Here is a 114,025-nt window from a genome sequence, read left to right as displayed (position 1 = left end):
CGGCACCGCCTACGGCACCGTGGTCCTGCACACCTCACCCGAAGCCGCCGCCGGCGGCCCGCTTGCCGTCGTGCAGAACGGCGACATGATCGAGTTGGACGTTCCCAATCGCCGCCTGCATCTCGATATCAGCGACGAGGAACTCGCCCGCCGCCTTGCCGCCTGGACGCCCCGCGTGACGCCGCCCGACTCAGGCTATGCCATGCTCCACCACAAGCATGTGATGGGGGCCGACAAGGGCGCCGATCTCGATTTCCTGCGCGGCTGCCGCGGCGCGCCGGTGGGCAAGGATTCGCACTGATGGCGAAGATGAAACTGGCGCTCGTGGGCATCGGCAAGATCGCCGTCGATCAGCATGTCCCGGCGCTTGCCGCCTCGCCCGATTGGGAATTGTCGGCCACGGTCAGCCGGTCGGGCAGCGTGGACGGCATCCCCGCCTATACCGATTTCGCCACGATGCTGGCCGAACGGCCCGACATCGGCACTATCTCTCTCTGCCTGCCGCCCCAGCCCCGCTACCCCTATGCGGAACTGGCGCTGAAGGCTGGCCGCCATGTCATGCTGGAAAAACCCCCGGGGCAAACGCTGGCCGAGGTGCACGCCCTCGAACGCCTGGCCGCCGAACAGGGCGTCAGCCTTTATGCCACATGGCATTCCCGCATGGCCGAGGCTGTCGCCCCCGCGAAAGACTGGCTCAAGGGCAAGACCGTCACCCGCGCCCGTATCACCTGGCGCGAGGATGTGCGCAAATGGCATCCCGGTCAGGATTGGGTGTTCGAACCGGGCGGGATGGGCGTCTTCGACCCCGGCATCAACGCCCTGTCGATCCTGACGGAAATCCTGCCCGCGCCCGTCCATGTCACGGCGGCAGACCTCGAATTCCCCGCCAACCGCGACACGCCGATCGCCGCCCGCCTGCACTTCAGCGGCAACATCACCGCCGATTTCGACTGGCGGCAGGAAGGCCCCCAGACCTGGGATATCGAGATCGACACCGATCACGGCCCCTGCGCCCTGCGCTTCGGCGGCAACCGCTTTGAGGTGGCCAGTCGCGAAGTCGCAGGCGAACAGACGATCATGGGCGAATACCCCAAACTCTACGCCCGCATGGCCGACCTCGTCCGCGCCGGGCAATCCGAGGTGGACCTCGCCCCCATGGTCCACGTGGCCGACGCCCTGACGCTAGGCAAGCGCCATGTGACCGACGCCTTCCACTTCTAGGCAGGCGGGGGGAGGGCACCGCCCTCCCCCCGCACCCCCCTCCATCCCCGGCCAGACCGGGCGCCCGCACGCGCGATCCGGCCTTTCGGGCGCGGCTGAAACTTTTCTGAACGCGCCGCGTTCCTTCGGTCACAGGCGGAACGGTTCCGCCCTGACACGGAGGATACGATGCTCAAGACAACCCTGCGCACCCTTGCCCTGACCACCCTTCTCGCCCTGCCCGCCATGGCACAGGACAACCCGATGGTGGGCGGCGCACCCATGTTCGCCGACAAGAACATCGTCGAAAACGCCGTGAACTCCAAGGATCACACCACCCTCGTCGCCGCCGTGCAGGCCGCCGGTCTGGTGGAAACCCTGCAATCCCCCGGCCCCTTCACCGTCTTTGCCCCCGTGAACGATGCCTTCGCCGCCCTGCCCGCTGGCACGGTCGACACGCTGCTGATGCCGGAAAACAAGGCGATGCTGACCAAGGTGCTGACCGCCCATGTCGTCGCCGGCAAACTGTCGGGCGAGGAAATCATGCGCCGCGCCCGCAACTCGGCCGATGGCTTCTACCACATGCAGACGGTGTCGGGCGACGCGCTGTCGGCGCAGGTCAAGGGCCGCAACCTCTATCTGATCGACGAAAGCGGCAACGCCTCGCAGGTCACCATCGCCGATGTGAACCAGTCGAACGGCGTGATCCATGTCGTCAACGCGGTCCTCGTGCCGAAGTAATCGGCCGAAGCTCACCGCCCCTCACGACAACGGCCCGCCATTGGCGGGCCGTTTGCCTTGTTAAGGCGGGGTTCACCCCGCCGCATCCTGTCAGGCCCGCTTCAGCCGGATCACCACATCCACCCGCGCCACCTGCATCCCCTCGGGCGCCTCGGGCAGACCCTCGATCCGCAGCGTCTCGGCGGGCGCATCGCTCAGCATGGCGGTGTCTTCCCAGTAGAAATGCGGGTGGTCATCCATGCGGGTGTCGAAATAGCTCTTCGAGCCATCGACCACGACCTCGTTCATCAGCCCCGCTTCGCAGAAGGCGCGCAAGGTATTGTAGACGGTGGCCAGCGACACCTTCTCGCCCGCCTGATCGGCCAGCGCGAACAGGCTTTCCGCCGTCACATGCCGATCCTCGCCATCGCCCACCAGAAGCGCGGCCAAGGCCAGCCGCTGCCGCGTCGGGCGCAATCCGCCCCGCGCCAGCCACTCCGTCCCCCGCTCCTGTGCCGTCCGCACCATGCGCGATCCCTGCAAATCCCATGCTTTCGATCAGGTATATAAGGCCTGCCACGGGGGAATTACAAACGAAAACGCCCATCGCCCCCCCGGCGCGACCCTTGCCACCGCTTCCACGGCGGTGCTACACGGAACCCCGCAACCGAAAAAGAACACGGGGAACCCTGCGCATGGCCGCCTATCCGACCCGCTTCGACCGCGACGCCCTTCTGAAATGCGCGCGGGGAGAGTTGTTTGGCCCCGGCAATGCCCAGCTTCCCGAACCGCCCATGCTGATGATGGACCGCATCACCGACATCTCGGAAGATGGCGGCCTGCATGGCAAGGGGCATGTGGTGGCCGAATTCGACATCACGCCCGACCTGTGGTTCTTCTCCTGCCACTTCCCCGGCAACCCGATCATGCCCGGCTGCCTCGGCCTCGATGGCCTGTGGCAACTCACCGGCTTCAACCTGGGCTGGCGTGGCTGGCAGGGGCGCGGCTATGCGCTGGGGGTGGGCGAGGTGAAACTCACAGGCATGGTCCGCCCCGACCGCAAGATGCTGACCTACAAGGTCGATTTCACCAAGGCCATCCAGACCCGCCGCCTGACCATGGGCGTGGCCGACGGCATCGTCGAGGCGGATGGCGAGGTGATCTATGTCGTCAAGGACATGAAGGTCGCCCTTTCCGAGGCCTGAGCGCAAGACCGCCCCCCGCCCGCGTCAGAAACACCCCAGCCCCGACAACGCGCCGCACCCCAGCCCAGATCTGCGCGCGCCAAAAACACCGCTTTCGGTTTTTCCTCGCAACCCCGGCCCAAGGGGCGATCTCTCTGTAAACTTAAGACTTTCCCAACCGTTCACTTCCAACATGCGCCCTGTCGGCAGCCCCTGCCGGGCCCGTGGCGTTCGCAGGAAACGGAATGGAGAAAGCATGGACGGCGCAATCTTTGATGGACGCGCGGTGATCGGCAGCATCGTGCATCGCACGAACGGCTTCGTCTATCGCTGCCGCAATGACCGCGACTATTCCATGCTGCTGATGGAAGGCGCGGTTCTCGAACTGACCGGCTACCCGACCGATGATTTCCTCACACAACCCCAACGCTCCTATTCCGGCCTCTGCCACCCCGACGATTCCGATGCCGTCTTCGCCGCTGTGGATGGCGCCCTTGAACGGCGCGAGAACTGGACCGTGGATTACCGCCTCGTCCGGCCCGACGGTTCCACCCGCTGGGTGCATGAGGTGGGCGGCGGCGTCTTTGACAGTCTCGGCAATCTGGAATTCCTCGAAGGCATCGTGCTGGACAACGAAGCCCGCAAGCAGGACGAAGCCGCCCGTGGCACGCGCACCCAGCAGATCGCCAACCACTGCCGCACCCTGATGCAGGAAACCAAACCCGTCCTCAGCGTGCTGCGCGAGTTGCGCATCCTTGCGATCAATGCCCGGATCGAGGCGGCCCGCGCCGGTCAGGCCGGGGCCGGCTTCGCCGTCGTCGCGGGCGAGGTGGGCCGCATCGCCGATGAGACCACCACCCGCGCCGCCCGCGTGGCCGATCTGACGGAAGAGCTGCAAAAGCTCCTCCGTGACGCGAGCTGATCGCACGGCCAAAACGCCACAACGGAGATCACCCCCGTAGGATGGGCGCCAGCGCCCATCCTACCCCGCCCAATCCCCCGGACATCCCACCACACCTGAAAAACGGACAGCCACCGTCCCCGCCGCACCGTCCACAGCTCTTAGGTCGGCATGAAACGGGCCACCTCATCCAGCACACCCAGATCGACCCCCACCTCGGCCCTGCTGCGCGAGAGAACCGATAATCTGCAAACCAGGCCCCGCCAGATCACTTCCGTAGGATGGGCGCCTGCGCCCATCCTACCCGTCCCGATCCCCCGGATACCCCACCATCCCTGAAAAGCCGGGCAGCCATCCTTCCCGCCGCACCGTCCACAGCTCATAGGTCGGCGTGAAACGGCCCACCTCATCCAGCGCACCCAGATGGACCTCTACCTCGCCCGGGCTGCGCGAGAGAACGGATGATCCGCAAACCGGGCAGAAGAACCGTCCCCGCCACTCCCGCACCTCACCCGTCACCGTCACCCGCCCCTCGGGGAAGATCGCGCTGGCATGGAACAGCGCGCCATGGTGCTTGCGGCAATCCATGCAGTGGCACAGCCCCACCCGCAGCGGCGCCCCTTCCGCCACCACCCGCACCGCCCCGCACAGACAGCCGCCTGTCACCCGCTCCATCCCAAGCTCCACGTCCGAAACCCCAATCCCCTTGCCCCTTTCCCCCCCGTCCCTTAAGGACAATCCAAAGCTCTAAGGATACGGGAGGCCCCATGCGCCGCGTCGTCATCACCGGGATCGGCATCGTCTCGCCCATCGGCAATACCGCCGCCGAGGTGGAAGCCTCCCTCCGCGCCGGCAAGTCCGGCATCGTCTTCGCCCCCGAATATGCCGAACGCGGCTTCCGCTCCCAGGTCCACGGCCAGCCCAACATCGTGCTGGAAGACCATATCGACAAGCGCGATCTGCGCTTCATGGGCGATGGCGCCGCCTACAACTTCATCGCCATGGATCAGGCGATCAAGGATTCGGGCCTCGAGGCGCATGACATCTCCAACGAACGCACCGGCATCATCGTGGGCTCCGGCGGCCCCTCGACCAAAAGCTTCTTCAAGGCCCATAACATCGTCCGCGAAACCGGCAGCCCCAAACGGATCGGCCCCTTCGGCGTGACCAAGGGCATGTCATCGACCACTTCGGCCTGCCTTGCCACGCCCTTCAAGATCAAGGGCGTCAACTACTCCATCACCTCCGCCTGCTCCACCTCCGCCCATTGCATCGGCAATGGCGCGGAACTCATCCAATGGGGCAAGCAGGACATTGTCTTCGCCGGCGGGGGCGAGGAACTGGATTGGACGCTGTCCTGCCTCTTCGATGCCATGGGCGCCATGAGCAGCAAATACAACGACGCCCCCGAAACTGCCTCGCGCACCTACGACGCCACCCGCGACGGCTTCGTCATCGCCGGTGGCGGCGGGGTTGTCGTGCTGGAGGAACTCAACCACGCCCTCGCCCGCGGCGCCAAGATCTATGCCGAAGTCACCGGCTACGGCGCCACCTCCGACGGCCATGATATGGTCGCCCCCTCCGGCGAAGGCGGCGAACGCTCCATGCGGCTCGCGCTCTCCACCCTGCCGCAGGGCCGCCGCATCGACTACATCAACTCCCACGGCACCAGCACCCCCGTCGGTGACGTGACCGAGATGGAGGCGATCCGCCGCGTCTTCGGGCGTGGCTCCACGCCGCCCGTCGCCTCGACCAAATCGCTGACCGGCCACAGCCTCGGCGCAACCGGCGTGCATGAGGCGATCTATTCCCTCCTCATGATGAACGGCAATTTCATCGCGGCTTCGGCCAACGTCACCACCCTCGACCCCGCGCTCGATCCGTCTGAGATCGTCACCACGATGCGCGACGGCGTGACGATCGATTCCGTGCTCTCCAACAGCTTCGGCTTCGGCGGCACCAACGCCACCTTGGTGATGAGCAAGTATCTCGGCTGACCACGGGCGAACCGGGCAGCGTCGGAAAAGGGGACAGGGACATGGCAGAACTGATGAAGGGCAAGCGCGGCCTCGTCATGGGCGTTGCCAATGAACGCTCGATCGCCTGGGGCATCGCCCGCGCCATGGCCGCCGAAGGGGCAGAGCTTGCCTTCTCCTATCAGGGTGAGGCGTTCGGAAAACGGCTTCAGCCGCTCGCCGCATCGGTCGGATCGGATTTCATGGTCGATGTCGATGTGACCGATGACGCCTCGCTCGACACCTGCTTTGCCGCGCTGAAAGACCGTTGGGGGACGATGGATTTCCTCGTCCACGCCATCGCCTATTCCGACAAGAACGAACTCACAGGCCGCTTCATCAACACCACGCGCGGCAACTTCACCAACTCGCTTGCCATCTCCTGCTACAGCTTCATCGACGTCTCGCGCCGCGCGGCGGAACTGATGCCCGATGGCGGCACGCTGATCACCCTCACCTATGGCGGGTCGAACCGCGTCACCCCCAATTACAACGTGATGGGCGTGGCCAAGGCCGCGCTGGAAAGCTCTGTCCGCTATCTCGCCAATGACCTCGGCCCCCAGAAGATCCGCGTCAACGCCGTCTCGCCGGGCCCGATGAAAACGCTGGCCGGGGCCGCCATCGGCGGCGCCCGTGCGACCTATCGACATACCGAGGCGAACGCCCCCCTCCGCTCCAACGCCACGCTAGAGGCGGTGGGCGGCACCGCTGTCTGGCTCGCCTCCGAATACGGCGCCTTCACCACGGGCGAGGTCGTCCATGTCGATGGCGGCTATCATGTGCTGGGGATGCCGCAGCAGGACAATCTCGGCGGCTCCGCCGAGAAGGGGTAAGCAGGGCAGCGGGCTCAATTCCGCCCTACCGCGCGTCTCGCGTCCCCAGCACCTCGACGCAGCGCAACAGATAGCCGTCCGGGTCCTGCACCAGAAGCCGGCCCTGCCCATGCTCGACTTCGCCCTCGCGATACCATGCCTCCTGCAGCGCCCGGAACGGCACCACCGCCGCCACCTCGATCTGCACGTTGATCCCGCGTCCGAACGGGGCCGCCATCGACCCGGTCACCGCAGCCTCTTTCCCGATCTCCTCCGGCATCACCTGCGCCCCACTCAGTTCCAGGTAAACAAACCCATCCCTCCCGCCACGCGCAGCGGACGGCAAAGCCGCGATTGTCGCACCAGAAGGCCCGCACACGTGCCAGATCGATCACCAGCCGTTCCGGCACCAGCGCCGCCCAGTCCTCTTCCACACCTGCTATCGCCAACCCGCTCTTTCCCGTAGGGTGGGCGGTTCCGTGCCGCACCAAGCGGCGCGGGTTCGCCCCCCCCCCCGCAAGGATCAGACCACCAGCCCCACCTCGCCCGTGGCGACAAAGCCCGACGCATCCCCTGTGAGGCGCAGCATTTGCGCCGCCCGCTCCGCCGCCGTCCCGTTGCGAAAGATGCCGTCCCGGTCAAGCCGCACCCCATCCAGCGCCGCCCGGCTGGCCGCATAGGCCGGGTCTGCACGATAGGCCACGCGGCAGGCCTCTTCCGGCATCGCAAACTGCCCCGTCAACAGCGCCGCCGCCCCATCCACCGCCGCAGCGGCACTGGCAAAAACCTCGAAATGCAGATGCGGCCAGCGCCCCGGATAAGTGCCCGGCACCACGGTCAGCATCCGCACCCGCCCCCCGGAATCGCTGATGGCCACCCCGCGCAGATAGGTCCGGTCGGCCGCGCCATAGATCGAATAGACGCCCGCCGCATCACACTGCCACAGATAGACCGCATGCCCCTCCAGCGGCGCACAGCCCCGGCGCACATCCACCAGCCGCAGGTCCAGCCGCATCGGCACCCCCGCCGCAACCGGCCGCAATCCACCGATCGAGCTGCGGATATCCTCGCGGATCACCCCGCGCTCGGTCAGGATGTTCACCACCTGCCCCGCGCGTACATTCGTGCCATCGGCTGGAAACGGCCCCGCCATCTCGGCCGGTTGGGCCACGCAGACCGCGCCATCCGCAGCCGCGCCCGTCACCACCCCCTGCGCCAGCACGCGCGGCCCGATCAGCGCCAGCGCGGCCCCGCTCCCGACGACCCCCGCCAAGACGGCCCGCCGCCCCAGCAGCAATCGCGGCAGATCGGCACGCAACCCTTCGGGATGGGCGTGGTCATGGTCTTTGTCGTCATCAAGCAGGTTGCGCATCCGTCCCTCCATCGCCAGTCCGCAGTATACGCCGCTCGACCCCAAACCCGTCGCAGGGTCACAGGATCGTGTCCCGGCGGCACGGCCACCGGCGGAAAGTGCCTGTCGATGAAGAGAAACCTGGAGCGGGTAGCGGGAATCGAACCCGCCCCATCAGCTTGGAAGGCTGAGGCGCTACCACTACACCATACCCGCGTCGCGCCCCTGCCTTCTAACCGCCCACCGCACCCCATGCAACCATGTCCGTGCCGCCCCACGCGACCTTCCCGCCTGTCCGCATCCAGAATGCGTGGCAAAGACCATTTTCTTTGCTTGCGCGCCACATCCCCGCCATGAAACTGTGTGGTTAACCAATCCTACAGAAGGCCAGTTTTCCCGTACCCGTGAACGGAGTTTTCGCCCATGACACGCCGACGGTTCAACCTCACACCCCTGATCCAGGCCGTTCTCTCACTCGCTGGCCTTGACCAGACCCCAGCCGCCGCGGCTGCCGAGGCGGTGACGATCGCGCCCGGTGAAACCACGATCTTTCCCCCCGCCTATCACCTTGACGGCCAGCTTGACCGCGTCACCGGGGTGGCCGAACACAGCACCCGCGCCCTTGAACAGGTCCGCCTCGGTGGCGTTCCCGTCGCCAACAGCGCGACCATGGCCTATCGCATCCCAAACGCGGTCTTCGCAGTCGGGCGTCTGTACACCCCGCGGATGATCGACCGGCAAGGGGGCGATCAACCGCGTCGCCTGACCGTCCGGCTGACGCAGGACATCGACACCCTTGCCCTGCCTCTGAACGAATTCGCGACGGTTTTCTTCGGCCATACCGTGATCGACGGCGGCGCCAGCATGTTGCTTGCGCCCGGCTTCGGCGAAGCCGCCATCGACAGCAAGGTCTCCGCTGCCATGGCCGGACATGTCAGCCGCTACTTCGAACTCTTCGGCCTGTCCCATCGGCCAGTCCATGATGTGCGCATCCGCAACGCCTGGATCTTCGACGACATCGGCATGAACGCGCACAAATCCGCGCGCCTCAGATGGATGGGCGCGCAGGTGCGCCGCCTGCCCGCGCTGCGCAGCGGCCACGGCGTCTTCATCCGTCGGCGCGGCTGGGGCGTCCAGCGCGCCCCGGAAAACGAAGCGCAGCTCGAAGACTTCTTCGCCGCCCGGGGCTTCGACATCATCGACGCACGCGACCTGACCGTCGATCAGATCGCCGCCCGCTGCATCGGGGCCACGGTCATTGTCGGTGTCGAAGGCAGCGGCATGATCCACGGGATGCTGGCGCTTGAACCGGGCCGCACGGTGGTGATGCTGCTGCCGCCCTCGCGGCTCAACAACATGATGAAGGATTATGCCGATGGCCTCGGCCTGCACTACGCCTTCGTGGTGGGCCAGACGACGCCGAGCGGCTACACCATCGACGCCACAGAGATCCTGCGCACCATCGACCTCGTCCCCGGCTGACCGCCTCGGCCAAACGGCCCCAGCCAAACGGCTCCGGCCCTGCTGCCTCAGCCCTGCTGCCAGAAGGCCTGCACCCGGTCAATCACCCGCGCCTGCTGCCCCTCGGTCAGGCCAAAGAACAGCGGCAGACGCAGCAGACGCTCGCTCTCGGCCGTGGTGTGGCGGTCCTCGCCATGGAACCGCCCGAAGGCTTGCCCGGCTTGCGCCGAATGCAGCGGCACATAGTGGAACGGCGCGATGATCCCGTTCTGCCGCAGCCACGCCGCCATCGCATCACGCTCCACGATATCGCGCAGCTTGATATAGAACATATGGGCGTTGTGCGCCGTCCCCTCGGGATGCGCCTGCACCTCGATCCGGCCCTCGCGGATCAACCCGTCCAGACCGTCCCGATAGGCCGCATGGATGGCCAAGCGCTCGGCCTGAATCTGCCCGCGCGCCTCGATCTGCGCCCATAGATAGGCCGCGCTGATCTCGTTCATCACAAAGGAACTGCCTAGATCGACCCAGGAATACTTGTCCACCTGCCCGCGCAGAAACCGGCTGCGATCCGTGCCCTTCTCGCGGATGATCTCGGCCCGCTCGGCCAGGGCGGGGTCGTTGATGATGGTCAGCCCCCCCTCGCCGCCCGCACTGAAATTCTTCGTCTCATGGAACGAAAACGCCCCCACCGCGCCAAAGGTGCCCAGGGGCCGCGCCTTCCACGCCGCCAGCATCCCCTGCGCCGCATCCTCGACCACAGCCACGCCGCGCCGCGCCGCCAGCGCCATGATCGCATCCATGTCACAGGCGACCCCGGCATAATGCACCACGACGATCGCGCGCGTCCGCTCTGTCATGGCCGCTTCGATCAGCGTCTCGTCGATGTTCATGGTATCGGGCCGGATGTCCACGAACACGATCCGCGCGCCCCGCAACACAAAGGCATTGGCCGTGGAGACAAAGGTGAACGACGGCATGATCACCTCGTCCCCTTCGCGGATGTCCAGAAGGATCGCCGCCATCTCCAGAGATGCCGTTCCCGACGGCGTCAGCAGCGCGCAGGGACAGCCCAGATCAGCCTCGAAATACTGCCGACAGCGGCGCAGATACAGGCCCCCGGCAAACCGGTCGGGGGCATCCAGTACTTCGGACAAAAGGGCGATCTCGCGCCCGGTCACCGCGATCCGGTTGAACGGCACCACCGCCGCCATCTGATCGGGTCTCTGCGCCTGACTCATGGGCATTACATCCACCTCCCGGTCGACAGCCGGTCCTCGATCAGATCCACCGTCGCGCTCAATTCCCCGATATCCTGATGGAACCCATCCACCGTGCCTTCGGCGACAACGAACCCCCAATTCAGATCCATCGCGCCGCACAGGTGGCGGAAGATGACGTTGTACCTGTCTGCCGGCTGGATGCAGAGGATCGCCCCCCCCCGCGCCATGCTGAACAGCGCATGCACCAAATGGCTGCCCTCGACCCCGATCACCAGCGGCACATCCTTCAGCGCGGCACAGATCTCGGCCGCCGATTGCCGCTCGGGATCCACGATGGCAAAGCCCTGCGCGGCGCACCACGCCTCCACCTCCGCCTCGTTTTCCAGCCGCCGCACCTGCCCGCTTGTCCCTCTGCGGATAAACGCCCCCATCGTGGGCGCGGTTGTCGTGACAGCCGAACGCACCCGTTCGGTCATCTGACGCAGGCGGTCGCGCTTGTCCGGCCCAAAGGCGAAATCGCGAAACATCCACAACTGCCCGACCCGCAGATTTTCACGCTCGGCATGATCGGCGCCAAACATCGCCAGATAGTCCCGGCAATGCGGCGTGCGCGGCGCGCGCGCTCCGGAAAAGAACGGCTGGGCAAAGCGCGAGGCGAGGGGATAGATCGCCGCATCATCGAACAGGAAATGGGCGAAAAAGTCGTTCCCCTGCCAGGTGGAGCACAGCGCCGCCTCCTCCATACTGTCTTCCACCCGCAACGGACCCCGCCCGGAACCGTGATGCGACAGATCACGATATCCCGTCCATGTGCTGACGCGCCCGCGCCCCACCACGGCATGGCGCACCCGAAAGGCGAAACTCTCGACGTTTGACAGGAACCGCGCCAGCGTCGCCTGCACCTCCTCCGCCACACTGCCATCGCCCGAATGGGTGCCCCTCACGCGCTCCAACTGACCGGCAAGGAAGATCGCCTCTGGAAGGGCAAGGGTTTCTGCTCCGCTCACCCGAACGATCCGGTCGGCGATCTGTTCCATCTCGCAATAACCGACAACCCGTCGGAAGACGCGGCTCGCAATCGGGGCAAAGGATATCGTCATGAGCGCCTACTCCGCCACGCGCCGCGCACCTGTGCCGACCAAGACACCGGCCCGCCGAAATCACGAAACCTGATCGGCCTTTGCGGGCGTGCCGATCCTGCCGCGCGCCGATTCCGACCCTCACGCTCATCTTAACTTAGTTTAACTTCGGGATCGAAACCAAATGCGGCCCGGGCCGGGCCAATCGCGGCCCGCCCGGCCCTTTCCTGCGCTTTTGCCCATGTCTTGATCACCGCCCCCGCGCACCCGGCCCGGCCGGCTCTGCCGCATGGGATAGGCCACAACCGGCAGCGCATCGGCGTTCAACCGCAGGCCAAAATCCAGCACGCCGCGCTCAGCCCGGGACGCGCTCGATCAGCTCTGGCCCCTCGGCCCGATTCGAGTTCACCCGCGGGTCCACCCGGTGGCATTGCAGCACACCCGCCTCCGACGCGCGCATCAAGACCGCCGCCCCATGCCCCGCCTCGCCCAGCCACAGGGGCCAGTCCGCCCGCTCCAGCACCACGGCCTCGCGGTGGTGCAATCCGTGCATCCCCGGCCCCGCCTCGGTTGACACGATGGCCACCGTGTCGATCTCCTGCCAGCGCTGCCAGATCCCGGCAAAGGCCATGGGCGCGCCGTCTGTCCGGGTAAAATACCACGGCAATTTGCGCCCCTCGACCGCCTGCCATTCATAGAAACCGCTCGCCGGAACGATACAGCGCCGGGTCCGCACCGCCTCGCGGAAGGCGGGCTTCGTGGCCACCGTATCCGACCGGGCATTGATGATCAGCGGCCCGTCATTGGGCGCCTTGTACCATGCCGGGATGAACCCCCACCGCATCGCCCGCAGCCGGCGCAGGCCCCCATCGGATGTCACCACCGCCACCTGCGTCGTGGGGCAGACATTGAACCGCGGCACCTGCGGCAGATCATTGCCGATCACGGCATCAAACAGCCGGGCAATCGCCTCGTCCGGGTGGGTGATGGTGAAACGTCCACACATGCCAGCAGTGTCACCCCTTAGCCGCCAGAAGAAAAGGCCGCCCCTGAAAAAGGGCGGCCAAGGCAGGGCGGCCGCACCAGGGCCGCCCCGGAACCAAACCCTTACTTCCGCGTGATGCGCCCATCCGTGAACGGCTGATAGGGCTGGTTCCGCGCCAGATACTCTGCCGTCACATCCGCAAGATCCGGGCCGAAGTCATAGGCATTCGCGGCATCCACGAACATCGCATACCCATCCCCGCCCCGGCGGACATAGTTGTTCGACACCACCTTGTAGACCGTGGCAGGGTCAATCGGCGCCCAGGCATCGCCACCCACCAGCACCTCCACATCCGACACCCGCGCCCCTGCCGGGGCCGCCGGATCAAAGGCATAGCGCATCCCCGCCACCTGCGGGAAACGGCCCGCCGCCTCTTCATACTGGCTCACCCCGTTCTCCAGCGCGGCCACCAGCGCCGCGCCCGTCACCTCGAAGGTGGACAGCGTGTTCTGGAACGGCAGCACCGTCAGCACCTCGCCCATCGTCACCGGCCCCGCGTCGATGCTGGCCCGCAACCCGCCCCCATTGGTGATGGCGATGGTCACCCCCTGATCCGCCACCCGCTCCAGCATCGCCTCGGCCACCAGATTTCCCATCGCACATTCCCCGGCGCGGCAGGTCTCGCGGCTGCCGTCGATGGCCTCTGCCGTCTCGGCCACGACGCGCGTCTTCAATTCCTCGATCGGTCCGGCCAGTTCCGCCACCCGCGCCGTGATGGCCGCATCCGGCGTCACCGATCCATCCAGCAGGATCGTGTTCCCGCCCGCGTATATCAGCCGCCCCGCATCATCGAAGGTCAGTTCCAGATGCCCAAGGTACTTGCCATAGGCATAGGCCTGCACCACCGGCACAAGGTCCCCCTCGCCCCGCGTCACCCATGTCGGATAGGGCCCCTGCCGCGCTGGATCATTGGCCGACAGGTAGCTGTGCGAATGTCCCCCCACCACGGCATCCAGCCCCGGCACCGCCGCCGCAATCTCCAGATCGCGCGGCAGGCCCACATGCGTCAGCGCGATGATCTTGGTCACCCCTTCCGCCTCCAGCGCGGCCACATCGGCGCGCAGGCTGTCGATGTCATCCTGAAAGATCACGCTGGCGCCGGGGCTCGATGTCTCGGGCGTGTCCATGGCAAGGGCCGACACGATGCCGATCCTCTCGCCCCCCACCTCCAGCACCACATGGTTGCCGACGCGGCCTGACAGCACATTCGACTGGCTCACATCAAGGTTGCCGGAAATCACCGGGAACGTCACCTTGTCCAGAAACCCGCCCAACCCCTCGGGGCCATCATCGAACTCGTGGTTCCCCAGCGCCATCGCATCAAAGCCGATCCCTTCCATGAACTCGGCCTCCACCTCGCCCTTATAGGTGGTGTACATCAGGCTTCCCTGAAACTGGTCCCCCGCATCCAGAACAATCACATTCTCTCCCGCCGCGGTCAGGCTGTCGCGCATCTCCTTGATCTTGGTGGCCAGCCGCGCCACGCCGCCGAAACATTCATCCGCTGCCGCCTGCTCGGCCGAACAGGTCGAATCCGATCCGTTGATCGGCTCGATCCGGCTGTGGAAATCATTGATGTGCAACACATGCAGCGTGTAATCCGCCGCCGCCTGCCCGGCAGACAGGCCAAGCACAGCCGCCGTCGAAAGGAAAATCCCCTTCATGCCAAAATACTCCTCTGCTGGTTGAATGGGTGCAGCCTGCCGCGCCGCGCGGCCCGCTGTCAAACCTGCCGTTGCGCAAACCGCTCACGCCTGCGCGACCACCCGCCGAAGGCATCGGGCGCTCATCGCCGAAGGCGCCGGGCCCCCACCGCCGTAGGCGCCAGGCATTGACCGCGCGCCGCCCCCGGTGCATGAACCGCCCATGCTGATCTACAAGATCTTCCGTCGCCCCGAATGGGATGCCTTCCGCGCCGCCGGCGAAACCGCCGGCGCCCCCGTCGATCTGGCCGACGGCTTCATCCATTTCTCCACCGCCGCGCAGGTGGCCGAAACCGCCGCCCGACATTTCGCCACCGAAAGCGATCTCGTCCTCGTGGCCTTCAACGCCGATACCCTCGGCCCCGCGCTGAAATGGGAAGCCTCGCGCGGCGGCGCGCTGTTTCCCCACCTCTACCGCAAACTCGCCCTGTCCGAGGTGGTCTGGGACAAATCCCTCCCCCTCGGCGCCACGGGCCACATCTTCCCCGAAGGCCTGTGGTGAGCTTGCTCGAACGCGCCGCCCTCGCGCTCCTGCACCGCCTCGACCCCGAGGTGGCGCATGGCCTGTCGCTCCGCGCGCTGCAAACGGGCCTCGCCCCCCTGCCCGGCCCGGTCACCTCGCCCCGCCTCGCCACCCGGCTGGCCGGTCTCGATCTGCCCAATCCCGTGGGCCTCGCTGCGGGCTATGACAAGAACGCCACCGCCATGGCTCCCCTCTCCCGCGCAGGCTTCGGCTTTCTCGAGGTTGGCGCCGCCACCCCCCGCCCACAGCCCGGCAACCCCAAACCGCGCCTCTTCCGCCTGACCGAAGACCGCGCCGCCATCAACCGCTTCGGCTTCAACAATGACGGGATGGAGGCGATCGCCACCCGCCTCGCCGCCCGCAAGGCGACCACCGTTCCCGCAGGCCTCAATCTCGGCGCCAACAAGGACAGCGCCGATCGCGCCGCAGATTTCGCCACCGTCCTGCGCCACTGCGGCCCGCATGTGGATTTCGCCACCGTCAACGTCTCCTCGCCCAACACCGAAAAACTCCGCGATCTGCAAGGCCGCGCCGCCCTGACGGCCCTCCTGCACGGCGTGATGGAAACCCGCGCCACCCTCGCCCGCCCGATCCCCGTCTTCCTCAAGATCGCCCCCGACCTCACCGAAACCGACCTCGCGGAAATCGCCGAGGTTGCCCTCGCCACAGGCATCGCCGGCATCATCGCCACCAACACCACCCTGTCGCGCGATGGCCTGCACAGCCCGCACCGCACCGAAACCGGCGGCCTCTCCGGCGCCCCGCTGTTTGAGAAATCGACCCGCACCCTCGCCCGCCTGTCGCACCTCACCCAAGGCAGGCTCCCCCTCATCGGCGTGGGCGGCATCAGCACCCCCGAACAGGCCTGGGAAAAGATCCGCGCCGGGGCGACCGCCGTGCAGATCTACACCGCCATGGTCTATGAAGGCCTCTCCCTCATCCCCCGCATCGCCCATGGCCTCGATGCGCTGGCCGCCCGGAACGGCTTTGCCCACGTCTGCGATGCCACCGGCACCGGCCGCGACCGCTGGCTCTGACCGGCCCCTTCATCTTGGCCCAAATACCCCGCGGGGGGCACGCAGCGCAGCGATAGGGGCGGCGCGCAACCCCCCTGATTTTTCGCAAGAAAATCGCCCTTCGCCCCGGTCAGAACGCCCCGGTCAGAACGCCCCGGTCAGAACGCCTTGAACGTCATCGTCGTCAGCGTCCGCACGATCCCGGGAATGTCGAACAGCCGCTGCGAAAGGAAATGCCCCACATCCGCGTCCTCCGGGATATAGACCTTGGCGATCAGGTCATATTCCCCGCTGGTGGAGTAAAGCTCGCTCACCACCTCGCGGTCATAGATGGCATCGGCCACCTCATAGGTCTTGCCGGGGGTGCAACGAAACTGGACGAAAACGCAGCGCATCTTGGGCCTCCTGATCTTGGGCGCAGCCTATCCAGCCCGCCCGCCGGAAACAATTTTCTTCGAAGAAAATTGCAAATTCCTTCGAAGGAATTTGGTCACTCCCCACCGCTCAGCGCCAGCGCCGCAGGCCCCTTGCGCAGATCGGCCACCGACAGCGCCCCCTGCGGCCGCGCCAGCCGGTAGCGCGTCACCCAGAACAGCCGGTGCGACGCCCGCGTGATCGCCACATAGGCCAGCCGCTTCCACAAGGGCACCCCCGCCTCTGACCGCCCCGCCTGCGCGGCGGCCCAGATGTCGGGGGCAAAGACCTGCACATCCTCCCATTGCGACCCTTGCGCCTTGTGGATCGTCACCGCCGCCCCATGCAGAAAGGCCGCGCCCATCGTGGCGGCCGACGGGATGAAGGGCTCCTCCTCCGGCTTCTCGATCTTGATGATGGACGCGGCCGAAACCTGCGGCTCCTCTGCCCCCACCACATGCAGCTTGGCAAAGCCCGGCTTCGATCCGGGGCCGAGATAGATCACCTGCGCCCCCTTGATCAGCCCCCGCGCCTCCAGATCAATCCGCTTCTTGCGATGCTTCAGCGGCAATTCGATCCCATCGCAGATCAGGGGCTCTCCGGGCAAAAGCGCATCCTCCGGCGCGCCGAACGCCCCCCGGAAGGCATGGATCAGCCGGATCCGCGTCGCATTGCGCCACACCAGCACGGGCGAGCGCGCCATCAGATCGGCATCCACCCGCTCGGCCAGCACCACCCGGTCATCGGCCCGCGCCGCATCCTCCACCATCCGCTCGAACTGCTCGAACCGCAGCCCCTCATCCCCCAGCGCATGCGCCAGATCGAGGATCGGGTTATCCGCCGTCTGCCGGTGGATGCGGTTCAAGACCAGCCGCCGCGACGCAGGCAACCGGTCAAACACCATCTCGCCCGACAGGCCCACCGGCGCCAATTGCGCCGGATCGCCGAACAGCACCAGCGTGGGAAAGATCTCGCGCAGATCATCCAGCTGGCGTTCGTCCAGCATCGAGGATTCGTCGATGAACCCCACATCCAGGGGCTCCTCCCGCCGCTTCCATCCCTTGATGAAGTCCGAACCCTTCAACCCGGCCGCCGCCAGCGCGCCCGGAACCGACGCCACCTGTTGATAAAAGGCAAAGGCCCGGTCCAGCGCCACATCCGTCAACCCCTCGACCGCGGGCCGCTCACCCTGCCCGGTCAGCCATTCGGCGATGCGCTCATATTCCGGGTCATAGACGGGGGTGTAGAGGATGCGATGGATCGTCGTCGCAGGCACCCCGCGCAGGCGCAGCACGCTTGCCGCCTTGTTGGTGGGGGCCAGAATGGCCAGCGTGCGCCGATCCTTGCGCCGCCGCCCCTCATAATCGCCCGAGATGACCTCCACCCCCGCCGCCACCAGCGCCCGGGTCAGGCTGGCCAGCAGCATCGTCTTGCCCGATCCGGCCTTCCCCACCACCGCCAGCACCGAAGCCGCCCCTTCCGCGCGGGGCGTCAGCGTGCCATCGGTCAGGTCGATCCCCTGCCCGAAAAGCTCCGCCGCCACGCGGTCATAAGCCTCCGCCTGATCGTCGGAAAAGGTCAGCGCGCCGCCCGCATCCGGGGTGGCATTGGTCAAAGGGGCAAGGTCCATGTCCCTGACCATAATCCGCCCCTCGCGGGGATGCGAGGGGCCATCGTCGCCCGTTGCGCGCTAATGCACCTGCGGGCTGTCATCGGGGCCGGGATCATCTCCCCCGCCGCTGCCCGACCGGATTTCGTCCCGCGCCACCTGCAGGGCTTCTTCGGCGATCTGCGCCAGCCGCGGCAACCCGTTCCTGTCCGCGTATTCCGCAAGGTCCGCTAGCACTTCAAACACCCAGTCATGCCGCATTCGGCCGCACTCCGCACCACAGACGCACCCCTCTCGCAGCGTATCACCCGTCACGATTGCAACCTACCTTCCGCCCGGCAACAGACCGTCCCCAAACGGGCAACAATCCCCGGGCCGCTAAAGGAAAACACCCCGGCCATGGGGCCGGGGTGTGGGTCATGTCGTCCGCTGCCGGGCCGGCAGGGGCAGCCTCGGCGCGCTCACGCGCCCCGGCTGGCCTCCAGCGTATCCTCAAAGGTCCGCAGCCCCGTGCGCGGCGCCTGCACCAGCACCGCCATGTTGCCCGGCTTGTGCTGGTTGCGCAGCATCTTCATATGCGCCGCCGGGATCTCGGCCCAAGGAAAGACCTCCGACATGCAGGGATCCAGCCGCCGCTCGATCATCAGCTTGTTCGCCGCACTCGCCTGCTTGAGATGCGCGAAATGCGACCCCTGCAAACGCTTCTGGTGCATCCACATGTAGCGCACATCAAAGGTGCAGTTGAACCCGGTGGTGCCCGCGCAGATCACCACCATCCCGCCCTTCTTGCAGACCAGCGATGACACCGGGAAGGTCGCCTCGCCCGGATGTTCGAACACCATATCCACGTTCACGCCCTTGCCCGTGATGTCCCAGATCGCCTTGCCGAAGCGCCGCGCCTCCTTCAACCAATCGGCATATTCAGGGCTGTTCACCTTGGGCAATTGCCCCCAGCATTTGAACTCGTTGCGGTTGATCACGCCCTTCGCGCCCAACCCCATCACAAAGTCGCGCTTGCTCTCGTCCGAGATCACCCCGATCGCATTCGCTCCCGCCGTGTTGATCAGCTGGATCGCATATACACCAAGGCCCCCCGACGCCCCCCAGACCAGCACGTTCTGCCCGGGTTTCAGGTCATGCGGCTCATGCCCGAACAGCATCCGATAGGCGGTGGCCAGCGTCAGCGTATAGCAGGCGCTCTCCTCCCATGTCAGATGCTTGGGCCGCGGCATCAACTGCTGCGCCTGCACCCGCGTGAACTGGCAGAAAGACCCGTCATGGGTCTCATATCCCCAGATGCGTTGGCTGGGCGAAAACATCGGATCGCCGCCGTTGCATTCCTCATCATCGCCGTCATCCTGATTGCAGTGGATCACGACCTCGTCGCCCACCTTCCAGCGCGTGACCTTGTCGCCCACCGCCCAGACGATGCCCGCCGCATCCGATCCCAGCACCGCATAGGGCTGCTTGTGGCCGTCGAACACGCTGACCGGCTCGCCCAGACAGGCCCAGACGCCGTTGTAATTCACCCCCGCCGCCATCACGAGGACAAGCACCTCATGGCTGTCGATCTTCCATGTATCGACCACCTCAAGCTGCATCGCTGTATCGGGCTGGCCATGGCGTTCGCGCCGGATCGTCCAGGCGTACATCTGCTTGGGCACATGGCCGAGCGGGGGCATCTCGCCCACCTCATACAGGTCCTTCTTCGGCGCATCATAGGCAACCACATGCTGCTGCGTATCCAAAGCCATCCTCCGGCCTCCCTGACCCGATGCCGCGCCGCAGAATCGGCGCCCTTGCGTCACAGATAGAGGATGCACGCGCAACATTGCAATAGTGATGCGCCTGTTTTTGAAATTTTATGTCTGCCGCGTCGCAGCGATCCACAAAACACCCGGCACAACGCCCCCGCTTTATCCGGGGCCGCCACCACCACCGCCGCCACCGCCACCTTGAACCTCAGGTCCCCAGCCGCGCCCGGGGCAGGGCATCACTGCCCCAGCCGCTGCCGCACGGACGCGGCATAAAAAGCCACCAAGTCGCGCTTCTCTTCCCGCACCGCCAGATTTGCATCCACCAGCCCGCGCCGCTGCATGTGCAGCAGCGCCTCCTCCATCGTCGCCTCCAGCCCCTTCGGATGCAGCCGCAACACCGCATCCGCCGCCGACAGCGCATCCGCCAGCCGCCGCACCTCCGACGCCAACGCAGCGCGGTCCACCGCCCCCGCCTCTAGCGCCGCCGCAACCAGCGGCACCGGCAGGATCGGCACCGCCCGCGCCACCCGCGCCATCAGTTCCGCCCCCAGCGCCTCGGCCGCGCCTTGCCCATGCTCGGCCACAAAGGCCCTGAGCGATACCGGCGCGCCAAAACCCGCCGCCGTCGCGCCAAAACCGGGGAAATGCCCCCGCAGCGCCCGCCAACCCATGCGCAACGAAAAGCCCACCACCCCGAACAGCGAAGGCCGGAACCGCCGCACCCCCGTGCGCGCGGCCCCGGTCAGCAGCCGGTCCTCCAGCACGCGGTCATAGGCAAGGCCCACCGGCACGAACAGGATATCCCGGCCCTCAGGATCGAAGCCTGCCATGAAATAGGACAAAAGCCCCAGCCGCGCCGCGCCCACGCGCCCATCCAGCGACAGCCCGCCCTCGGGAAAGATCGCCTGCGCCACGCCTTCCGCCGCCGCCATCTGCACATAACGCGCCAACACCCGGCGATAGAGCGCGTTGCGCGACCCGCGCCTGATGAAATAGGCCCCCATCCCCCGGATCAGCCGCGACAACGGCCAGACCCGCGCCCATTCCCCCACCGCATAGGAAATCGCCGACCGATCCGCGATCAGCCACGTCACCAGCACGTAATCCATGTTGCTGCGGTGGTTCATCACGAAAACCACCGTCGCCCGGTCATCCACCCGCTCCAGCGCCGGATCAATCCGCCCGATCCGCACGCGATAGAACTTGCGCGTCAACCAGCGCGCCGCCTGCACCGCGAACCCGAAATACATCGTCGCGGAAAAGCCCGGCACGATCTCGGCCGCGTAGGACCGCGCCTCCTGCATGGCCACGGTGGGCGGCACGCCCGTCTCGGCCGCGTGCTCGGCCACCGCCTGCAACACCTGCGGATCATAGACCAGCCGCAGGATCATGTCATGCCGCTGCGCCAGCTTGAACGGCGCGATGGGCCGCTCCAGCCGCTCGTTCAGCCGCGCCACCGCCCGCTCCATCCGGCGGCGAAAGAACCACCGCACCGAAGGCGCCAGCACACGGTCCAGTGCCGCGATGGCCGCAAGCACCAGCACCAGCACCACAAGCCAGAGGGGAAGTTCGACGGTCCCTGTCATGACCGCAGGTTAACGGGCCGAACCGCCACCTGCAAAGCGATCAGTTATAGGTGACGGATGTGACAGAACACACGTCGATGTCCTGAATGGCCTCATCGCCATCGTCAAACACCGCGCGGAAACTGTAGGCGCATTCGCCGCTATCGGCGAAATTCACCACCGCGCTCTGCCCCGATGCCACCGCCTGCCCGCCCAGCACATCCTCTTGCCAATCCGCCGCACCCAGCGTCGAGGCATAGAAGTTCGTGATGGTAAAGCCCGACTGGTTCACGATCTCGACCGACCGTTCCTGTGCCAGCGCCGGACCGGCCAGCGTGAGAGAGACAGCAGCAAGCGCAAGAAGGTTGCGCATATCCGTATGGTCCTTCGACCCTCGGCCCCCCTTGTTGACGCCGGATCCCCGGCAGGGGCCTTCCCGCACAATATAGGGATCTCCGGGATCGTTGTTAAGGGCTGGGTCAAAGGGCGAAGTCTGACGCAGACTTCGCAACGATTTCTGACACAGAAATCGCCTTCCCCCACAGCGCCACGCCTCCATCCGGAATCTGCGCCAAATTCCGGCGCGGATTTTGCGTCAAAATCCGCCTCCCACCCCCGCCGCGCCGCGGCATGCCGCAATGCGGCGAATTGACATTGAATGATTCTGTCCTCTATGTGGGTCATCGCGTAATAATATTGCCGAACCCCTGCAGGAGGCCCCCATGTCCGCACAGAAGAAAGAGTCCCCCTGGCTCTTCCGCACCTATGCCGGGCATTCCACCGCCCGCGCCTCCAACGCGCTTTACCGCACCAACCTGTCCAAGGGGCAGACGGGTCTCTCCGTCGCCTTCGACCTTCCCACCCAGACGGGCTATGACAGCGACCACGAACTCTCGCGCGGCGAGGTGGGCAAGGTCGGCGTCCCGGTCGCGCACTTGGGCGACATGCGCACCCTGTTCGACCAGATCCCGCTCGAACAGATGAACACCTCGATGACGATCAACGCCACTGCGCCCTGGCTCCTCGCCCTCTACATCGCCGTGGCCGAAGAACAGGGCGCCGACATCGCCGCTCTGCAAGGCACAGTCCAGAACGACATCATCAAAGAATACCTCTCGCGCGGCACCTATATCTGTCCGCCGAAACCCTCGCTCCGCATGATCACCGACGTCGCGGCCTACACGCAGAAACATCTGCCGAAATGGAACCCGATGAACGTCTGCTCCTACCACCTGCAAGAGGCGGGCGCGACGCCGGAACAGGAACTGGCCTTCGCGCTGGCCACCGCCTGCGCCGTGCTGGACGACCTGAAAGGCAAGGTCGCGCCCGAAGACTTCCCCAACATGGTGGGCCGCATCTCCTTCTTCGTGAATGCAGGCATCCGCTTCGTCACCGAAATGTGCAAGATGCGCGCCTTCGTCGATCTCTGGGATGAGATCTGCGAGTCCCGCTACGGCGTCACCGATCCGAAGTACCGCCGCTTCCGCTATGGCGTGCAGGTCAATTCCTTGGGCCTGACGGAACAGCAGCCCGAAAACAACGTCTACCGCATCCTGATCGAGATGCTGGCCGTGACCCTGTCGAAAAAGGCCCGCGCCCGCGCCGTCCAGCTTCCCGCCTGGAACGAGGCGCTGGGTCTGCCCCGCCCCTGGGATCAGCAATGGTCCCTCCGGATGCAGCAGATCCTCGCCTATGAAACCGATCTTCTGGAATATGACGATCTCTTCGACGGCAACCCCGCCGTCGATCGCAAGGTGGCCGAGTTGAAGGACGGCGCCCGCGCCGAGCTTGCCACCATCGACGCGATGGGCGGCGCGGTTGCCGCCATCGAATACATGAAGGGCCGTCTGGTCGAGGCAAATTCCGAACGCCTCGCCCGGATCGAAACCAAGGAAACCACCGTCGTCGGCGTCAACCGCTGGACCGAGGCCGCGCCCTCGCCCCTCACCGCGGGCGACGGCGCCATCATGGTGGCCGACCCGCAGGCCGAGGCCGACCAGATCGACCGCCTCAACCAGTGGCGCGCCACCCGCGACGAGGCGCGTGTCAAGGCCGCGCTCGACGCGCTGCGTCAGGCCTGCGCCACCGGGGCGAATGTCATGCCCGCCTCCATCGCCGCCGCCAAGGCCGGGGCCACCACCGGCGAATGGGGCGCCGTCGTCCGCGCGGCCTTTGGCGAATACCGCGCCCCCACCGGCGTCTCGCGCAGCCCCTCGAACCGTACCGAAGGGCTGGAGCCCATCCGCGACGCGGTGGCCCAGGTCAGCACCAAGCTCGGCCGTCCGCTCAAGTTCCTCGTCGGCAAGCCCGGCCTCGATGGCCATTCCAACGGCGCCGAACAGATCGCCGCCCGCGCCCGCGATTGCGGCATGGATATCCATTACGAAGGCATCCGCCTGACGCCTGCCGAAATCGTCGCTGCCGCGGCGGATCAACAGGCCCATGTCGTGGGTCTCTCGATCCTGTCGGGCAGCCATATCCCCCTCATCTCCGAAACGATGGAACGGATGCGCGCCGCAGGCCTTGGCGACATCCCCGTGGTCGTCGGTGGCATCATCCCCGAAGAAGACGCCACCCGCCTGCGCGCCATGGGCGTGGCCGCCGTCTACACGCCCAAGGATTTCGAACTGAACCGCATCATGATGGATATCGTGGGCCTCGTGGACCGTCAGGCCTTCGCCGCCGAATAAGTGATCCGCCAGACCCCCGCCAGGACCGCAGCCGCCGCAGCGGATCATCAGGCGCATGTCGTGCGCCTCCCAATCCTGTCGGGCAGTCGCATCCCCCTCATCTCCGAAACCATGGAAGGGATACGCACCGCAGGCCCGGGCGCAATCCCCGTCCTCAAGGGCGGCGTCATCGCCAAAGAAGACACCACCCGCCTGAGCGCCATGGGCGTGCCGCCGTCTAAAGGCCCAAGGATTTCGAACTGAACTGCATCATGATGGATATCGTTGGCCTCGTGGACCGTCAGGCCGTCGCCGCCCAATAAGGCAGCCGCCTGCCCCCCCGAAATCGCTGCCGCCGCAGCGGATCACCAGGCGCAGGTCGTGCGCCTTCCAATCCTGCAGGGCAGCCACATCCCCCGCATCTCCGAAACGATGGAAGGGATGCGCACCACAGGCCCGGACGAAATCCCCGTCCTCACGGGCGGCATCATCGCCGAAGAAGACACCACCCGCCTGCGCGCCATGGGCGTGCCGTCGTCTGAACGCCCAAGGATTTCGAACTGAACCGCACCCTGCCGGATATCGTAGGTCTGGTGGACCGTCAGGCCGTCGCCGCCGAATGACGTCGGCATGACCGATGCCATGGACCGACCTCCCGCCATCGACCCATTCGCGCCAGATCCGGCGCCTATGGCCTGGCATCACACCGCTTGTCCCGAACACCGAACCGCCGACCCTTACGCCCCCCGCCGATCCGCTCCCGCGCCCTCCCCCCGTAGCCTCGCCCCCTCTCCCAGAACGCGAACCGCACCCCACCCCCTCCTCCTCCCCCACACCCCCACCTTCCCCGTTGCACAAGTATCCTCTGGGGGTCCGGGGGGCGAAGCGCCCCCGGGGCATCCCACCCCCCCGGGGCAAGGGGGCTTTCCCCCGCCCACCCCATCGCATAGCTTCGCGCCATCCACAGACAGGGGCCCCCATGACCGTCCATATCGGCGCGAAACCCGGCGACATCGCCGAAACCGTCCTTCTTCCCGGCGATCCCTACCGCGCCCGCTGGGCGGCCCAAACCTTCCTCGAAAACCCCGTCCTGGTGAACGAGGTGCGCGGGATGCTGGGCTATACCGGCACGTGGAAGGGCCAGCGCGTCACCATCCACGGCACCGGCATGGGGATGCCCTCCATGTCCATCTACGCCAATGAACTGATCCGCGACTTCGGCGCGAAAACCCTCATCCGCATCGGCTCGGCCGGGGCCTTGCAGCATCGCGTCAAGGTCCGCGACATCGTGCTGGCACAGGCCACCACCACCCTCGGCTCCCCTTCCCGCTCGATCTTCAAGGAACTGAACTTCGCCCCAGTCGCCGATTTCGGCCTCCTCGCCGCCGCCCATGCCGCCGCCACGGCACGAGCCATCCCCACCCATGTGGGTGGCATCTATTCCTCAGATACCTTCTACGACGAACGGCAGGACCTCTCGGATCAGCTTCAACGCCACAACTGCCTCTGCGTAGAGATGGAGGCGGCCGAGCTTTACACCCTCGCCGCCCGCCATGGCGCCCGCGCGCTGGCCATCCTCACCATCTCCGACCACATCCTCACGCAAGAGGCCCTCCCCGCCGCGGATCGCGAACGCAGCTTCGGCGACATGGTCCAGATCGCGCTCGAGGCGGCCTTCACCACTGCGTGAGCGGCCTTTCATCGGGCGCGCGCAGACCGTAGCTCTGGCGCCCCAAGGCCACAGAAAGGACGCCCCCGATGAAAGCCGCCCGCATCCACGCCTATGGCGATGCCGACCAGATCCGTATCGAGGACGCAGCGCTTCCCGCCATCGGCCCCGATGACGTGCTGATCCGCACCGTTGCGGCCTCGGTCAACCCGGTGGACTGGAAGATCCGCCGCGGCTACCTCGCCAAGATGCTGCCCTACGACCTTCCGCTCACCCTCGGCTGGGATGTCTCGGGCATCGTCGAACAGGTGGGCGCCGATGTCACCGGCTTCCAACCCGGCGATGCGGTCTATTCCCGCCCGGACATCCGCCGCAACGGCACCTACGCCGAATTCGTCGCCGTCCGCGCCCGCGAGGTGGCCCTGAAACCCGCCACCATCAGCCATGTGGAAGCGGCCTCCCTCCCCCTCGTCTCCATCACCGCATGGGAGGCGCTGATCACCGCCGCCGGGATGCAGCCCGGCCAGCGCGTCCTGATCCATGCCGGCGCGGGCGGAGTCGGCTCCATCGCCATCCAGCTTGCCAAGGCGCGTGGCGCCCATGTCACCGCCACCGCGTCTGCGGCCAAGGCCGCGCTCGTGCGCGCCTTGGGCGCGGATGAGGTGATCGATTACCGCGATCCAGCAGCCTTCGCCGCGGCCCGCGACCTCGACATCGTGTTCGACACGATCGGCGGCGACACGCAGGATGCGTCCTGGGCCATGCTCAAACCCGGCGGCTTCCTCGTGTCGATCACCACGCCGCCCAGCCCCGAACGCGCCGAAGCCGAAGGCAAACGCGCAGGCTTCGTCTTCATCGACCCCAACGCCGCCATCCTGCGCGACCTTGCCGCCCTCGTCGATGCAGGCCAGATCCGCCCCCTCATCGGCGGTGAATATCGCCTCGATGACGCGGCAAAGGCGCATGAGGCCAGCGAAACCGGCCGCACCACCGGCAAGATCGTGCTCTATACCGGGCAGCCGTGACGCGCTGAAATCTCCTCCGCGACCAGCCTCTGCAAGGCCCAGAGGTATCGGTCGCGGATGCCCAACTCCTCCAGATGCTGCACGGTGTTGCGCAAGTAGGCTGCGCAGCTTCCCACATGCCCCGCCGCCCGCGCGATGCGCCGCGCCTGTTCGGCCAAGGGCAGATCCACATGGATCGCCCCGTCCAGCGGTGCCGCGTAAAAGACCAGCGCCCGGAACGGACCCGTCTTTCCGCGCTCCGTCTCCCCCCGCACCGTCAACCAGCGCACCGACGCCAGATCGACCTCATACCCGATCTCGCGCCGCAGCAGCGCCTCCATCGCTGCCGCGCGCGCCCCGTCGGGCAGGCGATAGGCCATCCCCCGGCAACTCCCGCCCCGCGCCAAGGCCAGCATCAACCCCGGCTCCTGCGGCGTCCCGCGCCAGCTTTCCAGATGGATGCAGAAGGACCGCCGCCAGCCATGCAGCGTGCAAGGCACCGCCTCCGCCGCCTCGAAGGCCGGTTTCCAGATCAGCGACCCATAGGCAAAGGTCCAGACCGGCCCCTCCCCCGCCTCTGCCAGCAGGCGCTGCGCATGGCGGCCAAAGGCCTCTTCCTCGATGTAAGGCAGCCCCCGCGCGCCGGGATGTTCCGCCTCCTGACGCTCCACCCGCGCGACCAGTTCCTCGGTCAGATGCAAGGCCCGCCCCCGTGTCATGGGCGCCCATGGCTCCGGTCATATCCGTTCCCCGCAGGCGGCACCCATCCCACAGGCGGGGCCACAGGCCGGAACACCTCCACCAGCAGCGGAAAGCACCGCGCCACGTCCGAGGAATGCTCAGCCGAACAATCCCCGCCCGGACAGGCCGACAGGCCCCCGATCAAATCAATCTCCGCAAAGAACTCCAGATAATCCCCCGGCCTGACGGGCGAGGCCTTCATGAAATACTGCCCCGTATCCCGGGTGAAGCCTGTGCACATGAAGACATTCAGAACGTCATGCACATGCCCCTCCGCCTCGCGCAGCGGCAGCCCCGTCCAGTCGGCCAAGGCGCGCGTCAGGTTGGAATGGCAGCAATGGTGATACTGCCCGCCCCCGCTCAGCAGATGATGGGTATAGGGATCGCAGCGCGTGCCGATCACGTCATGCACCGCGCCGCCGTATGCGTCGAACCCGTACCAGTCCAGCGTATCATCGGTGATCGTCGCCATCGGCCGCAGAAAGGGGAAGGACGACCACAGCCTGTCCCCCGTCGAAAGATGCGTGCCATGCAGCGCGCGGGTCTTGCCGGAATAGAACCGCTCGCGCAGATCGGCCTGCGCCCACAGGTTCAGGTCCCCCACCTGCGGCCCCTCCACGCTGGTGATGCGGAAGAAATGCCCCGCCGGCACCGCCCAAACCCGCGCCTCGCGCGGCGGGATCAGCACTTCGGCCACCCTCTGCCAGCCGACGCGCGCCGCATGAAACGGGGCCATGTCCGGGCGCGGCAGGCTGTCCACCGGATAGCAGATCACCGGGGGCACCGCCGCCCGCTCTGCCGCATCTGCGGGCGCGGCATGGGTCTGGACAAGCTTCATCGCATCACCTCCGCCCGCCAGCCTATCAACCCTGCCCGCGCAGGCAATGGCGCGGCGCCCCCCGCGCCTGCGTCACCGCCCCGCAGACGGCACAGCGCCAAAGATCCACCCCCGCCGCCCGATCCTCGCGCCAGCGGCAAACCCGCGTCAACGTCGCCCCGCGCCGCATGACCCAAAGCGCCACAAAGACCGCGACGAGAAGGAGGGGAACCAGAATCACCATACCCCTGTTTCGCAGCAATCCCCCGACAGCGCGAGAGCGCAGGCAAAGCCGTCTGGCCCCAACTGGCCCCGTTTGAGCGCCGCCAGTCCCCGCCAAAGGCAGCGGCACCCCAGCCCACCCACTCCCACCCCAAAGCCCCCCCGCTGTGCCCAAAGCCCTGCGAGAGACGGGACAGCCCCACCACACCCTCTCCCTCTCCACACGGCCAAGGCTCACAACAAACCCCAAACGCCCCTAACCCATCCCATCACGGAATACCCCCCCCCCCGATACCGCACCCACCCCGCCGAACGAGCCTCTCCCACCAAACCACCCGCGCAACCCACCCGCCCCGCACGACCGGGCCAATGACCAGCCACACCCGCAACACCACACCCTCCCCCCAAAAGCCTCCCCCTGCCGCAGCCCAGGGCAACTCAGCCCCACCACAGCCCACCAAGGCACACCCCGCGCGCGCGCCTCAGCCAAAGACAAAGTCACCCGCCCCCAGATCCGCCACCACCACATCCGCCAGCCGGATCACCTGCCCCTGCAGCACCACCTCGGCCATCCACGCGCCGTCAACCTCGACATCCCGCAGCACCAGATCCCCCAGGCCGCCCGCCCCCCGCAACTCCAGCCGGTCCTGCCCCGGCAGGAAATCGGTGATCACGTCGATCTCTCCCCCCGCCGTGGCACCACCCGCGGTCACATCAAAGACGAACACATCAAGCCCCTCGCCGCCCGTCAGCCAGTCGGCCCCCGCGCCCCCCTCCAACCGATCAGCCCCGTCACCACCGAACAGCCAGTCCCCCCCGCCATCCCCGGTCAGCCAATCCGCCTCGCTGCCGCCCTCCAGCCAATCCTCCCCCTGCCCCCCCGACAGGCGATCCGCGCCACCCTGCCCCGACAGGCGATCCGCATCCGCGCCGCCCGACAGGCTGTCATCCCCCTCACCCCCGATCAGGCTGTCCGCCCCCACACCACCCAGCAGCCGGTCCGCCCCGCCCCCCCCATCCGCGCGATCCGCCCCGCCACCGCCATTCAACCGATCATCGCCCTCTCCGCCCACAAGACGGTCCGCCCCGGCCCCCCCGATCAGGCGGTCATTCCCCGCCCCATCCGACAGCGCATCACGCCCCGCCTCGCCCTCCAGCAGGTCATCGCCATCCCCACCGATCAGCCGGTCCTTCCCGCCGCCCCCGAAAAGCGTGTCATTGCCCGCTTCCCCGTCCATCCGGTCCATGCCACTGCCGCCAAACAGGCGGTCCGCCCCGGCGCCGCCCTCCATGCGGTCCTGCCCCGCCCCGCCCCACAGCGTGTCATCCCCGAGACCGGCCAGCAGGGTATCCCGCCCGGCCCCGCCATACAGCCAATCCGCGCCCGCGATGTCAGACATCACATCATCCCCGGCGCCCCCGTCCAGGCGGTCATCATCCTCTCCCCCGGCCAGCTGGTCCTGCCCCGCCCCCCCATAGAGACTGTCGGCCCCGGCCCCACCCTCCAGCAGATCATCCCCCACCTGCCCCAGCAGGCGGTCGCGCCCCTCTGCTGCCTGCAGACCATCATTTCCCGCGCCGCCGAACAGCCGATCCCGCCCCGCGCCCCCGAACAGCCGGTCATTCCCGGCCTCTCCCGCCAGCAGATCATCCCCCTCATCCCCGGCCAGCAGGTCGTCATCCAGCCCGCCGATCAGGCGATCCGCCCCGTCGCCCCCCTCCAGCGTGTCATTGCCCGCCTCACCCGACAGCCAGTCACGACCCAGCGTCGCCTCGATCCTGTCATTCCCGGCGCCGCCCAAGAACGTGTCATCCCCCGCGCCATCCAGAAACCGGTCATCCCCGTCGCCGCCCTCCAGCCGGTCGTTCCCCTCCCCGCCGATCAGCCGGTCATTGCCCGCGCCCCCTGACAGGACGTCATCACCCACGCCGCCATCCAGCGTATCGGCCCCCTCACCGCCCTCCAGCGCATCCGCCCCGCCCCCGCCCGCCAGCACGTCATCCCCGCCCGCGCCCGACAGCGTGTCATTCCCCGCCCCGCCCGACATCCGATCCGGCCCCGCCGATCCCCCGCCCGGTCCCCCGAAATCCGGCGCACCCGCCACCGGCAGCCGCCCGTTCGCCGCAAGATCCATCGCCAGCACCTCGGCCAGCGTCAGGGGGCGCCCCGTCGCGGTGCGGATCTCCAGCACCTCCGCGCCAAAGCGCAGCACCGCCCCCTGCGCGGTCAGCGTCACCGCAAGCTGGGCCGGATCCCGCAGCATCGGCCAAAAGCTCAGGTCGATCCGGTCCAGCCCCGGCTCGAAATCGGCGATCACATCGCCTTGCCCGTCGCCCCGCAGAACGAACAGATCCGCACCCACCCCGCCGGTCAGCACCTCGCTGCCCGCACCGTCCACAAGAATGTCCCGCCCCGCCGTGCCTGTCAGGTCCCCCGGTCCGGCCAGCACGGCCCCCAGCCCCGCCAGCGGCAGCGAAAGCTGCGTCACCCCCGCCTCCGTCCCCGACAGGATCATCACCGCCAGCGTCTCGCCCTGCACGGCCGCCGCCACGGCGCGGATGCCCTCCAGCCCCAGATCGGCGCGATCCGCCAGACTTGTCAGATGCACCAGCCGCCCCCCCGGCAGCATCGCAAACAGCGACAGCCCCGCATCCGCCCCGGCCGCCAGCACAAAGACCCATTCGCCATGCTGCACCACATCCAGCGCGGTCACCCCGGCAAAGCGCGTCCCCAACTGGTCAAAGACATGATCGGCCTGCACCAGCGCGCCCCCCGCGCCGACCTGAAACACCGTCAGGCTCGACGATCCGGCCGCCGCCGCCACCAGCCATGTCGCGCCAAAGGCGTCCACCACCTCCAGCGCCGAAATCCCCTGCACCCAGACGCCCTGCTCACGCCCCGCCACCGGGCCGCGCGCCAGCGTGCCGCCCGGCCCCACCACCAGCGTGGTGATCCCATGCTCCAGCGCCGACCCGGCAAAGACATAGGTGCCATCGGCCATCTCGGCCCGCGCCAGCGCGGCCACGCGCGCCAGCGCAAAGCCCGCCGCATCCCGCGCCTCGGCCACGCGGACAAGCCCGCCATCCGCCTCGATGCGAAAACTCTCTACCCCGCTGCCGGCCTGCCGCGCCGCCAGAAGGTAGGCCTGCCCCCCCACCTCCACCGCGATCATCTCCACCGCCATGGCCTGCTGCGGCGCGCCGGGCTCCAGATAGGCCGTCATCCCGCCCACGCCCGCCAGCCGCGCGGCAGCGATCATGTCGGCGGGCAGACTGCCCGCCACGCCGCCCACGGTCACACCCACCCGCTCCGCCCCCTGCACGGCAAAGCCGTCTACAACCGGCCCCGCCACACCGGGCCGCAACAGAACCGTCTCGTTCAGCACGGGGTTGAACAGACGAAAGCCCGGCACCCCGCCCGGAACCGCGATCAATTCGCCATGCGGCATTGGGTGCGCGAAACGCGCACCAAGGGCCACCCCGACCCTCAGAAATTCAAACATGACACACCACCCCAGCCCGAAGACCCAAGGCCCGAAAGCCCAAGACCCGAAAGCACAGGGTCAGCCTGCCGCCGCCACAGTTAGGAATTGCTTAGGAAACTCCGGCGAATCCAAGGCCTTCCCCCCGGATTTTAGCCATCCCTCCGGCCACGCCTCAGCGCGTGGTTTCCGCGTCCGACGGGGTGACCGGGCGGCGCTTGATCATCGCCTCGCGCCAGGTGATGTAGCTGATCGCCCCGATGATCACCGCGCCCCCCAACAGCACAAAGGCATCGACGCCCTCGCCAAATACCAAGGCCCCCAGCGCGGTCGCCCAGATCAGCTGTAAAAACGTCACTGGTTGCGTCACCGCCAGCGGCGCCGCGCGGAAGGCGCGCGTCATCGCGTAATGCGCAGCCGTCGCAAAGGCCGCCACCAGCCCCAGCCAGAACAGCTGCGACAGGCTCATCGGCACCCAGACCCAGATCGCCAGCGGCAGCAGGCCAAGCGTCACCGTCACCGACAGAAACCCCACCACGGCCCCCGCAGGCACCTGCTGGCTCAACCGCTTGGCAAACAGGTAAGAGATGGCAAAGAAAAAGGCCGCACCCAGCTGCGCCAGATGCCCATCGCTCACCTCGCGCAGGCCGGGCCGGATCACGATCAGCGCCCCCACCAGCGCCACCCCCACCGCCACGATCCGCCGCATCGCCAGCACCTCGCCGAAGAACAGCGCCGCCCCCAGCGTCACCAGCACCGGGTTCAGATAGCCGATCGCCGTCACCTCGGCCACGGGGATGCGCGCCATCGCGTGAAACCACAGAACCACCGCCGCCGTATGCGCCACCCCCCGCCAGCCGAACAGCCGCAGCGCCCCGGGCGGAAAGCCCGCCCGCAGCAGCGGCCCCAGCGTCGGCAGCAGGAACACCACGCCCCAGGCAAAGCGGACAAAGGCCGATTGCGCCGCCGGCAGATCGGTGCCCAGATAGCGCACGATCCCCGTGACCGCGACAAAGCACAGCCCCGTCAGCAGCATCCACAGCGCCCCCTCGACCGGGCGGCCCAGATCGGGAAGCGGTAGTTCAGGCGGGGGCGCGCGGCGGTCGGTCTCGGCACTCATGCCCGGCACAAGACCCGATCCCCGCGCCGCCCGCAAGTCCACCCGAATGACCGGCCTGCCCGCCTCACGCCAGAAAGGCCAGCTTCGCCGCGATGGCCCACATCGTGCAGCCCACCACCACCTCCAGCACCACCCAGGCCCGGGGCCGCGCAAAGACCGGCGCCAGAAGCCGCGCCCCAAAGCCCAGCGCGCTGAAGAATACCAGCGACCCCGTCGCCGCCCCGACGCCAAACGCCACACCATGCGGCGCATATTGCGCGCTGATCGCGCCCAGCAGCACCACCGTATCCAGATAGACATGCGGATTGGCCCAGGTCAGCACCAGACAGGTCGCCAGAACCTTGCCCAGGGGCGCGCTCCCCCCGGGCGCGGGCATCAGCGCCTCTCCCCCGGCCCAGGCCGCACGAAAGCGCAACGCCCCATAGACCACCAGAAACGCCACGCCCCCCCACAGCATCACATCCCCAAGCCACGGTACCGCCGCCGACACAAGGCCAAAGCCCCCCACCCCGGCCGCGATCAGCACCGCATCCGACAGCGCGCAGGTCAGCACCACCGCCAGCACATGCTCGCGCCGGATGCCCTGCCGCAGCACAAAGGCATTCTGCGCCCCGATGGCCGCGATAAGACTGATCGCCATCAGGAACCCGCCCCAAGCCGCAAATCCCGCCGTCATGCCCCGCCTCCTGCCCCGCTTGCCAACCCGCGTCCTGCCGTGCGTCCTACCCTACGTCCTGCACGGCGCGGTTGACGTAACCGGGCGGATCAGCATCAATCCAGATAAACTTCCTGAACAGGATTAAGCGAAACTAATGCTAGACCCGGCGCAACTCATGGCCCTCGCCGCCGTCCACCGGCGCGGCTCCTTTGAACTCGCGGCGGCGGAACTGCATGTCACACCTTCTGCCATCTCCCAACGCCTCAAGGCGCTGGAAGAACGCATCGGCACCCTTCTCATTCGGCGCGGCACGCCCTGCACCGCCACGGCCGCAGGCCTGCGCCTGATCCGCCACCATGACGAGGTGGCGCTGCTCGAACAGGCGCTGGCCACCGAACTGCCCGGCATATCGCCCGGCCCCGCCACCCTGCGCATCGCGGTGAATGCCGACAGCCTCGCCACATGGGTCATCCCGGCCCTCGCCGCGACCGATGGCTTTCTCTACGACATCGTCATTGATGATCAAGACGTCTCGCAGGAATGGCTGCGCCGGGGCGAAGTGGCGGCCGCCGTCACCTCCCACCCGGGGCCGCTGCAAGGCTGCGACACAATCCCGCTGGGCGCGCTGCGCTACCGCGCCACCGCCTCGCTTGCCTATATCCAACGCTGGATGCCCGACGGCCCCACCCCGCAGGCCCTGTCACACGCCCCGGCCTTGACCTTCTCCGACAAGGACCGCCTTCAGCACATCTGGGTGGACCGCCTCACCGGCGGACAGGCCAGCCGCGCGGGCTTTCCCGGCCATCGCCTCACCTCGTCACAGGGCTTCGTCGATGCCTGCCTCGCGGGCTTGGGCTGGGGTCTGAACCCCGAACCGCTCGTCGCCGATCACCTCGCCACGGGCCGCCTGATCGACCTCGCCCCCGACCAGCCGCTCGACACCGCGCTTCATTGGCAATTCGCCCGCCTGACCGCGCCCGCGCTCGCCCCCCTGACCCGCGCCATAGGACAGGCCGCCCGCCGCACCCTGCGTCAGGCGTGACGCAACACCCGGAACAGCGCCATCGCGGCCAGAAGCACAAGGATCACCCCCGCCACATCCGCCGCCGTCACCGTGACAAAGGCGTTGATCCGCGCCTCGGGCGAAAACCCGGTGCAGCACGGCCCGGCCAGCACCCGCGGCACATTCCCGATCAGCGCCGCCACCAGCCCCACCCCCACCAGAACCCGCCAATTTGCCGCGCGCCCCTCGCCCCGCGCATCCATCCCCAGACGGCGCATCAGATCGAACCCCAAAGGCACCGCCACCACCTTCAGCACCGACACAAGGATCATGTTCCAGGTGATCGAATCGACCCCCACCAGAATCATCAGCCCGACCCCCGTGGAAGGCAGCATCAACGGCACCGCCAGCCAGCCATAGATCCACGTCAACAACACCATGGCACCAAAGGGCAGGAACACGGCATGCAGCCGCGTCGCGGCATCCGGCACGATCAGCGTCTGAAGGTCGCGCATCACATCGCACAGCACGAAGGCGCCGATCAGGACGACCGATACCGCCATGAAATGCCCCGCGGCAAAGCGCAGGCTACGTGTCATCTCCCCCCCCTTCGCCTGCAAACTGCCCCTTGGTCAGGGTGCGCGCTGGTCGGTCAGCACATACTGACCCGCCCGCGTCTCGGGCGCGTGCGCCACAAGGCCCCGCTGCACAAGGCTCTTCAAGGCCCGGTGGTAGGTGGCCTGCGGAATGCTCGCCGCAAGCGGATGATTCCGGATCGCTTCGGACCGCGCCGCCTTCGGATGGCCGCTGCTGACCTCGTTGATGGCGTAAAGGATGTCTCGCTCGTTCGGAGAAAGCTCGACCAGCCCAAGCGTGGTCTCCATCTCGAACAGCAGGGCTCTTAATTGCGCGACGCTCTTTATGTTCACAACCCGGCAACCCCCGAACCGGCAGGTACAGTTTACTGCCGATTTTTATCTGGGCGGCATCATCTGCCATTCCACGCATACCTGTCAACGCGCTTAACGGGCGTTAATGAATTTCAACAGGTTCTGACGGCTAGGTCTTGACTTCGTCGCGTCAAGTAACAACTTAGGGATGTATTCGAAAGTCTGGCACCCTTTTTGGGCGCCTCACCGATCCGTGTTGTTGTTGCCAGTGCCCGTCTCGTCAACAAACCGACCAAAGATCGCGCCCCATCAGATGACCGGTTTTTCGCAAAGTTACCGCATGGTTTCCTCGACCGATCAACCAAACGCGGGTCTGAAGTCCGACCCTGCCCACAGCAGACGCTCGGCGCAGATCGTGGTTTTCGGCGAACGTCCGGGCCCCCTCGATCCCCTGCTTGACTGGCTGGAAGAGAAAGGCGCCTGCATCACCCACACCCCGCTGCGCCGCCTGCCGCTGGACTGGTTCGACACACATGCCGACAGTCACGATGTGGCCCTTGTCGATGCCGATTACCTTGGCGACGAAGGCGCGATGATTGATTTCGGGATGCGCCTGCGCCGCTTCTGCCCCGGGATGCCCATCATCATGGCCTCGCGCCGCGTCACCGCCTCGGATTACTCGACCGAACGCATGGCGATCTGCGACGTGACCCTGCGCATGCCCGTCTCGCGCGGCGACCTGCTCGAGGCGCTTTCCGCCGCGCTGGAAAACCACAATCTCTGGATCGAACGGCGGGATCGGAACCACCCCGCCATCGCCGACGCCCCGCCCGCCGCCTGATCCCCTGAGGGCTGGCCCATCCCGCGGGCGCTGGCCGATCAGGCCAGCTGCGCCGCCACGTCTTCGGGGATGTCGAAATTGTGCGTCACGGTCTGCACATCGTCATCCTCTTCCAGCATGTCGATCAGCCGCATCAGCTTTTGCGCGGTGTCCAGATCAACCTCGGTCCGCGACTGCGGCCGCCAGACCAGCTTCGATTCCAGCGATTCCCCCAGCGCCTTTTCCAGCGCGTCCGACACGTCGGACAGGTTCTCGACGCTGCAATAGATCCAGTGACCCTCCTCGTCGGATTCCACGTCATCCGCCCCGGCCTCTAGCGCGGCCATCATCACGTCATCGGCCGAACCCGCGCTGACGGGATAGGAAATCTCGCCCACCCGGTCAAAGGAATGGCTCACCGATCCGGTCTGCCCCAGGTTCCCGCCGCATTTGGTGAAATAGGACCGCACGTTGGATGCGGTGCGGTTCAGGTTGTCGGTCATCGCCTCGACGATGATCGCGATGCCGTTCACCCCATAGCCTTCATAGCGGATCTCGGTGTAATCCTCCGCATCCCCGCCCTGGCTCTTCTTGATCGCCCGCTCGATCACGTCCTTGGGCATCGAAACAGCCTTCGCCGCCTTCACCGCCAGCCGCAGACGCGGGTTCTTGTCGGGATCAGGATCGCCCATCTTGGCGGCGACGGTGATCTCCTTCGCCAGCTTGGAAAACATCTTGGACCGCAGCTTGTCCTGCTTGCCCTTGCGATGCTGGATGTTCGCCCATTTCGAATGGCCTGCCATGACCCGTGCTCCGCTTGCCCCTTGGGGTGCCCTTAGGATTGATGGCGTCCTATACACAAGCCGCGCCGGGAACGGCAACCCCGTGCGACGCGACGCGTAGGATGGGCAGTCCTGCCCATCCTACCCTGCGTCACTCCTCCGCAGGCGAGGTGAAGGTCCACACCTCCCCGCCCGCCGAAATCTCCACCTGCGCCAGCGGCGGCACCAGACCCTCGGCCCCCAGCGCCTCCGTCAGCCCCGACCACAGCTGCCGCAGCAGGTTCGGCCGCTCCACGACCGTCACCCGATAGTCAAAGCCCGGCCCGCAGGGCTCCAGCCGCCCCGCCGCACCCGCAGCCGCCCAATCCGCCCGGCAGATCGTGCCGTCGCTCAGCGTCACCGTCAGCACCTCGCGCGACAGCCGCGCCGCCTGCGGCTCCACCGGCCCCGGCACCGCGCACCCTGCCAATCCCGCCACCAGCACCACGCCCATCATCGCCCTGCGCATCGCAATCCCCTTACAGCGGCCAGATCACCGGGATCAGCGCCGAAGCCACCAACCCCGTCAGGATGTTCAGCGGGATCCCCACCCGCATGAAGTCTGAAAACCGATACCCGCCCGGCCCATAGACCATCATGTTGGTCTGATACCCCACCGGCGTGGCAAAGGCGACAGAGGCCGAAAACATCACCGCCACCACCAGGGGGCGCGGATCCACCCCCAGCGACTGGCCCAGCTCGATCACGATGGGTGTATAGATCACCGCCACTGCATTGTTCGACAGGAACTCCGTCAGCGCCAGCCCGAGGAAATAGACGCACAGCACCAGCAGGAAGGGCGACAGCCCCGCCAGCGACGGCGCCACCGCCTCCACCATCAACGCCACCGCGCCCGATTGGTCCAACCCCTCGCCCACCGCCAGCATGGCAAAGATCATCGCCAGCAGGCGGCCATCCACGAAGGAAAACGCCTCTTCCGCATCCACGCAGCGCGTGATCAGGATCACCGCCACCCCCAACAGCGCCAGGGGCAGGATCGACGCCACTTCCAGCGCCGACAGGATCACGATCCCCGCCAGCGCGATCACCGCGATGGGGGCCTTCGCCCGCCGGAACGGCTTGATCGACGGGCGGCTGATATCCACCAGATCCATATCCGCCGCCAGCCGCTGGATATCCTCCACCGCACCCTCCAGCAGCAGCGTATCCCCCACCCGCACGATCAGATCATCCAACTGCCGCCCGATGTTCTGGTTCCGCCGATGCGCCGCCAGCACATAGACGCCATAGCGCCGCCGCAGCCGCAACTCGCCCAGACGCCGCCCCTCCATCCGGCACCCGGGCGAGATCAGCACCTCCACCGTCTCGGTCTGGGTCGACGAAAGCTTGTCCACCAGATGCAGGTCCTTGCGCCCCTGCAGGCCCAGAAGCTCCGTCATCTCCGTCCGCAGCACCACCCGGTCGCCCGCCTCCAGCTTCACGGGTGCCAGATCGCGGCGCAGCGACGCATCGCCCCGCAACACGTCGATCAGCCGCACGCCATCGCGCTTGAACAGGTCGATCTCCAGCACCGCCTGCCCGATCAGCGGGCTGTCCTCGGGAATGGCGACCTCGGTGAAATACTTCATCTTCCGCCGGTCGCTCAGCAGCACGCCCATGCTCTGGCGCACCGGCAACAGCCGGTCCGCCGTCAGCGCCAGAAAAAGCCCCCCCACCACCGCCAAGGCGATGCCCAGGGGCGCGATCTCGAATATCGTGAAATGCGCCAGCCCGTTGTCGGCCGCCACCCCATCCACCAGCAGGTTGGTGGATGTCCCGATCAGCGTGATCATCCCCCCCAGCACCGTCATATAGGACAAGGGGATCAACAGCTTCGACGGCGCCGTCCGCATCTTCACCGCGATCTGCATCACCACCGGGATCATCACCGCCACAAGCGGCGTGTTGTTCATGAAGGCCGACGCCACCGCGATCAGCCCGAACAGCACCACGATGGTGGTCTTGGGCCGCCCGCCCACATGCCGCTCGGCCATCCGCACGACGCTTTCCACCGCGCCCGTCCGAACCAGCCCGCCCATCACCAGAAACATCATCAGGATGGTCCAGGGGGCGGGGTTCGACAGCACATCCACCGCCTCCCCCACCGGCAGGATGCCCAGGATCAGCATCAGCGCCGCCCCGCCCAGCGCCGTCACTTCCACCGGATAGGTCTCTCGCACGAACAGCACGAACATGCCGATCAGGATGCCCATCGCCACCCATGGCTGCCACGCAGCCGCCAGTTCCACTCCGAACATCCCGTCCCCTCGCACAGACCGCACAGCGCGTCAGTGGGCAGGCACCTCATCCGGCCCCGCCCGCTTGCGCGGGCTGACCAATGCCACACCGGACAGAAGCAAAACAAGCGAAAGCCAGAGCACGGGAGAAAATCTTTCCCCCAGAATGAGCATCGCCCAGAAAATCCCCGCCCCCGTCACGATATAGGAACATTGCGAGGCGAACACCGCCCCCGCCCGGAACGCGAGCCAGACATAGGCCGCATAGATCACCGCATGCAGCGCCGAAGACCCCGCCAGCGCCACCTCCGCCCGCCCGAAATCGGCAAAGGGATCGAAGAACTGCCCCGTCCCCAGCGCGATCGGCAGGCACAGCACCATCCCCGTGACCGATGCCCCGAACATCGCCTGCACCGGGTCCATCCCCGCCGTGCCGAACCGCGCCACATACAACCCCTCCAGCGCATAGCAGAGCGGCCCGACCAACGCGACCGGCAGAAACGCCACCATCGCCGGATCGGGCAGCGCCGCCCCGGGCGCGGCCAGCAGCGCCACCGCGACAAGACCCAGCACCAGCCCCGCCAGCCGCCCCCAGCCGAACCGCTCCATCCCCAGCATCAGCGCGATGGGAAAGGCGATCATCGGCACGGCGGAAATCAGCATCGACATCACCCCTGACGGCAGCCGCGCCACCGACAGGTAGAAGGTCGCATTGGGGATCAGCGTCCCCAGCGCCGCCACCACAAGGTAGAACCGCAGCGCCGCCCGCGTGAACACCAAGCCCCGCCCGCGCGGCAGCGTGATCGCCCCCAGCACCAGCGAACAGATCACCAACTGCCAGAAGATCAGCCCGAAAGGCTGATGCCCGTCGCTCGTCGCGATCTTGCCCAAGGGCTGCGTCAACCCCCAGCCCAGCCCAAGGCACAGAAGCACCGCCACCAGAAACCAGCGCCGCTCCGCCATCCCGGCCATGGCGGTCACGGCGCGCTCTCCTGCAACCGCCCGCCCACCCGCACCGGCACCACGCGCAGCGCGCGCCCCGTCCGGTCATCGGTCTCCACAAAGACGCCCGACAGCGTGGCCTCGCCCATCGCGGGCTCGAACCGCCCCTTGGCCATGCCGGTGACGAAACGGCGCAAGGGCTCCATCTTCTCCATCCCGATCACGCTGTCATAATCCCCGCACATGCCCGCATCCGACAGATAGGCCGTGCCCCCCTTCAGGATCATCGCATCCGCCGTCGGCACATGGGTATGCGTGCCCACCACAAGCGAGGCCTGCCCGTCGCACCAATGCCCCATGCCCATCTTCTCGCTCGTGGCCTCGGCATGCACATCCACGATCGCCGCCTGCACCGCCGCGCCCAGGGCATGGGCCTTCAATACCGCCTCGATGGCCGAAAACGGGTCATCGAAGGGCCGCTTCATGAACACCTGCCCCAGAACCTGCGCCACCAGCACGCGCCGCCCCTGCGTGGCCGTGAAGACCCGCCACCCCTTGCCGGGCGCAACCTTGGAAAAGTTGATGGGCCGGATGATCCGCGGCTCGGTCTCGATGAAACTCGCCATGTCCTTCTGGTCAAAGGCATGATCGCCCAGCGTGATGCAATCCGCCCCCGCCGCCAGGATCGCCTTGGCATGCTCCGCCGTCAGCCCCGCCCCGGATGAGGCATTCTCGCCATTGACCACCACGAAATCGAGCGCCCACTCCGCCCGCAACCCTGGCAGCCGCGCGGTCACCGCCGCACGCCCCGCCCGCCCCATCACATCGCCAAGGAAAAGGATCCGCATGCCCCCGCCCTACGCCCCGCGGGCGCAGAGGGCAATCCCGTTCCCGACCCCGGCTGTCGCTGCCCCGCCATGGCGCGGCAAATGCGCCCCCAACCCGCGCACCCGTCAGGTCTTCATCTTGGCCCAAATACCCATAAGCCACACCCCCACCCCCGGTCGCCTCACGGCGCCCTCCCCTCCCCCGCCTCCGGGGGAGGTGCCGGGGGAGGGGGGAACCTGAACCAGACACCCACCCGCTCCGCCTGCACAGGGCACCCTCCAGCTTCATCTTGGCCCAAATACCCATAAGCCACACCCGACACCCCCACCCCCGGTCGCCTGACGGCGCCCTCCCCTCCCCCGCCTCCGGGGGAGGGGCCGGGGGAGGGGGAGGGGGAACCTGCACCAACCCCCGCAACCGCACAGCGTGCATCCACGCACCCTTCTGCCCACATCCCCCCACCAGCCTCTCCAGATTTGTATGCACGCCCGTCTGCACTACGCTGCTGCACCGGTTCCTGCACACCCTCCCCTGCCCAACCCCCTGAAACGAAACCCCCTTTCCCCCACCCCGAACCCGCCCTACCTTCCGCGTATGCACCTTCCCGCCCCCCTCACCGACTGGTTCGCCGCCCGTGGCTGGACCCTCCACCCCCATCAGCAGGCCATGCTGGAGCGTGCCGCGAACCCCGCCACCCTCCTCATCGCCCCCACCGGCGGCGGCAAGACGCTGGCGGGCTTCCTGCCCACCCTCGCCGAACTCGGGCAAACCCCGCCCCCCGGCCTCCACACCCTCTACATCTCGCCGCTCAAGGCGCTCACCGCCGACATCCGCCGCAACCTGCGCACCCCTGTCGAAGGCGCGGGCCTCTCCATCCGCATCGAAGACCGCACCGGCGACACCTCCTACACCCAGCGCCGCCGCCAGCGCGCCGACCCGCCGCATATCCTGCTGACTACGCCCGAATCCCTCGCCCTCCTGCTGTCCTACGAGGATGCGCCAAAGATTTTCCAATCCCTCCAGCGGGTTGTGATCGACGAGTTGCACGCGCTGGCCGAATCCAAACGCGGCGATCAGCTGATGCTGCTCCTCTCCCGCCTCGAAAGCCTCGCCCCCGGCCTGCGCCGCGTCGGCCTTTCGGCCACCGTCGAAGACCCGCCCGCGCTGGCCCGCACCCTCGCCCCCGACCGCTGCGACATCCTGCAAGCCGATCCCGGCCCGGACCCCGACATCGCCATGCTGGAAACCGACGCCCCCCCACCGTGGAGCGGGGGCGGCGGCCGCTACGCCATGCGCGCCATCCTCGATCAGGTCCGCCGCCACCGCACCACCCTTATCTTCCACAACACCCGCGCGCAGGCAGAGCTTTTCTTTCACGATCTCTGGCTACAGAACGACGACGCGCTTCCCATCGGCATCCACCACGGCTCGCTCGCCCGCGAACAAAGGGAAAGGGTCGAGGCCGCGATGGCCGCAGGCCAGCTTCGCGCCGTGGTCTGCACCGGTTCGCTCGACCTCGGCATCGACTGGGGCGATGTCGATCTCGTCATCCAGGTCGGCGCGCCCAAGAATGTCAAACGTCTCGTGCAAAGGATCGGCCGCGCCAATCACCGCTACAACGCCCCCTCCAAGGCCCTGATATTGCCCGCAAACCGCTTCGAAGTCGTGGAATGTCGCGCCGCCCTCGATGCCGTCCGCGATCACACGCTGGACGGCGAACCCCGCGGCCCCGGCCCCCGCGACGTGCTCTGCCAGCACATCCTGATGACCGCCGCCTCCGGGCCTTTCGACGCCAACGATCTGTTCACCGAAGTAAAACGCGCCGGCCCCTATGCCGCGCTCTCCAGACCCGAATTCGACGCCTGCCTCGACTTCTGCGCCACCGGCGGCTACGCGCTCCGCGCCTATGACAAATGGCAGAGGCTGTTGGAAAGAAACGGAAAATGGCAACTCCGCGACCCGCGCGCCGCCGCCATCATCCGCCAGAACCTCGGCACGATCATTGACACCGAAACGCTTAAGGTCCGGTTAAAAAATCGCTTCGGCGGCACCCCCTTGGGCGAGGTGGAGGAAGGCTTCGCTTCCACCCTCACCCCCGGCGACACCTTCCTCATCGGGGGCGAGATCGTCCGCTACGAATCCTTGCGCGAAATGACAGTCGAGGTGACCCGCCAGCCCGGCCGCGACCCGAAGGTTGCCACCTTCAACGGTACCAAATTCGCCACCTCCACGCTTCTGACGCAGCGGATTCTCAAAATCTTCCAAGCAGATAGCTGGCCCGACCTGCCCGCCCACACCGCCCAGTGGCTCGCCCTGCAACGCGAGGTCAGCCGCCTGCCGCAGCCTGACCGCCTGCTTGTCGAAAGCTTCCCCCATGACGGGCGCGAACATCTCTGCATCTACGGCTTTGCAGGGCGCAACGCGATGCAGACCCTCGCCCTTCTGGTGACAAAACGGATGGAAGAACAGGGGCTTGCCCCCTTGGGCTTTGTCGCCACCGATTACGCCACGCTGATCTGGGGCCTCGATCCCGTCACCGACGCCGCCCCCCTCTTCGACCTGGCCAAACTCCGCGAAGGGCTGGAAACCTGGCTCTCCGGCAATGCCGTGATGAAGCGCACCTTCCGCGCCACAGCCATCATCGCAGGCCTCATCGAACGCTCCCACCAGGGCCGCCGCAAGACGGGCCGACAGGCCACCTTCTCCTCCGACATCCTCTACGACACGCTGCGAAAATACGACCCCGACCACCTCCTCCTCCAAGTGACACGGGAAGAGGCCGAACGCGGCCTCGTTGATTTCTCCCGCATCGAAGACATGCTCGCCCGGGTAGAGGGCCGCATCGACCTCATCCGCCTGCCCCGCGTCACCCCCCTTGCGGCGCCGCTCTTCCTCGAACCGGGCCGCATCCCTGTGCATGGCACGGGCCGCGAGAGGATGGTGGAAGACGCCGCCCGCCGCTTGATGGAAGAGGCAGGCCTCGCCTGACACGGGCTTGCAACCCCTTGCGCCACGGGGCAAACCTCGGCCCATGCACCACGCCTTCACCCTGTCCGGCGAAACGCTCCACGCCCTGCCCTCCGGCGCGCTCTACTGGCCCGCGCGGCGGCTCCTCTGCGTCTCGGACCTGCATCTTGGCAAATCCGAACGCCTCGCCCGGCGGGGCGGCGCGCTGCTGCCGCCCTATGAAACAAGGGAAACCCTGCACCGGCTGGAGGCTGAGGTAGACCGCACCGCCCCCGCCACCGTCATCTGCCTTGGCGACAGTTTCGACGACCTCGCCGCCGTCCGGGGCCTGGAAGACGAGGCCCGCCTCCGCCTCGCCCGCCTGATGGCGGGACGGGACTGGACATGGATCGAAGGCAACCATGACGCGGGCCCGGTCGAGATCGGCGGCACCCATCGCGCGCAGATGACGCTGGGCCCCCTGACCTTTCGCCATATCGCCGATGCGGCCCAGACCGGCGAAATTTCGGGCCACTACCACCCCAAGGCCCGCCTCAAGGGCACAACCCGCCCCTGCTTCCTGCTGGACGGCGACCGTCTGATCCTCCCGGCCTTCGGCACCTATACGGGCGGCCTGCCCACCGACGCAGCCGCCCTGAAAGGCCTCCTGCGGCAAGGTGCCTTGGCCATCCTGACCGGCCCGCGCGCGCTGCCGATGCCCTTGTGATCCATCACGTAGGATGGGCAGTCCTGCCCATCCTACCCGATCACGCCGTCAACCCTTCCGGCTCCGCCAGCCCATTGGCCCGGCAACAGGCCGTCAACGTATTCGCCAAGAGACAGGCGATCGTCATCGGCCCCACGCCACCCGGCACCGGCGTGATCGCCCCCGCCACGGCGGCGGCGCTTTCGTAATGCACGTCGCCCACCAGCTTGGCCTTGCCGTCGCGTTCGATCCGGTTGATGCCCACGTCGATCACCGTGGCACCCGGCTTCACCATCTCACCCGTGATCATCTCGGGCCGCCCCACTGCCGCCACAAGGATATCCGCCCCCCGGCACACCGCCGCCAGATCCTTGGTCCGGCTATGCGCGATCGTCACCGTGCAGCTGTCGCCCAGCAGAAGCTGCGCCATCGGCTTGCCCACGATGTTGGAACGCCCCACCACCACCGCATTCAGCCCCGCCAGCGTGCCGTGATGATCCCGCAGCATCATGAGACAGCCCAAGGGCGTGCAGGGCACCATCGACTTCTGCCCCGTCCCGAGCAGCCCGACATTCGAGATATGGAACCCGTCCACATCCTTGGCGGGGTCAATCCGGTTGATGACAAGCTCGGAATTCAGATGCCCCGGCAGCGGCAATTGCACAAGGATGCCATGCACCGCCGGATCGCCGTTCAACCGGTCGATCAAGGCCAGCAACTCGGCCTCCCCCGTCCCGGCGGGCAGGCGATGCTCGAAACTGGCCATCCCCACCTCGATGGTGGAGGCGTGCTTGTTGCGCACATAGACCTGGCTCGCCGGATCCTCGCCCACCAGCACCACCGCCAGCCCCGGCACGATGCCCTTTTCCTCTTTCAACCGCGCCACATGCGCCGCGACACGCGCGCGCACATCGGCGGCAAAGGCCTTTCCGTCGATCACCTTGGCAACCATGCTTCCCGTCCTGTCCTTGCGGCGGAACGGGCGGGCGCTGCCTCACCCCTTCCGCAGATGGTCTTCCTCGCGCTCGATCGACCAGTCGATCAGCTTGCGCCACAGCTTTTCCAGCTTGTCCGGCGGCAGCCCATGGGCCACCGCATGACGCCGCACATTGGCCACGACCTGCTCCACCCGATCCTCGATCCGCGCGGGCAGGCCGACCTCTTCCTTGATCGCCGCCGCCCGGTCGATATAGGCGGTCCGCTCTGCGAACAGCGCCACCAGCGCTTCGTCCAGCCTGTCGATCTCGGCCCGGATATCGGCCATCGTGGTGCAGTCTTGCGGCCTCTTCATGCCTCGCCCCCTTTCAGGATGGCCCTCATGTAAGGGGGCCAGCCCGAAAGGGCAACGCGACAGATCGCTTTAGAACAGCCCCTCGACATGGCCCTGATCGTTCAGGCGGATCACCTCGGCCGACGGCACCTTGGGCAGGCCCGGCATCGTCATGATCTCACCGCAGATCACCACGATGAACCCGGCCCCCGCCGAAAGCCGCACCTCGCGCACCGGCACCGAATGGCCCGTCGGCGCGCCGCGCAGGTTCGGATCGGTGGTGAAGGAATACTGGGTCTTGGCCATGCAGATCGGCAGATGGCCATAGCCCGCCGCTTCCCAACCCTTCAGCTGGTCGCGGATCGACTTGTCGGCGATCACCTCATCGGCGTGATAGATGCGCTTGGCGATGGTTTCCACCTTCTGGAACAGCGGCATCTCGTCCGGATAGAGCGGCGCGAAATTCGCCGAGCCGGACTCGGCAAGGCTCACCACCTTTTTCGCCAGATCCTCGATCCCGGCCGACCCTTGGGCCCAGTGCTTGCACAGGATCGCCTCAGCGCCCTGCTCGGCCACATAGGCCTTCACGGCGGCGATTTCGGCATCCGTGTCGCTGTAGAAGTGGTTGATCGCCACCACCACCGGCACGCCAAAGCCCTTCACATTGGCGATGTGGCGGCCAAGGTTCGGGCAGCCCTTCTTGACCGCGTCCACATTCTCGGTCCCCAGATCGGCTTTCGCCACACCGCCGTTCATCTTCATCGCCCGCACCGTGGCCACGATCACGGCAGCCGACGGCTTCAGCCCGGCCTTGCGGCACTTGATATCAAAGAACTTCTCGGCACCGAGATCGGCCCCGAACCCGGCTTCCGTCACCACATATTCACCCAGCTTCAGCGCCGTCTTGGTGGCGATGACCGAGTTGCAGCCATGCGCGATGTTCGCAAACGGCCCGCCATGCACGAAAGCCGGGTTGTTCTCCAGCGTCTGCACGAGGTTCGGCTGCATCGCATCCTTGAGCAGCACCGTCATCGCGCCATCTGCCTTGATATCGCGGCAATAGACCGGCTTCTTCTCGCGGGTATAGGCCACCACGATGTCGCCCAGCCGCTTTTGCAGATCATCCAGATCGTTGGACAGGCACAGGATGGCCATGACCTCAGACGCAACGGTGATGTCAAAACCCGTCTGGCGCGGGAAGCCGTTCGACACGCCGCCAAGGCTGACCACGATATCCCGCAGGGCGCGGTCGTTCATGTCCATCACCCGGCGCCAGACGATGCGGCGCTCGTCGATATCCAGGCTGTTGCCCCAGTAGATGTGGTTGTCGATCATCGCCGACAGCAGGTTATGGGCAGAGGTGATCGCGTGGAAATCGCCCGTGAAATGAAGGTTCATCTCCTCCATCGGCACGACCTGCGCATAACCGCCGCCCGCGGCGCCGCCCTTCATCCCGAAATTGGGGCCGAGAGAGGCCTCGCGGATACAGATCACGGCCTTCTTGCCGATGCGGTTCAGCCCGTCGCCCAGACCGACCGTCGTGGTCGTCTTGCCCTCACCCGCCGGGGTGGGGTTGATCGCGGTCACAAGGATCAGCTTGCCATCCGGCTTGCCTGCCAGCGACTTGATGAAATCCTGGCTGACCTTCGCCTTGTCATGGCCGTAGGGCAGCAGATGATCGGACGGGATACCCAGCTTCGCGCCGATCTCCATGATCGGCTTCTTCTTGGCTTCGCGTGCAATCTCGATATCAGTCTTAACGGCCATGTCCCAAGCTCCCTCTGCGGGGTTCATCCCCCGTTTACGACGTGATACCGGGTGAAACAGGCGATGCGAGTGGCTTTTCCGACAGGTTCACCCCCAAATTCGCCACCGCGCGTTTCCGATCGGAAACCAGCCAGCTGTTTGAGGGAATTCGCCTGCAGGAAAGAATGTTTCCCGACAGGGTTGTCAGGCGCGGCGTGCCGCGTCCAGATGCGCCCAGACCGGCTGATCGGGAACATGCAGCCGCAGCCTTTCGCCCAGCGCGAAGGCCCCCTCCCGCTCTGCCCAGGCGGTGATCCCGCGGCGTCCGGCGGCGGCGGATTTGTAGCGCGCGCCGAACCCCGGATGCCGCGCCTCGATGGGTTTGGCAGGCAATTGGCAGGGCCGGTTCTCGATATCCACGACCAGCGTCGCCCCACCCTCGCCCTGCAACCGGCTGCCGGGCGGCACATGGGTGAAATCGGGGATGCCCTCCACCACCATCGTGGCCCCCACCAGCGCGGGGTCGAGATGATCCAGCCCCATCCGCGCGGCGGTCTGGGCCAGTTCTTCGGCCGACAGGATGGTGAACTGCCGGGTGTTCCGGATCATCGTCCCACGCGGGTATTGCGCCAGCACCCGGCTGCAACTGGGCCGCGTCAGCCCGCCGTGATCTTCCCCCACAGGCCCTGCGAATGTCACGTCCATCCGCTCCACCGCTTCGGCCGCCAGCGCTGCCGCGCGGTCGCGCACAAGGCCCATCCATACGATGCGGCCATAGAATTCGGTTGGTTTCAGAACCGGCATCACACCCTCAGCGTGAAAAAGACCCGCTTGAACGGGAACAGCACCGCGCCATCCTCCAGCGCAGGATAGGCCGAAGCAAGGGCCTCTTCATAGGCGGCCACGAAGCGTTTCGCCTCGTCTCCATCCAGCCGGGCAAGGAAGGGGCGCATCGCCGTGCTTTCGGTAAAGCGGCGCACGGGGTGACCGTCCGGCGACGGGTCCAGCCGCTGCACATATTCCGTCTCCCAGGCTTCCACCTGACCCAGCGGCGACAGCAGACGCCAATACTCCCCCGCTGCCATCACCGGCGACCGCCAGTCTGCGGTGGTGAAGCGGTCCGGGAACATCGCGCCCGCAATATCGCGCAGGAAGCGGTGCGACGGTGCGCCATACTGCCGTGGCATCTGCACCGCCAAAAGGCCACCGGGTGCCACCAGCCGCGCCAAGCGCGGCATCAACCGCGCGTGATCGGGCAGCCAGTGCAAAGCCGCATTGGAAAAGATCAGCGCAGGCGCCGCCCGCGGCGCCCAATCCGCCGCATCCGCCGCCTCCAGCAGGTCATAAAGCCCCGTCGCTTCGGCCTCGGCCACCATGGCGGGGGATGAGTCCACCCCGATCAGCCGCCGCGCGCCCCCCACACAGAAACGCGCCCGCAAATCGGCGGCCACGGCGCCGTTCCCGCAGCCAAGATCAACCACATCGCCTTCCGGCAGGCCGTCCAGCTGTGCCAGCAGGTCCAGCGCCGGGCGCAAACGCAAGCCCCGAAACCTGCCATAGGTTTCGGGGCTCCAGTCTTTTGCCGTATCAACCAAGATCAGACGACCGGTTCGGGTTCCGGCCCGGCCTTGGGGGCCTTGGGCTTGGTCTTCGGGATGGCGGCGATCGACGTGGCACCCCCGCCCGAGGCGGGCTTGTCGGCATCATCATCGCCACCCAGCGCCTCGCCGGCGATCACCTTGCGGATCTCGTCCCCGGTCAGCGTCTCGTATTCCAGCAGGCCCCTGGCCAGCCGTTCGAAATCATCGGCCTTCTCGATAAGGATACGGCGTGCGGTTTCATACCCTTCGTCGATCAGCTTCTTGACCTCGTTCTCGATCAGCTCCTTCGTCTGGGCCGAAACCGAGAAACCCGCCGTGTTGCCCTGATAGCCTTCATGCGCCTCGGCATAGTCGATGTTGCCCACCGCATCCGACATCCCCCAGCGCATCACCATCGCCCGCGCAAGGGCCGAGGCCTGCTGGATATCGCCCGCCGGGCCCGAGGACACACCCTCTTCGCCATACTTGATGATCTCGGCCGCCTTGCCGGCCATGGTCATGGCGATCTTCTGCTTGCCCTCGTCCTTGTGCATGTTCAGACGGTCCATCTCGGGCAGGCTGACCACCATGCCCAGCGCACCGCCGCGCGGGATGATCGTGGCCTTATAGACCGGGTCACATTTGGGCATGTTCAGGCCGACGATGGCATGTCCTGCCTCGTGATAGGCGGTCTTTTCCTTCTGATCGGGCGTCAGCACCATGCTGCGGCGCTCGGCCCCCATCATCACCTTGTCCTTGGCGTTCTCGAAATCCTCCATCGTGACGAACCGCCGCCCCACGCGCGCGGCCATCAGCGCCGCCTCGTTCACAAGGTTCATCAGATCGGCACCCGAGAAACCGGGCGTCCCCCGCGCGATGGTCCGCAGGTCGACATCCGGCCCCAGCGGCACCTTGCGCGCATGGACGTTCAGGATCTTTTCCCGCCCCTTGATATCGGGGTTCGGCACATGGATCGTGCGGTCGAAGCGGCCCGGGCGCAGCAGCGCAGGGTCGAGCACATCCTTGCGGTTCGTCGCGGCAACGATGATCACGCCTTCATTCGCCTCGAACCCGTCCATCTCGACCAGCAGCTGGTTCAGCGTCTGCTCGCGTTCGTCATTGCCGCCGCCGATGCCCACGCCCCGCGCACGACCCACGGCGTCGATCTCGTCGATGAACACGATGCAGGGAGCGTTCTTCTTGGCCTGCTCGAACATGTCGCGCACGCGGCTTGCACCCACACCCACGAACATCTCGACAAAGTCGGAACCCGAGATGGTGAAGAACGGCACGCCCGCCTCGCCCGCGATGGCGCGGGCGAGCAGCGTCTTACCCGTGCCGGGCGGGCCCACCAGCAGCGCACCCTTCGGGATCTTGCCGCCCAGACGGCTGAACTTCTGCGGATTGCGCAGGAATTCGACGATCTCTTCCAGTTCTTCCTTGGCCTCGTCGATGCCGGCCACGTCGTCAAAGGTCACGCGGCCATGCTTTTCGGTCAGCAGCTTGGCGCGCGATTTGCCAAAGCCCATCGCGCCGCCCCGGCCCCCGCCCTGCATGCGGTTCATGAAGAAGATCCAGACCCCGATCAGCACGAGGAAGGGCAACCAGATGCCCAGCACCGACATGAAGCCCGACTGTTCCTGCGCCTCGGCCTTCACCTCCACACCGTTGGTGATCAGCCGGTCGGTCAGCACCTCGCCATCGGGCTTGATCGTCACGTATTGCGATCCGTCCCGCGCCCGCACCAGAACCCGCTCGCCGTCCAGCGTCACGCTCTGAACCTCACCCGCATCGACGCGGCTGATGAATTCCGAATAGGACAGCGTCCGCGACGCGCTGGTCGTCTGGTTCCCGCTGAACAGGTTGAACAGCGCCAGGATCAGCAGGAACAGGACAACCCAGAATGCGATATTTCGTGCATTACCCACGAAGTGTCTCCTCATACCGCCGCAAGGCCAGGCACGGCTTGCGACCCTTGGCCCCTAAGATAGAGATAAACCCCCAGGGTTCAATGCGATAAAGGTGCCGCAGCCAGCGGGCCACGCGGGGGCTGGCACTGCGCCACCCAGCCTGCGCCGAAACCGGCCAAGGGCGCCGCCACCAGCACCCCCGCATCCCATACCGCGGGGCTGGCCAGAAGCGTGGTCCGCGGGTAGGGGGCCGCGCGCCAGTCGGGGCAGGCCGCCAATCCCGCCTCGCCCAGCGCGCGCAGGGTCAACCCATTGGAGTCCGGCCCGGAAACGCGCCATCGCCGGTCCCACAGCGCGCCCACCGGACAGGACAGCCCGGCCACCGCCCGCACCTCGCGCGTGATGCGCATCCGGCCCCGCGCATGGCTGGTCCGGCACCCCGCCAGCGTGGCGACACGGCCCTCCAGCGCGGCTGCGACAAAGCGCTCCATCTCGGCACCGCGCGGGCCATATTCCGCCGATGCGATCCACATCACCGCCGCAAGCAGCAGCCGCCTGCGGATTTCCGCAGGCAGGGCGGCCAATCCTTGGGTATCGAGGATCACATCGCCCCCGTCGATCCGCACCAGACGCGCGGCAGCCTCTGCCGTCGTGGCCTCCAGCGCGGCGCGCACTTCGGCCATCTTTCCGGCCAGCGCAGCGATCGCTGCGCCATCCACCCCGGCATCCGCCATCGCCGCCAGCGCGCGCCGGGCGCGCACACGGTCAAACCGCGGATCGTCATTGGACGGATCATCCGCCCAGGACACACCCCGCTGCAGCAGCCAGCCGCGCAGTTCGGCCCGGCCCACACCCAGCAGCGGGCGCAGGAAGGCGATCCCGTCCACCTCGCGCCGGGCGGCCATGGCGGCCAGCCCGTCCACCCCCGCATCCCGCGCCAGACGCATCAGGAAGGTTTCGGCAATGTCATCCTGCGTATGGCCCAAGGCCACCGCGCGCAGGCCCCGCCCCTGCGCCCATGCCGCCAAAGCCGCGATCCGCCCGCGCCGGGCGGCATCCTGCAGGTTCCCCTGCCCGTCCCAGCGCCAGTGCAGGATATCATGCGGAACGCTCAATGCGGCGCAGGCCGCCCCGACCGCGGCCGCCTCATCCGCCGCCTCGGGCCGCAGCCCGTGATCCACGGTTGCCACGGCGACCGTGCAACCCGCCTCTACCGCCAGATGCAGCAGCGCCAGCGAATCCCCCCCGCCAGATACCGCCAGACCCAGCGCCTCTTTCCCGGCCGGGCCAAGGCCGCGGCGGAAGATATCGGCAACGTCCCGGGTCAGAGGCAGCCAAGCCCCTGCATCGCGATGGTCGCGTTCGATGCCTCAGGCGAACCGGGGAACCGGGTGCCCACTTCCTGCAAGGTCACGCAGGCCTCGGGCGTCTGGCCCAGCGCCCCCAGCGACTGACCCAGCTTCAACAAGGACGGCGCCGCCTGCGGCCCCGATGGCTGGCCCGAAAAGGCCTCAAGATAGCTGCGCGCGGCCGCGGCCGTGTCGCCCAACTGGCTTAGCGCCTCGCCCCGCAGGTAATGCGCCTCCTGCGTCAGGGGGCCGCCCGGGTAGGATTGGGTAAAGGTCGCAAAGAGGTCTGCAGCGGCGCGAAAGTCACCTTGACCGAGCACCTCCTTGGCCCGGTCGAAATCCGCCTGCTCGCCGATGGCCAGTTCTGGCGCATCCGTCCCCGTCCCCGCCGCATCCGGCGTGGCTGGCGCAACCGGCGCCACCGCGGCGCCCCCGGTCACCCCGCCACCCAGCGGCGCCGTATCGCCGAGGGCCGCGATATCGCAGCCCTCTTCCAGTTCGCACAGCCGGAACTCCAGATCGCCGATCCGGTTCGTCCCGTCGGTCACCACACGGTTGACCTTCAGCTCCACCTCTTCCGTCTTGGCCGTCAGCCGCGTCAGCGCGGCTTCGATGGCGTCCATCCGTTGCAGCGCGTCCCCGCCCGCCGCCCCGGTTGAGGCGGCACCGGAACTGACCAGTTCCGATTTCAGGCTGTTGAACTCAGCCTGCAGCGCCGCGATCTCGGCCCGGATATCGGCCAGCGTCTGCGCATCCTGCGCAAAGACAGGAAGCGGAAGGAGAAACGCCACCAGCACAAGACGGAAAAGGCTCCGCATGGGATCAGACCCCCGCACCCGTCGAGAGCACGGTCACCGCGCGGCGGTTCTTCATGTAGCAGGCCTCGGTCGAGCAGACCTCGATCGGGCGCTCCTTGCCATAGGACACGGTCCGCATCCGCGTGGCCGACACGCCCTGCGAGATCAGGAAATCCTGCACCGCGCTGGCGCGGCGCGCGCCCAGCGCAAGGTTGTATTCCCGCGTGCCCTGCTCATCAGCGTGGCCTTCGATGATGATGGCGTAATCCGGGTTGGAGTTCAGCCACTGCGCCTGCCCCTGCAGCACCATCCGCGCCTCGGGCGACAGGGTGGACTGGTCCACCGCGAACAGCACGCGGTCGCCCACGGCCTGATTGAAATAGGCGATCGAGCGCGGGTCATTCGGATCGCCGAGGCCCGTCGTCCCGATGCCGCCCGCACCGATGCCACCCGCCCCGGCACCACCGGCGCCGCCTGCGCCAAAGCGGTCCGGGTTGTTACAGGCCGCCAGACCAAGCACGGCGACAACGAGAAGGGCCTTGGGAAGAATCGTCATGGAAAGGGTTCCTTTTAGGGTTCTTGGCTCGATTGGGCGCGACAATACCAGCTTTGCCGCGCCCTGTGAATCGGCCCTGTGAAAAGCGCCCGCCCATCGGCGGTGCGCCCGCCATCAGGGCAGCAACGGCGACCATGCCGGGTCCGACGCCGGGCCCTCGGTCGGGATCTGCCGCAGGTTCCGGCCCGAGATATCGACGCTGAACAGCGCCGCCTGCCCTTCGGCCCCGGCACTTTCGCGGGTGAACATCACCACGCGCCCGTTCGGCGCCCAGGTCGGGCCCTCGTCCAGGAACGATGCCGTCAGAAGCCGCTCTTCACCGCCATCCGTGCGCATCACGCCGATGTGGAAACGGCCTGCATTCTGTTTGGTGAAGGCGATGTAATCGCCCTGCGGCGACCAGACCGGCGTGCCATAGCGCCCCGGCCCGCTGGAAATCCGCGTCCCCTCGCCGCCGCTGGCCGGCATGACATACAATTGCTGCGTCCCCGACCGATCGCTTTCAAACACGATCTGGCTGCCATCGGGCGAAAAGCTGGGCGCGGTTTCGATCGACGGCGCGTTGGTCAGCTGCCGGATCTGGCCGCTGCCGATGTCGAGCGCGTAGATATCCGTATTCCCGCCGCGTTCGAGGCTGAACACCACCGTCCGGCCATCGGGGGCAAAGCGCGGGGCAAAGGTCATGTTGCCTTCGGTCTGCGCCAAGGCCTGCACCTGCAGCGACCCCAGATCCATCAGATAGATGCGCGGAAAGCCCGACTCATAGCTCGTGAACAGGATCTGGTTGCCCGTGGGCGAAAACCGCGGCGCCAGCACGATCGAGGCGCCATCCGTCAGATAGGCCACATTGGCCCCGTCGTAATCCATCACCGCAAGCCGCTTCACCCGCTGGTTCTTCGGCCCGCTCTCAGAGACAAAGACCACCCGGCTGTCGAAATAGGGGCCTTCCCCCGTGATCCGGCTGTAGACCGCATCCGCCACCTTATGCGCCATCCGCCGCCATGTGCCGGGGGTGCCTGCGAATTGCAGCCCCTCGCCCATCTGCTGGCCGCTGAACACGTCAAACAGGCGGAACTTCACCACGATCTGATCGCCCGACGCACTGACCGCGCCCACGATCAGCGCCTGCGCATTGATCGCCTGCCAGTCGGGAAAGGACACCGGGGCATCAAAGCTTGTGACCCGCGCGATATGCGCCTCGGCCGGGATTTCGCGGAACAGCCCCGTCCCGGCAAGGTCTGCCGCCACCACCCGCGTGATGTTGGCGGCATATTCCGCCGCCGCACCGTTTTCGGCCACAAAGGAAGGCGCGGCAAAAGGCAGGGGTTCGATCACCCCGTCGGTGATGGTGATCCGCAACGGTCCGCGCTCCTGCGCCACTGCCGGGGCCAGCACCCCCGACATCAGGCCAAGCGCGACCGCCAGAACGGGGGCAAGCACGGGGGAGAGGGCTCTGATCAAGGTCATGGTTTCCTCATTCTCCTCGGGTCATTCGTTTACACCATGCCGCGAACGGCAAACTTTCGGGGACACGATGGCGCGAGCAGCGCCGATCCGTCGGTTGTGCTGCGGGGAACAGGTCATCGCATCCGCATCCCGTTCGGATCGAACACCAATTCCATGTTCCGCCATTGTTCAAACTTCTCGGGCGGCAGCGGGAAGCCGCGCGCGCCACACCGGATGATCGCGCGCCGCGCCGCCTCAAAGGCCTGTTGCGTGGCCGCCTCCGACCCGCCGCTCGACCCGATCAGCGAAATCGACCCGGCATCTGGCACGCCGTCCTGCCCGACCGACACCGCGACCGTCACCGTGGTGCGCAGCGCCTCCATCGACAGGGCGCCCACGTTCCAGCAGGCCTGCACCGCCACACGCAGCGCATCCTGCTCGCCCGCCGTCATCGGCGGCCCGACGGGCAGATCGGTCTGCGCCTGCGCGGGCGCCTCGGTGGCGGCCTCTTCCTCGGCCAAGGCCTCGGCCAAGGCGGCGGCCACGGCATCCTCGGTGGCCGTATCTTCCGTAACGGTCTCTGCGGGCGTCTCTTCGCTTTCGGTCGCCGCCGCGGCCTCTTCCACAGGCTCGGCCTCGGGCTGCACGCGTTCGGGCCGCGACCGGGGCCGCAACGATGCGGTCATCTCCAGTTGCGGGGCGTCTTCCTCGGTCTCCACGGCCTCGGTCACGATCTGTGTCGTGGCCTCCTCGGGCGCGGCGGCCTCCTGCTCTTCCTCGACGATCACGGCTTCTTCGGTGGGCTCTTCCGCCGTCTCCTCGACCACCTCTTCGGCGATCTCGGGCGCATCCACGCTTTCCACCGGGGTGGCGGCCACACGGTCGATGGGGCGCGGGCGGGGGCGCGCATCCGACAGGGGAACGGGGATCGGCTGCTCCACATCCGCGATGGGGGCCACGGGATCAGGCGTCTCGATGGGCTGGGGCACCGCCTCGACCGGCAGATCCTCGGGCAGCGGCTCCTCGGGCGGGGCCACTGGCGGCGGCTCTTCCGCAGGCGGCGGGGGCTCGGCCGGTTCAACCGGCTCGGGCGGCTGGATCGCCGGCTCTTCCGGCGCAGGCTCCGGCTCCGGCTCTGGCGCGGGCTCCGACGGTGCAGGCGCCGCCGCCATCATCGCATCGAACTCCTCGCCCGACATCAGCGACACCTCGGCCACCTCGATCTCGGGCAGCGTGTCGGCACGGAACAGCCAATCCCCCAGGATGACCCAGAGGATCACGCCCGCATGCGCGACGCCCGAGATGATCTGACCCTTTTCCATGCCCCGCCCGGCCGTCAGCCGCCGTTACCGTCAAGCGTCGGGCCACCCGAATCCGTGACCAGCCCGATATTGTTGAACCCGCCCGCGTTCAGCGCCCCCATCACCTCGGCCACACGCGAATAGGGGATCGACCCATCCGCCCGCAAAAAGATCTTGTCCGACGTCCGCTCTGCCGCAATCGCCGTCAGCCGGGGGATGAGTTCGGCCTGCGGTGTCTCGGTCGTCTGGATCAGCAGGCGGCCATCCGCCGTCATGGTGATGGCCAGCGGCTCTTCCTGTTCCGACGGCAGGGCATTGGCCGCCGTCTCGGGCAGTTGGATGGGCACCCCCACCGTCAGCATCGGCGCCGCCACCATGAAGATGATCAGAAGCACCAGCATCACGTCGATGAAGGGCGTGACGTTGATATCCGCCATCGGCGCGCCGCCGCGCCGTCTGCGGCCCCGCCGACCGCCACCGCCCCCGCCACCTTTCTGAACCCCGGCCCCCATGGCTCAGGCGTCCAGCTGGCGCGACAGGATGGTGGAGAATTCGTCGGCAAAGCTCTCATATCCGTTCAGAAGACGCTCGCTGTCGGAATTCAGCTTGTTATAGGCCACCACGGCCGGGATCGCGGCGACCAGACCAATGGCCGTGGCCAAGAGCGCCTCGGCGATGCCCGGTGCCACGACGGCAAGGTTGGTGTTCTGGCTGATGGCGATCTGTTCAAAGCTGTACTTGATCCCCCAGACGGTCCCGAACAGCCCGATGAAAGGCGCCGTCGATCCCGTCGTCGCGAGGAAGCCCAACCCCTTGTTCAGCGCCTCGTTCTCGCGCGCGATGGCCACATCCATCGCCCGGTCGATGCGCGCCTGCGCGCCCGCGATCAGCTTGCCATCCTGCCGGTGGCTGCGCCGCCATTCCGTCATGCCCGCCACGAAGATGCGCTCGCTGGCACCCTGCGGCTGCGGTCCGATCGTCTCGTACAGCTCATCCAGCGGCTCACCCGACCAGAAGGCGCGGTCAAACTCCTCGGCCTCGGCGCGGGCGCGCCGGAACACGAGCACCCGCTGGATGATGATCGACCATGACCAAAAGCTCATCAAAAGCAGGGTGATCAGCACCAGCTTGTTGGTGAGTGTCGCTTTCATGAAAAGCGCAAGCACGGAGAAATCAATCTCCTGCGCCGCCGCAAGGGTTTCCGTTTCCATTCCGCCTGCTCGTGTTGCCGGGCCATCCTTGGCGTGGCCCCTTAGCGGCGATTCTACCCGTATTCAAACGGGAATGCCAACACATCTGCGCGACAGGCGGGCCTTCGCCCCACCTTTGGCGACAAGCCGCCGCTGCACTGCGGCGCAATCCGCCGCCTAATGATGCACCGGCGCCAGTTTCGCCCGCACCCCGGCCGGCAACCGGACCGCGCCGCCCGCATCCGACAGGCAGACCAGCACGACCCGCGCCGCAAAAAGCCGCTCGCCCCCGCGCAGCACCTCCTGCTCCAGCTCGATCCGCGCGCCGCCCAGATCCACAAGCCGCGTCGTCACCGTCAGCAGATCGTCAAAACGCGCGGGCTTCAGATAATCCGCCTCGACCCGCCGCACGGCAAAGACGATCCCCTCGTCCCGCTTCAGCGCCGCCTGATCCACCCCCAGCGCGCGCACCCATTCCGTCCGGCCCCGCTCGATGAATCGCAGGTAATTGGCGTAATAGACGATCCCCGCCAGATCGGTATCTTCGTAATAGACCCGAACCTGAAACTCTTGCTGCATCTCGCGTCCCGCCCCGTTTCCACTTCGCCCACGGTTCAAAGAAGCTTGCCGCTCAGGGGAAGTCGAGTCTCTTTGCTTGATGACTTCGGTTCTTGACAGGCCTTGTCGCGCCCATAGACTGCGTTCATCCAAGTTTACGAGAATGCTGTGCAGCAGAGCTTGCCCCTTATCGCGCCTCCGCTGGAAGGGGAGTTTGACCTCGCGCCACCTGTTCCGGGACCATGGCAATCGCCGGAACCAGATCGCATCGCCCTCTTCCTGCAACGCCTTGCCGAGGCAGCCTTTCCAGACATTCTTCCGGCCTCTGTGTCGGCCATAAGGTTCCTGCCCCTGACTTTCTTTCCCGGCTGGCTGCTCTGCGACGTTCACGTTCGTCAATCTGACCCGCCAGAGGGCAAACGAGCGCGCACGCACAGCCTTCTGTATGGACCGGATGGCTTCACCGCACTCGACGGAAACGCGCACGCCCTGCACATGCACAACGCGCTGCATGGCATCACCCTGCTCGATACCGAGGCGCAATCCGCCTATCTGCGCTTCTTCTGCTATTTCGTCCACGGCGAGATGGGACCGTTCGAGATCTTGACCGACAGCACCTTGTTGCACCTGCCGGACGATACCGCCTTCAAGATCGCGCCCCTCACCACAGACCCTGAGCACGACGGGGATCATCTGATGTGTTTTCGGGCCACCGTGCTTTATGCAGACACTCTTTTCTCTTGCCGGTTCGGGCTGCACGCATCTGGCGTTGTGGAAATGCTGGATGATACCGAGCTCGCCTCGGACGTGCAGCGCCGACCCAGGATTCGTTTTTTGGGAACTGGACGTTTCCGACTTGAGGAAGAGGCCGTCACATGACCTCGCTCCTGTCTTCATTCGCCCTTCCGGCCACCTCTATTGCCGCCCGCCTGCCCGAGGACGTCCCGCCAGAGGGAATCCTCGTGGGCTGGTCGATGGAAAAGTCCCATATTCGCCAACCGATGGGCTTCAGCTACGGCAACGGCGGCGGCCGCGCCGCGTCAGGCTATGTGGACCCGATCCTGCTGGAAAACGAAGGCCATCTCATCACGATCGCCCCGACAGGTTCCGGCAAGGGCGTCGGTTGCATTATCCCAGCGCTTCTGCGCCATACCGGCCCCGCCATCGTGATCGACCCGAAGGGCGAGAACGCTCTCGTCACCGCGCGACGAAGGCGCGAACTCGGGCAGGATGTCGTCGTGGTCGATCCCATGGGCATCACCGGCCTGCCATCGGGCAGTATCAACCCGCTGGATCTGATCGACCCCTACAGCCCCAGTGGAGTAGACGAAGCCGTTGCCGTGGTATCGGCGCTGTTGCCTGCCACCTTGGGCGAGGGGCGCAACAGTTACTGGATCAACCGCGCCCGGCAACTTCTGCTTTCGACGATTCTCCATTTGGTCACTGACTTGCCGCCGCAGGACCGTACGCTCTTCACACTTCGCAACCTGATTGGCGCGCTGACATCGGATCGGGAAGACCTGATCGAAAGGTTCAAGGCATCGCTCCACCCCGAGGTCAGGCTCGGCGCGAACGACCTTGGGCTTCAGGCCCATGAAACCTTTGGTGGTATCGTCTCCTTTGCTCAGGAGGGCGTCGATTTCATTCGTGGCCCCCAGATCCATGAGGCCACCAGAACCACAAGCTTCCCTCTAGACAGCGTGACGCGCGGCGATCCGTTGACCATCTTCATCGTGCTGCCTCCACACATGATGGAAAGCCACGCCCGCCTTTTGCGGCTCTGGGTCAGCACCCTTCTGAAACTCATCACCCGTCGTCGTGCCCGTCCGCCTAGACCGACACTCTTTCTGCTCGACGAGGCGGCCCAGCTTGGCCCGCTGGATGAACTGCGTACTGCCATCACGCTGCTGCGCGGTTATGGCCTCCAGACCTGGAGCTTCTGGCAGGATACCAGCCAACTCAAGGCGCTTTACCCTATCGACTGGGCAACGATGGTCAACAATTGCAAGGTCTTTCAGGCCTTCGGCGCGAACAATCTTTCCGCCGCACAAGATGTATCGCGCCTCGTAGGGTTTGTGTCGGCAGAAACCTTTCTCGGGCTCGAGAACAACGAAATGCTTCTGCAGATCGCGGGAGACGAGGCCGTGGTCGCGCAGGTGCCCAACTATCGAACCGATCCCGTCTTCTCCGGCCAGTTCGACGAGAACCCGCTTTTCGAACCGGGCACAGATCCGGTGCCCGAACGTGTGATCCTGCGGGAATACATCCGCCCCGAACGGCGTGTTGTAGCCCCGGCACAGCAAATCCCACCCTCCGCCGCGGCGCGCGGGCCGGGCCCATCAAACGCCATCGATGCGATGATCGCGGATGCCCTGCTCGACCTTTTTGCACAGCGGGCGGACGACCCGCCATGATCCAGGTGCGCAGCCTTGTTCTAGCCGCTCCCGGGGAATTGTCCGACGGACACTACCTCCCATGCGGCAGCAGGCTCTACCACCGCCCAACCGGCCCGTCCCCGGTGAACCCGCAAATGACCCGCCAAGTCGATCCACAGGACAGGCAAGCCACGCGCGATCGCCTCGGCAACTATCTGTCCGGTCCCGCCCGGTCCGCGGGCTGGCGCGCCGTCCCAGATTGCAAGAAGGCATTTGCTGATATCCAGCATCCGCCGCCCGGCCGCCAGAAATGCCGCATCGCGCGCCTCGCCCGGCGGGGGCACGACGCCGGAATAAATCTCGACAACCTGTGCGAGTCCGGGCCTTGCCAACAAGTCCTCGAATTGGCGCCGCACGGCCTCGGGAAACGCCATCACATAGGCGCTTCTCGCAAAAGGAAGGATCGCCTCAAGCCGGTATCCCATCTCGGCGCCCATTGTAGTTACCAAAAGATCGACCCCATCGGCCATGCCGCTGATCAGCCAACGATCCTGCGATCCGGACAGCGCACAGACCTGCAGCACTTGCTGCACCACCGGCGCAAGCCGCGCCAGGGTCGCCTGGTCCATCAGATTGGAACGATGTCCCGTCACACCCATGCGCAAGACCTCGTCTTGGCCCATCCCGCTGGTCCCACCCTACTGCACCCGCATGAAGCGGCAGAAGGCATCCAAACACGGATCGGATACCGACGGCAACAACGCGCCATCCGAATCAACCTGCTCATTTCCCAAGACTGTGGATGCCCATGATGTCAGCCCTTCTCCTGTTGCGCAGATACGGCCTTCTCCTTCTGGCCTTCACAGTGATCGTCACGGGCGTCATCGGTTTCACTCAAGTGAAACGGCAATGCGGTCCGCTTGCGCCAAACGACTTCCTCGATGCGCTCTACAGAACATTCCAGACCTTTGGCTTGAACTTCGACCTTGCCACCTGCGCAACAGCCGATGGCATGCCGAATGGCCCCCTGAACCCCTGGCTGCAGGTTTCGCGCTACCTCGCCTTTTTGGTGGCAGCATGGGCCGTCATTTCAGTTTTCTTCAGATCAACCTGGAACGATCTGCTTCTCTGGTTGCAAACCCGCTTCCGCTCTGAGAACCGCCTCCTTCTGGTTGGCTTTGGCCAGATCAACCGCGCCGTCGCACTCGCGCTCAAGCAAGGCTGCAGCACCTTGCCGATCACCGCGGTAGATCGCCAGTTTGACGCCGCAGATCGCCGCCTTGCCCGCGACTTGGGCATCCGACTGATCGAAGCCGAACTGTCCGACCCCCTCACGATTGATCGCATCCGGCCAGACCGCGCCGACCGCGTGATCGTGGCCCTCGGCGATGACATCCGTACGATCGAAGTCGCTTCGATCATTGCGCCCCATGTCGAACGGGGCATAGTGATGAGGGAATTCAAGGCCTCCGACAGAACCGAGGGCCGCCCTGCCGGACAGACCGCACAAGGGGAATGGCCCTTGGCCGCGCATATCACCGATCCTGCACTGCTCGCCAATCTCACCGAGGCACGCGATCTTGCCAATCGGCAGGAAGCCAGCTTCCAACCCTTCAATCTCCGCGTAGAGGCCGCGTGCAGCTTTGCCTATCGCGCAGACCTCGTCCAACGCGCCCGCGACCACGGGCAAGAGCGCGTGCATCTGGTAATCGTCGGGCTCGGCCATCAAGGCGAGGCAATCCTCATCGAAACCCTGCTTACATCCTACGCCCATGACCTGAAACCTCCCCGGATCACAGTCCTCGACCGCAACGCGGCCCAGGTCGAAGCCCGTCTTCGCGCCAGCTATCCGCGTCTGATGGAAAACCATGTCGCTGCCATCCAAGGCCATGAAAGCCCGGCTTGCGAAGGTTGGGTTCCGATCACCTTTCACACGCTAGACGTCGAGCTGACGGATTTCACCCGCGACGACCTGCTTCTCGCGATCGACGGTCCTGAAGTCGCCGAAGGGCCGACAGCCTGGCTCTTCTCCTGCGGTGACGATTGCCGAAATCAGGCCGCTGCGTTGCAACTCGAAATCGCGATGCAGCGACGCACCCGTCGTGCCGTACCCATCTTCGTGCGGCTCTGGGGCGCCGGCCTGCAGATGCCCCTGCCGGGCCCCCGCAACCTTTTTGGTCTGATTCAGTATTTCGGCGGCGCTGTCGAAACCGTCCAGCACTCACCTCTCCTGAGCGACGCGCATGAAGTTCTGGCGCGCGCCATTCACCGGGCCTATCAGGAGGTGGACAAGGCCCCACCCGCGAGCTCCCCCCCGGAAGAGACTGCCGCCGTCACTCCCAGCACCGACCGTTACCGCCAAGACTGGCTCGCCCTGCCCGAAAACATGCGCGCCTCGAACCGTCGCCCGGCACGGCACATGGGCTTCAAGATACGGGAACTGGGCTTTGATTGGCGCGACTTTCGCAAGGGATATCACCCCACCCTCGCCAAAGACCACGTTCGCGACCTTCGCGCCCGCATCGCGGGCGTCACGGATCGCGCCCGCGCCGCCCGCGATGCGCAAGAGAAGGGCCGGCCCGGCCCCGCCGTCTTTACCCCGCAGGACGATCTCCTGCGCTGCCTCGCCGAGGTCGAACACACAGTCTGGTCGGTCGAACGGATCAGCAATGGCTGGATGCCCAGCCCGACCGGCATTCGCAACAACATCTATCGTCACCACATCCACCTGCGCCCCTTCGCCGACCTACCGCCGATGGCGCAAGGCTACGATCTGGTGTCGCTGGACGCCGGCCTTGCACGCGCCAGCTGCCGCGACCCTTGTGCAGCCCCTCGCAATGTCCTGCGCCAGAGGCTGAATGATCCCCTGCCGCACGATCTGTCCACCGTCACGCAGGTCGAATTGCTGATCGACCCCGATACCCTTCCAGCGGAAAGCCACCTTGATGCAAGCGCCCGGTCCATCCACGCATGGGCGGGCAAGAAAGGGGGCACTGCAACCCGTCTTCACCTGATCCTCACCGGCCCCGTTGTCCTTCCCGCAGACCGCAGCCGTGGCCATCACGAAAGCCTTGCGATCAGGTTGCTCTCCGCTGCGCTGGCCGACCTGCCGTCGGATCTGGTGATTGATGTCACCCGCCGATATCCGCCCCTTCCGCTTCCCTCCCTACACCTCTTACCGGACCCATCGCCCGATCCCGTATCCGTCGATGCAGCAACCGTTCCATGACCGCACCGCGCCGCATCCTCGCCCTGTCCGGAGGCGGATTGCGCGGCATCATCGAGGTCGCTTTTCTTGAAGCAATCGAAGCCGAGTACCGCCGTCGCCACGGCCCCGGTCAAATCTGTGACTGGTTCGATCTGATCGGAGGCACCTCCACCGGTGCCCTGATCGCCACGGCCCTCGCCCTCGGTAAACCGCTGTCTGAAATCCGCGATTTCTATCTTGTACGCGCCAGAAACTTCTTTTCCGATCGCCGCTGGTGGAAGTACGGGCTGGCGCCCGTGTTCGATTGCGCAGGACTCGAACGCGAATTACGCCGCGACGTTGGGGCGCTCAGACTTGGCGATCCGGATTTCCGCACCCACCTTGCAATCGTGACCAAACGGCTCGACACCGGGGCCCCTTGGATCGTGTCCAATATCCCCACATCGCCTTATTTCAATGATGGCCCAGATGGGCAATGGATCGGCAACCGCCACTTCGAAGTGGCCCGCCTCCTGCGCGCAGCCTCTGCAGCCCCCACCCTGTTCAGCCATCAGGAACTGGAAATCGCGCGGGGTCAACCGCCCGGCGTCTTTGTCGATGGCGGCCTCAGTGTCTATAACGATCCCAGCTTGGCCCTTCTGCGCTTAGCACGTCTGCGCGCCTTCGGATTGAACTGGCCGCTCGGACCGGAAAACCTGTTCATCCTGTCGCTTGGCACCGGTCGCCTCCGCGCCCGGGTTCCCCTGCATCGGGTGCGCAATACAAGCGCCTTCATGCATGCGGTCCGGTCACTTCTCGGAGTCAGTGCCGACGGCGATCAGATCAGCCTTACCATGATGGAATGGATGGGCATTTCCCCCAACCCGTCGCGGATCGACAGCGAGATCGGGACCCTCGCACAGGAACACCTCGCGGGCGATCCGCTTTTCACATTCCTGCGCCTCGACCTTTCCCTCGAAACAGATGACCTCCGCAGCCTCGGCCATGATCCAGCCCGGATCAGCCTAAACAGCCTGCGCGCCATTGACCGCCCCGAAGCAATTGGTCCGCTCTACGAACTCGCCAAAACACACATCCGGCGCCATGTGGATCTGGAGAACTGGCTGATCTGAACCGTCGGACGTGTTTGCAAGGTTGACACGCCCAGCACTGCCCGCGCTATCGTCACGCCATCAAGCTTTAATCTTTTTGATTCCGAGGTGCAGTTCTTGTCACACTCACGGATCTTTCTTTCCGGCTCTTCGGATATCACCCCTCAATTGTCTTCACTTCACGCCAGAATCGGCAATTGGCTGATCCAGCACAATGCCACCAACCGCGCCGAACCCTATTACTGGAAAACCGCAACTGACAACGGGCGCACGCTGGCAGACCGGGCTCCAATCCAGCAGCAACTGCTGGATCCGAACGAACCCGAAATCCTGCTTACGGTCTGCCTCTTTTCCGAACGTTGCGGTGTCCCGTTAATCGACACCCTCGACCCTGCCCTGCTGAACCGATTCATAGAATACCGCGCCTCGCCGGGGCAGGCGGGAATCGTTCATCCTTGGCCAAATACAGCCGAAGCCGAAGCAGCCGCCCTTGCCACCGGCGGCTTCCCCCTGACCGGAACAGTTTTCGAACTTTTTTCCGCGCTCACGACACCTGACGGCAAGGACAACCTTGTCCTTGGCTGCGTCGCCAGCACCGAGGTGGTGCGCGATCTGTGCCGCAATCAGGTGATCTTCGGCAATCGGCGAGTCGAACACGACATCGCCCCCCCGACCTTGCCCGATGCTGAACGCGAGACACGTTTGAAAAAGGATTATCACCGGCAGACCCAGGCCCTTTTCAACCTGCTTTCCTTCCTTGCCAGCCGTATTCAGCCCGTGCGCGCCTACCCCTCGGCCGAGGCCATGGCCAGTGACGTGATGGCACGGCTTGACGTGAAACTGCGGCAACGCTTCGGTTTCGAATCCGCGGGCAATCCGTTCAAGAAATCGCTCGACCACTGGAAACTCGATGATGACAGCGCCCCGCCCGGACGTGACAGCCTGCTCAGCGAAATCCTGACCGGCATCCTGTCGAACCGCGGCACCGGCCACCCAGTAATTCACCTTCTTGAAGGGCCAAGTGGTTGCGGGAAGTCTTCACTTCTGCAAGGGGGCGTCCTGCGCAGGCTTCGACTGGCCGACGAGATTGTTTTCGTGATCCGGCCCACCGATCTTGCCCTGACTGGTGCCTTGTTCACTCATTTCCTCGATAGGCTTTGCGAAACCATCGCCCCCGACTGGCGGCCACGCGCAAAATCGGTGCTGCGCCAGGCCCAGATCGCGGAACTGGCACAACAGGTTGCCGCCCGACTTGCCAGCCAGAAGCGACACCTGACCATTGGTCTCGACCAGTTCGAAGAGATTCTGGATGAACTCGCCACCACCAAGCCCCAGACTGATGCGGGCCATGGATGGTGGGCGGTGATCCATTTCCTTGCCGCGCTTCTGCCTTCGCCTGATGTCACCTTCGTCGCAACGCTAGAGAACCGCCGCAAGGCCACCTTCAAGACGCTTGAGATCCAGAAATATCTGAATGCAGCCATCCTCCGCCATGATCTCGACGTGCAGGCCCGGGAAATCCGCCAGATAGCCGAAAGCGGCTTTGCCCGCGCCCGCATCATTCTCGACGGCGACCTGCTGGAGGAACTGGGTGAAAAAGTAAGCGCCTTCGCTCGCGATCAGGGCCAGGACTCGTCGGTTCTGCCCCTGGTCGGCCTCTGGCTGGCGCAACTGTTCGATCGGTTCGAATATCTGGCTGCTGGCTCGGGTGGCGGCGATTTCTCGGCCTCGATGAATGATGCCGCCCGCCCAAGCGAGACGCTCACGCTCGAACACCTCGGGACAGGGCCAAACCGCATCGACTTTGGCGGCATGATCGCACGTATCGCCGAAGAAGCATGGCGTCAGGCTGGGGCCGTGTCGCGCAAGCAAGACAAGGATCAGCACGATCTCGACTTGCATCACCTGCTCGCACCACTCGTGGGCATGGATCTCGACGGACGCGTCCGCCTTCTCGCCGCTCCCGGACGTGGCGGCTATGGGACCCATCGCGCCTTGCTGCAAAGCTTCCGCAAGGCGCGGCTGCTTGTCCCTGCCGGAACCGAAATCCACCTCGATCTTGTGCGCCTCGTGCACCAATCCGTGCTCGACCGCTGGGAACCAGCGCGCAACTGGCTTGAACGCCAGCAGGACTATCTGGAGGTCGAGGCCAACTTCCGCACCGAGGCCAAACGTTGGCTGCGCAAGCAGCCCCAAACGTCGCTGTCTCCCGCTTTTTCCACGCCCCAAGCGATTGCCGATGCCGCCTGCATCCTGCAGGAATATCGTGCCGTCTGGCCGAGCCGCAGCGATGCGGAAATCGGCCCCGAAGATGCGGACCTGCGCCGCTTTGCAATCCGCGTCTTCGAACAGGCCGACGACCCCTTTCTTGTCGTTCCGGGGACGAAAATTGACCGCCGCTACGCTGCGCTTGCCGCCAGCTACCACCTCGAAAGCCTTCTGCGCCGCTTCCTTTCCATCCATCCCGAGTGCCTTCAGATCCGAACGAAAACTAACGAGTCCCTTCTGGGTATGGCCTGCTGGACCGATGGCGCGGCCATCGACCTACTGCTTCAGGCCGGTCTGTCGCCACTTGAGGACGAAGGCATATGGCATCCGATTGCCGCGGCCATTGTGAACCGCCTCACCGGCGTGGTGGACAAACTCCTGACATACTACCCCGACGTGAATGCGCCGATCGGGCCAGGGAGCACGACCATACTCCATGTCGCGGCCCAGAATGACTGCCTGCACACGCTGACGCGCGCCCTCGCGCGGAGTGCCGACCCGAAAGTGCAGAATGGCTATCAGCATACACCACTCCACCTCGCCGCATCTGCGGGAACCGTCCGATGCTTCGAGATTTTGCTCCCCCTGTCAGATCCGCTCGCCCGCGACAGTGATGGTCGCCTCGCCCTTGCCGAAGCCGCCTCGAAAGGTCATCACCGAATGATCTCGTTCTTTCTCGCCGCTCTCCCGGAACCGATCCTGAACGAAGCCCTGAACACGCCCAGCACGCATGGGTACACACCTTTGGCCGAGGCTGCCTATTACAAGCGCCCGGCAACGGTCCAGCTGCTCCTCGATTGTGGTCTCTGCAACCCCGAACATGCGGTCCACACCCACCCGGATAGTGGCAACACCCTGCTCCATAGCTCGGTAGTTCCTCTCAACTCAGCACCTGGAGAGGATGAACAACGCCGCGCCCGCCGAACAGTAGAGGTTTTGCTGCAGGATGGCCGGATCGACCCAAATCGCAAGAACACGTCCGAAAAGACCGCCTACGAACGCGCCGATGCCTTCCCCGACGCCCGCGAAGTGCTGCGGGGCGATCCGCGCACTCCATCCGACTACGCTAGCATGTCGGATGATTACCGCATCCATGAACTTACCAGTTTTCAGCCACACCGCGCCTTGCGCATCATCCGCGACGCGCCGCATTGCCTGAGCGATGTTCTGCACGATAAGACCGGGCTTGGACATATCATCGAAGCGAGGCGCGGCGGAACGTTGGCCCTGGCGATGCAGGAAGGCCTGATCTCCCCCGCTGCCATTTTCGGACATTTCCGCAAACTCGCCAAACTCGCTATTTCCCGCGGGATGCCCAACCTGCGCCGTGCGCTGCTCGATCATGCCCGCAGGGCGGAAGATGAAGGCCTGTCGCTGTCGCTGCTCCTGTCCGCCGCCCTCCCGGCCGGCGATGAAAGTGTCGCCTTGGCCTGCGTCGAGGCCGGACCGGGGATCACCCAAAGCCTCGACGACATGCACCACACGATCCTGCACACTCTCGCCATGCTGAACCGGCCGGACGTCTTCGAGCGCCTCGCGCGAGCGCGCCGGACCCGACTGCCGCGAAATGGCTGGGGCCTGCCCCCCTCGGCCTTCGCGCCCGAAGCCAGCCGGGCGCAGTTCATCGCGATGGAGGCGGATTTTTTCGACCCGCCCGACACAACCATTCGAGAGGTCGCCTCCGGACCCTCGATCCTGCATCGTCTGGCCAGCAAAGGCGAAGTCGAAAAGTTCGCCCGTATTGCCGCACAAGCCGATTTCCCCTTGCCGCTGGATAAAAGCCGCCGCCCGCCCTCTGGCGTTGCCCCCGAAGACTGCGCCGAACAGATCCGTGCACTTGAAGAGCGCCATTTCACGAAAAGGAACTGACGATGTCCCGGCAGCTGCAAAGCCTTGAACAGGACAATGGTCGGGATCTGACGCCGGAGGAGGTGGCCGAAATCGCGGGGCGCCTTGCGCGCCAGCATCCCGATGTAATGCCGCTGCGCCATTGTCAGGGCCGCCGCATCCCGCTTTCGTTCTACGATGATGCCGTCCTGCTTGAATTCACCAGCGACGCATGGCTTCCCGAAGGCGCGCGGCGCTGCTTTCTGGACGATGGCGATGTCTTGCGCATCCTTGATGGCACCTCACCGCCGATCCACGACCTGAACGAAAGTAACCCGCCCATCCTCACCAAGGCCACCGCGCTGGAATATCTGGCCTTCTTCTGCTTTTTCGTGCGCGGGGCCGAAGGTCCATTCCTGATCGTTGACCGGCCCGATCTGGGTTTTCTCCCCCCTTCCGCAGATCGCAGTGTGCTCCGCTCGCTCTTTCGCCCCCCCGCCCTGCACGGCCGCGATGATTTCGGAAACTGGCGTGCATCTTCCGTTGTATTCTACGGTGACTGTGTGTTTTTCGCTAATTTTCACATCCATCTCAACGGGATGATCGAGATGATCGAAGATCAGCCGCTGGTCCAGGATCTCCACTTCGCAGTCACCGCCCCGCTCTCGGTTGACGCAAGCCGTCGCCATTGACCGGCCTCAGCAGCAAGGCGGTTTCACCTGCGCCAGCACTTCCAGTTGCGCCTGCGTCAAAGGCCGAAAGAACAGGGCCGTAAGCCGCTTAAGCAATCCTTTCGGTTGCGAGGTATGGTGGCCGTCTTCTCGGGTCTGTTCAATCATGCCCCACCTCCCGCCCGCCCGCACGACGGCACAGCGTGATCTCGGCCAGGATCGACAGGGCGATCTCCTCGGGCGTGATCGCGTGGATATCCAGCCCGGCCGGGGCCTTCACCCGCGCGATGTCTTCCAGCGGCACGCCAGAGGCCACCAGCCGTTCGGCCAGCGTCGCGAACTTCCGGCGCGACCCCACGAACGCCACGTAATCTGCCCCCGATGCCAGCGCCGCACGCAAGCCCGCCTCATCGCCCTTGCCCTGCGTGGCCACGACGACATAGCGCTGCCCCAGCGCCCCCGCCTCCAGCGCAAAGCCATCCTGCACATGCTCGGCCGCACCATCAGTCAGCCCCGGCGCGGCCAGTGTGCGATGCAGGTCAAACCGCCCCGCCAGATCGCACAGCGCCATCGCAACTGGCCCCGCGCCAAAGACCACCAGCCGCGGCTGGGGCAGCACCGGCTCCACGAACACATCCATGGAGCCCTTCGACGGGCAGCCGTTTCGCGCGAACCGCACCCCGTGCCGCTCGTCGCCCGCAGCCACCCCTTCCGCCGCCAGCAACTCTTCCGGGCGCAGCGAGATGAATTGCGGGCGTCCCTCGCGGATCGCCGCCGCGCCCGCCTTGCCCACCGCAGACCGCGCGCATCCGCCGCCGATCCAGCCCTCGGCAATCGTCCCGTCCGGCAGCACCACCGCCTTCGCCCCCGGCTTGGCACTGGTGGCATCCACCGTGCGCACCACGGTGGCAATCGCGAACGGCACCCCTTGCGCGCGCAGGGTGGAAAGCGTGGCCTCGAACCGGCTGTCGAAACGGGCGGGCATCATAGGCGGGCAAGCTCCTTTTCCAGCGCGGCCAGATCGTCCAGCGTGGCCGCAGGGGCGAACAGATCAAGGTAAGGCAGGGCCGCCGCCATCCCGGCGGCCACCGGCGCATAGTCGCGCCAGCCCTTCAGCGGGTTCAGCCACAGGATGCGGCATCCGCGCCGCGCCAGCCGCGCCATCGCCTGTGCAAGCGCGTCCGACGGCGCCGTGTCATAGCCATCCGACAGGATCATCACCACGCTGCGCCCGTTCACGAAGCGGCGCGCGTGGGTAGCCGCGAACTGCGCCAGCGCTGCCCCGATCCGGCTGCCGCCGCCAAAGCCGTCGGCCAGCAGCGTGATCCGGTCAAGCGCGCGAAGCGGGTCCTCGTCCCGCAGCGCCTCGGTCACCCGGACAAGGCGGGTGTGGAACAGATAGGCATCCGCCCGCCCGTCCGCCCGCATCAGCCCCGCCAGAAAGGCAAGAAAGGGGCGCGCATAGACGGTCATCGACCCCGACACATCAACCAGCGCCGCAATCCGCACCGGGCGATCCGGGCGCCGTCGCCGTGCCAGACGCATCGGCTCCCCCCCCGTGGCCAGCGAGGCGCGGATGGTGCGGCGCAGGTCGATCCGGGCGCCCCGCCGCGCCGCCTTAGCCCGCCGCGACCGCCGGTCGCGCAGCGCCTGCCCCAGCCGGATCGCCACCACCTCTGCCGCGCGGATATCCTCGGCCGCCACAAGCTCGCGCAAATCCGTGCGCCGCAGGTTGCGCACCGCTGTCGCCACCAGCCGCCCGGGTCCCCCGGCCTCGCTCTCGCCCGCGCGCCCGCTGTCCGGGGCCTCGGCTTGACCGCGCCCCGTGCCGCTGTCGCCCTCGGCCCCGCGCGCGGGGCGGGCATGGGGTGGCGGGGCGGCAGGCACGACCTTGCGCCGCACCCGCCCGCCGTTGCGCCAGTAACTGTCGAACACCGCATCGAACCGCGCCCAATCCTCGGCGCAGCCACAGGCCACCACCTTCAACGCGCGGCGCACCGACGCCTCATCCGCAGGCGTCACCGCCAGCGCGGCCATCGCCACCTCTGCCTCGGCAATGCCCAGCCGGAACCCGTTGTCACGCAAATGCGCCATGAACCCCGCCACGCGGGCCACCGGCCCCGGATCGCGCGCGGCAAAGCGGGTCACCGCCCCCCTCATGCCGCGCGCCCCGCCAGCCGCTGGGCCACTTCTGTGGTCACCGCCGCGCGGTCCCCTTGCGTTTTCAGCAAGGTCGCAAGCGCCGCCTGCAACACGCCCGGATCAGCCGTCAGATCCGCCACCCCCAAGCCCGCGAGGGCAGCCGCGAAATCCAGCATCTCGGCCACGCCGGGCTTCTTCTCCAACGCCTCCTTCCGCAGCGATTGGACAAAACCCACGATCTGCTGCCCCAGCGCCGCACCCATGTCCGGGCGGCGCGCCTGCAGGATCGCCAGTTCCGTCGCCGCATCGGGGTAATCCACATGCGCATAAAGACAGCGCCGCCGCAGCGCGTCTGACAGATCCCGCGTGCCATTCGCCGTCAGGATCACCATGGGCCGCGTCACCGCGCGGATCGTTCCCATCTCGGGGATGGTGATTTGGAAATCCGACAACACCTCCAGCAGATAGGCCTCGAACGCCTCATCCGCGCGGTCGATCTCGTCGATCAGCAACACGGGGGCAACCGGCTGGCGGATCGCGGCCAGCAAGGGCCGTTCGAGCAGATAGGCCTCGGAAAACAGCCGCGCCTCCACCGCGCTTCCCGTCTCGCCGCCTTCGGCCAAGGCCCGGATCGCCAGAAGCTGCCGCTGGTAATTCCACTCATAGATCGCCTGCGCCGCGTCCAGCCCCTCATAGCATTGCAGCCTGATCAGCGCGCAGCCCTTCCACGCCGCCAAGGCGCGCGCGACTTCCGTCTTCCCCACCCCCGCCGCCCCTTCCAGAAGCAAGGGCCGCCCCAGAACAAGCGCCAGATGCACCGCCATCGCCAGATCGTCGCTGGCGACATAACCCTGCGCGGCAAGGCCGGATTGCACGGTGGCGGCAGTGGTCATCAAGAGTGTCCCGCCGGGATAAGGGGAAAGGGGGGGTCAGGGGGGGCCGTTGCCCCCCCTGCCGTCATCAGCCATGGAGACCCAGATCACGGGCGATCTTCCAGATGCGCCAATGGTCATGCGGCATATGCGACTGGCGCAATCCAAAGGGCCGGAACGCATCATGCACCGCGTTCGAAAACGCCGGAACCGATCCCACATTCGGGCTTTCGCCCACCCCCTTGGCCCCGATGGGATGGTGGGGCGACGGGGTTTCGGTGTGGTCGGTCGTGTAATGCGGCGTCTCCCAGGCGGTGGGCAGGAAGAAATCCATCAAGGTCCCGGTCTTGACATTGCCGATCTCGTCATAGGCGATCTCCTGCCCCATCGCGATGGCATAGCCTTCCGTCGCCCCGCCATGGACCTGCCCCTCGATCACCATCGGGTTGATCCGGGTGCCGCAATCATCCAGCGCGTAGAACTGCCGCACCGCATGCTCGCCGGTATCGACGTCGATCTCCATCACCGCGATATAGGCGCCGAAGGGATAGGTCATGTTGGGCGGATCATAGTAGGACACCGCCTCCAGCCCCGGTTCGATGCCCGGAATGGCCTGATTATAGGCCGCATAGGCGATGTCCTTCATGGTCTTGAACCGCTCCGGCGCGCCTTTCACCTGAAAGCGGTCCACATCCCATTCCAGATCGCCCTCATGCACCTCCAAGAGCCAGGCCGCGATCATCTGCGCCTTGGCGCGGATCTTGCGCCCGCACAGCGCGGTCGCCGCCCCTGCAACGGGCGTCGACCGGCTGCCATAGGTGCCCAGACCATAGGGCGCCGTATCCGTATCGCCTTCCTCCACCGTGATGCTGTCGGCACTCAGCCCGATCTCGCTGGCGATGATCTGGGCGAATGTCGTGGCATGTCCCTGCCCCTGGCTGATCGTGCCCAGCCGCGCGATCGCGCTGCCCGTCGGGTGGATGCGGATCTCGCAGCTATCGAACATCCCCATGCCAAGGATGTCGCAATTCTTCACCGGGCCGGCCCCCACGATTTCGGTGAAATGCGTCAGCCCGATGCCCAACAGCTTGCGCGTCCTGCCCGCCCTGAATTCGGCCAGCCTTTGCGCCTGTTCGGCCCTGAGCCCCTTGTAATCCACCGCCGCCAGCGCCTTGTCCCAAGCGGTGTGGTAATCGCCCGAGTCATACTCCCAGCCCAGCGCCGACTGATAGGGGAACTGGTCCTTGCGGATGAAGTTGATGCGCCGCAACTCTGCCGCATCCATCCCCAGCTCAATCGCGAGCACCTCGATCATCCGTTCGATGAAATAGGCCGCCTCCGTCACGCGGAAGGAACAGCGATAGGCCACGCCGCCCGGGGCCTTGTTGGTATAGACCCCGTCCACCCCCACATAGGCCACCGGAATGTCATAGCTGCCGGTGCAGATATGGAAGAACCCCGCCGGGAACTTGGTCGGGTCCGCGCAGGCGTCAAACGCTCCGTGATCGGCGGTCACATGGCAATGCAGCGCGGTGATCCTGCCCTCTTTCGTGGCGCTGATCCGGCCCTTCATCCAGTAGTCACGGGCAAAGGCCGTGGCCATCAGGTTGTCCATCCGATCCTCGACCCACTTCACGGGCTTGCCCGTGACGATTGAGGCGACGATGGCGCAGACATAGCCGGGATAGACCCCCACCTTGTTGCCAAACCCCCCGCCGATATCGGGCGATACCACCCGGATATTGTGCTCCTCGATCCCCGACAGGAGAGAGGCCACGGTGCGCACCACATGCGGCGCCTGAAACGTCCCCCAGACGGTCAGCTTGCCATTCACCTTGTCCATGCTGGCCACGCAGCCGCAGGTCTCCAGCGGGCAGGGATGGGTGCGGTGGTAATAGACCACCTCCTCCGCCACCACCTCCGCCGCGCCAAGCGCCTCTTCCGTGGCCGCCTTGTCGCCCGTCTCCCACAGGAAGATGTGGTTGTGATGCCGCCGCGGCCCATGCGCGCCCGACAGGATGCCGTTCAGATCCTCGCGCAGCACCGGCGCATCGGGCGCCAGGGCGGCGAAGGGGTCCACCACGACGGGCAGTTCCTCATACTCCACCTCCACCAGTTCGATGGCATCGGCGGCGATATAGCGGTCGGTCGCCACGACAAAGGCCACCTCCTGCCCCTGGAACAGCACCTTGCCATCGGCCAGCACCATCTGCTTGTCGCCCGCCAGCGTGGGCATCCAGTGCAGGTTCAACGGCGCCAGATCGGCCGCCGTCAGCACGGCCACCACACCGGGCAGCGCGCGGGCTGCATCGGCATTTATCGACACGACCCGCGCATGGGCATAGGGCGAGCGGACGAAATCACCAAACAGCATCCCTGCCATCTTGATGTCATCGACATAGTTGCCCTTGCCTTGGGTGAAGCGCACATCCTCCACCCGTTTGCGGCTGGACCCCAGACCCTTGAGGTTGGCGATCCGCTCTTCGCGGCTTGGCGTCAGATCGTTCATTCCGCGGCCTCCTTCGCATTCATCTCGGACGCGGCGGCCAGAATGGCCTTCACGATGTTCTGGTATCCGGTGCAGCGGCACAAGTTCCCGGCCATGCCGAACCGCACCTCCTCCTCGGTCGGGTTCGGGTTCTCGATCAGCAACCGATGCGCGCGGGTGATCATTCCCGGCGTGCAATAGCCGCATTGCAGCCCGTGATGTTCGCGGAAGGTCCGCTGCAGCACATGCAGCCCGTCGGGGCTGCCCAAGCCTTCGATGGTGGTGATCTCCGCCCCATCCGCCTGCGCCACGAACACCGTGCAGGCCTTCACCGACCGCCCGTTCATATCCACCGTGCAGGCCCCGCAATGGCTGGTCTCGCAGCCGATATGCGGCCCGGTGAGGCCCAGCCGTTCCCGCAGCGTGTGGATCAGCAATTCGCGCGGCTCAGCTAGAATGTAATGCACCTCACCGTTCACGGTCAGGCTGATCTGCATCTTCTTTCCCATCGCCCTCTCCCCCTCAGGCCCGCGACCAGGCGCGCGCAATCGCGCGGCCAAGGATCACGCCCGCCACATGTTTCTTGAACGCGATCGGCCCGCGATTGTCGGCTTGCGGATCAATATCCGCGAGCATGGCCGCCACTGCATCCGCCACCGCCTCTGCGCCGCAGTCGCGCCCCACCAGCGCCGCCGCCGCCGCCTCTGACCAGACCGGCACATCCGACAGGTTGGTCATCGCAACCGACGCACTGGCCACCTTGCCACCAGACTTCGTCAGAAGCACCGCCGCCGCCGCCGTGGCATAATCCCCGATCTTGCGCTTCTGCTTTTCATAGGCATGGCCGCCCGCATGGACGGGAATGGCGATCCGCGTCAGGATTTCGTCCTCCGCCCGCTCCGTTGCGTAAAGCCCGTGATAGAAGGCCCGCGCCGGCACCTCGCGCGGCCCCCCCGGCCCCACCAGCGTGAACCGCGCGTCAAGGCATTGCATCAGCCCCGGCATGTCATTACCCGGATCGCCATTGGCGACATTGCCGCCCACCGTGCCCACATAGCGCACCTGCGGATCGGCGATCTGCAACGCCGCCTCGCGCAGGATGGGCACCGCCTTGGCCAGCCCATCATGGCTGATCAATTCGGCCTGCGTCACCATCGCCCCGATGGTGACCTCCCGCTCGGCCACGGTGATCCCCCGCAACTCGGCCACCGATTGCAGATCCACCAGATGGCCGACCGACGCCATCCGCAGCTTCATCATGGGGATCAGGCTGTGCCCCCCCGCGATGACGCGCGCCTCATCGCCATATGCCGACAAAATCCCCAGGGCCGACGCAAGGTCGCCCGGCCGGTGATACTCAAAGGCCGATGGTATCATGTGCTCCTCCCGATCCGCGTCCGTCCCGCGCAGGCTTTCGGAAGGCTATGGCGATCCGCCCGCAGGTTGAGGGGCCAGACGCGAACGGAGCGCAGTTTTGCACCAGATGCGGAATGTCCGCACGAACTGCGACAGCGCTACAGACCCAACGCCTCGCGCAGGTCCGCCAACCGCGCCCGGCTGACCGGAATACGCAGACTTTCCGCCCCGTCCACGCTGCACTGGCCGGAATCCCGCAACCTTTCGAACTTCACCACATGCGCGGGGTTGATCAGGTAGCTGCGATGGACCCGCAAAAAGCCCAGCGGGGCCAGCCGCTCTTCCGCCTCCGAGATGGACCACGGGCAGAACAGCGTCTCCGCCCCCTTCTGCAGCAGGGTGTAATGTCCCTCGGCGCGGACGGCGGAAATCGCAGCGGGTTCCAGAAAATAGGTCCGCCCTTCCCGCTCATGCGGAACCCGCAGCGCCGCCGGTTCCGCCCGTGGCGCAGCAGTGGGCGCGGGCTCGGGCGGGGCCGCCCCCGCCAGACCCGGCGCGGCCGCCTCCTCCGGCTGCGGCGCAAAGGTGATCCCGGTCAGCAGGAAGGCGGCCGAAATGACAAAGGCCGCCAGCGTCACGATGATGGCCAGTGTCTCGTTGCTCAGCGCCGGGCCGATGGCGCCGGTCGCGCCGTCGGACAGGAATCCCGTCCCCGCCATCGCAATGAAATGCACCATCACCACCGCCACGCCGAACCCCACCGTCCCCAGCACGATGTTGCGCCGCCCGCGCTCGGAATAGGCCAGCCGCACCGCCAGCACCGAAAGGCCCACTGATGCCACCAGCGCCCCTGCAATCCCCATGGGCGTATAGACAGGCCGGCACAGTTCCATCCCCGACATGCCGATGTAATGCATCAGCGCGATGCCAAGCCCGATGATCACCCCCGCCAGCGTGATCGACCGCCGCGTGCGCGCCCGGAAATGCAGGATCAGCAGCGCCAGCCCCGTCATCAGGATCGCCACCAGCGCCGAAACCAGCGTCGTCAGCGCGTCGTAGGTGTACAGGATGGGCAGTTGCAGCCCCAGCATCGCCACGAAATGCATCGACCAGATGCCACCGCCCAGCGCCACCGCCGCCATCGACACGGCCACCTTCCGCTCGCCCACCGACCGGCGCGACACCCCCCGTGTGAGCGATAGCCCCGTGAACCCCGCCATCAGCGCGATGGCAAAGGCCGCCAGCACCAAACGCCAGTCATGGCTGTACTCCAGCACCGAAAGCCTCCCCGCTTGCGGTTTGGCAGAAAGCTTACAGCCCGTTGCCATTAATCAAAAGACAACAAACCGCCCCGCCCCGCAGAAGGGCTCACCCCCCCGGCGCAGGGTCTGCCTCGGCCACGCCCCACCAGCGCTTGGTCTGGTGCAGATGCGCGGCGATGGCCGCCTGCGCCCGTTCGGCATCCCGCGCCTCCAGCGCGGCGATGATCTCCAGATGCTCCCCCATCGCCGATGCGATGCGGTCGGGCAGAAAGGCGCGCTGGTTCTGGATCACCGCGATCCGGTCGCGGTTTTCGGCGTAAAGCCGCCCCATGATCCCGTCCCCGATCCCGGTGGCCAACAGGTCATGCAGCGACAGATCGGTTTGGATGGCCGCGCGCTGCATCGCAGGCGTCACCGCCCCCGCCGCCGCATCGCGCAGCCGCAGATGCGCCTCGCGCAGGGCCACCAGCGGCATGTCCGCCCCCGCCCGGATCAGCCGCCGCGCCCCTTCGCCGTCAAGGATCGCCCGCAGGTCCAGACATTCGCGCGTCACCTCGGGGCCGACCGTCATCACCGTCAGCCCGCGCTTGGGCAGCACCGTCACCAGACCCGGCCCCTCGGCCCGCTTCACCGCCTCGCGCACCGCCGCCATGGGAAAACCCAGCCGCTCCACCAGCATCGGCATCGACAGGAACATCCCCGCCGGCAGCCGCCCATCCCGCAACTGCGCAAGCAGCGCCTCATGCGCCAGGTCCGTCAGCTTTGCATCCGCCGCAGCGGTGATCCCCCCCATGTTTCCCCCTCCCCGTCACATCCGCGATTTCCGCCGATAGCCTAAAGGTGTTTCTTGGCTCTTGCCGGTATCCATCGCTTGACAGATCACGTAACATTTTACGTGCGACATTACGTGATGCCAAACCAGAGTCCACCCCAAACCGGACCGATCACGCGCCTTACCGTCCAATAGGAAACTGCGCCGCGCGCAGGAGGGAACAATGACATCCATTCCACAGACCGAAGCCCTGACCAGCGACAGCGATGCGCTGCGCCCCGTCACGCCCCAAGAAAAATGCTGGGGCTGGTTCGCCATCTTCAACGTCTGGGCCAATGACGTGCAGTCGCTCTTTGGCTACACGCTCGTCGCCTCGCTCTTCATCTCCTACGGGGTCAGCGGGTGGACGGCCTTCGCCGCCCTCATCGCCGCGGGCCTTTTCGTCATGGTGATGGTCAATCTCTCCGGCGCAGCGGGGGAACGCTACGGTATCCCCTACCCGGTCTTCGCCCGCGCCAGCATGGGCACGTCCGGCGCGAAACTGCCTGCCATCATCAGGGCGGTTGTGGCCGTGTTCTGGTATGGCGTGCAGGTCTACTTCGCCTCCACCGCGCTGGCGCTACTGATCCGGCTGCTCACCGGCGCGACGGACGGGGCCACCTTCCTCGGCCTCGGGGCGATCGACTGGGTCTCGTTCCTGGTCGTCTGGGCCTTCCACATCGCCATCTTCTGGCGCGGGATGGGCTGGGTCGAAAGCTTTCTCAACTTTGCCGGCCCCTTCGTCTACGTCGTGATGATCGGCCTTGTCGTCGTGCTCTGGGTCCGCTCCGACGGCCAGCTTCTGCACCACGCCCAGACGATCTTCACCCGCCCCGATGCCACATGGGGCACCGAAATCGCGGGCTTCATCGCCATCATCGGCACGATGATCGCCTACTTCGCCGCCGTCATGATCAACTTCAGCGACTTCTCCCGCTATGCCCGGACCAAGGACGCCATGGTGAAAGGCAACCTCGCCGGTCTGCCCTTCAACATGATCCTGTTCTCGGCGCTGGCCCTGCTCACCACCGCGGGCGCGGCCGCGATCTATGGCGAGCAGATCATCAACCCGACCGAGATCGTCGAACGCACCGACAGCGTGCTCCTCGGCATCATCGCCGCCATCACCTTCTTTGCCGCGACCGTGGGCATCAACCTTGTGGCGAACTTCATCCCTGCGGTGAACGGCATTGCCAACCTCGCCCCCGATCGGATCGGCTTTCGCAAGGCGGGGCTCATCACCTCGGGCTTCGCGCTGGTCATCGGCGGGCTCTGGACGGCCGTCATCAGCCAGATTGGCATCGCGGGCTTCGTCAATACGCTGGGCGCCATGCTGGCCCCGCTCTACGGCATCCTGATCGTGGACTACTACCTGATCCGCAAGGAAAAGCTCCACCTCGCCGACCTCTACAAGACGAATGGCGGGCGCTACCACTACACCAATGGCTGGCATCGCAACGCGCTGATCGCCTTTGGCGTGGCTGCGGTCTTTTCGGTCGCCACCGTCTGGGTGCCGGTGCTTGGGCAGCTGGAAGGCTATGGCTGGGTCATCGGCGCCGTGCTGGGCGGGGCGATCTACCGCGCGCTCTGCAAGGGTGAAGGCGCCGCCTGAACCGCGGCCAATGTGCATCGCATGGGGGGCGGGCCGAAAGGTCCGCCCCTTTCAACTCAGGTAATGATCCACCGGCGCCAGCGGCGGCGGCGCCACCCGCCCCAGATGCGGCGCAAGGCTGATCTCCGCCGCCCGGCAAATGGCATCCATCGCGATTCCGTTCGGGCTTGTGGCGAAGGGATGGCTCAACTCCTCCGTCACCTCCGCCAGCCCAAGGAACATGTACCCCACCACCGCCACGAACAACGGCGTGGCCCAACCGGTGGTGGCCGTCAGCGCAAAGGGCAGAAGCAGGCAGTAAAGGTAGCTCGTCCGATAGATCAGCAGCGAATAGACAAAGGGCAGGGGGCTGTTGGCGATCCGCTCGCACCCGGCCTGCTGCTGGGCGATGCCCCCGATCCGCGCGGTCAGGCTGCGCGCGCCGAACCCGTCGACTGCGCCCGCGCGATGCCCGGCGGCGATCAGCGCCCCCAGACCATCCAGCGCCGCACAGGGCGGATGCGGCGCATCCGCCAACACCACCACGCCCGCGCGCGGCGCATCGCGCATCGGCAAGCCACGCAGGTTGATGCGATGGGCATGGATGAAATCCAGCGCCGCCTCCAGCATCGCGCGGCGCGCGCCCGTATCTGCAACAAACACCTCCGCCTCGCGCGCCAGCGCCCGCAGATCGGCCAATAGCCCACCCCAGAGCTTGCGCGCCTCCCACCAGCGGTCATAGGCCGCGTTGTTGCGGAACCCCAAAAACAGCGACAGCCCGATCCCGAACACCGCAAAGGCCGATCCGTCCAGACGCGGCACCGCGCCCGTGATGCGGTCCAGCACCACCACCGCCGTCGCACAGGCCGCCAGCACCAGAACCGGCACCGCGATCCGCGGCACGATCGACCCGCGCAACGCGGTCAGTAGATCCCACAGGTTCGGCCTGTCCCTGACGATCATTCCGCACCCCGTTCCACCCAACCGCCACAACCGACGGCACCGCACCAGTGCTGCATGACCCCACCCGGATTGTCCAGTTGCCCAACAGCGCCAAAGAACCCGCCTGTTACAAGAACTTCACTGGCTTTTCACAATTAATTCCGTTATTCACGAATTATGGAAAAGATAAACGCGCCCCACGCCTTCGCCACCCTCGGCCATCCTGACCGGCTCGCCGTGTTCCGGCTGCTCAACCGTTTCGCCCCGCGCGGCGTCCGGCCCACCGAGATTGCCGCCGCCCTGAACCTCAAGCCCAACACCCTGTCCCACCATCTTGCCGATCTGACCGCCTGCAATCTCGTCACCGTCACGCGTGACGGCCGGTCGCTTTACTACGCCGTCAACCTCGATGCGACCGAGGCGCTGATCGGCTACCTCGCGCTCGATGTCGGCCGCGCCCGGCCTGATCTGCTCGCTCCCCTGCTCGCCCCACCCAAGGAACCCGCCATGCGCGACACCGATTTCGACGTGCTCTTCATCTGTTCGGGCAACTCCGCCCGCTCCATCTTCGCCGAGGCGCTGCTACGCGATCTGGGTCAGGGCAAGTTTCAGGCCTTCTCTGCCGGCACCCGGCCCAGCAGCGCACTCAACCCCTTCGCGCTCGAGGTGCTCGGCCGGAACGGCCATGACATCACCAGCCTGCGCTCCAAGCACATCTCGGAATTCCAGCAGCCGGGCTCCATCGTGATGGATTTCGTCTTCACCGTCTGCGACACCGCCGCCGCCGAGGAATGTCCCCCATGGCCCGGCCAACCCATCACCGGGCATTGGGGCCTGCCCGACCCCGTCAGCGCAACCGGCACCGATGCCGAAAAGGCGCTTGTCTTCGCCCAGACCTACGCCGCCCTGCGCCGCCGTGTGCAGGCCTTCGTCGCCCTGCCCTTCGATACGCTGAACCGTATGTCCCTGCAGGCCAGCATCGACCGCATCGCCCTCAGCCCTGACCCCGAACTGAAAGTCTGATCCCCATGCCCCACATCGCCCTCAACGGCCTCGGCCGCATCGGCAAGCTTGTGCTGCGCAACCTGATCGACGCCGGCACGGGCGGTGATCTGGTGCTCCTCAACGATCCCGCAGGCGATCCAGAACAGCACGCGCTCCTGATGGAATTCGACAGCGTCCACGGCCGCTGGTCCACCCCGGTCAGCCATGCGCCCGGCACGCTGGTGCTGGATGGCCAACCCATCCGGCTCACGCAGGAGAAAACCATCGAGGCGCTGCCCCTTGCCGAACTGGGCGTCGATGTGGTGATCGACGCGACCGGCGTCTTCAAGACCGCCGCCAAGATCGCCCCCTACTACGCGGCGGGCGTCAAGAAGGTTGTCGTCTCGGCCCCGGTCAAGGATGGCGGCGCGCTCAACCTTGTCTACGGCGTCAACCACCACCTCTACGATGGCAGCCAGACGCTGATCACCGCCGCCTCCTGCACCACCAACTGCCTCGCCCCCGTGGTGAAGGTGATCCACGAGGCGCTTCGCATCCGCCACGGCTCCATCACCACGATCCACGATGTGACAAACACCCAGACCATCGTCGACCGCCCGGCCAAGGACATGCGCCGCGCCCGTTCGGCGCTTTTGAACCTGATCCCCACCACCACTGGCAGCGCAACCGCGATCACGCTGATCTACCCCGAACTGAAAGGCCGCCTGAACGGCCACGCCGTGCGCGTGCCGCTTCTGAACGCATCGCTCACCGATTGCGTATTCGAGGTGGAAACCCCCACCACGGTGGAAGAGGTGAACGCCCTCTTCAAGGCCGCCGCCAAAGGCCCGCTGCGTGGCATCCTGGGCTATGAACCCCGCGCGCTGGTGTCGTCAGATTTCACCAACGATCCCCGCTCGTCCATCATCGACGCGCAATCCACCATGGTGGTGAACGGCACGCAGGTGAAGGTCTATGCCTGGTATGACAACGAATGGGGCTATGCCTGCCGTCTGGCCGACATCGCCCGCATGGTGGCGGCCTCCCTGTGACAGCCGTGAACCCCCTGCGCGCCTATATCGCCGTCACGGCGGCCTATTGGGCCTTCATGCTGTCGGACGGCGCGCTGCGCATGCTGGTGCTTCTGCACTTCAATGCGCTGGGTTTCACGCCCGTCCAACTGGCATGGCTGTTCCTGCTCTATGAGGTGGCCGGCATCGTCACCAACCTCGCCGCAGGCTGGCTCGCCGCCCGTTTCGGGCTTGCCGCCACGCTCTATGCCGGGCTCAGCCTGCAGATTATGGCGCTGGCGGCGCTGACGCAGCTTGACCCGGGCTGGGCCATCGCCGCCTCGGTCGCCTTCGTCATGGCGGTGCAGGGCCTGTCGGGCGTGGCCAAGGATCTGGCGAAGATGTCGTCGAAATCCGCCGTGAAACTGCTGGCGCCCAGCGAAGAGGGCGGGCTCTTCCGCTGGGTCGCCCTGCTGACCGGATCGAAGAACGCGGTCAAGGGCGCGGGCTTCTTCCTCGGCGCGGCGCTTCTGGCACTCGCAGGCTTCGCGCCCGCTCTTTGGACCATGGCCGCCGTGCTGATGGCGATCCTGATCGCCGTCCTTCTGTTCCTGCCCAAGGGTCTGCCCGGCCGCATGAAATCGGCGGAAAGCTGGGGCGGCTGGCGGTCGCCCGACGCGCGCATCAACCGGCTGTCGCTGGCGCGGATGTTCCTGTTCGGGGCGCGGGATGTCTGGTTCGTCGTGGGCATCCCGGTCTATTTTCAGGCGGTCCTGTCCGACGGCACGCCCGACAGCCGCCGCGCGGCCTTTTTCCTGATCGGCGGTTTCCTCGCGCTCTGGATCATCGCCTATGGCGCGGTGCAGGCCATGGCCCCCCGCATCCTCGGGGGCAAGGGCCAACCCCTGCCCGACACCACGCGCAAGGCCGCGCTCTGGTCGGGCCTCCTCGTTCCCATCCCCTTCGCGCTGGCCGCCCTCGCGCTCTGGGCAGGGGAGCCCGCGCCGTGGCTGACCGCCACCCTGATCCTTGGCCTCCTCGCCTTCGGCTTTGTCTTTGCGGTGAATTCCTCGGTCCATTCCTACCTGATCCTTGCCTTCGGATCGGCCGATCGCATCACGCGCGATGTGGGCTTTTACTACATGGCCAATGCCGCAGGCCGCCTGATCGGCACGCTCCTGTCCGGCCTCAGCTACCAATGGGGCGGCTTGGCCGCCTGCCTTGCCACGGCGGGCACCATGGCGCTGCTGGCCTGGCTCGCCACCCGCACCCTGCCCCGGCAACCCGCGCCCTAGCGCGGCCCCCCCCTTGCATGCGACGGGCTTTCCGTCTTTGCTCCGCCCCGCACATATGAAGGGGCCCCCGATGTTCGACGCCATCCTGATCGACAAATCCGATGCCGGCCAAAGCGCACAGCTCACCCGCCTGTCGCCGGATCAGCTGCCGCCGGGCGATGTCACCGTTGCGGTGGAATGGTCCACGCTGAACTACAAGGACGCGCTCGCCATCACCGGCACCTCGCCCGTGGTGCGCAGCTTTCCCATGGTCCCGGGGATCGACCTTGCCGGCACCGTCACCGAAAGCAGCCACGCCGATTTCGCGCCGGGCCACAAGGTGGTGCTGAACGGCTGGGGTGTCGGCGAAAAGCACTGGGGCGGCCTTGCCGGGCAGGCCCGGCTGAGCGGGGACTGGCTCATCCCGCTGCCTGCGGGGATTTCGCCCCGCGCCGCCATGGCCATCGGCACCGCAGGCTATACCGCCATGCTCTGCGTGATGGCGCTGGATCGCCATGGCATCACCCCCGCCTCGGGCGAAATCGTCGTCACCGGCGCGGCAGGCGGCGTGGGCAGCATCGCCACTGCCCTTCTGGCGCGGCGCGGCTACACCGTGGCCGCCGTCACCGGCCGCGCGGCCGAGGCGGACTATCTCCGCTCCCTCGGCGCCAGCAGCATTGTTGACCGGGCCGAGCTTTCCGCCCCGGGCAAGCCGCTGGCCCGCGAACGCTGGGCGGGCGCGGTGGATGTGGCGGGCGGCGTGGTGCTGGCCAATGTTCTGGCCGCCATGCGCTATCGCGGCGTGGTCGCCGCCTGCGGCCTTGCCGCCGGGATGGACCTGCCCACCACCGTCGCCCCCTTCATCCTGCGCGGCGTCACCCTTGCGGGCATCGACAGCGTGATGTGCCCCAAGGCCGACCGCCTCGCCGCCTGGTCGCTGCTGGCGCAGGAGCTTGACCTCGCGCTCCTCGACAGCATGACGACCGAAATCCCGCTGTCCGACGTGATCGCCACCGCGCCCCGCTTCCTGCAAGGGCAGGTGCGCGGCCGCATCGTCGTTCCCGTCGGCAAAGCCACGGCCTGATCAGGCGTTCAGGTCCCGCAACAGGCGGCCATGCTTGCGCAGCTCGGTCAGCACCGCATGAAAGGTGCCGATCCCACGCCCGCGCAGCATGGTCAGCCTCTTCAGAAAGGCATCCGCCGTCGCCTCTGCCCCGCCCGCACCTGCCGCGCCTGATGCTCCAGCCGCGCCCGCGTATTGGCCGGGGCCAGCCGCCCGATCATCGCATGGATCCGCGCCAGTTCCGTGACCGGCACGACACCCAGATGCTTCACGGCGATCTGGTTCTTGCGCCCGCCCGACCGGATCGTCGCAAAGCCCCGCAACAACCCCACGGGCGGCGCGTCCGCCACACAAACGGCCAGCAGCACGAACCATGCATGGTCGCCCTCCATCGCCGCATCATCGACGATCAGGCATTGTCCTGATCCGACACGCCCATCTTGCCCACCGCCAGGCTTTGTGGAACCTTCTCCTCGGACAGCGGGGCAGGGAGACACCGACCTTGACGGAGATCATAGCACAGCAACTGCTCGACCCTTTCCGAGCAGGCCTTATCTTCTTCCTCGTCGTCACCGCGCACCGCACCCGCGCCACCATGGGCCTAAGGACACCGCTTGTCCTCGGGGTTATCTTCGTTGCGGCGATGCTGCCCCTGACCACCGGCGGCGGCATGGTAGAACAGGCGGGCGGCGTCCTGCCCGCCATGGCCTATGGGCTTGTGACCAACACCATCCTTCTGGGCATCGTCCTGTTCGGCTGGGCGATCTGGGAACGCACCCGCCGCAGCTAGGCCCCACGATCACCCAAGCTGCGCGCGCATCTTCTCGCGCAGGTCGTCCAGACTGAACGGTTTCGCCAGAAACCCGTCCGCTCCCACCGCCAAGGCACGGTCGCGCTGTGCCAACGATCCCCGTGCCGTCATGATCAGGATCCTGACCGCAGCCAATTCCCCGTCAGACCGTACCGCCTGGCAGATGTCATAGCCTGAAACCTGCGGCAGCATGACATCCAGAAGGATGAGGTCGGGCCGTATCTCGCGGATCGCGGCTTCTGCCTCTGCCCCGTCCGCGATGCGGAAATACCGATGCCCCTCGCGCTCGATCACATATTGCAAGGCCATGGCGATGTTGTCCTCGTCTTCCACGACAAGGACGCGATGCGTTTTCGACTTCACCGTTCCGGGCGCATCAGCCATCTGAAATCCGGTCATTCCTTCGCCACTCTCATAATGCGGGGCGGCGGTTCCCGCTAAGGTCTTCGTCCAAAAGCGAACAGGCCGGGGGGGTCCCCCGGCCTGCCGGTCTGCGCCGATCACTTGTCGGCGAAGATGTCCTTCTTGTGGGTGCCACCCGGAACGAACAGCGCCCCGATCACCACGGTCGCAGCTGCGATGATGATCGGATACCACAGACCGCCATACACGTTCCCGGTCTGGGCCGAGATGGCAAAGGCCGTCGCAGGCATCAGACCGCCGAACCAGCCGTTGCCGATGTGATAGGGCAGCGACAGACCCGAATAGCGGATGCGCGTCGGGAACAGTTCCACCAGCATCGCCGCGATCGGGCCATACACCATCGTCACAAGAAGGATGAGGTAGGTCAGGATCGCCACGATCGCCAGCTTCTGGCCGGTGAAGATGTCGAAGAAATGGGCAGCCTTGGCCACCGTTTCGTTCGCATCCGCCGACAGCGGATAGCCCGCAGCCGTCAGCGCCTCGTTCACCTGTTTGGTGAAGGCCGCCGGAACGCCCTTCTCGGCATCGAGCGCCGCCTGCGCCGCGTCGATGGCCGCCTGATCGGTGCCAGCCTTCGCAGTTTCCAGTGCCGCCGTCAGTTCGGCCACCTTGGCGGTGTTGGCCGCCGCGTCATAAGACGTGACGACGGTTTCGCCGATCTGGATCGACGCCACGGTCGCCGCCGGGTCGAAGTTGGTGGTGTAGTTGACCGAGGTGCGCGCCAGCGTGGATTTCGCCACATCGCAGGCATTGGTGAACTTCACCGTCCCCGTCGGGTTGAACTGGAACGAGCAGTCGGCTTCATTCGCCGTCACCGTCACCGGGGTCTGGTGTGCAGCGTACAGCGCCGGGTTCGCCACCTGCGTCAGCAGCGGGAAGACGAACTTATAGGTCAGCGCCGCGATCAGGCAGCCCGCAAGGATGATCGGCTTGCGGCCGATGCGGTCCGACAGCGACCCGAAGAAGATGAAGCCCCAGGTCCCGAGGATCAGCGACCACGCCACAAGGACGTTGGCCGTGAAGCTGTCGACCTTGATCACGTTCTGCATGAAGAACAGCGCGTAGAACTGGCCCGAGTACCACACCACGGCCTGACCGGCGACAAGGCCGAACAACGCGATGATGGCGAATTTGCCGTTCTTCCATGTTCCAAAGGCTTCGCGCAGCGGTGCCTTCGAGGCTGCACCCTCTTCCTTCATCTTCTTGAAGGCGGGCGATTCGTTCATCTGCAGACGGATGTAGAGCGAGATCAGCAGCAGGAAGATCGAACCGAGGAACGGGATACGCCAGCCCCACAGATCGAACGGCTTGATCATCTTCGGCGTGCCATCCGGGTTCATGACCGCCGCGCCAGCCGCGTCGAGAACGGGCGTCGGCTCCCAGTTGCCATTCACATAGCCCTGCACCGCAAGGATCACGATCAGCGAAAGCAGCAGCCCCAGCGTCGCCGTGGTCTGAATGTAGGCGGTGAAGTAACCGCGCTGATTTGCCGGGGCATGCTCCGCCACATAGACCGCAGCGCCGCCATATTCGCCGCCAAGCGCCAGGCCCTGCGCCATGCGCAGGATGATCAGGATGATCGGAGCGGCGGCACCCCAAGACGCATAGCCGGGCAGCAGCCCGACGAGGAAGGTGGACACACCCATGATCAGGATCGTCATGAGGAAGGTGTACTTCCGGCCGATCAGGTCGCCCAGCATCCCAAAGACCAGAGCGCCGAACGGACGCACGATGAAGCCCGCCGCAAAGGCCAGCAGTGCGAATACGTTCCGCGTCGCTTCAGGGAACGAGGTGAAGAATTGCGCGCCGATGATCGCGGCGAGCGAACCGTACAGATAGAAGTCGTACCATTCGAAGATGGTCCCGGCGGAAGAGGCCATGATGACCTTCCGCTCCTCTGCCGTCATGGGACGCGAGCGTTCCCTGACGTTCATTTCCGTTGATGCCATTTAGGCGTCCTCCTTGTTTTCCGGCCTCAAGGACCGTTCCCACAGTTATCGGTCGCACTGACCCTTCCTCCCTTGCGGGCCTCCCGGGCCCCTCTGCCCGCCTGCGCGGTCAGGGGCGTGCAGCTTCACGCTCGCGCGATCCGCCTCCCTTCCTCCACGCCCGGGTGGGCCGGGCATGGCCTCCTTCTTACGCCGTCACCCGCTGCACGATGGCCGAAAGCGCCGCGCGGATATCCGCGATGGTTCCCATCGCATCGACCCGCGCCAGCACGCCCTGACCCTCGTAATGGGAAATCAGCGGCGCCGTCTGGGCGTGATAGGCCACCAGCCGCTCACGCACCGTCTCGGCATTGTCGTCAGCCCGGCGCTTGAACGCCGTGCCGCCGCATCTGTCACATGTGCCTGCCACGGCAGGCCGCTTGAATTCGTCATGGTATCCCTCGCCACAGGTGGCACAGGTTAAGCGGCCCGCAACGCGGCCCACCATCGCAGCATCGTCCACCTCAAGGCTGATCGCCGCCGTGACGTGCTGGCCGCTCTCGGCCAGCAACCCATCCAGGGCCTCCGCCTGCGCAGCCGTGCGCGGGAACCCGTCGAGGATTATGCCGCGCGCCACATCCGGCGCGGTCATGCGCTCCTTCAGGATCGCCAGCACGATGTCATCGCTGACCAGCCCGCCCGCCTCCATCACCGCCTTGGCGCGCGCCCCGGCCTCTGTTCCGGCCGCCACCGCCGCCCGCAGCAGATCGCCCGTGGACAGCTGGACCAGACCGAAATCCTCCTCCAGCATCCGCGCCTGCGTGCCTTTCCCGGCCCCCGGGGGGCCGAGCAGGATCAGCACGGCAGGTGTGGTCAGAACCTCGCTCATCCCCGGTTCATCCGGTTTTCGATCAGTTCATCGACGACGGAAGGATCGGCCAGCGTCGAGGTATCCCCCAGCGACCCGAAATCGTTCTCCGCGATCTTGCGCAGGATGCGTCGCATGATCTTGCCCGACCGCGTCTTGGGCAGGCCCGGCGCCCATTGGATCAGGTCCGGCTTGGCGATGGGGCCGATCTCGGTCCGCACCCAGGCCTCCAGCTCCTTGCGCAGCGCGTCGGTGGGCTCCTCGCCCTTCATCAGCGTGACATAGGCATAGATGCCCTGCCCCTTGATGTCATGCGGGTATCCCACCACCGCCGCCTCGGCGACCTTCGGATGGGCGACAAGGGCACTTTCCACCTCGGCCGTCCCCATCCGGTGGCCCGACACGTTGATCACGTCATCGACGCGGCCCGTGATCCAGTAGTAGCCATCCGCATCCCGGCGGCAGCCGTCACCGGTGAAGTAATAGCCGCGATACTGGCTAAAATAGGCCTCCTCGAACCGCGCATGATCGCCCCAGAGCGTGCGCATCTGCCCCGGCCAACTGTCGGCGATGCACAGCACCCCATCCGCTGCCGTGGCCTCCTGCACCGCCGCCGTCGCCGGGTCCAGAACCACGGGCTTCACCCCGAAGAAGGGCTTGGTGGCCGATCCCGGCTTCTGCGGGATCGCGCCGGGCAGCGGCGTGATCAGATGCCCGCCGGTTTCCGTCTGCCAGAAGGTATCGACGATCGGGCAGCGGCCCTTGCCGACATGGGTGTTGTACCAGTTCCACGCCTCGGGGTTGATGGGCTCACCCACCGATCCAAGCAGGCGCAGGCTGGACAGGTCATGCTTCTCCACCCATTCCGGCCCCAGCCCCATCAGCGACCGGATCGCCGTCGGCGCGGTGTAGAACTGCGTCACCTTGTGCTTGGCGCAGACCTCCCAGAACCGCCCGGCATCTGGATAGGTCGGCACGCCCTCGAACATCAGCGTGGTCGCGCCATTGGCCAACGGCCCATAGACGATATAGCTATGCCCTGTGACCCAACCCACATCCGCCGTGCACCAGAAGATATCGCCGTCGTGATAGTCAAAGGTCATCTGATGCGTCATCGACGCATAGACCAGATAGCCGCCCGAGGTATGGACCACCCCCTTCGGCTTGCCGGTGGAGCCGGAGGTGTACAGGATGAACAGCGGATCCTCCGCCCCCACTTCCGTATAGGCGCAATAGGGGGCCGCCGCCGCCATCTCGGCCTTCAGGTCCACGTCGCGCCCATCCACCCAAGACGTCTGATCGCCCGTATGCTTGACCACCATGCACTTTACATGATCACCACAGTGCAGAAGCGCGGCATCGGTATTGGCCTTCAGCGGCGTCTTCTTGCCCCCGCGCGGCGCATGATCGGCGGTGATCACCACCTTGGCCGCGGAATCGTTGATCCGGTTGGCCAGCGCATCCGGCGAAAAGCCCCCGAAGACCACCGAATGAATGGCCCCGATCCGCGCGCAGGCCAGCATCGCATAGGCCGCCTCCGGGATCATCGGCATGTAGAGAACCACCCGGTCGCCCTTCGTCACCCCATGCGCCTTAAGCACATTTGCCATCCGGCAGGTGTTCTCCAGAAGCTGCGCATAGGTGATGTGCTGCGCCGGAGTCTTAGGATCATCCGGCTCCCAGATGATCGCGGTCTGGTTCGCCCGCGTCACCATATGCCGGTCGATGCAGTTGGCACTCACGTTCAGCGTGCCATCCTCGAACCACTTGATCGAAACTTTGCCGATGTCGAAATTCGTATCCTTGACCTTGGTATAGTCGCGGATCCAGTCGATCCGCTTTCCCTGCGCCGCCCAGAACGCCACAGGATCGGCGACCGATGCCGCATACATCCGCGCATAGCCCGCCGCATCGACATGCGCCCGCGCCACGAATTCGGCCGAGGCCGCATAGACCCCTTCCTGTACGGTTTCTGCCATGGATCCACCTCCGATTACGCCGCAAGCCCGCGCAGCCTCCCCTTCGGAGACTCCTCCATCACGCGCCCGCGAAATTTCGCCGCCAGTTAATTACCAACAACCCGTTGATGTCTATCATAAATTTTGTAAATTTTTTGACGGGCCGGCAGAAATTTTGAAAATTCCTTAACACCGCGATCCGCAACCCTGCGATCCGTCATGAAATTTCCGGGCACCCGGGCGCCACCCCTGTCCCGCAGGAAAAGTGCAACCACCGCGCGGCAAAACTGCCCTGCGCCCCTGTTTGCGCTCACAACTCCGTGATCCCCCGCACAGCGCAGCCCCACCGCGCGGCTGATTCCCCGCCCCTGCGGATCAGATCGCCCGCCCGATCCGCGCCGCCAGCCGCAGCGCATGGCTTGCATCCGTGGCGACGGCGGGCAGAACCGGATCATAGCCCGCCCGGATCAGCGCCGCGATCTCGGGCCGCAGCAGCACCGCGCCGCCCGCGCCCTGCGCCAGCGGGGACTGGTCCCCAAAGGCCCGGTCCGACCAGAGAAGGATCATCTGCACCGCCTGGCTCAGCGCCAGCACCTCCGCCGGCACGGCGGCCAGATGTGCATCCATCCGCACAAAGACGAACACCGCCCGGATCGCGCCTGCCGCGTCGAAACGGAAGATGCGGTACTGGTTTGCCCCCGCCGCCTCCAGCCGCGCGCACAGGCCGCGCAACTCCGGCACCAGCCGGTCAAGGTTCGGCACCTCCGGCAGTTCCGCCCAGTCCCGGCAGAAGAAGACCATCAGATTGGCGCCCAGTTCCGGGTCCGTTTCGGCAATGCGATGCCCGGCCAGCGCAACCACCGCCTCCACGGCGCCCTTCACCACCGACAGCGTGGCATCCTCCACCCCAAACACCACCGGCACGATCGGCCGCCCCCAACGCGCAAACAGATACTGCCCATCCGCACGCGTGAACAACGCTTCCACCTGATCCGGGGTCATCCTATCCACCTCCGTCTGACATGGCCCGCCGCGCGTCCAGCCATGACGCCAAATTCAGGGGGATTCAACACAACGCCCGTCACATGGCCCGTCCGCTTCGCCCGCCGCGCGCACAGGCCGGACCTGCACTTCACCTTTGGCGCGACGCGTGCCCCCCCTTCCATGCTTTTCATCATGTCCGGTTGTCCGACCCTTGATCAGAGATGTGTCAGTGACCTTTACCGGCGTGCGGGCAAGCGATGTGGGCCTGCCCCTCGACAAGCCCCGCGAACCAAGGCGCTCAGCCTGACCCAAGCCCCCTCACATCGCTGAACAATCTGCAGGATGACATCCTCGCCGAAGGCTTCGTCTTTGCGGAAAATGTCGCAGCAGACTGGATCAGGGACCGGATCATCGAGAACCAGTCCGAATACCTAGAAATCCTCACGCGTCTCCTAGGCGCGAAAACCGCTGAAAAGCTGGTGGGCTACATGGTCGGCGTAGCCTATGACTACGGCACAGCCCTCACAAAGGTGGCTGACGGAACGTCCAACCGCAAGGATGGATGGGATCTCCTGCGTGACACATCCGTGGACGTGCGCAAGGCGCTGCGGCCGCAGAAGTTCGACATCCTTGCAGAGCTTGGCGTGCCGGGCCTGACTGTGAGCGCAAAGGAATTTGAGTGCGCCGTCGACATCATGATGAACAGCGTCCGCGAAGCGGCTCTATACGAGGCCGAACGCGCCTTCGAAAACCGCCCCCTCATCATCGTGCGTGGCGCGCCGCCGACCCTTGCGCCCCCGCCCCCAGCGCCCCTGGACCCGGACAGCCTGATCTTACCGGCGCAAAGCCCCCGCGGACGGTCGGGCGTTCCTAACCCAAAGCCATCCCACCGCACCATCCGCAACACCAAAAGTTTTCCCAAAAACTTTTGGTGTCCCCCGAACCGAAAAATTTCCCCGGAAATTTTTCGTCTCCCCGCCGCCAAAACTTTTCCAGAAAAGTTTTGGCGCTCACCCCTCGAACAGATCCGCCTGTCCCGGCCCTTTCGGCGGCTCCAGTCCCAGATGCCGCCACGCCTTGGCCGCCAGCATCCGCCCGCGCGGCGTCCGCTGGATCAGGCCCTGCTGCAAGAGGAACGGCTCGATCACCTCCTCAATCGCATCCCGCGCCTCAGACAGCGCCGCTGCGATGGTCTCCACCCCGACCGGCCCGCCGCCATAGTTCTCGGCCAGAAGGCCCAGATAGCGCCGGTCTGCACCATCCAGCCCCAGATGATCCACGCCCAGCCGCGTCAGCGCCCGGTCAGCGATCCCCTTGGTCAGCCGTCCGTCCCCTTCCACCAGCACGAAATCCACCACCCGCCGCAGCAGACGCCCCGCCACGCGCGGCGTCCCCCGCGCCCGGCGCGCGATTTCCCGCGTGCCCTCGGGTTCCGCCTGCACCCCCAGAAGACGCGCCCCACGCCCGACGATGAGGTCAAGTTCATCCTCGGTATAGAATTGCAGCCGCGTCGGGATTCCGAAGCGGTCCCGCAAGGGTGTCGTGAGCAGCCCAAGCCGTGTCGTGGCCCCCACAAGCGTGAAGGGCTGCAGGTCGATCCGCACGGTCCGCGCCGCAGGCCCCTCGCCGATCACCAGATCCAGCGCGAAATCCTCCATCGCCGGGTAGAGCACCTCTTCCACGACGGGTGACAGCCGGTGGATCTCGTCGATGAACAGCACGTCGCGCGGTTCCAGATTGGTCAGGATCGCCGCCAGGTCGCCGGGCTTGGCCAGCACCGGCCCCGATGTCATCCGAAACCCAACCCCCAATTCCCGCGCCATGATCTGCGCCAGTGTCGTCTTGCCAAGCCCGGGCGGCCCGTGAAACAGCGTGTGATCCATCGCCTCGCCCCGCATCCGGGCGCTTTCGATGAAGACGCGCAGATTGGCCCGCGCCTCTGCCTGCCCCACGAACTCTTCCAGGGCCTGTGGGCGCAAGGCCCGGTCGGCATCCTCGGGCAGGCGTTCGGGGCGCAGGGTCGGATCAGGGGTCATCATGGGCGGGAACATTCACAGAACGCCACGCCTTTGGCAAGCCATTCAGGCCCACGGTCCCCGCGCCTGAACCCCGACCTTACCCCAACGCTTGCCCTCGGCCGCCAATGCCTCCAGCGCCGCGATCCGGTTCGCCGTCGCCGGATGGGTGGAGAACAGCGCATCCCGCCGTTGGGCGTGCAGCGGGTTGATGATGAACATATGCGCCACCGCCGGGTTCCGCTCGGCGGCGTCATTGTCGATGCCCTTGGCGAAGGCATCAATCTTTTTTAGCGCAGAGGCCAGCCACATCGGATTGCCGCAGATCGCCGCCCCCACCTTGTCGGCCTGATATTCGCGTGATCGCGAAATGGCCATCTGCACCAGCCCCGCCGCGAGGGGCGCGAAGATCATCACCGCAATCGCCCCCAGCATCCCCCCCTGCCGATCGCGCCCAAAGAACATCGCGAAATTGGCCAGCATCCCGATCGCCCCGGCAAAGGTCGCCGTCACCGTCATGATCAGCGTGTCGCGGTTCTGGATATGCGCCAGTTCATGCGCCATCACCGCCGCCACCTCCTCTGCCGTCAGCCGCCGCAACAGGCCCGTCGTCGCCGCCACCGCCGCATTCTCCGGGTTCCGCCCGGTGGCAAAGGCATTCGGCTGATCCGTGTCGATCACATAGACCTTGGGCCGCGGCATCCCCGCCCCATCGGCCAGCCGATGCACCATCCCCACAAAGTCCGGCGCGGTCTGGGCGGTCACCTCGCGGGCGCCGGTCATGCGCAGCACGGCCTTGTCCGAATTCCAATAACCCACAAGGTTCATGCCCGCCGCCACCACCAAGGCCAACAGCGCCCCGGTGCCGCCACCGATCATCGCACCGATGCCCATGAACAGCGCGGTCAGCGCCGCCATCAGGATGAATGTCTTGCCATGTCCGTTCATATCCCGGCCCTCCGCAGCCCACCCCTTCCTCAAGATGGGCAGCGCGACCCGCCGCGCAAGCCTTACTTGGGCGCAAGCAGCTTCAGCGAGGCCCGGATCAGCCCGGCTGCATCGACCTCCGGCATCTCTGCCGTCACCGTCGCCACGGCCTGCGCCGCATCGCCAGGACTGTAGCCAAGGTTCGCCAAGGCCGACAGCGCATCCGCATGCGCCGCCGCGCGGGCCTGCGCGCCCCGGTCCACCTTCGCCACCCGCTTCGGCGCCGTCGCGACGGGCTCGATCACCGCATCCGCCTCATCCGCCACGGCCGAGACTGCCAGCCGTCCGCCCATCGCCATCAATCCCGGCGCCTTCGCCTTCAACTCAAGGATCACCCGCTGCGCCAGTTTTGGCCCCACGCCGGGTGCCGCCTGCACCGCCCGCGCATCGCCCAAGCTGATCGCCCGCGCCACGCCTTCCGCGCCCAGCGCGCCAAGGATCGCCATCGACGCCTTCGCCCCCACGCCTTGCACCGTCATCAGAAGCTTGTGCCACTCCTTCTCCAGCATGGTCGGAAAGCCGAAGAGTTGCAGCAGATCCTCCCGCACCAGAAGATCGGTATAGAGCGACACCGCCTCTCCCACGCCCGGCAGCGCGGCCATGGTGCGCTCGTTCACATGGACGATGTATCCCACGCCACGCACTTCGATCAGCACCGTATCCGGCCCGCGCCAATCGAGCCGCCCTGAAATCTTGCCGATCATCCCACAGCCCTCTTCAGCGCCGCCTGCAACCGGCCCGCGCTCTGGCAGTGATGCGCATGACAGATCGCCACCGCCAGCGCATCCGCCGCATCCGGCCCCGCCACCTTCACCCCCGGCAGATGCAGCCTCACCATGTGATCCACCTGCACCTTGGCCGCATGGCCCACGCCCACCACCGTCTTCTTCACCGCATTGGGCGCATATTCCCCGACCGACAACCCGAATTGCGCCGGCACCAGCAGCGCGATCCCCCGCGCCTGACCCAGCTTGAGCGTCGCCACCGCATCCTTGTTCACGAACGTATGCTCTACCGCCGCCGTATCCGGCTGCCACTGCCGCAGCACCTCGGTCAGTTGGGCGTGCAGCGACAACAGGCGCTGCGCCAGATCGCCCTCGCCCTCGCCCGGCGCGGAATGGCAGATGCCATTGGCGACATGGGTCAGCCGCGCCCCGGCGACGTCGATCACCCCCCAGCCAAGGTTGCGAAGGCCGGGATCAATCCCCAGAACGCGCATGCCCGCCCCATTTCTTTTTTCTTGCGCCAGAACTAGCACGAAACGGGAACATCAGGCAAAGGACTTTTCTGCTTGCAGCCTTTGCGAAGGTTTTGTTATCCATAGCGGACAAGCGACGCTGCCCCCGTCAAAACCGACCTCGGATCTGACACAGGCGCAGCCGCCCGACATTAATCAAACAATAACGGCCCCTTTGGGGTCTTTTGTCATGCATGCGCTGCAAGGGTGAATTGCATCCGCAGCGCTGGCTTTGCACATGCAGCACGATTATATGCCTCTCACGAAGCGAAAACGCTTCAACCATGAGCAGTTTGTAAAGGATCAACCCCATGGCCGCCTTTGAAACGACCCGCCCGGCGCCGTTCGGCGCCATTTCGATCTTCCGCGCCGTCCAGTTCATCTCGAATGCCTATATCGCGTTCTCGAACTGGAACGACGCCCGCGTCACGCGCAACACCCTCGCCAAGCTCTCGGATCGCGAGCTGGACGATATCGGTCTGTGCCGTGGCGATATCGAAATGCTCGGTCGCTGAACCACAGCAACCGAACGACATGCCAGAGCCGTCGTCCGTGGGGGACGACGGCTCTTTGCATTTCAACTGGCGGCCTTGCCGACGGACACAGGAACCGCAGCGCATTCCACCTCAGCGCCCCGCCCGATCACCGGGCATGGGTGACAAGGTGGCAAGGCTCACAGGCGGCTGCGCTCCACCACGATCCCGATCCCCTTCGACACCAGCCGCGTGATCGGCTCGGACCGCATCAGGAACCCCTGCACGGCGTCGAACCCACCGCGCGCCTCGATCTCGGCCACACGGCGGTCAAAGGCCACATCGCCCATGTGATAGTGGATGGCGCCCTTCATCCCGAAGCACGCGCAAAACAGGAAAACGCCGATCCTGAAGACCGGGCGCCGCTGCACCGGCGTGCGATGATAGAAGGACCGCCCAAGCGTATCGGGCGCCTCAAAGCCGTATCCCATGGAATGGGCGCGTTCGATGCGCCCCACACGGGTATAGAAGTCTTCCAAATTAGGGTCAGACATGGCTTGCACCTGAATCACGACCCCCACCAATTTTAAGGCTTATGCAGAGATCATGGCAAAATTGGGGCAGAGCGCCCCCTTTGCCGTTTTTTTGCCGCAACTTTTAATACAACTTTGGTTTATTGCCGCCGCAGAACCAGCGTGGACCACTCGCCAATATCCTCGCGCCCCTCCAGCGCGAATCCCTCGGCCACATAGGCCGCCGTCACGGCCTCGGCCTGCACGACCAGCAGACCCGACAGGATCGCCAGCCCGCCTTGCGCCACATGCGCCGCCATATCGGGGGCCAGTTCGATCAGCGGCCCTTTCAGGATATTGGCAAAGACCAGATCAAAAGGGGCCGCCTCGGCCAGCCGTGGATGACCGAAGCCCGCCGCCTCCAGACATTCCACCCGGCCCTCCAGCCCGTTGATCCCCACATTGGCCACCGCCACCTCGACCGCCACCGCGTCGATGTCCGACGCGATCACCCGCGCTTCGGGCAGCACCGCTGCTGCCGCCATCGCCAGCACCGCCGTCCCCGCCCCGATATCGGCCACGCAAGCGGGCCGGAACCCACCGTCAAACAGCCGGTCAAACGCCCGCAGACAGCCCAGCGTGGTGCCATGATGCCCGGTGCCGAAGGCCACCGTCGCCTCGATCTGCAGGGCAACCCGCCCCGCAGGCACCTTGTCCGCGTCATGACTGCCGAACACGAAGAACCGCCCCGCCTCCACCGGGCTCAACTCGCGCCGCACCTTGGCAACCCAGTCGATCTCGGGCAGTTCCGAAAGCGCAAAGGGCTTTGCCCCAAAGGCCAGCGCGATCACCTCCAGCATCACCATGTCGGGCTTTTCCAGGAAATAGGCCCCCACCTCCCACAGCCCGCTGTCATCCTCGATCTCGAAGACGCCCACGCCGGTGGGTTCGGGGTCCATCCGCTCGATCGCATTGGCAAGCGCCACGGCGGCGTCTTCGCCCTCCAGCGTCGTCAGGGCGGAATAGGTGGGCATCTGGCGGTCTCCTCTAGGATCGCCCCCGGTAAACCCTAAACCGCCGCAGGGCGCAACCGCATCAGCAGATAGCGGTTGTTCCTGCGAAAGGCCTCACCCGTCCGCTCCGCCCCCGTCAGCCGCCGCATCAGCGACGCGCGCCGCCGCGCGCCCATGATCCGGCCCAAGACACCCACCGCCAGCCCGCGCAGCACGGGCCGCTTGGCACGCAACTCCCGGTCCATCCCCGTCACGCCCACGCCGAGGACATTGAAAAAGGCCTGCTCCACATCAATCGACGGCGCAACCTCATCGGTCACGTCCAACTCTTCCTCGATCACCAGCCCCTCGCGCGCGGCCGCCGCCTGAAAGGCCTCCACCACATGCCCGCCGCCCACGGTGCGATGGGGGTTGCGCAGCCAATCCCCATCCAGCCGCCGGAAACAGTCACCGATCACGATCGCCCCGCCCGGCGCCAAAAGCGCCTTCGCCCTCGGCAGGCTCTCTTCCAGCGGGATATACTGGAAACTCTCGGAAAACAGGCACAGGTCAAACGGTCCCGTCACCGCCGCCGTCTCGAACATCGCCTCATGCACCACCGCCTCGGGCGCGTTCTCGCGGCAGCGTGCCGCCAGAAAGGCCGACGGCACCACGATCTCCACCCGATGGCCCAGCGCGATCAGCCGCTTCGCCGTCTCGCCCGCGCCGCCACCGATATCGAGTATCCGCAACGCCCCGGCCGGAAACAGCGCCATCAGCCGCTGGCTATAGGCGTCCTGCGCCGCGCCCAGATTGGCCGCCACCGGCTTCAACCCGCCCCACAGCCCGTAATGCATATGTTCCTTGCCCGTCAGCCATTTGGCAAGCGCACAGCCCGCCTCAAGCCCGACGGTGCGCGTATCAATGCGCCCCGACCCCATCTGTCAGATGTCCCCCCCCTGAAAAGCGCTGCCGCGTCTTCAGGCGGTCAGTCCGATGGGGCAGGTTACCCCGGTCCCCCCGATGCCGCAATAACCGTCGGGATTCTTTGCCAGATACTGCTGATGGTAATCCTCGGCGAAATAGAAGGTCGGTGTCGGCAGGATCTCGGTCGTGATCGCCCCATACCCCGCCGCCGTCAGCCGCGCCTGATAGGCGGCCTTCGTCTCGCGCGCCGCCGCCTCCTGCGCCGCATCATAGACATAGATGCCGCTGCGATAGGTGGACCCGATATCGTTGCCCTGCCGCATCCCCTGCGTCGGATCATGCCCTTCCCAGAACAGCTTGAGCAGGCCCTCATAGGTGATGATGGCGGGGTCAAAGATCACGCGCACCACCTCGTTATGCCCGGTCAGCTGGGTGCAGGTCTCCTTGTAGGTCGGGTTCGGCGTGAAGCCGCCCGCATAGCCCACCATCGTCAGCCAGACGCCCTTGGTCTGCCAGAACTTCCGCTCCACCCCCCAGAAACAGCCCATGCCGAACATGGCCTCTGCCATGCCCTCCGGCACCGGGGATTTCAGAGGGATACCGCTCAGGAAATGCGTCTCCGCCGTGGGCAAAGGCTCAGGCCGCCCCGGCAGCGCCTTGTCCGGCGTGACCATTTCCATCTTGCGGCGATCCACGAAAAACATGTCCTCGGCCCTCCATAGCTTCCGCCCCAATATAGGGATCCGGCGCACAAATTTCTTGGAAGAAATTTGCAAAAATTTTCACAAGATTTTTGGCCCTCACTCCGCCGGCCCTTACTCCGCCGGTGCACCCTTAGCGCGCCACGACCCGAACACCGTCTCATAGCCCGGTTCCGGATGCCGCGGGATCATCAGCGCCAGCGCCAGCGCCACCCCGGCCATCCCGGCCCCCATCAGGAAGACGTAATCCGGCGACCGCGCCCACATGTATCCCAGCGCCGCAGGCAGGAACACCGCCGCGATGTGGTTGATCGTAAAGGCCACCGCCGCCGTGGGCGCGATATCGGCCGGATCGGCAATCTTCTGGAAATAGGTCTTCAACGCAAAGGACAGCGCAAAGAACATCTGGTCCAGAATGTACAGGCCCCCCGCGATCACGATCCCCCAGCCGAACCAGTACAGCCCGCCATAGGCCAGAAACACCAGCGTCAGCCCGACATATTCAAAGGCCATCACGTTGCGTTCGCCGAACCGGCCCAGCGCGCGGCCCATCGCGGGCGCCGCCACCATCTGCAGCACATAGTTCACCAGCAAAAGCATCGTCATCTCCGAGACCTTCATCCCGAAGCGTTCCACCATCATGAACCCGGCAAAGACCACGAAGATCTGCCGCCGCGCCCCCACCATGAACTGCAACGCGTAAAACAGCCAGTAGCGGCGGCGCAGGACCATGTGCCGGTTCTGCGGATGCGGCCCCTCGAACTGCGGATAGGCAAGATAGCAGAACAGCGCGATCCCCGCCGTGATCCCCCCCGACACCAGATAGACGGTGTCATAGGTCAGGTTCAGCCTGTCCCACAGCAGCACGATCGTGCCATAGGCCAGCAGCGACGCCCCCGATCCCACCCCCACGATCCAGCCCAACACCTGCGGCGCGCGCTTCTTGTCGATCCACTGCAACTGCAGCGACTGGTTCACTGTTTCAAAGTAGTGAAACCCGATCGACGAAAGCAGCGTCACCAAGAGCATGCCCCCAAAGGACGGAAACCACGCCGTCACCGCCGTGGCCAGGCCCAAAAGGCCCAGCGACGCCACGCCCAGCACCTGTTCGCGCAGAAACAGGATCAGAAAGATCACCCCGATGGCCAGAAAGCCGGGGATTTCCCGCACCGTGTGCAGCCAGCCGATCTCAACCCCGGAAAACTGCGCCGCCTCGATGACGAAGTTGTTCAGCAGCGCAGACCATGTCGCAAAGGCGATGGGCATCGCAAAAGCCATGAGGAACAGCAGGCTTTCCGGCCGCCGCCAAAGGGGCAGCCGCTCTGCATCGGCCAAGGTGACGATCCGCAGTCCCATACCCCGCCTCTACGCCCCTTGCGGGCGGCAGGACAGTCAAAACTTGTCACCGACACATTGCGCGCGGCGACAGCCCACCCGCGCGCACCGCTCCCCGGGGGGGCGCTATTCGCTTGCCGGTGCGGCGGCCGCGCTGTCGGGCGCATCGGCCCCCGCCGCAGGCCCTGCACCATCCGCAGGCGACGTGGCGGACCGGCTCACATCCGTCGCATGGGCATCCGCCGGGGCCGGATCGGCCGCCGCCGGCGCGGCCTCGCCCACGGGCCCAGTCGCGGGCGCAGTTGCGGGCGCAGTCGCGGGTGTCGGCACAGGGGATGTCACAGCCGCCGCCGCCGCGACAGGCGGTTCCGGCACGGGCGGCAAGACAGCGACCGGCGCAGGCGCAACATGCGGCGTCGCATCAATGATGATATCGCGCAACACCTTGCCGTTGCGGGGGTTCAACACCACTTCCCGCGTCCCCAGCACGCCCTCGGCCGTGATCCTGACACGCCCCAGAAGCGTGGTCCCGGTCTCGACCACGGTAAACCCCTGCGCCTCCAGCCGCGCGACCATCTGCTCCTCGGTCACCGCCTGCGCCAGCGCCATGCCGGGCATGGCCAAGCACAGCCCCGCGACCGCAACCACCACCCAGCGTCTGATCCCCGACATCATTCCCACCCCCGGCCCACCCGGGCGCGCCCCGGGCAACAGCCATTTCAAGCTTTCTTAATCCTTGTCCCTCAATGATTTGGCAGACTTGTGGCGACATATTGGGCGATTCGTGATTTTGCGAAATCCCTCTAATGGTCCATAGGCCCATGCGGCCCCGCATGGCGGGCCGCCGCGCGCAGCGCCCTTTCCCCGATGCGCGCCGCCCGTCCGTCACGCGCGCGATTTACAAAAAGCTCTGCGGATCAATGTCGATGGCCAGCCGCAGGTTGGCGGGCGGCTTCAGCTGCGCCACCCAGTCCGCCAGCGCCGCCTGCAAGGCCACGCCCTTCTCGGCCTTCACCAGAAGCCGCACCCGGTGCCGCCCCCGGACCCGCGCGATGGGCGCGGGCGCGGGGCCAAAGACCTGCGCCCCCACGCGCCGCAACGGCCCGTCGCGCCGCGCCAGTTCACCCGCAAAATCAAAAACCTGTGCCACATCAGGCGACGACAGGATGATCCCCGCCATCCGCCCGTAAGGCGGCACCCCCGCCGCCCGCCGCTCCGCCGCCTCGGCCCGCCAGAAGGCCTCTTCATCGCCCCCCAGAATCGCACGGATCACGGGATGCTCCGGCTGATGCGTCTGCAGCAGCGCCACGCCCTTGCGCCCCTCGGCCCGCCCCGCGCGCCCCGCCACCTGCCGCATCAGCTGAAACGTCCGCTCTGCCGCCCGCAGATCCGATCCCTGCAGCCCGAGATCCGCATCAATCACGCCGACCAGCGTCAGCAGCGGAAAGTTATGCCCCTTCGCCACGATCTGCGTGCCGATAATGATATCGGCCTCGCCCCCCGCGATCGCCTCGATCTGCGCCTTCAGCGCCCGCGCCGACCCGAACAGATCAGACGACAGCACCGCCACCCGCGCCTCGGGGAAACGCGCCGCCACCTCCTCGGCCAGCCGCTCCACCCCCGGCCCCACGGCGGCCATCCGCCCCTCCACCCCGCAGGCCGGGCAGGCCACGGGAACCGGCTTCGTCGCCCCGCATTGATGGCAGACCAGCCGCTTCTGGAACCGATGCTCCACCATCCGCGCGTCGCAATGGTCACATCCCACCTGATGCCCGCAGGCCCGGCACAGCGTCACCGGCGCATAGCCGCGCCGGTTCAGGAACAGCATCGCCTGTTCCCCCGCCGCCACCCGCGCCGCCACCTGCCCCGCCAGAGACTCGCTCACCCAGCGATCCGCTGGCAGCTTTTCGGCCCGCATGTCGATGGCCCGCATCTCGGGCATCTCCGCCGCACCGAACCGCGCGCTCAGGTCCAGCCGCCCATACTTCCCCGCCTCGACATTCGCCCAGGTCTCCAGCGACGGCGTCGCGCTGGCCAGCACCACCGGGCAACCCACGATCGACGCCCGCAAGACGCCCATGTCGCGCGCGTTATAAAGCACACCCTCCTCCTGCTTGTAGGAGGTATCATGTTCCTCATCGACGACGATCAGCCCCAGCCGCTGATAGGGCAGGAACAAGGCCGACCGCGCCCCCACCACCACCGACGCGCCCCCCGTCGCCACCATCTTCCAGACGCGCCGCCGCTCGGTCATCGTGACGCCGGAATGCCATTCCGCAGGCCGCGCCCCGAACCGCGCCTCCACCCGTTTCAGGAATTCCGCCGTCAGCGCGATCTCCGGCAGCAGCACCAGCGCCTGCCGCCCCGCGCGCAGACATTCCGCCACCGCCTCCAGATAGACCTCTGTCTTGCCCGACCCAGTCACCCCCTTCAGCAGCGTCGTGGAATACTCCCCCGCCGCCACCGCCGCGACAAGCGCATCCGCCGCCGCGACCTGATCACCCTGCAACGCGGGCCCGCCCCGAGGGTCCAGGGGCGGAAAAGGCAGATCGCGCGGCGCCTCTTCCTCCACCACCACCCCCAGCTTCACCAGCCCCTTGATGACCGATGTCCCGCACCCCGCCTCTTCCGCAAGCTCCCCCAAGGTCATCGGCGCGCCTTGAAACGCGCGCAAAGCCTCCACCACCCGATGCCGCGCATCGGTCAACTGGTTGGGCACCACCCCGCCCAGACGGTAGACCCGCCGCAGCGCCGCCCCCTCCATCAAGCCCGGCGCGCGGGTGGCCAAGCGCAGCATCTGCGGCAGGGGCGTCAGCGTGTAATCGGCCGCCCGTCCCAGAAAGGCGCGCAACTCCGCCCGCATCGGCGGCGCCTCCAGCACGCGCCCCACCGCGCGCACCTTGGCAATATCCCAATCCCCGCGCCCCGGCCCCCAGACCACGCCCAGCACCCGGCGCGGCCCCAGCGGCACCTCGACGAAATCCCCGTCGCCGCAGCCCCCTTCCGGCGCGCGGTAATCCAGCACGCGCCCCAAGGGCTCGGTCGTCAGCACCCCGACCAGCGCCCCCTCCGGATAGGTCCGGTCATGCACCGGTCAGCCCCCGCATATGTCTTTCGCCCGCCATGCCTTTGGGGTAAACCCGCCCCCGAAGCCCCGCAACCCATAAGGACCGCGCCGATGAAATTCTTTGTGGACACCGCCGATGTCGAAGCCATTGCCGAACTCAACGACCTTGGCATGGTGGACGGCGTCACCACCAACCCGTCGCTGATCCTGAAATCCGGCCGCGACATCATCGAGGTGACGCGCGAAATCTGCTCCATCGTCTCGGGTCCCGTCTCGGCCGAGGTCGTGGCCCTCAAGGCCGAAGACATGATCGCCGAAGGCCGCAAGCTGGCCGAGATCGCGCCGAACATCGCCGTCAAGGTGCCGCTGACGTGGGATGGCCTGAAAACCTGCAAGGTCCTGTCGGGCGAAGGCAAGATGGTCAACGTCACCCTCTGCTTCTCGGCCAATCAGGCGCTTCTCGCCGCCAAGGCCGGCGCCACCTTCATCTCCCCCTTCATCGGGCGGCTGGATGACATCAACCTCGACGGGCTGGAACTGATCGGCGACATCCGCACGATCTATGACAATTACGGCTTTGAAACCCAGATCCTCGCCGCCTCCGTCCGCACCGCGAACCACGTCACCCAATGCGCCCTGATCGGCGCCGACGTGATGACCGCGCCGCCCGCCGTCATCAAGGGCATGGCCTCGCATGTCCTTACCGACAAGGGGCTGGATCAGTTCATGAAGGACTGGGCAAAAACGGGGCAGAAGATCCTTTGATCTTCTGCTACACTGCCCGGCAAATCACCCATAAGAAACGGGCAGTGACATTACATGATCGAACCTGACCTGCGTGACCGGCTCCTGTCAGAGCCGGAACTTCTGCTGGAAGACCGCGACGTGATGAACGCCCTCATCGCCGCGAATGAGCGTGCGATGGGATCGAACATCGTCGATCTGCGCGGCATCGCGATGGAACGGCTCGAGGCGCGGCTTGACCGGCTGGAAGACACCCATCGCTCCGTCATCGCCGCCGCTTACGAAAACCTCGCAGGCACCAATCAGGTGCACCGCGCGATCCTGCAAATGCTCGACCCGCTCAGCTTCGAGGATTTCCTGAAAACCCTCGCCACCGACGTGGCCGCCACCCTGCGCGTGGATTGCGTCCGCCTCGTCTTGGAAAGCGTGCAGCCCGAGGACAGCCCCGCCCTCCTGCGCAAGCTGGGCGATGTGCTGTTTGTGGCCGAACCGGGCTTCGTGACCAGCTACCTCGCGGGCGGCCGCAACGTGCCGATGCGCCCCGTTGTCCTGCGGCAGGTCCAGCCCGACACGGATGATCTTTACGGCGAACGCGCCGGCTGGATCCGGTCCGAGGCGCTGATGCGCCTCGATTTCGGAACGGGCCGCCTGCCCGGGATGCTGGTCCTTGGCGCCGAAGACCCGCACCAGTTCAAACCCACCCATGGCACCGACCTGCTGGCCTTCTTCGCGGGCGTCTTCGAACGGACCATGCGCCGCTGGCTGTCATGACGACCCTCCTCTCGCCGCAAGAGCGCGACGCGCTGGAACGCTGGCTCACCCATCTGCGCGCGCTGGACGGGGCCGCCGCCAACACGATCACCGCCTATGCGCGCGACGTGACGCGGTTCCTCGCCTTTCTCTCCACCCATCGCGGCGGGACAGCAGGCACCGCCGCCCTGGCCAGCCTGCCGCAACAGGACATCCGCGCCTGGATGGCGCATGAACGCGCGCGCGGCCTGCAGGCCCGCTCGCTGGCCCGCGCGCTATCCGCCGTCAAAGGCTTCACCGCCTGGGCAGCAGATCGCGACGGCGTTGACGCCACCGCCATCCTGTCCACCCGCGGCCCCAAACACCGCCGCAAACTCCCCCGCCCCCTGTCCGAAGATGGCGCCCGCGCCATGCTGGAAACCGTGGGCGACCAAGCCCGCGAAGACTGGATCGCCGCCCGCGACACCGCCGTCGTCACCCTCCTCTACGGCTGCGGCCTGCGAATCTCCGAGGCGCTGAGTCTCACCGGGGCCGACCACCCCCTCCCCGACACGCTGCGCATCACCGGCAAGGGCGGCAAGACGCGCCTCGTCCCCGTCCTGCCCGCCGCCCGCGACGCCGTCGCCCGCTACGTCCGCCTCTGCCCCCATCCCCTGTCGCGCCACGAACCGCTCTTCCGCGGCGCGCGCGGTGGCGCGCTCAACCCCCGTCTCATCGCGCTGGTGATGGAAAAGACGCGGATGCAGCTCGGCCTGCCCGCCACCGCCACCCCCCACGCGCTCCGCCACAGCTTTGCCACCCACCTTCTGTCGGCCGGCGGCGACCTGCGCGCGATCCAGGAACTCTTGGGCCACGCCTCCCTGTCCACAACGCAGGCATATACCGCCGTTGACGCCGCCCGATTGATGGAAGTTTACGAAAAGGCGCACCCCCGCGCCTGAGGCGATTGCACGGGGCGCCATTTCGGGGCAAACCAAGACGATGGATATTCGTTTCAAGGCCCTCGGCGTTCACCTCCTCACCGCGACCGGCGCTGTGCTGTCGATGTTCGCCATGCTCGCCGCCGTGCAGGAACAGTGGAGCCTGATGTTCCTCTGGCTTGTCGTGGCGCTGCTGGTGGATGGGATCGACGGCCCCCTCGCCCGCCGCTACGACGTGACAAAAAACTGGCCCACCTATGACGGCGTCCTGATGGACCTGATCGTAGATTACCTGACCTATGTCTTCATCCCGGCCTATGCCCTGTTCAAATCCGGCCTGCTGCCGGGCTGGACCGGCTGGTTCGCCATCATCGCCATCGTCTATGGCTCGGTAGTCTATTTCGCCGACACGCGGATGAAGACGAAGGATAAATCCTTCTCCGGCTTTCCCGCCTGCTGGAACATGGTCATCCTCGTCCTCTTCGCCCTGCATCCGGCCTGGTGGGTCAGCCTGATCGTGGTCGTGGCGCTGACGGTGGGCATGTTCACGCCGCTGAAATTCGTCCACCCCGTGCGCACCGCGCGCTGGCGCCTTGTCACGCTGCCCATGGCGCTCGGCTGGGTGTTCTTCGCAGGCTGGGCGGCATGGGTGGATTTCAACCCGCAAAGCTGGGCGCATTGGGGGCTGGTGATCACCTCGCTCTACCTCACCTTCGCAGGCATCGCCCAGCAGATCATCCCCGACCGCAACATCGACCGGGTCACCTGACCCGGCAGGACGCGCTGCCTCTGCCGGATGCCCTGCGGAAAAACCCTTCCCACGAACAGCATCCGCCGGAAGCCCCGGATCGCCTAAAGTCGCGTCAGCACCACCCCGGCCACGATCACCAGCGCCGCCACGGCCTTTTCTACCCCCATCTTCTCGCCAAAGGCCAGCCAGCCGATCAGCACCGCAAACAGGATCGACGTCTCGCGCAACGCCGCCACCACCGCCAGGGGCGCCACCGTCATCGCCCAGACCGATACCGCATAAGCCCCATAGGACGCAGCCGAGGCGAAGGTCGCCAACCCCCAGGCGCGGCCGTCCCGCGGGATCACGCCCGCGCCCTTCCAGAGCAGCATTCCCGTGGTAAAGATCAGCCCATCCGCCACAAAGACCCAGGCCACATAGGCCACCGCATCGCCCGAAACCCGCGCCCCCAGCCCGTCAATCATCGTATAGGTCGCGGTGGCGCAGGCCGACCCCAGCGCAAAGGGCAAAAGCCGCCGATCCTCACCCCGCGTGAAAACCCCCCGCGCCATCAAGAGGATGCCCGCGCCCAGCACCGCGATCCCCAGATATTCCCGCGTGCTGATCGCATCGGCCAGCGTGAAAGCCCCGACCAGCGCCACCACCATCGGCGCCGCCCCCCGCGCGATCGGATAGACCCGGCTCAGATCCCCCCGCTCATAGGCGAAGACGAGGAAGGACTTGTAGCAGAAATGCGTGCAGCCCGAGGCGAGGATCCACCACCACACCTCCGGCTTGGGCCAAGGACAGAACATCGCGATCGTCAATCCGATGGGGATCTCGGCAATCGACAGGATCACCATCCCGCCCGCCTTGGACGTGCCCACCTTGATCAGCGCATTCCACAAGGCGTGCAGGAAGGCCGCCGCCAGAACCGCCAGAAAGACGCCGAAAGTCACCGGACACCTGTCATGAAATCGTTACGAAACGGCTAATCCTCCGGCTGCACGAGGGCAAGCCGCAAAGCAGCGTTCCGCGATCTGGCCCTATCTCGCAACGGATCTGGCCCTAAGCCGGGATCACTGCGCCGGACTGTCCCGCAGCGTCAACCGGATCGGCCCCCGTGCCGCCACCGGGTCCACCGGCACGCCATTCTGCGTGGCCACCACATCCGGATGCCCCGCCGCCACGCGCCGCACCTCGCCCATGAGGGGCCGCCAATCCGCGGCCAGCGCCTTGGCCGCCTCCGACGGGCAAAAGCTTTTGCCCCGGCCCCGCCGCAGCGCAAGGTCCGTCAGGACCGCCGCAATTGCCGCATCCGTAGGATGGGCAGTATTGCCCATCCTACGCGAGCGCCCCGTCACAGCGCGCGCAGACGCCCGGATGCGCATGCGTTCCCACATCCGGCAGGACCTGCCAGCAGCGTTCGCATTTCTCGCCCGGCGCGGCCCGGAAGACCACCGCCACCCCCGGCACATCCGCCAGCGTGAAGGCCCCTTCCGGCGCGGGCTCCGTCACCACCGCGATATCCGACGTGATGCAGACGCCCGCGAAATCGACGCCCTGCAACAGCGCCGCCGTCGCCGCATCCACATGCACGACCGGGGCCGCCTCCAGCGAGGCGCCGATCACCTTGGCCACACGCTGCACCTCCAGCGCGCCCGTCACCACCCGGCGCGCCGCACGGATACGCTCCCACTTCGCCGCCAGCGCCGCATCCAGCCAAGCGCCCGGCGTCTCGGGGATATCCTGCAGATGGACCGACTCCCCCTCGCCCGGGAAGCGCGACAGCCACACATCCTCCATCGTGAAGACGAGGATCGGCGCCAGCCATGTCGTCAGCCGGTGGAAGATCAGGTCCAGCACCGTCCGCGCCGCCCGCCGCCGCAGGCTGCCGGGCGCATCGCAATAGAGCACATCCTTGCGGATATCGAAGTAAAGCGCCGACAGATCCGTCGTGCAGAAGGCGAACAGCTTCTGGAACACGCCCTGGAAATCATAGGCCGCATAGCCCGCACGCACCTCGCCATCCAGTTCCGCCAGCCGGTGCAGCACCCAGCGCTCCAGCTCCGGCATCTCGGCCACCGCCACCCGCTCGGCCTCGGTGAACCCGGCCAGGTTGCCCAGCATGAACCGCATCGTGTTGCGCAGGCGGCGATAGCTGTCGGCCACGCCCTTCAGGATCTCCTTCCCGATCCGCAGGTCCACCGTGTAATCCGACTGCGCCACCCACAGCCGCAGGATATCGGCGCCGTATTCGTCGATCACCTCCTGCGGGGCCACCGTATTGCCCAGCGACTTGGACATCTTCATGCCCTTCTCGTCGAGCGTGAAGCCATGCGTCAGCACGCCCCGGTAAGGCGCGCGCCCCTTCGTCCCGCAGGCCTGCAGCATCGACGAATGGAACCACCCGCGATGCTGGTCGGTGCCCTCCAGATACAGATCGGCAATCCCGTCCGCCGCGCCATCCGCCCGGTCGCGCAGGACGAAGGCATGGGTGGACCCTGAATCAAACCACACATCCAGCACGTCAAAGACCTGATCATAGGCGTCCGGGTCCACGATCCCCGCCAGAACCCGCGCCTTGAAGCCCGCCACATACCAGACATCCGCGCCTTCCGCCTCGAACGCGGCCTTGATCCGGGCGTTCACCTCCGGGTTGCGCAGCAGGAAATCGGGCGCATCGGGCCGCGCGCCTTTCTTGACGAAACAGGTCAGCGGCACGCCCCAGGCGCGCTGCCGCGACAGCACCCAGTCGGGCCGCGCCTCGATCATCGAATGCAGCCGGTTGCGCCCCGTCGCGGGCGTCCATTCCACCAGTTGGTTGATGGAATTCAGCGCCCGCTGCCGGATCGTCTCGCCATGGGTGGACATCCCATCCTCAAGCGCCCGGTCGATCGCCACAAACCATTGCGGCGTGTTGCGGAAGATGAGCGGCGCCTTCGACCGCCACGAATGGGGATAGGAATGGCGCAGCTTGCCCTTGGCAAACAGCGCACCCGAATAGGCCAGCTGCTTGATGACCGACACATTCGCCGGGCCTTCCTTGCCCTCTGCCGTCAGGATCGCCTGCCCGCCGAACAAAGGGAGATCAGCGCGATAGCTGCCATCGGGTTCGACGTTATAGGTCATCGGCAGGCCGAACTTCAGCCCCATCTGATAGTCGTCGTCGCCATGGCTCGGCGCGGTATGGACAAACCCCGTCCCGGCATCGTCGGTGACGTGATCCCCGGGCAGCATCGGCACGTCGAAATCCCACTCGCCCGCGCCCCCCTCGACCCCGCGGAACGGATGGGCGCACACCATCGACGCCAGATCCTCTGCCCCCACATCGCACAGCCGCCGCACGAAATCCGGCCCCGCAAGCTTTGCCTGCGCAAAGGTCGCCTCGGCCAGCTTGTCGGCAAGGATCACCCGTTGCCCGATGGTCGCCGTGCTGTCCTCAGGCCGCCCGATGATCTCATAAAGCCCGTAGCCGATCCCGGGGCCAAAGCTGATCGCTCGGTTCTGCGGGATGGTCCAAGGCGTGGTGGTCCAGATCACCACATCCGTCCGCGTCTTGGTGAAGGTCGCATCCGCCGCCGCCACAACCGGGAACCGCACCCAGATCGTGTGGCTGGTATGATCGTGATACTCCACCTCCGCTTCCGCCAGCGCCGTCTTCTCCACCGGCGACCACATCACGGGCTTCGACCCCTGATAAAGCGACCCGTTCATCACAAAGCGCATGAACTCATCCGCGATCACGGCCTCGGCGTGGTAATCCATCGTCAGATAGGGATCGGCCCAGTTGCCGGTGATCCCCAGCCGCTTGAACTCCTCGCGCTGCACATCAATCCAGCCTTCGGCGAACTTCCGGCACTCCTGCCGGAAGGCCACCACATCGACGTCATCCTTGTTCAATCCCTTGGCGCGATACTGCTCTTCGATCTTCCATTCGATGGGCAGACCATGGCAATCCCAGCCCGGCACATAGCGCGCGTCGCGGCCCATCATCTGCTGCGACCGCACGACCATATCCTTCAGCACCTTGTTCAGCGCGTGGCCGATATGCAGATGCCCGTTGGCATAGGGCGGGCCGTCATGCAGCACAAACGGCGCCCGCGTGCCCTTCGCCGCCGCAGCCTTCTCGCGCAGCCGGTCATAGACCCCGATCCGCGCCCACCGCGCCAGCCATTCGGGTTCCCGCTGCGGCAAGCCCGCGCGCATGGGAAATTCGGTTTCCGGCAAAAAGACGGTGGAACGGTAATCGGGCGTGGCGGTGGTCTCGGCGCACATGGGCGGCTGTCCTTGCGATCATTCGGGCAGGGCGGCGGCATCCGTTACGGTGCCGCAGGCGACAGGCGGGGTCTCCCGGCGGCTTTCTCAGCGCGCCGGGCCGCTAATTCGGGCAACTATCGCGAATATCTGCATCATGGCGCGCGTTATAGACGCGCGCCGCCATGCGGTCCAGTGCGCCCGATCACTTCGCCGCGCCGCCCTCTGCCCGCAGCGCCGCCCAGCGGTTCAGCCAGGCCAGCCCCGCCAGCGACAGGCCCAGCGCAAGGAAGGAAAACACCCGCATCAGCCCCGACAGCCCCGCCGCATCCACCAGAAACACCTTCGCCACCGTAACCCCGATCAGGCCCAGCGCCAGCCGCCGCAGACCCACCGACGACCGCGCGATCGCCTGCCACAGCAGGACCGCCCCCACGATCAGCAGCGCGATGGTATAGGAGTACAGCTCCGGCTGGCTCGTCCCCGGCACCGACAGGTCATCCCCCCGCCAGAACCGCCGGATCTCCAGCCCGGCATAGATGGCCACCAGCGCCACGCCAAGGCCATCCAGCCCCCGGCGCAGCCACAGCGGCAGATGCCGCAGGAACCGCCGCGCCAACAGGATCACAAGGCCCGCCAGCCCATAGGCCACGAACAGGCTGTCCACCAGCAACGGCCCGCGCACCGGGTCAAAGCCGAACAGCGGGTTCATCAGCGTCACCGCCACCAGCATCCCCAGCCCCCAGATCACCCCAGCCACACCCGCCAGCCCATAGCGCAGCAGGGCCAGCCGCCCGCCCAGCTTCACCCGGTACAACTGCACCAGCGCCATCGCCAGCCACGGCAACGCCACCAGCGCCATCGACCAATGCGCATCGGCGCGCAGGTAACCCACATCCCCGGAAATCCAGCGCAGCAGCAACACATCCGCCAACAGCACCAAGGCCAGCGCGATCCCACTTTCCGCAAACGCCCGCGCCCCGTCTCGCCCCGCGCGCGGCAACAGCCACAGCGCCGCCCCAAGCCCGAGGATCGGCCCGACATAGGCCGCCACCGCCCCGATCAGCGGCGCATCAAAGGCCCAGAACAGCCCCGGATCCACCGCCATCCGCCAGCCCAGAAGCACCACCCCCGCCTGCACCGCCAGCGCCATCTCGGGCAGCCGCAACCGCCGGTCCAGCCCGGCCGCCACGGCCACCAGCACCGCCAGCGCGAAGGACAAGGCCGCCTTCGACAGGATCAGGAACAGCGCCAGCGCGATCAGCGCCAGCGCGGACAGGCCGAAATGCGCCGCCCGCCGCAGATCGCCGCCATC

The 114,025-nt window shown here is 66.3% G+C and carries 108 protein-coding genes and 1 tRNA gene (2 of these 109 cut by a window edge); 35 read left to right on the top strand and 74 right to left on the bottom strand.

Annotation, left to right across the window (positions count from 1 at the left end):
• The 3 genes from araD to GU920_RS09750 all read left to right on the top strand — a co-directional run.
• Positions 1–301: the final stretch of an L-arabinonate dehydratase gene (gene araD / locus GU920_RS09760; RefSeq protein WP_161766837.1), read on the top strand. 1,442 nt of this gene lie to the left of the window's left edge; the window shows 301 of its 1,743 coding nt (coding positions 1,443–1,743); the start codon falls outside the window, past its left edge; the stop codon is at positions 299–301.
• A gap of 8 nt (positions 302–309) precedes the next feature.
• A complete protein-coding gene (locus GU920_RS09755; RefSeq protein WP_161767339.1) occupies positions 310–1,221 on the top strand; it encodes a Gfo/Idh/MocA family protein in 912 nt (303 codons plus the stop codon).
• Between the two features lie 168 nt (positions 1,222–1,389).
• A complete protein-coding gene (locus GU920_RS09750) occupies positions 1,390–1,941 on the top strand; it encodes a fasciclin domain-containing protein (protein WP_161766836.1) in 552 nt (183 codons plus the stop codon).
• A 90-nt stretch (positions 1,942–2,031) separates the two neighbouring features.
• On the opposite strand, the gene irrA is transcribed toward GU920_RS09750, so the two are convergent.
• Positions 2,032–2,448: an iron response transcriptional regulator IrrA gene (gene irrA / locus GU920_RS09745; RefSeq protein WP_161766835.1), complete on the bottom strand. Its 417-nt coding sequence runs from the start codon at positions 2,446–2,448 to the stop codon at positions 2,032–2,034.
• Positions 2,449–2,615: 167 nt separating this feature from the next.
• Between irrA and fabA the strand changes: the two genes are divergently transcribed.
• Both fabA and GU920_RS19820 read left to right on the top strand, forming a co-directional pair.
• Complete coding sequence (gene fabA / locus GU920_RS09740) at positions 2,616–3,125, top strand: bifunctional 3-hydroxydecanoyl-ACP dehydratase/trans-2-decenoyl-ACP isomerase (protein WP_161766834.1); 510 nt, start codon at positions 2,616–2,618, stop codon at positions 3,123–3,125.
• A gap of 235 nt (positions 3,126–3,360) precedes the next feature.
• On the top strand, positions 3,361–4,026 hold the full coding sequence (locus GU920_RS19820; RefSeq protein ID WP_161766833.1) for a PAS domain-containing hybrid sensor histidine kinase/response regulator: 666 nt from the start codon (positions 3,361–3,363) through the stop codon (positions 4,024–4,026).
• A 279-nt stretch (positions 4,027–4,305) separates the two neighbouring features.
• On the opposite strand, the gene GU920_RS09730 is transcribed toward GU920_RS19820, so the two are convergent.
• Positions 4,306–4,680: a GFA family protein gene (locus tag GU920_RS09730; protein ID WP_161766832.1), complete on the bottom strand. Its 375-nt coding sequence runs from the start codon at positions 4,678–4,680 to the stop codon at positions 4,306–4,308.
• A 92-nt stretch (positions 4,681–4,772) separates the two neighbouring features.
• Between GU920_RS09730 and fabB the strand changes: the two genes are divergently transcribed.
• A complete protein-coding gene (gene fabB / locus GU920_RS09725) occupies positions 4,773–6,002 on the top strand; it encodes a beta-ketoacyl-ACP synthase I (protein WP_161766831.1) in 1,230 nt (409 codons plus the stop codon).
• 41 nt (positions 6,003–6,043) lie between these two features.
• On the top strand, positions 6,044–6,853 hold the full coding sequence (locus GU920_RS09720; RefSeq protein ID WP_161766830.1) for an enoyl-ACP reductase FabI: 810 nt from the start codon (positions 6,044–6,046) through the stop codon (positions 6,851–6,853).
• A gap of 25 nt (positions 6,854–6,878) precedes the next feature.
• Here GU920_RS09720 and GU920_RS19320 read toward each other — a convergent pair whose 3' ends face one another.
• From GU920_RS19320 to GU920_RS09705, 3 genes are all read right to left on the bottom strand, one after another.
• Positions 6,879–7,112, bottom strand: a complete 234-nt coding sequence (locus GU920_RS19320) for a hypothetical protein (protein ID WP_201744078.1) — start codon at positions 7,110–7,112, stop codon at positions 6,879–6,881.
• 243 nt (positions 7,113–7,355) lie between these two features.
• Positions 7,356–8,204, bottom strand: a complete 849-nt coding sequence (locus tag GU920_RS09710) for a dioxygenase family protein (RefSeq protein WP_161766829.1) — start codon at positions 8,202–8,204, stop codon at positions 7,356–7,358.
• A gap of 121 nt (positions 8,205–8,325) precedes the next feature.
• Positions 8,326–8,399: transfer RNA gene (locus tag GU920_RS09705), tRNA-Gly, on the bottom strand.
• A 207-nt stretch (positions 8,400–8,606) separates the two neighbouring features.
• Between GU920_RS09705 and GU920_RS09700 the strand changes: the two genes are divergently transcribed.
• Entirely contained in the window at positions 8,607–9,665 is a 1,059-nt protein-coding gene (locus GU920_RS09700) for a glycosyltransferase 61 family protein (protein ID WP_161766828.1), read from the top strand.
• A 47-nt stretch (positions 9,666–9,712) separates the two neighbouring features.
• On the opposite strand, the gene rffA is transcribed toward GU920_RS09700, so the two are convergent.
• The 4 genes from rffA to GU920_RS09680 form a co-directional block, all read right to left on the bottom strand.
• Positions 9,713–10,891 (bottom strand): dTDP-4-amino-4,6-dideoxygalactose transaminase, encoded by a 1,179-nt coding sequence (rffA, locus tag GU920_RS09695; RefSeq protein ID WP_235933206.1) that lies wholly within the window; start codon positions 10,889–10,891, stop codon positions 9,713–9,715.
• Positions 10,891–11,967: a glycosyltransferase 61 family protein gene (locus GU920_RS09690; RefSeq protein ID WP_161766827.1), complete on the bottom strand. Its 1,077-nt coding sequence runs from the start codon at positions 11,965–11,967 to the stop codon at positions 10,891–10,893. Before GU920_RS09690 ends, rffA begins: the two co-directional genes overlap by 1 nt.
• Positions 11,968–12,301: 334 nt before the next feature.
• A complete protein-coding gene (locus GU920_RS09685; protein ID WP_161766826.1) occupies positions 12,302–12,952 on the bottom strand; it encodes an SOS response-associated peptidase in 651 nt (216 codons plus the stop codon).
• 101 nt (positions 12,953–13,053) lie between these two features.
• A complete protein-coding gene (locus tag GU920_RS09680) occupies positions 13,054–14,655 on the bottom strand; it encodes a bifunctional metallophosphatase/5'-nucleotidase (protein ID WP_161766825.1) in 1,602 nt (533 codons plus the stop codon).
• Positions 14,656–14,857: 202 nt separating this feature from the next.
• On the opposite strand from GU920_RS09680, the gene GU920_RS09675 reads away from it, so the two are divergent.
• Both GU920_RS09675 and GU920_RS09670 read left to right on the top strand, forming a co-directional pair.
• Entirely contained in the window at positions 14,858–15,196 is a 339-nt protein-coding gene (locus GU920_RS09675; protein WP_161766824.1) for a DUF952 domain-containing protein, read from the top strand.
• Entirely contained in the window at positions 15,193–16,254 is a 1,062-nt protein-coding gene (locus tag GU920_RS09670; RefSeq protein ID WP_161766823.1) for a quinone-dependent dihydroorotate dehydrogenase, read from the top strand. The genes GU920_RS09675 and GU920_RS09670 overlap by 4 nt, the downstream gene beginning before the upstream one ends.
• Positions 16,255–16,391: 137 nt before the next feature.
• On the opposite strand, the gene GU920_RS09665 is transcribed toward GU920_RS09670, so the two are convergent.
• The 6 genes from GU920_RS09665 to GU920_RS09640 all read right to left on the bottom strand — a co-directional run bounded on the left by GU920_RS09665 (position 16,392) and on the right by GU920_RS09640 (position 21,951).
• Positions 16,392–16,628, bottom strand: coding sequence for an Lrp/AsnC ligand binding domain-containing protein (locus tag GU920_RS09665; protein ID WP_161766822.1), 237 nt, complete (start codon positions 16,626–16,628; stop codon positions 16,392–16,394).
• 95 nt (positions 16,629–16,723) lie between these two features.
• Positions 16,724–18,277 carry an ATP-dependent DNA helicase gene (locus tag GU920_RS09660; protein WP_161766821.1) on the bottom strand — a complete coding sequence of 518 codons (1,554 nt, stop codon included), beginning with the start codon at positions 18,275–18,277 and terminating at the stop codon, positions 16,724–16,726.
• A gap of 60 nt (positions 18,278–18,337) precedes the next feature.
• On the bottom strand, positions 18,338–18,517 hold the full coding sequence (locus tag GU920_RS09655) for a hypothetical protein (protein WP_161766820.1): 180 nt from the start codon (positions 18,515–18,517) through the stop codon (positions 18,338–18,340).
• Positions 18,518–18,717: 200 nt separating this feature from the next.
• Positions 18,718–20,010, bottom strand: coding sequence for a crotonyl-CoA carboxylase/reductase (ccrA, locus tag GU920_RS09650; RefSeq protein WP_161766819.1), 1,293 nt, complete (start codon positions 20,008–20,010; stop codon positions 18,718–18,720).
• A 239-nt stretch (positions 20,011–20,249) separates the two neighbouring features.
• On the bottom strand, positions 20,250–21,599 hold the full coding sequence (locus GU920_RS09645; protein ID WP_161766818.1) for a 1-acyl-sn-glycerol-3-phosphate acyltransferase: 1,350 nt from the start codon (positions 21,597–21,599) through the stop codon (positions 20,250–20,252).
• 40 nt (positions 21,600–21,639) lie between these two features.
• Complete coding sequence (locus GU920_RS09640) at positions 21,640–21,951, bottom strand: hypothetical protein (RefSeq protein WP_161766817.1); 312 nt, start codon at positions 21,949–21,951, stop codon at positions 21,640–21,642.
• Between the two features lie 349 nt (positions 21,952–22,300).
• On the opposite strand from GU920_RS09640, the gene GU920_RS09635 reads away from it, so the two are divergent.
• The 4 genes from GU920_RS09635 to GU920_RS09620 all read left to right on the top strand — a co-directional run bounded on the left by GU920_RS09635 (position 22,301) and on the right by GU920_RS09620 (position 26,941).
• The gene (locus GU920_RS09635) at positions 22,301–24,268 is read left to right on the top strand and encodes a protein meaA (protein ID WP_161766816.1); all 1,968 of its coding nucleotides are present in this window, start codon (positions 22,301–22,303) and stop codon (positions 24,266–24,268) included.
• Between the two features lie 360 nt (positions 24,269–24,628).
• Positions 24,629–24,811: a hypothetical protein gene (locus tag GU920_RS09630; protein WP_161766815.1), complete on the top strand. Its 183-nt coding sequence runs from the start codon at positions 24,629–24,631 to the stop codon at positions 24,809–24,811.
• Positions 24,812–25,226: 415 nt separating this feature from the next.
• Positions 25,227–25,937, top strand: coding sequence for a purine-nucleoside phosphorylase (gene deoD, locus GU920_RS09625; protein ID WP_161766814.1), 711 nt, complete (start codon positions 25,227–25,229; stop codon positions 25,935–25,937).
• A 68-nt stretch (positions 25,938–26,005) separates the two neighbouring features.
• Entirely contained in the window at positions 26,006–26,941 is a 936-nt protein-coding gene (locus tag GU920_RS09620; protein WP_161766813.1) for an NADP-dependent oxidoreductase, read from the top strand.
• Here GU920_RS09620 and GU920_RS09615 read toward each other — a convergent pair.
• From GU920_RS09615 to GU920_RS09590, 6 genes are all read right to left on the bottom strand, one after another.
• Positions 26,923–27,639 (bottom strand): gamma-glutamylcyclotransferase, encoded by a 717-nt coding sequence (locus GU920_RS09615; RefSeq protein WP_161766812.1) that lies wholly within the window; start codon positions 27,637–27,639, stop codon positions 26,923–26,925. The two genes, GU920_RS09620 and GU920_RS09615, sit on opposite strands and share 19 nt — an antisense overlap.
• Positions 27,636–28,499: an urea carboxylase-associated family protein gene (locus GU920_RS09610; protein WP_161766811.1), complete on the bottom strand. Its 864-nt coding sequence runs from the start codon at positions 28,497–28,499 to the stop codon at positions 27,636–27,638. The genes GU920_RS09615 and GU920_RS09610 overlap by 4 nt, the downstream gene beginning before the upstream one ends.
• A 25-nt stretch (positions 28,500–28,524) precedes the next feature.
• Positions 28,525–28,722 (bottom strand): hypothetical protein, encoded by a 198-nt coding sequence (locus GU920_RS09605; protein WP_161766810.1) that lies wholly within the window; start codon positions 28,720–28,722, stop codon positions 28,525–28,527.
• 460 nt (positions 28,723–29,182) lie between these two features.
• Positions 29,183–32,203, bottom strand: coding sequence for a calcium-binding protein (locus tag GU920_RS19815; protein ID WP_161766809.1), 3,021 nt, complete (start codon positions 32,201–32,203; stop codon positions 29,183–29,185).
• Positions 32,204–32,357: 154 nt separating this feature from the next.
• Positions 32,358–33,218 (bottom strand): DMT family transporter, encoded by an 861-nt coding sequence (locus tag GU920_RS09595; RefSeq protein ID WP_161767336.1) that lies wholly within the window; start codon positions 33,216–33,218, stop codon positions 32,358–32,360.
• A 148-nt stretch (positions 33,219–33,366) separates the two neighbouring features.
• Entirely contained in the window at positions 33,367–33,978 is a 612-nt protein-coding gene (locus tag GU920_RS09590) for a LysE/ArgO family amino acid transporter (protein WP_161766808.1), read from the bottom strand.
• Positions 33,979–34,114: 136 nt separating this feature from the next.
• Between GU920_RS09590 and GU920_RS09585 the strand changes: the two genes are divergently transcribed.
• On the top strand, positions 34,115–35,002 hold the full coding sequence (locus tag GU920_RS09585; protein ID WP_161766807.1) for a LysR family transcriptional regulator ArgP: 888 nt from the start codon (positions 34,115–34,117) through the stop codon (positions 35,000–35,002).
• Here the strand turns inward: GU920_RS09585 and GU920_RS09580 are convergent.
• Both GU920_RS09580 and GU920_RS09575 read right to left on the bottom strand, forming a co-directional pair.
• Complete coding sequence (locus GU920_RS09580; protein WP_161766806.1) at positions 34,993–35,562, bottom strand: hypothetical protein; 570 nt, start codon at positions 35,560–35,562, stop codon at positions 34,993–34,995. The two genes, GU920_RS09585 and GU920_RS09580, sit on opposite strands and share 10 nt — an antisense overlap.
• Before the next feature lie 33 nt (positions 35,563–35,595).
• Positions 35,596–35,847: a hypothetical protein gene (locus GU920_RS09575; protein ID WP_235933204.1), complete on the bottom strand. Its 252-nt coding sequence runs from the start codon at positions 35,845–35,847 to the stop codon at positions 35,596–35,598.
• A gap of 319 nt (positions 35,848–36,166) precedes the next feature.
• Between GU920_RS09575 and GU920_RS09570 the strand changes: the two genes are divergently transcribed.
• Complete coding sequence (locus GU920_RS09570) at positions 36,167–36,694, top strand: hypothetical protein (RefSeq protein ID WP_161766804.1); 528 nt, start codon at positions 36,167–36,169, stop codon at positions 36,692–36,694.
• 38 nt (positions 36,695–36,732) lie between these two features.
• Here the strand turns inward: GU920_RS09570 and GU920_RS09565 are convergent, their stop codons facing one another.
• The 5 genes from GU920_RS09565 to GU920_RS09545 form a co-directional block, all read right to left on the bottom strand.
• The gene (locus GU920_RS09565) at positions 36,733–37,476 is read right to left on the bottom strand and encodes a YebC/PmpR family DNA-binding transcriptional regulator (protein ID WP_161766803.1); all 744 of its coding nucleotides are present in this window, start codon (positions 37,474–37,476) and stop codon (positions 36,733–36,735) included.
• A 130-nt stretch (positions 37,477–37,606) separates the two neighbouring features.
• Entirely contained in the window at positions 37,607–37,963 is a 357-nt protein-coding gene (locus GU920_RS09560; protein ID WP_161766802.1) for a hypothetical protein, read from the bottom strand.
• Positions 37,964–37,973: 10 nt separating this feature from the next.
• A complete protein-coding gene (locus GU920_RS09555) occupies positions 37,974–39,752 on the bottom strand; it encodes an SLC13 family permease (RefSeq protein ID WP_161766801.1) in 1,779 nt (592 codons plus the stop codon).
• Positions 39,753–39,782: 30 nt separating this feature from the next.
• Positions 39,783–40,703 (bottom strand): DMT family transporter, encoded by a 921-nt coding sequence (locus tag GU920_RS09550; RefSeq protein ID WP_235933260.1) that lies wholly within the window; start codon positions 40,701–40,703, stop codon positions 39,783–39,785.
• Positions 40,704–40,708: 5 nt separating this feature from the next.
• Positions 40,709–41,521, bottom strand: coding sequence for a TIGR00282 family metallophosphoesterase (locus tag GU920_RS09545; RefSeq protein WP_161766800.1), 813 nt, complete (start codon positions 41,519–41,521; stop codon positions 40,709–40,711).
• Between the two features lie 574 nt (positions 41,522–42,095).
• Here GU920_RS09545 and GU920_RS09540 point away from each other — a divergent pair.
• Together GU920_RS09540 and pdeM are read left to right on the top strand one after the other, a co-directional pair.
• The gene (locus GU920_RS09540; RefSeq protein ID WP_161766799.1) at positions 42,096–44,489 is read left to right on the top strand and encodes a ligase-associated DNA damage response DEXH box helicase; all 2,394 of its coding nucleotides are present in this window, start codon (positions 42,096–42,098) and stop codon (positions 44,487–44,489) included.
• Between the two features lie 43 nt (positions 44,490–44,532).
• Positions 44,533–45,174: a ligase-associated DNA damage response endonuclease PdeM gene (gene pdeM, locus GU920_RS09535; RefSeq protein ID WP_161766798.1), complete on the top strand. Its 642-nt coding sequence runs from the start codon at positions 44,533–44,535 to the stop codon at positions 45,172–45,174.
• A gap of 40 nt (positions 45,175–45,214) precedes the next feature.
• Here the strand turns inward: pdeM and folD are convergent, their stop codons facing one another.
• From folD to ybgC, 14 genes are all read right to left on the bottom strand, one after another.
• Positions 45,215–46,105, bottom strand: coding sequence for a bifunctional methylenetetrahydrofolate dehydrogenase/methenyltetrahydrofolate cyclohydrolase FolD (folD, locus tag GU920_RS09530; RefSeq protein ID WP_161766797.1), 891 nt, complete (start codon positions 46,103–46,105; stop codon positions 45,215–45,217).
• Positions 46,106–46,147: 42 nt separating this feature from the next.
• Entirely contained in the window at positions 46,148–46,444 is a 297-nt protein-coding gene (locus GU920_RS09525) for a chorismate mutase (RefSeq protein ID WP_161766796.1), read from the bottom strand.
• A gap of 69 nt (positions 46,445–46,513) precedes the next feature.
• Positions 46,514–48,190 (bottom strand): formate--tetrahydrofolate ligase, encoded by a 1,677-nt coding sequence (locus GU920_RS09520; protein ID WP_161766795.1) that lies wholly within the window; start codon positions 48,188–48,190, stop codon positions 46,514–46,516.
• 183 nt (positions 48,191–48,373) lie between these two features.
• Positions 48,374–48,973 (bottom strand): MOSC domain-containing protein, encoded by a 600-nt coding sequence (locus GU920_RS09515; RefSeq protein ID WP_161766794.1) that lies wholly within the window; start codon positions 48,971–48,973, stop codon positions 48,374–48,376.
• Positions 48,973–49,710, bottom strand: coding sequence for a methyltransferase domain-containing protein (locus tag GU920_RS09510; protein WP_328799252.1), 738 nt, complete (start codon positions 49,708–49,710; stop codon positions 48,973–48,975). The genes GU920_RS09515 and GU920_RS09510 overlap by 1 nt, the downstream gene beginning before the upstream one ends.
• A gap of 56 nt (positions 49,711–49,766) precedes the next feature.
• Positions 49,767–51,677, bottom strand: coding sequence for an ATP-dependent zinc metalloprotease FtsH (gene ftsH / locus GU920_RS09505; RefSeq protein WP_161766792.1), 1,911 nt, complete (start codon positions 51,675–51,677; stop codon positions 49,767–49,769).
• Positions 51,678–51,757: 80 nt separating this feature from the next.
• Positions 51,758–52,921, bottom strand: coding sequence for a tRNA lysidine(34) synthetase TilS (gene tilS / locus GU920_RS09500; RefSeq protein WP_235933257.1), 1,164 nt, complete (start codon positions 52,919–52,921; stop codon positions 51,758–51,760).
• Positions 52,922–52,983: 62 nt separating this feature from the next.
• The gene (gene ybgF, locus GU920_RS09495) at positions 52,984–53,826 is read right to left on the bottom strand and encodes a tol-pal system protein YbgF (protein ID WP_161766791.1); all 843 of its coding nucleotides are present in this window, start codon (positions 53,824–53,826) and stop codon (positions 52,984–52,986) included.
• Positions 53,827–53,830: 4 nt separating this feature from the next.
• The gene (gene pal / locus GU920_RS09490) at positions 53,831–54,361 is read right to left on the bottom strand and encodes a peptidoglycan-associated lipoprotein Pal (RefSeq protein ID WP_161766790.1); all 531 of its coding nucleotides are present in this window, start codon (positions 54,359–54,361) and stop codon (positions 53,831–53,833) included.
• 114 nt (positions 54,362–54,475) lie between these two features.
• Positions 54,476–55,765 (bottom strand): Tol-Pal system beta propeller repeat protein TolB, encoded by a 1,290-nt coding sequence (tolB, locus tag GU920_RS09485; protein ID WP_394351562.1) that lies wholly within the window; start codon positions 55,763–55,765, stop codon positions 54,476–54,478.
• Positions 55,766–55,941: 176 nt separating this feature from the next.
• Positions 55,942–57,129 (bottom strand): cell envelope biogenesis protein TolA, encoded by a 1,188-nt coding sequence (locus GU920_RS09480; protein ID WP_161766788.1) that lies wholly within the window; start codon positions 57,127–57,129, stop codon positions 55,942–55,944.
• Between the two features lie 14 nt (positions 57,130–57,143).
• Positions 57,144–57,620, bottom strand: coding sequence for a protein TolR (gene tolR / locus GU920_RS09475; RefSeq protein ID WP_161766787.1), 477 nt, complete (start codon positions 57,618–57,620; stop codon positions 57,144–57,146).
• Between the two features lie 3 nt (positions 57,621–57,623).
• Complete coding sequence (tolQ, locus tag GU920_RS09470) at positions 57,624–58,319, bottom strand: protein TolQ (protein WP_161766786.1); 696 nt, start codon at positions 58,317–58,319, stop codon at positions 57,624–57,626.
• 156 nt (positions 58,320–58,475) lie between these two features.
• Positions 58,476–58,877, bottom strand: a complete 402-nt coding sequence (gene ybgC / locus GU920_RS09465; protein ID WP_161766785.1) for a tol-pal system-associated acyl-CoA thioesterase — start codon at positions 58,875–58,877, stop codon at positions 58,476–58,478.
• A gap of 147 nt (positions 58,878–59,024) precedes the next feature.
• Here ybgC and GU920_RS09460 point away from each other — a divergent pair, with 147 nt between their 5' ends.
• Both GU920_RS09460 and GU920_RS09455 read left to right on the top strand, forming a co-directional pair.
• On the top strand, positions 59,025–59,735 hold the full coding sequence (locus GU920_RS09460) for a hypothetical protein (RefSeq protein ID WP_161766784.1): 711 nt from the start codon (positions 59,025–59,027) through the stop codon (positions 59,733–59,735).
• Complete coding sequence (locus GU920_RS09455; protein ID WP_161766783.1) at positions 59,732–61,270, top strand: type IV secretory system conjugative DNA transfer family protein; 1,539 nt, start codon at positions 59,732–59,734, stop codon at positions 61,268–61,270. Before GU920_RS09460 ends, GU920_RS09455 begins: the two co-directional genes overlap by 4 nt.
• A gap of 20 nt (positions 61,271–61,290) precedes the next feature.
• Here GU920_RS09455 and GU920_RS09450 read toward each other — a convergent pair whose 3' ends face one another.
• Positions 61,291–61,860 (bottom strand): hypothetical protein, encoded by a 570-nt coding sequence (locus tag GU920_RS09450; protein ID WP_161766782.1) that lies wholly within the window; start codon positions 61,858–61,860, stop codon positions 61,291–61,293.
• Between the two features lie 179 nt (positions 61,861–62,039).
• Between GU920_RS09450 and GU920_RS09445 the strand changes: the two genes are divergently transcribed.
• The 4 genes from GU920_RS09445 to GU920_RS09430 all read left to right on the top strand — a co-directional run bounded on the left by GU920_RS09445 (position 62,040) and on the right by GU920_RS09430 (position 70,317).
• Positions 62,040–64,460, top strand: a complete 2,421-nt coding sequence (locus GU920_RS09445) for an NAD-binding protein (protein WP_161766781.1) — start codon at positions 62,040–62,042, stop codon at positions 64,458–64,460.
• Positions 64,457–65,551 carry a patatin-like phospholipase family protein gene (locus GU920_RS09440; protein WP_161766780.1) on the top strand — a complete coding sequence of 365 codons (1,095 nt, stop codon included), beginning with the start codon at positions 64,457–64,459 and terminating at the stop codon, positions 65,549–65,551. The genes GU920_RS09445 and GU920_RS09440 overlap by 4 nt, the downstream gene beginning before the upstream one ends.
• A gap of 87 nt (positions 65,552–65,638) precedes the next feature.
• On the top strand, positions 65,639–69,667 hold the full coding sequence (locus GU920_RS09435; protein ID WP_161766779.1) for an nSTAND1 domain-containing NTPase: 4,029 nt from the start codon (positions 65,639–65,641) through the stop codon (positions 69,665–69,667).
• 2 nt (positions 69,668–69,669) lie between these two features.
• Positions 69,670–70,317, top strand: coding sequence for a hypothetical protein (locus GU920_RS09430; RefSeq protein WP_161766778.1), 648 nt, complete (start codon positions 69,670–69,672; stop codon positions 70,315–70,317).
• 6 nt (positions 70,318–70,323) lie between these two features.
• Here the strand turns inward: GU920_RS09430 and GU920_RS09425 are convergent, their stop codons facing one another.
• The 9 genes from GU920_RS09425 to GU920_RS09385 form a co-directional block, all read right to left on the bottom strand.
• On the bottom strand, positions 70,324–70,464 hold the full coding sequence (locus GU920_RS09425; protein ID WP_161766777.1) for a hypothetical protein: 141 nt from the start codon (positions 70,462–70,464) through the stop codon (positions 70,324–70,326).
• A complete protein-coding gene (locus GU920_RS09420) occupies positions 70,457–71,284 on the bottom strand; it encodes an XdhC family protein (protein WP_201744075.1) in 828 nt (275 codons plus the stop codon). Before GU920_RS09420 ends, GU920_RS09425 begins: the two co-directional genes overlap by 8 nt.
• On the bottom strand, positions 71,281–72,456 hold the full coding sequence (locus GU920_RS09415) for a vWA domain-containing protein (protein ID WP_161766776.1): 1,176 nt from the start codon (positions 72,454–72,456) through the stop codon (positions 71,281–71,283). The genes GU920_RS09420 and GU920_RS09415 overlap by 4 nt, the downstream gene beginning before the upstream one ends.
• The gene (locus GU920_RS09410) at positions 72,453–73,331 is read right to left on the bottom strand and encodes an AAA family ATPase (RefSeq protein WP_161766775.1); all 879 of its coding nucleotides are present in this window, start codon (positions 73,329–73,331) and stop codon (positions 72,453–72,455) included. The genes GU920_RS09415 and GU920_RS09410 overlap by 4 nt, the downstream gene beginning before the upstream one ends.
• Before the next feature lie 67 nt (positions 73,332–73,398).
• Complete coding sequence (locus GU920_RS09405) at positions 73,399–75,819, bottom strand: aerobic carbon-monoxide dehydrogenase large subunit (RefSeq protein WP_161766774.1); 2,421 nt, start codon at positions 75,817–75,819, stop codon at positions 73,399–73,401.
• Entirely contained in the window at positions 75,816–76,307 is a 492-nt protein-coding gene (locus GU920_RS09400) for a (2Fe-2S)-binding protein (protein WP_161766773.1), read from the bottom strand. The genes GU920_RS09405 and GU920_RS09400 overlap by 4 nt, the downstream gene beginning before the upstream one ends.
• Before the next feature lie 13 nt (positions 76,308–76,320).
• Complete coding sequence (locus GU920_RS09395; RefSeq protein WP_161766772.1) at positions 76,321–77,175, bottom strand: FAD binding domain-containing protein; 855 nt, start codon at positions 77,173–77,175, stop codon at positions 76,321–76,323.
• A gap of 137 nt (positions 77,176–77,312) precedes the next feature.
• Positions 77,313–78,482 carry an MHYT domain-containing protein gene (locus GU920_RS09390; RefSeq protein ID WP_201744074.1) on the bottom strand — a complete coding sequence of 390 codons (1,170 nt, stop codon included), beginning with the start codon at positions 78,480–78,482 and terminating at the stop codon, positions 77,313–77,315.
• 40 nt (positions 78,483–78,522) lie between these two features.
• Positions 78,523–79,209: a GntR family transcriptional regulator gene (locus GU920_RS09385; protein ID WP_161766771.1), complete on the bottom strand. Its 687-nt coding sequence runs from the start codon at positions 79,207–79,209 to the stop codon at positions 78,523–78,525.
• A gap of 202 nt (positions 79,210–79,411) precedes the next feature.
• On the opposite strand from GU920_RS09385, the gene GU920_RS09380 reads away from it, so the two are divergent.
• Entirely contained in the window at positions 79,412–80,839 is a 1,428-nt protein-coding gene (locus tag GU920_RS09380; protein WP_161766770.1) for an NCS1 family nucleobase:cation symporter-1, read from the top strand.
• 51 nt (positions 80,840–80,890) lie between these two features.
• Here the strand turns inward: GU920_RS09380 and GU920_RS09375 are convergent, their stop codons facing one another.
• Positions 80,891–81,781 (bottom strand): bestrophin family protein, encoded by an 891-nt coding sequence (locus tag GU920_RS09375; protein WP_161766769.1) that lies wholly within the window; start codon positions 81,779–81,781, stop codon positions 80,891–80,893.
• Between the two features lie 156 nt (positions 81,782–81,937).
• Between GU920_RS09375 and GU920_RS09370 the strand changes: the two genes are divergently transcribed.
• From GU920_RS09370 to acuI, 4 genes are all read left to right on the top strand, one after another.
• Entirely contained in the window at positions 81,938–82,783 is an 846-nt protein-coding gene (locus GU920_RS09370; protein ID WP_161766768.1) for a metalloregulator ArsR/SmtB family transcription factor, read from the top strand.
• A 5-nt stretch (positions 82,784–82,788) separates the two neighbouring features.
• A complete protein-coding gene (locus tag GU920_RS09365; RefSeq protein WP_161766767.1) occupies positions 82,789–83,796 on the top strand; it encodes an ArsJ-associated glyceraldehyde-3-phosphate dehydrogenase in 1,008 nt (335 codons plus the stop codon).
• Between the two features lie 56 nt (positions 83,797–83,852).
• Complete coding sequence (gene arsJ, locus GU920_RS09360) at positions 83,853–85,049, top strand: organoarsenical effux MFS transporter ArsJ (protein WP_235933253.1); 1,197 nt, start codon at positions 83,853–83,855, stop codon at positions 85,047–85,049.
• A 70-nt stretch (positions 85,050–85,119) separates the two neighbouring features.
• A complete protein-coding gene (acuI, locus tag GU920_RS09355) occupies positions 85,120–86,112 on the top strand; it encodes an acrylyl-CoA reductase (NADPH) (protein WP_161766765.1) in 993 nt (330 codons plus the stop codon).
• Positions 86,113–86,213: 101 nt separating this feature from the next.
• On the opposite strand, the gene GU920_RS09350 is transcribed toward acuI, so the two are convergent.
• Positions 86,214–86,483 (bottom strand): putative nucleotidyltransferase substrate binding domain-containing protein, encoded by a 270-nt coding sequence (locus GU920_RS09350; protein ID WP_161766764.1) that lies wholly within the window; start codon positions 86,481–86,483, stop codon positions 86,214–86,216.
• Positions 86,484–86,593: 110 nt separating this feature from the next.
• Here GU920_RS09350 and GU920_RS09345 point away from each other — a divergent pair, with 110 nt between their 5' ends.
• Positions 86,594–86,881: a hypothetical protein gene (locus GU920_RS09345; RefSeq protein WP_161766763.1), complete on the top strand. Its 288-nt coding sequence runs from the start codon at positions 86,594–86,596 to the stop codon at positions 86,879–86,881.
• Positions 86,882–86,890: 9 nt separating this feature from the next.
• On the opposite strand, the gene GU920_RS09340 is transcribed toward GU920_RS09345, so the two are convergent.
• The 9 genes from GU920_RS09340 to ruvC form a co-directional block, all read right to left on the bottom strand.
• Positions 86,891–87,286, bottom strand: a complete 396-nt coding sequence (locus tag GU920_RS09340; protein WP_161766762.1) for a response regulator transcription factor — start codon at positions 87,284–87,286, stop codon at positions 86,891–86,893.
• A 116-nt stretch (positions 87,287–87,402) separates the two neighbouring features.
• A complete protein-coding gene (locus GU920_RS09335; RefSeq protein ID WP_201744073.1) occupies positions 87,403–89,274 on the bottom strand; it encodes an MFS transporter in 1,872 nt (623 codons plus the stop codon).
• 187 nt (positions 89,275–89,461) lie between these two features.
• Positions 89,462–90,142: an adenylate kinase gene (locus tag GU920_RS09330; protein ID WP_161766761.1), complete on the bottom strand. Its 681-nt coding sequence runs from the start codon at positions 90,140–90,142 to the stop codon at positions 89,462–89,464.
• Entirely contained in the window at positions 90,139–92,100 is a 1,962-nt protein-coding gene (gene acs, locus GU920_RS09325) for an acetate--CoA ligase (RefSeq protein WP_161766760.1), read from the bottom strand. Before acs ends, GU920_RS09330 begins: the two co-directional genes overlap by 4 nt.
• Before the next feature lie 354 nt (positions 92,101–92,454).
• Positions 92,455–93,081: a hypothetical protein gene (locus tag GU920_RS09320; RefSeq protein ID WP_161766759.1), complete on the bottom strand. Its 627-nt coding sequence runs from the start codon at positions 93,079–93,081 to the stop codon at positions 92,455–92,457.
• Between the two features lie 992 nt (positions 93,082–94,073).
• Positions 94,074–95,102 (bottom strand): Holliday junction branch migration DNA helicase RuvB, encoded by a 1,029-nt coding sequence (gene ruvB, locus GU920_RS09315; protein WP_161766758.1) that lies wholly within the window; start codon positions 95,100–95,102, stop codon positions 94,074–94,076.
• Between the two features lie 42 nt (positions 95,103–95,144).
• A complete protein-coding gene (htpX, locus tag GU920_RS09310; protein WP_161766757.1) occupies positions 95,145–96,026 on the bottom strand; it encodes a zinc metalloprotease HtpX in 882 nt (293 codons plus the stop codon).
• 62 nt (positions 96,027–96,088) lie between these two features.
• On the bottom strand, positions 96,089–96,769 hold the full coding sequence (gene ruvA, locus GU920_RS09305) for a Holliday junction branch migration protein RuvA (RefSeq protein ID WP_161766756.1): 681 nt from the start codon (positions 96,767–96,769) through the stop codon (positions 96,089–96,091).
• Positions 96,766–97,284, bottom strand: coding sequence for a crossover junction endodeoxyribonuclease RuvC (ruvC, locus tag GU920_RS09300; RefSeq protein WP_161766755.1), 519 nt, complete (start codon positions 97,282–97,284; stop codon positions 96,766–96,768). Before ruvC ends, ruvA begins: the two co-directional genes overlap by 4 nt.
• A gap of 329 nt (positions 97,285–97,613) precedes the next feature.
• Between ruvC and GU920_RS09295 the strand changes: the two genes are divergently transcribed.
• Entirely contained in the window at positions 97,614–97,817 is a 204-nt protein-coding gene (locus GU920_RS09295) for a DUF1127 domain-containing protein (protein ID WP_161766754.1), read from the top strand.
• Between the two features lie 158 nt (positions 97,818–97,975).
• Here the strand turns inward: GU920_RS09295 and GU920_RS09290 are convergent, their stop codons facing one another.
• The 7 genes from GU920_RS09290 to GU920_RS09260 form a co-directional block, all read right to left on the bottom strand.
• On the bottom strand, positions 97,976–98,329 hold the full coding sequence (locus tag GU920_RS09290; RefSeq protein ID WP_161766753.1) for a hypothetical protein: 354 nt from the start codon (positions 98,327–98,329) through the stop codon (positions 97,976–97,978).
• Between the two features lie 119 nt (positions 98,330–98,448).
• Complete coding sequence (locus GU920_RS09285; protein ID WP_161766752.1) at positions 98,449–99,321, bottom strand: 50S ribosomal protein L11 methyltransferase; 873 nt, start codon at positions 99,319–99,321, stop codon at positions 98,449–98,451.
• 35 nt (positions 99,322–99,356) lie between these two features.
• Positions 99,357–100,220, bottom strand: coding sequence for a class I SAM-dependent methyltransferase (locus tag GU920_RS09280; protein WP_161766751.1), 864 nt, complete (start codon positions 100,218–100,220; stop codon positions 99,357–99,359).
• 39 nt (positions 100,221–100,259) lie between these two features.
• Complete coding sequence (gene msrA, locus GU920_RS09275; RefSeq protein ID WP_161766750.1) at positions 100,260–100,910, bottom strand: peptide-methionine (S)-S-oxide reductase MsrA; 651 nt, start codon at positions 100,908–100,910, stop codon at positions 100,260–100,262.
• A gap of 111 nt (positions 100,911–101,021) precedes the next feature.
• On the bottom strand, positions 101,022–102,263 hold the full coding sequence (locus tag GU920_RS09270; protein WP_161766749.1) for an MFS transporter: 1,242 nt from the start codon (positions 102,261–102,263) through the stop codon (positions 101,022–101,024).
• 105 nt (positions 102,264–102,368) lie between these two features.
• Positions 102,369–102,914 (bottom strand): PepSY domain-containing protein, encoded by a 546-nt coding sequence (locus tag GU920_RS09265; protein WP_235933202.1) that lies wholly within the window; start codon positions 102,912–102,914, stop codon positions 102,369–102,371.
• Between the two features lie 226 nt (positions 102,915–103,140).
• Positions 103,141–105,333, bottom strand: a complete 2,193-nt coding sequence (locus GU920_RS09260) for a primosomal protein N' (protein ID WP_161766747.1) — start codon at positions 105,331–105,333, stop codon at positions 103,141–103,143.
• Positions 105,334–105,420: 87 nt separating this feature from the next.
• Between GU920_RS09260 and fsa the strand changes: the two genes are divergently transcribed.
• From fsa to GU920_RS09240, 4 genes are read left to right on the top strand one after another with little or no spacing between them, the layout of a single operon-like run.
• Positions 105,421–106,074 carry a fructose-6-phosphate aldolase gene (gene fsa / locus GU920_RS09255; protein WP_161766746.1) on the top strand — a complete coding sequence of 218 codons (654 nt, stop codon included), beginning with the start codon at positions 105,421–105,423 and terminating at the stop codon, positions 106,072–106,074.
• A gap of 54 nt (positions 106,075–106,128) precedes the next feature.
• Entirely contained in the window at positions 106,129–106,824 is a 696-nt protein-coding gene (locus tag GU920_RS09250) for a DUF484 family protein (RefSeq protein ID WP_161766745.1), read from the top strand.
• The gene (locus GU920_RS09245; RefSeq protein WP_161766744.1) at positions 106,821–107,744 is read left to right on the top strand and encodes a tyrosine recombinase XerC; all 924 of its coding nucleotides are present in this window, start codon (positions 106,821–106,823) and stop codon (positions 107,742–107,744) included. Before GU920_RS09250 ends, GU920_RS09245 begins: the two co-directional genes overlap by 4 nt.
• Before the next feature lie 40 nt (positions 107,745–107,784).
• The gene (locus GU920_RS09240) at positions 107,785–108,492 is read left to right on the top strand and encodes a CDP-alcohol phosphatidyltransferase family protein (protein WP_161766743.1); all 708 of its coding nucleotides are present in this window, start codon (positions 107,785–107,787) and stop codon (positions 108,490–108,492) included.
• Positions 108,493–108,575: 83 nt separating this feature from the next.
• Here the strand turns inward: GU920_RS09240 and GU920_RS09235 are convergent, their stop codons facing one another.
• The 4 genes from GU920_RS09235 to GU920_RS09220 all read right to left on the bottom strand — a co-directional run.
• A complete protein-coding gene (locus GU920_RS09235; RefSeq protein ID WP_161766742.1) occupies positions 108,576–109,412 on the bottom strand; it encodes an EamA family transporter in 837 nt (278 codons plus the stop codon).
• Positions 109,413–109,532: 120 nt separating this feature from the next.
• A complete protein-coding gene (locus GU920_RS09230; RefSeq protein WP_161766741.1) occupies positions 109,533–109,796 on the bottom strand; it encodes a DUF3253 domain-containing protein in 264 nt (87 codons plus the stop codon).
• Position 109,797: 1 nt separating this feature from the next.
• Positions 109,798–112,731, bottom strand: a complete 2,934-nt coding sequence (ileS, locus tag GU920_RS09225) for an isoleucine--tRNA ligase (RefSeq protein ID WP_161766740.1) — start codon at positions 112,729–112,731, stop codon at positions 109,798–109,800.
• A 184-nt stretch (positions 112,732–112,915) separates the two neighbouring features.
• Positions 112,916–114,025, bottom strand: partial view of a DUF2339 domain-containing protein gene (locus tag GU920_RS09220; RefSeq protein WP_161766739.1) — the 3' portion only. 1,644 nt of this gene lie beyond the right edge of the window; the window shows 1,110 of its 2,754 coding nt (coding positions 1,645–2,754); its start codon lies off the right edge, out of view; its stop codon occupies positions 112,916–112,918.

The sequence above is a fragment of the Paragemmobacter ruber genome, assembly GCF_009908315.1.
Taxonomy (GTDB): domain Bacteria; phylum Pseudomonadota; class Alphaproteobacteria; order Rhodobacterales; family Rhodobacteraceae; genus Paragemmobacter; species Paragemmobacter ruber.
Note: the sequence above shows the minus strand (reverse complement) of the source record. Positions and strands in the feature narration are given on the sequence as shown.

Coding starts and splice junctions, on each gene's coding strand:
- GU920_RS09755 (WP_161767339.1), top strand. CDS start 310: ATGAAACTGGCGCTCGTGGGCATCGGCAAGATCGCCGTCGATCAGCAT.
- GU920_RS09750 (WP_161766836.1), top strand. CDS start 1,390: ATGCTCAAGACAACCCTGCGCACCCTTGCCCTGACCACCCTTCTCGCC.
- irrA (WP_161766835.1), bottom strand. CDS start 2,448: ATGGTGCGGACGGCACAGGAGCGGGGGACGGAGTGGCTGGCGCGGGGC.
- fabA (WP_161766834.1), top strand. CDS start 2,616: ATGGCCGCCTATCCGACCCGCTTCGACCGCGACGCCCTTCTGAAATGC.
- GU920_RS19820 (WP_161766833.1), top strand. CDS start 3,361: ATGGACGGCGCAATCTTTGATGGACGCGCGGTGATCGGCAGCATCGTG.
- GU920_RS09730 (WP_161766832.1), bottom strand. CDS start 4,680: ATGGAGCGGGTGACAGGCGGCTGTCTGTGCGGGGCGGTGCGGGTGGTG.
- fabB (WP_161766831.1), top strand. CDS start 4,773: ATGCGCCGCGTCGTCATCACCGGGATCGGCATCGTCTCGCCCATCGGC.
- GU920_RS09720 (WP_161766830.1), top strand. CDS start 6,044: ATGGCAGAACTGATGAAGGGCAAGCGCGGCCTCGTCATGGGCGTTGCC.
- GU920_RS19320 (WP_201744078.1), bottom strand. CDS start 7,112: ATGCCGGAGGAGATCGGGAAAGAGGCTGCGGTGACCGGGTCGATGGCG.
- GU920_RS09710 (WP_161766829.1), bottom strand. CDS start 8,204: ATGCGCAACCTGCTTGATGACGACAAAGACCATGACCACGCCCATCCC.
- GU920_RS09700 (WP_161766828.1), top strand. CDS start 8,607: ATGACACGCCGACGGTTCAACCTCACACCCCTGATCCAGGCCGTTCTC.
- rffA (WP_235933206.1), bottom strand. CDS start 10,891: ATGCCCATGAGTCAGGCGCAGAGACCCGATCAGATGGCGGCGGTGGTG.
- GU920_RS09690 (WP_161766827.1), bottom strand. CDS start 11,967: ATGACGATATCCTTTGCCCCGATTGCGAGCCGCGTCTTCCGACGGGTT.
- GU920_RS09685 (WP_161766826.1), bottom strand. CDS start 12,952: ATGTGTGGACGTTTCACCATCACCCACCCGGACGAGGCGATTGCCCGG.
- GU920_RS09680 (WP_161766825.1), bottom strand. CDS start 14,655: ATGAAGGGGATTTTCCTTTCGACGGCGGCTGTGCTTGGCCTGTCTGCC.
- GU920_RS09675 (WP_161766824.1), top strand. CDS start 14,858: ATGCTGATCTACAAGATCTTCCGTCGCCCCGAATGGGATGCCTTCCGC.
- GU920_RS09665 (WP_161766822.1), bottom strand. CDS start 16,628: ATGCGCTGCGTTTTCGTCCAGTTTCGTTGCACCCCCGGCAAGACCTAT.
- GU920_RS09660 (WP_161766821.1), bottom strand. CDS start 18,277: ATGGACCTTGCCCCTTTGACCAATGCCACCCCGGATGCGGGCGGCGCG.
- GU920_RS09655 (WP_161766820.1), bottom strand. CDS start 18,517: ATGCGGCATGACTGGGTGTTTGAAGTGCTAGCGGACCTTGCGGAATAC.
- ccrA (WP_161766819.1), bottom strand. CDS start 20,010: ATGGCTTTGGATACGCAGCAGCATGTGGTTGCCTATGATGCGCCGAAG.
- GU920_RS09645 (WP_161766818.1), bottom strand. CDS start 21,599: ATGACAGGGACCGTCGAACTTCCCCTCTGGCTTGTGGTGCTGGTGCTG.
- GU920_RS09640 (WP_161766817.1), bottom strand. CDS start 21,951: ATGCGCAACCTTCTTGCGCTTGCTGCTGTCTCTCTCACGCTGGCCGGT.
- GU920_RS09635 (WP_161766816.1), top strand. CDS start 22,301: ATGTCCGCACAGAAGAAAGAGTCCCCCTGGCTCTTCCGCACCTATGCC.
- deoD (WP_161766814.1), top strand. CDS start 25,227: ATGACCGTCCATATCGGCGCGAAACCCGGCGACATCGCCGAAACCGTC.
- GU920_RS09620 (WP_161766813.1), top strand. CDS start 26,006: ATGAAAGCCGCCCGCATCCACGCCTATGGCGATGCCGACCAGATCCGT.
- GU920_RS09615 (WP_161766812.1), bottom strand. CDS start 27,639: ATGACACGGGGGCGGGCCTTGCATCTGACCGAGGAACTGGTCGCGCGG.
- GU920_RS09610 (WP_161766811.1), bottom strand. CDS start 28,499: ATGAAGCTTGTCCAGACCCATGCCGCGCCCGCAGATGCGGCAGAGCGG.
- GU920_RS09605 (WP_161766810.1), bottom strand. CDS start 28,722: ATGGTGATTCTGGTTCCCCTCCTTCTCGTCGCGGTCTTTGTGGCGCTT.
- GU920_RS19815 (WP_161766809.1), bottom strand. CDS start 32,203: ATGTTTGAATTTCTGAGGGTCGGGGTGGCCCTTGGTGCGCGTTTCGCG.
- GU920_RS09595 (WP_161767336.1), bottom strand. CDS start 33,218: ATGCTGCTGACGGGGCTGTGCTTTGTCGCGGTCACGGGGATCGTGCGC.
- GU920_RS09590 (WP_161766808.1), bottom strand. CDS start 33,978: ATGACGGCGGGATTTGCGGCTTGGGGCGGGTTCCTGATGGCGATCAGT.
- GU920_RS09585 (WP_161766807.1), top strand. CDS start 34,115: ATGCTAGACCCGGCGCAACTCATGGCCCTCGCCGCCGTCCACCGGCGC.
- GU920_RS09580 (WP_161766806.1), bottom strand. CDS start 35,562: ATGACACGTAGCCTGCGCTTTGCCGCGGGGCATTTCATGGCGGTATCG.
- GU920_RS09575 (WP_235933204.1), bottom strand. CDS start 35,847: ATGGAGACCACGCTTGGGCTGGTCGAGCTTTCTCCGAACGAGCGAGAC.
- GU920_RS09570 (WP_161766804.1), top strand. CDS start 36,167: ATGACCGGTTTTTCGCAAAGTTACCGCATGGTTTCCTCGACCGATCAA.
- GU920_RS09565 (WP_161766803.1), bottom strand. CDS start 37,476: ATGGCAGGCCATTCGAAATGGGCGAACATCCAGCATCGCAAGGGCAAG.
- GU920_RS09560 (WP_161766802.1), bottom strand. CDS start 37,963: ATGCGCAGGGCGATGATGGGCGTGGTGCTGGTGGCGGGATTGGCAGGG.
- GU920_RS09555 (WP_161766801.1), bottom strand. CDS start 39,752: ATGTTCGGAGTGGAACTGGCGGCTGCGTGGCAGCCATGGGTGGCGATG.
- GU920_RS09550 (WP_235933260.1), bottom strand. CDS start 40,703: ATGGCCGGGATGGCGGAGCGGCGCTGGTTTCTGGTGGCGGTGCTTCTG.
- GU920_RS09545 (WP_161766800.1), bottom strand. CDS start 41,521: ATGCGGATCCTTTTCCTTGGCGATGTGATGGGGCGGGCGGGGCGTGCG.
- GU920_RS09540 (WP_161766799.1), top strand. CDS start 42,096: ATGCACCTTCCCGCCCCCCTCACCGACTGGTTCGCCGCCCGTGGCTGG.
- pdeM (WP_161766798.1), top strand. CDS start 44,533: ATGCACCACGCCTTCACCCTGTCCGGCGAAACGCTCCACGCCCTGCCC.
- folD (WP_161766797.1), bottom strand. CDS start 46,105: ATGGTTGCCAAGGTGATCGACGGAAAGGCCTTTGCCGCCGATGTGCGC.
- GU920_RS09525 (WP_161766796.1), bottom strand. CDS start 46,444: ATGAAGAGGCCGCAAGACTGCACCACGATGGCCGATATCCGGGCCGAG.
- GU920_RS09520 (WP_161766795.1), bottom strand. CDS start 48,190: ATGGCCGTTAAGACTGATATCGAGATTGCACGCGAAGCCAAGAAGAAG.
- GU920_RS09515 (WP_161766794.1), bottom strand. CDS start 48,973: ATGCCGGTTCTGAAACCAACCGAATTCTATGGCCGCATCGTATGGATG.
- ybgF (WP_161766791.1), bottom strand. CDS start 53,826: ATGCGGAGCCTTTTCCGTCTTGTGCTGGTGGCGTTTCTCCTTCCGCTT.
- pal (WP_161766790.1), bottom strand. CDS start 54,361: ATGACGATTCTTCCCAAGGCCCTTCTCGTTGTCGCCGTGCTTGGTCTG.
- tolB (WP_394351562.1), bottom strand. CDS start 55,765: ATGTCGGGGGTGCTGGCCCCGGCAGTGGCGCAGGAGCGCGGACCGTTG.
- GU920_RS09480 (WP_161766788.1), bottom strand. CDS start 57,129: ATGGAAAAGGGTCAGATCATCTCGGGCGTCGCGCATGCGGGCGTGATC.
- tolR (WP_161766787.1), bottom strand. CDS start 57,620: ATGGGGGCCGGGGTTCAGAAAGGTGGCGGGGGCGGTGGCGGTCGGCGG.
- tolQ (WP_161766786.1), bottom strand. CDS start 58,319: ATGGAAACGGAAACCCTTGCGGCGGCGCAGGAGATTGATTTCTCCGTG.
- ybgC (WP_161766785.1), bottom strand. CDS start 58,877: ATGCAGCAAGAGTTTCAGGTTCGGGTCTATTACGAAGATACCGATCTG.
- GU920_RS09455 (WP_161766783.1), top strand. CDS start 59,732: ATGACCTCGCTCCTGTCTTCATTCGCCCTTCCGGCCACCTCTATTGCC.
- GU920_RS09450 (WP_161766782.1), bottom strand. CDS start 61,860: ATGGACCAGGCGACCCTGGCGCGGCTTGCGCCGGTGGTGCAGCAAGTG.
- GU920_RS09445 (WP_161766781.1), top strand. CDS start 62,040: ATGATGTCAGCCCTTCTCCTGTTGCGCAGATACGGCCTTCTCCTTCTG.
- GU920_RS09440 (WP_161766780.1), top strand. CDS start 64,457: ATGACCGCACCGCGCCGCATCCTCGCCCTGTCCGGAGGCGGATTGCGC.
- GU920_RS09430 (WP_161766778.1), top strand. CDS start 69,670: ATGTCCCGGCAGCTGCAAAGCCTTGAACAGGACAATGGTCGGGATCTG.
- GU920_RS09425 (WP_161766777.1), bottom strand. CDS start 70,464: ATGATTGAACAGACCCGAGAAGACGGCCACCATACCTCGCAACCGAAA.
- GU920_RS09420 (WP_201744075.1), bottom strand. CDS start 71,284: ATGATGCCCGCCCGTTTCGACAGCCGGTTCGAGGCCACGCTTTCCACC.
- GU920_RS09415 (WP_161766776.1), bottom strand. CDS start 72,456: ATGAGGGGGGCGGTGACCCGCTTTGCCGCGCGCGATCCGGGGCCGGTG.
- GU920_RS09410 (WP_161766775.1), bottom strand. CDS start 73,331: ATGACCACTGCCGCCACCGTGCAATCCGGCCTTGCCGCGCAGGGTTAT.
- GU920_RS09405 (WP_161766774.1), bottom strand. CDS start 75,819: ATGAACGATCTGACGCCAAGCCGCGAAGAGCGGATCGCCAACCTCAAG.
- GU920_RS09400 (WP_161766773.1), bottom strand. CDS start 76,307: ATGGGAAAGAAGATGCAGATCAGCCTGACCGTGAACGGTGAGGTGCAT.
- GU920_RS09395 (WP_161766772.1), bottom strand. CDS start 77,175: ATGATACCATCGGCCTTTGAGTATCACCGGCCGGGCGACCTTGCGTCG.
- GU920_RS09390 (WP_201744074.1), bottom strand. CDS start 78,482: ATGGCAACGGGCTGTAAGCTTTCTGCCAAACCGCAAGCGGGGAGGCTT.
- GU920_RS09385 (WP_161766771.1), bottom strand. CDS start 79,209: ATGGGGGGGATCACCGCTGCGGCGGATGCAAAGCTGACGGACCTGGCG.
- GU920_RS09380 (WP_161766770.1), top strand. CDS start 79,412: ATGACATCCATTCCACAGACCGAAGCCCTGACCAGCGACAGCGATGCG.
- GU920_RS09375 (WP_161766769.1), bottom strand. CDS start 81,781: ATGATCGTCAGGGACAGGCCGAACCTGTGGGATCTACTGACCGCGTTG.
- GU920_RS09370 (WP_161766768.1), top strand. CDS start 81,938: ATGGAAAAGATAAACGCGCCCCACGCCTTCGCCACCCTCGGCCATCCT.
- GU920_RS09365 (WP_161766767.1), top strand. CDS start 82,789: ATGCCCCACATCGCCCTCAACGGCCTCGGCCGCATCGGCAAGCTTGTG.
- arsJ (WP_235933253.1), top strand. CDS start 83,853: ATGCTGTCGGACGGCGCGCTGCGCATGCTGGTGCTTCTGCACTTCAAT.
- acuI (WP_161766765.1), top strand. CDS start 85,120: ATGTTCGACGCCATCCTGATCGACAAATCCGATGCCGGCCAAAGCGCA.
- GU920_RS09350 (WP_161766764.1), bottom strand. CDS start 86,483: ATGGAGGGCGACCATGCATGGTTCGTGCTGCTGGCCGTTTGTGTGGCG.
- GU920_RS09340 (WP_161766762.1), bottom strand. CDS start 87,286: ATGGCTGATGCGCCCGGAACGGTGAAGTCGAAAACGCATCGCGTCCTT.
- GU920_RS09335 (WP_201744073.1), bottom strand. CDS start 89,274: ATGGCATCAACGGAAATGAACGTCAGGGAACGCTCGCGTCCCATGACG.
- GU920_RS09330 (WP_161766761.1), bottom strand. CDS start 90,142: ATGAGCGAGGTTCTGACCACACCTGCCGTGCTGATCCTGCTCGGCCCC.
- acs (WP_161766760.1), bottom strand. CDS start 92,100: ATGGCAGAAACCGTACAGGAAGGGGTCTATGCGGCCTCGGCCGAATTC.
- GU920_RS09320 (WP_161766759.1), bottom strand. CDS start 93,081: ATGACCCCGGATCAGGTGGAAGCGTTGTTCACGCGTGCGGATGGGCAG.
- ruvB (WP_161766758.1), bottom strand. CDS start 95,102: ATGATGACCCCTGATCCGACCCTGCGCCCCGAACGCCTGCCCGAGGAT.
- htpX (WP_161766757.1), bottom strand. CDS start 96,026: ATGAACGGACATGGCAAGACATTCATCCTGATGGCGGCGCTGACCGCG.
- ruvA (WP_161766756.1), bottom strand. CDS start 96,769: ATGATCGGCAAGATTTCAGGGCGGCTCGATTGGCGCGGGCCGGATACG.
- ruvC (WP_161766755.1), bottom strand. CDS start 97,284: ATGCGCGTTCTGGGGATTGATCCCGGCCTTCGCAACCTTGGCTGGGGG.
- GU920_RS09295 (WP_161766754.1), top strand. CDS start 97,614: ATGGCCGCCTTTGAAACGACCCGCCCGGCGCCGTTCGGCGCCATTTCG.
- GU920_RS09290 (WP_161766753.1), bottom strand. CDS start 98,329: ATGTCTGACCCTAATTTGGAAGACTTCTATACCCGTGTGGGGCGCATC.
- GU920_RS09285 (WP_161766752.1), bottom strand. CDS start 99,321: ATGCCCACCTATTCCGCCCTGACGACGCTGGAGGGCGAAGACGCCGCC.
- GU920_RS09280 (WP_161766751.1), bottom strand. CDS start 100,220: ATGGGGTCGGGGCGCATTGATACGCGCACCGTCGGGCTTGAGGCGGGC.
- msrA (WP_161766750.1), bottom strand. CDS start 100,910: ATGTTTTTCGTGGATCGCCGCAAGATGGAAATGGTCACGCCGGACAAG.
- GU920_RS09270 (WP_161766749.1), bottom strand. CDS start 102,263: ATGGGACTGCGGATCGTCACCTTGGCCGATGCAGAGCGGCTGCCCCTT.
- GU920_RS09265 (WP_235933202.1), bottom strand. CDS start 102,914: ATGTCGGGGATCAGACGCTGGGTGGTGGTTGCGGTCGCGGGGCTGTGC.
- fsa (WP_161766746.1), top strand. CDS start 105,421: ATGAAATTCTTTGTGGACACCGCCGATGTCGAAGCCATTGCCGAACTC.
- GU920_RS09250 (WP_161766745.1), top strand. CDS start 106,129: ATGATCGAACCTGACCTGCGTGACCGGCTCCTGTCAGAGCCGGAACTT.
- GU920_RS09245 (WP_161766744.1), top strand. CDS start 106,821: ATGACGACCCTCCTCTCGCCGCAAGAGCGCGACGCGCTGGAACGCTGG.
- GU920_RS09240 (WP_161766743.1), top strand. CDS start 107,785: ATGGATATTCGTTTCAAGGCCCTCGGCGTTCACCTCCTCACCGCGACC.
- GU920_RS09230 (WP_161766741.1), bottom strand. CDS start 109,796: ATGGGCAATACTGCCCATCCTACGGATGCGGCAATTGCGGCGGTCCTG.
- ileS (WP_161766740.1), bottom strand. CDS start 112,731: ATGTGCGCCGAGACCACCGCCACGCCCGATTACCGTTCCACCGTCTTT.